Source organism: Bradyrhizobium sp. LA2.1 (assembly GCF_040547725.1).
GTDB classification, from domain to species: domain Bacteria; phylum Pseudomonadota; class Alphaproteobacteria; order Rhizobiales; family Xanthobacteraceae; genus Bradyrhizobium; species Bradyrhizobium barranii.
In genome coordinates, this window is record NZ_JBEPQI010000022.1 from 1 (window position 1) to 114,163 (window position 114,163).

The following is a 114,163-nucleotide window of genomic DNA, read 5'->3' on the forward strand; positions in this document are numbered from 1 at the left end:
ACGGCCTGCAACGACCTGGGGGTTTGCGGGCTCCCGTCCGTCACCGCAACGTCTACAATAGCAGACCTGCGGCGCTTCGACTTACAAGGGGTCTCCATCCGCGAGTCCAATTCTCATTGAATGCGCTGAAGCAACCCCTCATCCGGCGCTTCGCGCCACCTTCTCCCACAAGGGGGGAAGGAAGAAAGAACGCAAAGAAATGGCCCCGCGAGGGGCCATTTCCATAATGCGTTACGCATCAATCCCAATGGTGACGGTGACCGCGCTTGACCACGACGACCCGGTCGTGATGGTGCCAGCCGCGATGCCAGCCGTGGTCGCGATGCTCGCGCATTTCGGCGCGGGCGCCGTAGCCATGATGGTAGCCGTTCTTGATCACCACCGTTTCGGCATTCGCCATCGTCGGTGCAACGATCGCGAGCGCGCCGAGAGCCGCAACCACATAACCAAGCTTCTTCAAGATGTCCTCCTCCAATGCAATGCACATGAGAACGGCGCATGTGTGCGAACGTTCCGGAGGAACTGGAAGAGAATTCTGAATGGATGTTCAGACAGAGCACGATTCGGAAAAGTGCGAAGCGGTTTTCCGAGCGATCATGCTCAAACGTGATGCTCAATCGCAGCGTTGCTGTGAAGGTGTCGGCGCGCCTGTCGCGACGTATTTGCCGTCCCTGATCGTGTACACACCGCGCTCGCTGCGATTGTAGATCGCGCGCAGGCTGCCATCCTTCGCCAGCAGCAGCCCGAATTCACGCGCCTGGTGCAGCGAGGGGAAGTAAACCATCACATTGAGCAGGCCCTCGGCTTCGACCGTGGCGGACACCACTTCGTTCTCGTCCCTGGCCTCGCCGAAATCGCGCCGGTACATCACCCGGCCGTCCTTCCTGATCTCGTAAGTCAAAAGCGAGCCCTTGTCGCGGTCCGGCCGGGCCGCGCAATCGACTGCCCACGAGCCCAGCAGGCCCCATTGCTCGACCGTCGCCGCAAGCGTCTCGGCGCCGGCCGCTGGCGTGAACGCAATCCACAGCATCGCCGCCGCGATCCAGCAGCCTAGACAACGCGTCATGTCCTGAAAAACCCCGCCTCGAACAAGTCCAAGTGTAGCATCCCGCGCGCGATCGTCCACGCGAGCTGGCAATCGCGCGCGAATTTGATCCGCGTCAATGAGGCCGGTCGTATCAAGGGTAGGATGGCGCTCCCGAAGGCGAAGTTGGTGAGAGCGATGCTGAATCAAGTCGTGGATTTCGCGGGCGAAGTACTGCCGGGGAGCTGTGCCGTGCCGCCTTATTCCGAGACCGCGTTCCTGGCCGAACTGGGCGAGCGCTTGAGGTCCTCGCGCGCGCGCTGCGAACTGTCACGCCGGGAGCTGGCCCGCCGCTCCGGGATTTCCGAGCGCTACATCGCCCAGATCGAGGCCGGCAAGGGCAACGTCTCGATCGTCCTGCTGCTGCGGCTGGCTTCCGCGATCCACGGCAGCCAGCCTCAGGTGGCCTAGAGCGAGCCTTAGGCCCGCTTCTCCACGTTGGCGCTGCGGGCCGGCACGCCGAACTCCTTGCGGCACACCTCGGCCAGCACGGCGACGCCCTCACGGATCTGCTGATGCGAGGGGCTCGCAAAGCACAGCCTGAGCCGCGAGCGGGAATGGGGCTTGTTGGTCGACCATTCCGGCCCCGGATTGATCGACACGCCGGCGGCGAGCGCGGCCTGATAGAGTTTTAGCGTATCGACCTGGTCGGGCAGCTTCACCCACAGGAAGATGCCGCCCTTGGGCTCCTCGAACTCGGCCGCCGTCCCGAATTGCTCGTTCAGCGCCTCCATCAGCGTATCGAGCTTGGTGCGCAGCGCCTTCGTCAACGCGGGCACGTGGGTCGAGAAATGCGGCTTGCAATAGGCGGCCAGCACCATCTGCTCCAGCGCGCCGGAGCCTGCATCCGTCTTCAGCGCCAGCATCCGCGACATCACATCCCAGGGCGCGACGATGAAGCCGACGCGCAGCGCCGGTGCGATCGATTTCGAGAACGAGCCGATATGGATCACGCCGCCGTTCGGGCTCATCGCGTGGATCGCCGGTGGCCGCTGCCCCGACCAGACGAGATCGGCGTAGCAATCGTCCTCGAAGATGGGCACGCCATATTCGGCCGCGAGCCGCACCAGTTCGGTGCGGCGGCTCTCCGGCATGATGCTGCCGGTCGGGTTCTGCACGGTCGGGATGGTGTAGATGTATTTCGGCCGGATGCCGCGGCTTTTCAAATCGGCCAGCGTCGAGGCCAGCACATCCATACGCATGCCGTCCTTGTCGAGGGGGATGCCGACGACGTTGACCCCGAGCCGCGCCAGGCGGGTCAACGAGCCCTGATAGCTGTCCTGCTCGAAGATCACGGTATCGCCGCGTGTCAGCAGCGTTGCGTTGACGAGGTCGAGCGCCTGGAGCGAGCCGGAGACGATCAGGAGGTCGTCGACGGTGCAGTTGATGCCGGCGTCGCGCTTCAGTTTTGTCACCAGGAATTCGCGCAAGGGCAAATAGCCCTGCGGCCCGTGCGCCAGGCCGTAGGTCGCGAGCGAGCGGCCTTCCTTTTGCAGGGCGGAATTGGTCGCCTCGATCAGGCCGTCGAGCGGCAACTGCTCGGAGTCGTTGTTGCCACCGACAAAACTGTACTTGGCGAGGCCCGTCCAGCGCGCGGAAGGGGCCGGCAGCCCTGCGGGAAACAGGGGCGCGAAATCGAAGCTGGACGTCATGGGAGCGTTCCTCGTTTTGTTCTTGTTGAGCGACCGGCCTTGCGCCGGCGTGCCTTACTTCTTGCCGGCCGTCCTCGTTGGACGGCCTTGGCTGATGAAAGCGTAATGCGCATTGGCGACGCCGCCAACCATCAAGGCCTCGACCACGGGCTCGGCGATCTCGCCTGTTGCGGCCCAGTCGACAAGGAAATTGGCCCCGGTCCCCCCGCGCACATCGTCGGTCGGAATGAAGATGGAGACGGTGGCCAGAGGCTTCAGCGCCACCTGACCCTTCAGGTAGGTCTCGACCTGCTTGCCTGCGGTGTCGAAATAGGCGATGCGTTTGACCACCAGTGGCTGGGTCTCGGAGGCGTTGTGAACGCTCAGCGTCACCGAGAAGTCGACACGTAGTTTGCCCTGGCTCATCGCGACGCTGGAATAGGCGGGCACATAGAACCCACCGGAGACAGCGAGTTCCTCCTTCGGCAGTGTGGTGAGCGAATCGGCAAAGTTTTGTTCGATATTGACCTTGGATTGCGCGGCTGCGGGCGCGGCAGAGGCGAGGGGACATAGCAGCATTCCTGCGAAAAGCCCTGCTCGCATGTGACGAATTGCTCGCTTGCCGCGCCGCAACCTGGCCCTAGGGTGCGGCAAAACGGACCAATTTGGTATGCACGAACTCATTCGCGACATCACTCTCTGTATTCTGTTTGCCTGGATGCTGGGCCTGCTCGCCCATTTCTCCCGGCAGCCGCTGATCCTGGCCTACCTTATCGCCGGCTTCTGCATAGGTCCATTCGGTGCCGGCTGGGTCAAATCGCAGGAATCGATCAGTGTCATCTCCGAGCTCGGCCTGATCTTCATGCTGTTCATGATCGGGCTCGAGATCGACCTGAAGAAGATCGTGCGGGCGGGAAAGGTGATCCTGTTCGCGGCGGGCGGCCAGCTCATCGGCGGCTGCCTGCTCGGGGTGCTGTTCTTCGTCGGCATCGGCCTGTCGCTCGGCGGTGGGCATTTCGATGCGGTCTATCTCTGCGTCGCCTGCGCACTGTCGAGCACTGTGATCATCGTCAAGGTGCTCTACGAGAAGCGCGAGCTCGACACGCTGCCCGGCCGCATCACGCTCGGTGTGCTGGTGCTCCAGGACATCTTCGCCATCCTGTTCCTGGCGGTGCAGCCGAGCCTCGCCAATCTCGAGGTCAGCGTCATCCTGCTGTCGATCGGCCGCGTCGCGGTGCTGGTCGCCGCCGCGCTGCTGGTCAGCCGCTACGTGCTGCCGCGCCTATTCCATCAGATTGCCCGCCGCCCCGAGCTGATCCTGCTTGGCGCGCTCGCCTGGTGCTTCCTCGTCGCCGAGACCGCGGAGCGGCTCTCACTCTCGCGCGAGATGGGTGCGCTGATCGCCGGCGTTTCGCTCTCGACCTTCCCTTACGCCCTCGACGTCACCGCCAAGGTCACCACGCTCCGCGACTTCTTCATCACGCTGTTCTTTGTCGCGCTCGGCATGACCATTCCCGTGCCGGGCCTCTCCGTGATCGGGCTTGCCTTGATGATCGCGGCGTTCACGGTGGTGAGCCGCCTCGTCACCACCTTCGCCCCGCTCTACCTGATGAAGCAGGGCCTGCGCGCCAGCCTGCTGCCGGCCCTTAACCTCGCGCAGATCTCCGAGTTCTCGCTGGTGGTGATCCAGACCGGCGTCGCCGACCATCACATTGCGGCCGAAACGGCGAACGCGGCCTCCTTTGCCTTCGTGGTGCTGGCGGTGCTCTCGACCTTCGTGATGACCCGCAGCGACGAGATCACCCGCTGGGCGATCGGCCCCCTGAAGCGGATCGGCCTGCGCGACCTCGACCATGGCAACGGCCACGCCGAGGAGGGGCACGAGGGCGGCCACGGCGAGGCCCGCCGCATCGTCATCCTCGGCTTTTTCCGTGCGGCGAGCGCGCTGCTGGCCGAGATCGAACGGCAGGCGCCGGTGCTGCTCGAGCAGATCACCGTGATCGACTTCAATCCCAATGTGTACAAGACGCTGCTGTCGCGCGGCCTGCACGTGATCTATGGTGACATCAGCAGCGCCGACACGCTGCTCCATGCCGGCGTCGGCAAGTCCGAGATGATCATCCTCAGCGTGCCGGACGCCCTTCTCAAGGGCGCCAGCAACGAGAAGCTGGTCCGCCACGTCCGTACCCTCAACCCGACCGCCATGATCGTGGCCACGGCCGATCTTTTGTCGGATGTGAGCGAGCTCTACGCGGCCGGCGCCAGCTACGTCACGGTGACCCGGCTCAGCGACGCTCATGAGCTGTTTACCGTGATCGAAGCCGCCCAGGCTGGCCTGCTGGCCGACAAGCGGGCCGAGCTCGATGTCCGGCTCGGCGAGCGGCGCGAAGTGCTGCCCTGAAGGCGGCGCGGCCGCTTTCCGTCCGGGCCGTGTGCGCCTATATCCCTGGTATCTTCGGTGCAAGCCTTAGACCCGCGGGCCGGCCCGCCATCAGGCATATGCGGTTGCGTCCAGGACACTAGCGCTTGGGGCCAAGTCCGGCTAAGGCGTCCGGCGAAGCCTCCCGGCCATAACCGATAGAGATTGGGAAATGCCCGATAACGTTCAGGAAGTCTTGCAGGCCTTTGCCCGGGGTGAGCTCGTGGTCGTCACCGACGACGAGGACCGCGAGGGCGAGGGCGATCTGATCGTCGCCGCCTCGCTCTGTACCGCCGAGAAGATGGCGTTCATCATCCGCCATACCTCCGGCATCGTCTGCGCGCCGGTGACCACCGAGGACGCGCGCCGCCTCCGGCTCGATCCGATGGTGGCCCACAACGATTCCGCGCACACCACCGCATTCACGGTCTCGATCGACTACAAGCCCGACGGCGGCACCGGCATCTCGGCCGAAGAGCGCGCCTCGTGCTGCCGCGCGCTGTCCAATCCCAATGTCGGCGCCAACGATTTTGCCCGCCCGGGCCACATCTTCCCGCTGATTGCCAAGGACGGCGGCGTGCTCTTGCGCTCCGGCCATACCGAGGCCGCGGTCGACCTGTGCAAGCTCTCCGGCCTGCCGCCGGTCGGCGTCATCAGCGAACTCATGAACGACGACGGCAGCGTGATGAAGGGCGAGCAGGTCGCCCGCTTTGCGGCCCAGCACAAGCTCAAGCATGTCACCATCGCCGACATGATCGCCTACCGCCAGGTGCGCGAGAAGCTGATCGAGCGGGTCTCGACCTTCGTCACCGACAGCCCGATCGGGCCGCTTCAGGGCTATGCCTACCGCTCGCCGTTCGATTCCATCGCCCACGTCGCGTTCGTCTATAACGGCGTCGGCGACGGCAAGAACGTGCTGACGCGCTTCCACAAGCCCAACATCGTCAAGGACATCTTCACCGGCCATAAGCGCATGGCGGCAGTGCTCGAGCACTTCAAGAAGTCCGGCCGTGGCGTCTTGGTTTACCTGCGTGACGGAGCCGCCGGTGTCCCCGTTGCCCCGCTGCCCGATGAGAGCGCGAGCGAGGCGGACCGCAACCGCCAGTGGCGCGAGGTCGGTGTCGGCGCGCAGATCCTGCGCGATCTCGGCGTCACCTCGATCCGCCACCTCACCTCGTCGGTGCACGACTACAAGGGCCTGTCAGGCTTCGGCATCGAGATTGTCGCCAACGAGCAGCTTGAAAGCTAGCGCTGTCATTCCGGGGGCGCGCGCTGCGCATCCCCGGGGTCCACGCAGAGCCATCCATCTGCAACGCAATTGCACTTGTTGCCGCGGCGCTTTACTTTGTCGGGCAAATTTTGACGGAACCAGACGAAAGGACGTTTCATGAGCGTGCGCCCTCAGACCAAGGACAAGCCGGCTGCGGCTTCTTTCCAATGGGACGATCCGTTCCTGCTCGACGAGCAGCTCACCGAAGACGAGCGGATGGTGCGCGACACCGCGCGCGCCTATGCTCAGGACAAGCTGCTGCCGCGCGTCACCAAGGCGTATCTCGAGGAGAAGACCGACCGCGAGATCTTCAACGAGATGGGCGAGCTCGGCCTGATCGGCATTACGCTGCCTGAGGAATATGGCTGTGCCAATGCGAGCTACGTCGCCTACGGCCTCGTCGCGCGCGAGATCGAGCGGGTCGATTCCGGCTATCGCTCGATGAACTCGGTGCAGTCCTCGCTGGTGATGTACCCGATCTACGCCTATGGCGACGAGAACCAGCGCAAGAAGTACCTGCCGAAGCTCGCCAGCGGCGAATGGGTCGGCTGCTTCGGTCTCACCGAGCCCGACGCCGGCTCCGATCCGGCCGGCATGAAGACCCGCGCCGAGAAGGTCTCGGATGGCTATCGCCTGACCGGCAGCAAGATGTGGATCTCGAACGCGCCGATCGCCGACGTGTTCGTGGTCTGGGCCAAGTCGGCCGAGCACGACAACCAGATCCGCGGCTTCGTGCTGGAAAAGGGCATGAAGGGCCTCTCCGCGCCGAAGATCGGCGGCAAGCTGTCGCTGCGCGCCTCGATCACCGGTGAGGTCGTGATGGACGGCGTCGTGGTTCCCGAGGACGCGCTGCTGCCCAACGTGTCCGGCCTCAAGGGCCCGTTCGGCTGCCTCAACCGCGCCCGCTACGGCATCTCCTGGGGTGCGCTCGGCGCCGCCGAGGACTGCATGCATCGCGCCCGCCAGTACACGCTCGATCGCAAGCAGTTCGGCAAGCCGCTCGCCGCGACCCAGCTCGTGCAGAAGAAGCTGGCGGACATGGAAACCGAGATCGCGCTGGGCCTCCAGGGTTCGCTTCGCGTCGGCCGTCTGATGGACGAGGGCAAGTTTGCCCCCGAGATGATCTCGATCATGAAGCGCAACAATTGCGGCAAGGCCCTCGATATCGCCCGCGTCGCGCGCGACATGCACGGCGGCAACGGCATCTCCGCCGAGTACCACGTGATGCGCCACGTCCATAACCTCGAGACCGTCAACACCTACGAGGGGACTCACGACGTCCACGCCCTGATCCTGGGACGTGCGATCACGGGCATCCAGGCGTTTTTCTAGTCGCAGCGTTCTTCGGCCGCGGCTAGTTTGCTCCGCTGTCATCGCCCGCCTTGTGCGCAATTGCGCACTGGGGGCGGGCGATCCAGTATCCCAGAGACCTCGCCTTCGCCTCAGGCGCCGCGGCGTACTGGATACCCCGCTTTCGCGGGGGATGACGGCGAGGGTTGGGGCTGCAGTGCACAGGAAGTCCCATGTCCGACAACGACGACATCCCGTTCAACCGCAACTTTCCGCTCAAAGCCGGTGTCGTCGAGGAAGTCCGTCCCGGCGTGCGGCGCGTGCTCTGTAACAATCCGAGCCCGTTCACCTTCACCGGCACGGTCAGCTACATCGTAGGCCAAGGCAACGTCGCGATCATCGATCCCGGCCCGGACGACGAGGCGCATGCGGTGGCGCTGCTCGCTGCCGTGCGCGGTGAGACGGTGAGCCATATCTTCGTCACCCACACCCATCGCGACCATTCGCCGAACACGGCACGGATCAAGCAGGCGACCGGCGCGCCCGTCTATGCCGAGGGCCCGCACCGTGCCTCTCGCCCGCGCTTCGAGAGCGAGAAGCACAATCCGGAGTCCGGCGCCGACCGCGATTTCGCGCCCGATATCAGGATCGCCCATGGCGACGTCGTCGAGGGTGCCGGCTGGCGTCTGGAGGCCGTGGCGACGCCCGGCCACACCGCCAATCATCTCGCTTTCGCCTGGCCCGAACGGAAATTCAACTTCGTCGGCGATCACGTGATGGGCTGGTCGACCTCGATCGTGGCGCCGCCCGATGGCTCGATGATCGACTACATGGAGTCGCTCGACCGCCTCGCCGCGCGCGAGGAGCATCTGTATTTCTCCGGCCACGGCCCGGAGATCCCGGACGGCCAGCGCTTCGTGCGCTTCCTGATCCGCCACCGCAAGGCGCGTGAAGCCTCGATCCTGCATCGCCTAGCCAAGGGCGAGGCCGATATCCCGACCATGGTGCGCGCGATCTATATCGGCATCGATCCCAGGCTGACGACGGCCGCCGGCTATTCGGTCCTGGCGCATCTGGAAGATCTGGTCGCGCGCGGCGTGGTGACGACGGACGGCGATCCCGTGATCGGTGGAACGTATCGAATGGCGGGGGCCTAGCTTCTCGTCATTCCGGGCCGGATGCTGCGCATCGTCCTGGAATGACAGCGGGGCTACTTCTTCACCGTCTTCGCCGGTGCCTTCGGCGGCGCGACCGGCGTCTTCTTCACCGGTTTCAGCGCGTCGGCGTCGGCGGCGGTGTTGAGATCGTCGATGAATTTTTTGACGCGCGCGGCGTTGCTGCCGAGATCACTGTCGAAATAGCGCGACGCCGAGCGGATATCGACGCGGGAATCGTCACCATCGGGCACGACCCGGATCGAGATGTCCTCGCGGAACCCCATGATCGGCGTCCGTGCCACCGCCTCGATGCGGCCGACACGGCGCGGCGGCTGCGGCTCGCGCTCGTCGATGACGAGCCATTTGCGCTTGATGACGAGCTGGCGCGCGATCGCGTAGGCCCGATCGACCGGGATCTCGAGCTCGATCGGCTCGATGTCCGGGTAGAACTGGCGCTGCTGCTCGGCCGAATAGAGGCCGGCATAGACCGCGGTGTTGGTGCCATCGCCGGTGCGCAGGTGCGCGAGCGCGTCGAAGCGCGGCGGGTCGATCGGGTTGGTGGTGATGTCGTAGATCGGGGGCAGCTTGCGGTACTGCAGGGCGAGATAAGCGGGATAAGCGAGGATCGCGCCGTTGATGAGGAAGGCGAGCAGGATGCGCCCCATGCCGCGCGAGCCGTTCTGCCAGATCGCGGCAAAGCCCGCGAGCCCAAACAGGATCGAGAGGCCGGCGATCGCGAGCCCGCCGAAGAACGTCATCAGCGCCGGTTTCATCTCCAGGAAGTCGAAGCGGACGATGATGATCGAGACCACCACCGCCACCACCGCGAACACGGCCAGATTACGCGCCCAGCTCGCGAGGCTGGACACGGGCTCCGACTGATAGGGAGCGGAAAACCTGCGGGCCATCGGGTGAAGCTCTGCCGGGGTTTTGGGCGATGTCGGCCGATTTGGCGCGACGATGGGCCGTTGAGACCACGGCCCGGGGGCAAATTCAAGGGTTCCGCATGCGCCCCGACCGTCATGCCCGGGCATAGCCGTCCGAAGGACGGCGTCGCTTCCGCTCGCCTATGCCCGGGCATCCACGTTCTCCGTGCCGCGGGGCAAGGCGTGGATGGCCGGGACAAGCCCGGCCATGACGTTGTGGAGGCTTCAATGCGTCGAGCGCTCACGCCCTCCAGGGGAGGGTGGCAGGACGCCTACGCCGCCGCGTTCGGGAAACGGTAATCCTTGAACTGGTCGCGTAGTGCGGTCTTCAGGATCTTGCCGGTCGCGGTGTGCGGAATGCCTTCGACGAAGGCGACGTCATCAGGCATCCACCATTTGGCGATCTTGCCGTCCATGAACTTCAGGATGTCCTCGCGGCTGGCCTGCTGGCCCTGCTTGAGCTGCACGATCAGCAGCGGCCGCTCGTCCCATTTGGGATGATAGATGCCGATCACGGCGGCCTCCGCCACGGCGGGATGGCCGACCGCGAGGTTTTCGAGGTCGATCGAGGAGATCCATTCGCCGCCGGACTTGATCACGTCCTTGGAACGGTCGGTGATCCGCATGTAGCCGGCCTCGTCGATGGTCGCGACGTCACCGGTGTCGAAGAAGCCTTCCTCGTCGAGGATGTTGCTGTCGACGCGGTAATAGGCCTTGGCAACGGCGGGGCCGGAGACCTTGAGACGGCCGAAGGTCTTGCCGTCCCAGGGCAGCTCCTTGCCGGCGTCGTCGGTGATCTTCATCTCCACCGCAAAGGGCGCATAGCCCTGCATCTGCAGCACGTCGAGCCGCGCCTCGCCGGTCGCATTCTGGAACGGCGGCTTCAGCGCCGCGACGCTGCCGATCGGGCTCATCTCGGTCATGCCCCAGGCGTGGCGCACGTTCGAGCCCATGTCGAGAAAGGCCTTGATCATCGAGCGCGGCATCGCCGAGCCGCCGCAGATCACCATCTTCAAAGCCGGCAGCTTCAGATTGTTGGCGGCCATGTGCTGCAGCAGCATCAGCCACACCGTGGGCACGCCCGCCGTGTGCGTCACCTTCTCGGTCGAGAGCAGCTCGTAGACGGAGGCGCCGTCGAGCTTGGCGCCGGGCATGACCAGCTTGGTGCCTTGCGAGGGGGCCGAGAAGGCGATGCCCCAGCTATTGGCATGGAACAGCGGCACCACCGGCAGCATTGTCTCGGACGCGCTGGTGCCGAGCGCATCGACATTGTTCGCCATCAGCGCGTGCAGCACGTTGGAGCGATGCGAATACAGAACACCCTTCGGATCGCCCGTGGTGCCGGATGTGTAGCACATCGCGGCGGCCGTGTTCTCGTCAAAGTCCTTCCATTCGAATTTGCCGTCGGCCTCCGCGATCCAGTCCTCGTAGGCGACCACATTCTTCAGCGTGGTCTCAGGCAAATGCGCCTTGTCGGTGAGCACGACGTAGCGTTCCACGCTTGGCAGCTTGTCGGCGATCTTCTCCAGGACCGGAACGAAGGTGAGGTCGGTCATCACGATGCGGTCCTGCGCATGGTTGATGATCCAGGCGATCTGCTCGGGGAAAAGGCGGGGATTGACGGTATGGCAGATGGCGCCGATCCCCATGATGCCGTACCAGACCTCGAGATGGCGCCAGGTGTTCCAGGCGATCGTTGCGACACGGTCGCCGAGCTTGATGCCGTCTCGCTCCAGCACCTGCGAGACCTTGAGCGCCCGCTTGTGGATTTCACCGTAGGTGGTGCGATGGATCGGTCCCTCGACCGATCGCGTAACGACCTCCTGCTTGCCATGAATCTTGGCGGCGTGTTCGATGATCCGGTGGCAGAGCAGGGGCCAATCTTGCATCAAACCAAGCATTCAGACATTCCTCCGAGGTGGGCTGGACTTTTTATAGCTCTCAGCGCTGGGCCAAAGAATTGTCATGAGTTTTAGCCTGCCGGACTTTCGCCGCAAATGGTCTTGTCGCGGCTATATGTCCGCAGGCGCGGCAATGGTTACCGCTGCGCTCGGGCTGTCGCTTGTGCTGGCGGAGCGGGCAGAAGCGCGAAAATATGCTACGCCGCTGGATATCTTCGGTCTTGGTACACCACGGCCGCGCGCGAAGGTGCACTCCGCCAGGATACCGCTACCAAAGCCCCGTCCGGAGGAGGCCCCCCAAGCAACGGACGAGGCCGCGCCGGAGGCAGAGGGGAAGCCTTCCGCAGACAAGCCGAGCGCGACCAAGCCCGTCGAGGCCGCGCCGCCGCCCGAGAAGCAGCTCTCGGTCTGCCGGCTCGCCTTGACCGAGGAGATCGCCGTCGCGCCGTCCATTCCCGATATTCGCGGCCCCGGCGCCTGCGGCGGCGAGGATCTGGTGCGGCTGGAGGCGATCGTGCTGCCGGACAAGCGCAAGGTGGCGGTCAAGCCGGCGGCGATCCTCCGCTGCACCATGGCCTCCGCGATCGCCGATTGGGTGCGCAAGGACATGGTGCCGCTGGCGGCGAGCCTCGGCTCGACCATCAGCGACCTCGACAATTTCGACAGCTTCGAATGCCGAGGCCGTAACCGCATCGCCGGCGCGATGCTGTCCGAGCACGGCAAGGCCAACGCGCTCGACGTCCGCGCCATCAAGCTCGCCAACGGGCGGTCGATCGGCCTGACCGACCGCGGCATGCCGCGCGATGTGCGCGAGCGCGTGCTGCATTCAGTCTGCGCGCGCTTTTCCACCGTGCTCGGTCCGGGCTCGGACTGGTATCACGAGGACCACATCCATCTCGACCTGGCGCAGCGGCGCAACGACTACCGGATTTGTCAGTGGAACGTCTGGGATCCCCTGCCGCAGGTCGCCCCGTTGCTGCCGGCGGGACGGCCCGAGGAGGCGCCGCCGCGCGAGGTCGCGGCCAGGCCTGAGGGCAAGGATGGAGCCAAGGATGAAGCTAAGGATGGAGCTGATGACGAGGCGGCGAAGAAATCCCCTGCGCCCGCGGACAAGTCGGCCGCCAATGGCAGCAAAGCCGAGCCGCACAAGCCGGCAACAAAAAAGCGCCGGTAAAGCCGGCGCTTTTGAATGTCCGAGAGCAGGAAGCGATCAGTAGCTGCCCGCCTGGCCCGTCTGGCTGCCGCCGAGCGCGAGGCGCGAATTGTAGGGCGAGTCGCCATGCTTCGGCTCGAGCACCACGACAATGGTGCCGACCTTGACGCGGCCATAGAGGTCGATCGCGTCCTCGTTGGTTAGGCGGATGCAGCCCGACGAGATCGAGGCGCCGATATATTCCGGCTGGTTGGTGCCGTGAATGCGGAACAGCGTGTCCTTGCCGCCGGAGTAGAGATACATCGCGCGGGAGCCCATCGGATTGTCCGGACCCGGTGCAACGTAGGTCGGCACGCCCAGTCGCGAAATCTCGCCCGGGGTCGGATGCCAGGCCGGCCACTCGGTCATGCTGCCAACCTTGGCAATGCCCGACCAGGCCATGGCTTCTTCGCCGACGGTGATGCCGTAGCGGATCGCCTTGCCGCCATCCATGACCCAGTAGAGGTAATGGTTGTCGGAATCGACCACGATCGAGCCCGGCGATTCCTTGCGGTGGTAGTCGACGATGGCGCGGCGGAACGGCTCGGCGACGGGGGTGTTCTCGTACCGGACCTTGGCGAGGAGTTCCTTGTCCTTCGGCTTGAAGGCCTTGGTGTCGGTCGCTTCAAAATGTGTGGCCTGCATGCAGCCCGACAGCATCAGGCCAGCGGCCAAAATACCCAGCATAACTTTCAGCGACGACATGATTTGATTCCAATCGACAACAACTAGCTTTCGCGGGGCTTGAGACGCGCCCAAACCACGACTCCGTTGGGCCCTATTATCGTTGAAATCTGCCACAATTCCAGCGTTTCGGACCTTTTCCCGCGCTGCAAGAGCCGAGCTGTGGCTTTTTTGCCGCAAGTTTTGCGCTCCTGTGCTGGTTTTTAGGCAAAGCACGCCCGACTGTCGATTCCGTGCCACGGTTGGGCCACGGCGCCGCCACAAATGCAAACGCCCCGTTAATGTGCTTGTCATCATGAACTTGTCAGAATCGCGCTAAGGGCTGTCAGTCTGTCGCAGGACCCTGCTGGAGTTGTGCATGTTTTCTGTGTTCGTTCCCTCCGACTCCTCCCTCAAGAAAGCGGTTGTCGAAGACCTCGCGGCGGTTCCAGAGCATGCGGTGTGGATCGACCTGGTCAACCCGACCGCGGCTGAGGACAAGGCGGTGGAGCGGCTCTCGGGCATTGCGATCCCGACCCGAGAGGACATGCAGGAGATCGAGATCTCCAGCCGGCTCTATATCGAGAACAGCGCGCGCTACATGACGGCGACGCTGATGTGCCAGTCCGACACCGACATGCCCCGGACCACGGCTGTGACCTTCATTCTCGGCGACCATCGCCTGGTGACGGTGCGCTACGACCAGCCCAAGCCGTTTGCGCTGGTCGAGGCCAAGCTGGCCCGTTCCTGCACGCCCGCGATCACCGGCGAGATGGTGCTGATGGAACTGCTGGACGCCGTGATCGACCGCTGCGCCGACATCCTGGAGCGCTGCGGCGCGGAGATCGACCAGGTCTCGCACGACATCTTCGAGCCCGAGAGCGAGCGCCACGGCCACGCCAAGCAATATTCCCAGATCCTGATCTCGATCGGCCGCAAGGGCGACCTGACCTCGAAGGTTCGCGAAAGCCTGGTGTCGATCGGCCGCGTCGTCACCTTCCTCTCCGCGGTGGTGGAGGGCGTGAAATGGTCGAAGGACATGCGCGAGCAGCTCAAGACCATGCAGCGCGACGTCGCCTCGCTGACCGACCACGCCTCTTATCTCTCCAGCAAGATCACCTTCGTGCTCGACGCCATGCTCGGCGTCGTCAATCTCGAGCAGAACAACATCATCAAGCTGTTTTCGGTCATGGCCGTTGTCCTGATGCCGCCGACGCTGATCGCCTCGATCTACGGCATGAATTTCAAGGCGATGCCGGAACTCGAATGGGTCCACGGCTATCCGATGGCGCTGGTGATGATGCTCGCCGCCGCGATCGTCCCGTACTGGCTCTTCAAGTGGAAGAAGTGGCTTTGATACCTACCGAGACCTTACGCTGTTCAACGAGACACGGTGGTTGGTGTCGCAGAATAGAGCGGGATTGAGGCCGCGCCGTGATGTGTGCCCGCCGCCCCAATTCCTCCGGTAAAATTTGAGCAGTGGGCTGAACGTTTGCGCGAAACTTGTCTGCGATAAGCAGCATGTTAGCCGCGAGGAACAGCCATGGTTGAAAAACACATAACGTCGCCCCGCAACGTCATCGATCTGGCGAATTACCGTCAGGTCCTGGCGAGCGGCAAGGCGTCGTCGATGTCGGCGCGCATGTGCCGGCACTGTGGTGCTCCGCTGCTCGACGGTGAGAACGACGACGACTGCTCGACTGCGTTCAGCACGGCCGCTCCGCGGCTGCGCGATCGGTCGCGTCGGATTCGAGTCGATTGAGGAACGGAAAGAACGGCGGGCGATCCAGGTCTTGCGGCGGCGTTGTCTGGATCGCCTTGCTTCCCTTCTTTCGGCAGATGAGCTCTAGCGTTTCACGATCTGCGCCGTCGAGACGATGGTCTCGGCGATGACGCCGTCGCGGATGAAGGGAGCCAGGTGCTCCCCGACATCGCACAGCATCGCCTCTGCATTCTCGCCCAACGCCTCCGGCGATGACGACGAGTAGGTGAGGGTACGGCGTGTCAGATCCTGCACACTGATTGTGTGGCTGGTCTCAACCGTGACGAGCTCGGTGGGCTGAAAGGCGCTGCCGCGAAAGAACGCCGGCAAGTCGCGATGGGTGCGCGTGCCCATGCCTGCCTCCTCCCAGAGCTTGGCCGGTGACCAGCGGCGGCGGACGTCGTTGTAGCCATCAAGCCACGGGTTGCGGCCGTCGGTGGCCGAGAATGAGGCGCAGATAGCGATTGCGCCGTCGTGCGCGACGAGCCGGTCGAGCAGTGCAAGCGTCAGGTCGCGATCCATCCAATGCAGGGCGCGCCCGATCGTCACGACATCGAAGCTACCGATGTCGGAAGCAAGCGTTTCGGCCTTGCCTTCGATCAGCGTGATATCCCGCCCTGCGCCCGCTGCGGCGCGTCGCGCCGCCTCGATCATCTCAGGCTCGGGATCGACGCCGACAACGCGGCCGACATAGGGGCCGAAGCCGAGCGCCAGGAGTCCGGGTCCGGTGCCGAGGTCTATCAGGCTGCTCTGTTTGGTGAGACCAAGCTTGTGTGCGACGCTGCGAAAGAATTCGCTCGGATAGGGCGGCCGCAAATGCTCGTAGAGTGACGCAGTGCTCGCGAACCGGCCCATGCTTCGCCTGCCTGGCCTTACACGTGCTGGCCGCCGTTGATGTGGATCTCGGCGCCGTTGACGTAGGAACTGGTGTCCGTGCACAGCACGTAGATGATCTTGGCGACCTCGTCGGGCGTGCCGAGACGGTGCATCGGGATCTGCTGGTCGACGATCTTCTCGGTGCCCGGCGACAGGATCGAGGTGTCGATCTCGCCCGGCGCGATCGCGTTGACGCGGACGCCGACGCGGCCGAAATCGGAGGCCATTTCGCGCGTCAGGGATGCAAGCGCAGCTTTCGATGTGGCATAGGCGGCGCCCGCAAAGGGATGCACGCGCGAGCCCGCGATCGAGGTGACGTTCACGACCGAGCCCCTGGCCGCCTTCAACTCCTCGATCAATCCCCGCGCGATCATGATCGGCGCAAAGAAATTGACGTGGAAGACGTGCGTCCAGGTGTCGAGGTCGGTGTCGACCGAGCCAAGCCGCGAGCCACCCGGCCCCTTCGGCGAGATCGCGGCGTTGTTGACGAGCGCATGCAGCATGCCGCCTTCGAGCCGGTTGCGGATGTCGGTGATCGCGCGCGCGGTGTCCAGGGGGTTGCCGAGGTCGACCTGGATGTGATCCTCGGGGCCGGCGTCCCACGGACAGTCCTCGGGGAAGGGATGCCGCGAGCAGGTGATGACGCGCCAGCCCGCCGACGAGAAGCGGATCACTGTGGCGTGGCCGATGCCGCGGCTCGCTCCGGTCAGGAGCAGCGTGCGGCGCGGCGCATTGGACGAATGCGGCATGGACATCTTTCAGGTCGGCCTAAGCTCAGGGATACATCCGCGTCTTGGACCATGGCTGGCCGGCCGCGTCACGGCGAAATTCGATACGGTCGTGCAGGCGGAACGGGCGGTCGTGCCAGAACTCGATACGCGAGGGCGTGATGCGCCAGCCGCTCCAGCCCGGCGGCCGCGGCACCTCGCCGATGATGTGCCTGGCCGCGACTTTGGCGATGGCTTGTTCGAAGGCGAAGCGGCTTTCCAGCGCCTCGGACTGCTTGCTCGCCCAGGCGCCGATCTGCGCCTGCTTGGGACGGGTGGCGAAGTAAGCGTCGGCCTCGGCGTCGGTCACCGGCGTCACGTTGCCGCGGATGCGGACCTGACGGCGCAGTGACTTCCAGTGAAAAAGTAACGCCGCCTTAGGATTTGCGGCGAGTTCGCGGCCCTTCTGGCTCGCGATGTGGCTGTAGAAGACGAAACCGTCGGCATCGAAGCCCTTCATCAACACCATGCGCACGTCTGGCAGCCCGTCGGGGTCGACGGTTGCGAGCGCCATGGCGTTCGGATCGTTCGGCTCGCTCTTGATCGCCTCGTTCAGCCAGGCCTCGAACAGCGCAAATGGCTCGTCGGCGGCGGTGAAATCACCGGATGTTAAGGGTGTCTGGTGTTTCATCGAGGTCGTGTCGGTCATGTCCGGAGTCCGAATTGCGTCCCGCGGCCCAAAACGCGTTGTTGTCCGCTACCGCCCTATATAGGGCATGGGGACGCGTTGGCCTATCGGCGATCCGGCCGTCCGGCTTTGTCATGACAATGATTCTGATCGGGCTCGGCTCTGGCGGCTGCAGCTTTTCCCGCAACGACACCAGCGCCTACGCCAAGGCCGACGACAGCGACCTGACCGGCTCGATCGCGCGGCCGGCAAAGGACGCCCCGCCGACCGACACCGATCTTGCCTTCGCCCGTAACGCCGCCTCCGACGTGCTGAGCAAGGGCGACAAGGATTCCAGCCAGCACTGGGAGAATCCGGAAACCGGAGCGCGCGGCTCGGTGACGCCGATCGCGCAGTCCTACGCCGCCGAGGACGGCCGCAAGTGCCGGGACTTCCTGGCGAGCTACGTCAATGGCAGCACCGAAAGCTGGCTCCAGGGCGCCGGCTGCCAAAGCAGCCGTGGCCGTTGGGAGATTCATACGCTAAAGCCGTGGCGGAGCTAGGAATCGGCTCCGCGGCTAGTTGCAAAAATGCCACTCGCCTCCCACATGACCAGCAGATGGGGCGGGGAGCCCTTTGAACAATTCGATTTCTCTTGAAGGAGACGTGACGGATGCGCGACCCCTATGAGGTCTTGGGGGTGCCGCGGAGCGCCAACGCTGCCGCGATCAAGAGCGCCTATCGCAAGCTTGCCAAGAAGCACCATCCCGACAGCAACAAGGATGACCCCAAGGCCGCCGAGCGCTTCTCCGAGATCAATTCGGCGAACGAGATCATCGGCGACGAGGACAAGCGCAAGCAGTTCGACCGCGGCGAGATCGACGCCGACGGCAAGCCGCGCTTCCAGGGTTTTCCGGGCGGCGGCGGGCCACGCGGCCGTGCAGGTCCCGGCGGGTTCGAAAGCTATACGTTCCGCAGTGGCGGCGCGGGCCCTGGCCAGGGCGGCGGTGCATTCGAGGACATCCTCAACAGCATGTTCGGTGGGACGCGTGGTGCGCGGCCCGGGGCCGGCGGCGCCGGGCAGTTCGAATTCGACACCGGCGGGATCGGCCTCGATCTCGACGTCAATGTCGCGATGTCCGTCTCGCTGGAAGAATCGGTCAAGGGTGGCGAGAAGCGCGTCCGGCTGCCGACGGGCAAGGAGCTCAACGTCAAGATTCCGGCCGGCGTCACCGAGGGCCAGCAGATCCGGTTGCGCGGGCAGGGCGAGAGCGCCCAGGGGCATCCGCCGGGCGATCTCCTGATCACGATCAGCATCGCGCCGCACCCGTTCTTCAAGATCGAGGGCGCTGACCTCAGGATCGACCTGCCGGTCACGCTCTACGAGGCGGTGCTCGGCGGCAAGGTCCGCGTGCCGACCCTCGGCAATGCCGTGGAACTGTCGGTCCCGAAAAACACCTCCAGCGGCCGGACCTTCCGCCTCAAGGGCAAGGGATTGCCAAAAGCCGGCGGAACCGGGGATCTCTTCGTCACCATCAGGATTATGCTACCGGACGGGAACGACGCCGAGCTTGAGGCATTGATGGAGAAGTGGCGGGACCAACACCCCTACAATCCACGTAGCGGGCTTGGCTAAGGCATGATCCGGACCCGGGGGGCCGCGTGAGCGCGAGGCGTTCATTTGGCGTTCAGCGGCTTTCCGAAAAGATCATGCGCAGAGAAAACTGCTGAAGCGTGAGCCATCGCGCTTTAGGGCGAAGTCGCAACTGAAGGGGGTTCTCCCAGAGGTCCAGAGCATCTCTCGACAGATGATGCTCGTCATATGCCTGAGGCGTGAGAGCGCCTCTCGGCCCATGTGGTTCGACGTGTCGGCTGTCCGGCGGGGCAGTCGATAATAGGTGCGGCCTCGAGAGGGGGACCAGCGCGGTACCAAAAACCCCAATCGAGGCCGCCCGCGTCGATCGGCGGATCGAACGCTACTCATTTTCTCGTGAGCATCCGGTGCGATAATGAGACGCACCCATGTCTTGATTCCAAATTTTCAATGTCGGAATCGAGGCACCGCCTTTAAACGGTTGCTCACGTACCGTTTTTCTCGGCTTGGTCGTAGACGGCCTGCGCAACCTTGGTCAGGCGATCGCGGTCGCCGCCGCCGCTGACGACGTAGCCGACGCCGCGCTCGGCCCAGAACAGCGCTCCGTCCTTGTCGGCCTTGGCGTAGCGCATCTGAGTCGCGCCGTTCTCGGTCTTGGCGGTGTAGATCGTGTACCGCTCGCCCGAGGCGCCCTCATACATCAGGAACGACGCCGGACCGTTCGGCCCCGGCAAGAGCCGACCGCCGACGAGCTTCAGCCCGCTTGCCTCCAGGTTCGGCGCGAACACGGTCCAGCCGCAGCGCCTGGTCAGCCAGGCCTGGAGATGGTCGCGCTCGTTGCCGCCGACCTCGACGGGGTGGCGAACCTCGACGACGTAGAGGCGGTGGGCGTCGAGCGCGTCCGCTGTAAAGCTCTGGAAGGTCGAGGGGGCGTTGGCCGCGCCATGCGCCACCCAACCGGCGGTGCCGCCGGCCACGAAGGCGACCAGCACAGCCGCCGCGGCGGCATAGAACCATTGCCGGGGACGGCGCTCCAGCCGCTCGAGCTCCAGCCGGGCCGGCACTGGCTCCTGGACGACAGAGTCGTAACGCGCGTGCAACATCTCGGCCATGGCGCGCCAGGACTGCACGCGCTCGGCATCGTCAGGGTGTGCGGCAAGCCAGGCCTCGACGTCGGCGCGGCGCTCGGCCGGCAACTCGCCGTCGACATAGGCGTGCAGCTCGTCTTCGGTAATGGGAATATTATGGTCGTTCATATCGATCGTCTCTGGCTCTGCGGCCCAAAATGTCTTTCGCGGTTCAACTGCGCTGCTTCCCGCGCCATGCAGGCGAAGCGACCTGCGCGATGCATCAACACTGCCATCACTTCACCCGCTTGAGCGCCGGGCGCTCACCTTCCAGCGAGGCTTTGACGTGGGCTCTCGCCCGCGCCAGGCGCGACATCACGGTGCCGATCGGCACGCCCTGGATGTCGGCGACCTCGCGGTAGCTCATGCCCTCCAGCATCACCAGCAGAAGCACCGAGCGCTGCTCCTCGACCAGCGTCGCCAGCGCCTTCTCGATGTCGCGCCCTTCGGCCTCGGTCCCGCTGGCATCCGGATTGTTCTCCGTCAGCTGCGTGAATTGCGGGCGTCTTGCCAGCGAGCGCCGCCGGTTCTTGTTGAGATTGGTCAGGATCGTATAGAGCCAGCTCCTGACATCGCCTCCGAGGAACAGGCGCTCCGAACGCAGCGCCCGCACCAGCGTATCCTGCACCAGGTCGTCGGCCGCATCCGCATCGCGCGTGAGCGCGCGGGCGTAGCGGCGCAACGCCGGGATCATGGCTTCCACACTCTGGCGAAACGCACTCATGCCGTCTTGACGTCCTGCTGTCCGGCGCGAGCGCCTCAATCATCATAACACCCGAACGGAACGGCTATTCCGGCGCTTGAAACAGCGTTAACGCCGCGTATTAGGACTGTACCGCGAAGGAGGGCTGGTGTACCTCCAGACCTCAACGAGAGCTCGACGGGACGTTAGCAAATGGCGCAGAATTCAGGTCTGATGCAGGGCAAGCGCGGGGTCATCCTCGGCCTTGCCAACAACCGCTCGATCGCCTGGGGCATCGCCAAGGCATGCCACGCAGCCGGCGCCGAGCTCGCCTTCACCTATCAGGGCGATGCGCTCAAGAAGCGCGTCGAGCCGCTCGCCGCCGAGATCGGCGGTCTCGTGCTCGGCCATTGCGACGTCACCGATGCCGCGACCATCGACGCCGCCTTCGCAGTGCTGAAGGAGAAGTGGGGCAAGATCGACTTCCTGGTGCATGCGATCGCCTACGGCGAGCAGCTCGACGGCCGCTACGTCGACACCACGCCGGAGAATTTCTCCAAGTCGATGCTGATCTCCTGCTACTCGTTCACCGCCGTGGCGCAGCGCGCCGAGAAGCTGATGACCGACGGCGGCTCGCTCATCACGCTCAGCTATTACGGCGCCGAGAAGTGGATGCCGCACTACAACGTGATGGGCGTGGCGAAGGCTGCGCTGGAGGCCAGCGTGCGCTATCTCGCGGCCGATCTCGGCGAGAAGAACATCCGCGTCAACGCGATCTCGGCAGGTCCCATCAAGACGCTCGCGGCATCCGGCATCGGCGACTTCCGCTATATCCTGAAGTGGAACGAGAACAACGCGCCGATGCGACGCAACGTCTCGATCGAAGACGTCGGCGGCAGCGCGCTGTATTTCCTCTCTGATCTCGCGCGCGGCGTCACCGGCGAGGTGCATCACGTCGATTCCGGCTATCACGTGCTGGGCATGAAGCGCCCGGACGCGCCGGACATTTCGTTCGGCGGCTAGGACTAGCTTATAAATCTGGAATGCCCGTGCCCACGATCTATTATCTTCGCCACGGTGAGACCGAGTGGAATGCGCTCGGGCGGCTTCAGGGCACCAAGGACGTTCCGCTGAACGCGCGCGGACGCGGTCAGGCCGTGCAGGCCGGCGGCGTGCTGGCGGATCTCTTCAAGCGCGACGGCAAGGACAAGGCGGCGTTACCCTACGTGTCGAGCCCGCTCGGGCGTGCACGCCAGACCATGGAACTCGCGCGCGGCAAGCTCGAACTGCCGCCGGCCGACTACGCGCTCGACGATCGCCTGCGCGAGATCGGCTACGGCAGCTGGGAAGGGCTGACGCTGGCCGAGAGCGAGGCGGCCGATCCGGACGTCTACGCCCGGCGCCTCGCCGACAAATGGACGGTCGGCCCCGCGGACGGGGAGACCTACGCCGATGTGCAGGTCCGCGTGCGGGCCTGGTACGACGAGCTCCGGACCGATATCGTCGCGGTCGCCCACGGCGGGACTTGCCGGGCCCTGATGGTTTCGCTCGGCCTGGAGACGCCGGCCAGCGCCGCCGAGCTCTATATCGAGCAGGGCGCCGTCTACGTGTTTCGGGACGGTCGGCTGGAGAAGTTTAGTTAGGCCGGTTCGCCGTCATCCACGGTGGCTATGGGTTTGACCCCCGGCCCCCCGCGCGTTACCACACGCCCGAACCGACCCAGCGAGCAGCGATGTCCTTCAACACCTTCGGCCACATGTTCCGCGTCACCACCTTCGGCGAGAGCCATGGGGTGGCGATCGGCTGCGTGGTCGACGGCTGTCCGCCCATGATCCCGCTTACCGAGGCCGATATCCAGCAGGATCTCGACCGCCGCCGGCCCGGTCAATCGCGCTTCACCACCCAGCGCCAGGAGCCGGACCAGGTGAAAATCCTGTCCGGCGTGATGGCGCATCCGGAGACCGGCGTGCAGGTGACGACGGGCACCCCGATCGGGCTCCTGATCGAGAACACCGACCAGCGCTCGAAGGACTATTCCGAGATCAAGGACAAGTTTCGGCCCGGCCACGCCGACTTCACCTACGAGGCCAAATACGGCCTGCGCGACTATCGCGGTGGCGGCCGCTCCTCGGCGCGCGAGACGGCAATGCGCGTCGCTGCGGGTGCGATCGCGCGAAAAGTGCTGCCCGACGTCAAGGTCCGCGGCGCGCTGGTGCAAATCGGCCCGCACAAGATCGATCGCGACAAATGGGACTGGGACGAGATCGCCAAAAATCCGTTCTTCTGTCCGGACAAGGACAAGGCCGCGTTCTTCGAGACCTATCTCGACGGCATCCGCAAGAGCGGCTCGTCGATCGGCGCGGTGATCGAGGTCGTCGCCGAAGGCGTGCCGGCAGGCCTCGGCGCGCCGATCTACGCAAAACTCGATTCTGATCTCGCGGGCGCGATGATGACCATCAACGCCGTGAAGGGCGTCGAGATCGGCGCCGGCTTTGGCGCGGCCGAGCTCACCGGCGAAGAGAACGCCGACGAGATGCGCACGGGCAATGACGGCACGCGCTTCCTCTCCAACCATGCCGGCGGCGTTCTGGGCGGCATCTCCACCGGACAGCCGGTGGTGGTGCGCTTCGCGGTGAAGCCGACCTCGTCGATCCTCCAGCCGCGCCTCACTGTCGATCGCAAGGGCGCCGACACCGAGATCTTCACCAAGGGCCGCCACGACCCCTGCGTCGGCATCCGCGCCGTGCCCGTCGGCGAGGCCATGATGGCCTGTGTGCTCGCCGATCACTTCATTCGGGATCGCGGGCAGGTCGGCCGCTAGAGCATTCGTGTCGCGGTACTAGCCCACCGCGCAGCTTGACGTCCCCAAGACTTCGTCCGCAAATGCGGACATGCAAAACTCCGAGATCCAGCGCATCACCAACTGGCTGATCGACGGTGCGAGGTCGTCCGGGACCCCTTCCGAGATGATCGCCGAGGTCTGCGAGCATCTGGTCGCGGCCGGCCTGCCGCTGTCGCGGTTCGGCATCTTCATTCGCACGCTGCATCCGGAAATCTTCGGCCGCAACTTCATCTGGCGGCAGGGCCAGAAGGTCGAGATCGGCACCGTCGATTTCGAGATCCTGGACACGCCCGAATTCGCCCGAAGCCCGCTCCGGATCGTGTTCGAGGAGGGGCTCGAGGTGCGGGGACGGATGGACGATCCGGACAGCAAGCGGTTTCCGTTCCTCGACGACATGCGCGCCGAAGGCGTGACCGACTACCTCGCGATGCCGATGCACTATCTCGACGGCTCGATCCACGCGACGAGCTGGGTCACGCGGCATCCCGGCGGCTTCAGCGACGACGACATCGCGGCAATCCGCTCCATCGTGACACCGCTCGCGCGCGTCGCCGAGATCATCAGTCTGCGCCGCACCGCCGAGATGCTGCTCGACACCTATGTCGGCAACCGTGCCGGCGCGCGTATCCTCGGCGGCCAGATCCGCCGCGGCCACAACGACACCATGCAGGCCGCGATCTGGCTCTCGGATCTGCGCGGCTTCACCGCACTTTCGGACCGGCTGCCGGCCGAGACCGTGGTCGAGATCCTCAACCACTATTTCGACTGCCAGGTCACCGCGATCCGGGGCCATGGCGGCGAGGTCCTGAAATTCATGGGCGACGGCCTGCTCGCGGTGTTCCCGATCGACGAATATATCGGCGATGCCGCGCATGTCTGCGCGCGCGTGCTGGAGGCCGCGCGCGAATCCCGCGCCAGCGTCGAGGCACTCGCCATTCCGGTCGGCGATGTCGTCGAGCGCTTCCGCTTCGGCGTCGCGCTGCACGTCGGCAACATCCTCTACGGCAATATCGGCGGCGGCAACCGGCTCGACTTCACCTGCATCGGCCCCGCCGTCAATCTCGCGGCGCGACTGGAGAAGATCACGGGCCGGCTGGGGCGGACTGTCGTGGTCTCGGAAGTCTTCGCGAACGCCTGCCGCCATGACTGGCGCGAGCTCGGCGAATTTCCGATCGCAGGGTTTTCGAAGGCGCAACGCGTGTACGGGCTCGCCGAAGAGACGCCGGTGGTGATGGCCTGAAGCGCGATGAGGTCAAGATGATTCATCGTCGCAAGATGAAGCCCTATTCCTCGGGCTCCGTCGTGAACAGCAGCGGATAGCCCTTGGCGCGGCCGGCATCGGTGGCGCGGGTGGCCTTGGTTTCGGCGACGTCCCTGGTGAACACGGCAACCACGCAGGCGCCCAGCTTGTGCGCGGTGATCATGACCTTGTAGGCCTGATCCTCGGTCATGCGGAACTCGGCCTTGAGGATCATCGTGACGAATTCGCGTGGCGTGAAGTCGTCGTTGATCAGGATGACCTTGTGCAGCTTAGGCCGCTCGACCTTGGTCTTCGTCCTGGTTTTAGGCTTGGTAACGGTGTCGTTCATTCCGCCTCCCGGAAACGGCGGGCTCGGTTCAGCCGCGGTGCTCAGTGTGCGGCCCTCGCACCATATTGCAGGACCTGCACCTTCTCCAAGGTGATCAGGCCGCTCGACATCATGCCATCCAGGATGGGCAGGAATGCGTTGATGCTGTCCTCGCTGTCGACGATCTCGATCAGCAGCGGCAGGTCTTCCGACAGCCGCAGGATCTTCGAGGTGTGCAGCCGGCTCGACTTGCCGAACCCCATCGGGCCGCGCAGCACGGTGGCGCCCGCGAGATGCCGCTCGCGCGCCGTCATCACGATCGCTTCGTAAAGCGGCTTGCCGCCGAAATGGTCGCTCTCGCCGATGAAGATCCGGAGCGAAACAGCCTGATTAGGGATTTGCATGGTCAGCTCCTTGTCAAGCGGTTGTAGCGGCTTGCCATCATATGACCGAGCCACACGGACACCAGCCAGCAGATGACGGATGCCGCGATATAGGCGAGTGCCGTGTATTTCATGCCGCCGTGGAACAGGCGGAAGGTCTCCAGGCTGAAGGCCGAGAAGGTGGTGTATCCGCCGCAAAACCCGGTCATGACGAATTGCCGGTGCTCGGGCCGCGCCAGCATGCGGCCGTCGGGGCCGGTCAGCGTTGCGTAGAAGCCGATGATGAGCGATCCCGTGGCATTGATGAACAGCGTCGCGACGGGGAAGCCCGGGCCGGTGTCGAGCACGAGGGAGACGAAATAGCGCGCGAGGCCGCCAAGGACGCTGCCGAAGGAAACCCAGGCATAGAGCATCGCGCTGCGCCAGCGGTCGGTGGAGGAGGGAACGGTCATCCGCCTCTAGCCTCCAAGACCGTCAGCGAGGACAAAGCCGCAACTGACGGCGGCAAGGCAAAGCCCGACCGAGAGCGCGACATTGCCGAGCGCATGCATCGGCTCGCCGTTGCGCGCGAGCGTCAGCGTTTGCAGGCTGAACGAGGACACCGTGGTGTAGCAGCCGAGGAACCCGGTCACCGCGAACAGCCAGGGATTGGGGGAGGCGAAGATCGAGCCGGGATGGGTTGCCAGCGCGCCGAAAATGCCGATCAGGAAGGCGCCGGTGATGTTGATGGTCATGGTGCCCCAGGGAAAGGTCTCTCCCAGCCGCCGCGCGATCGCGCCCGAGACGAAATAGCGCGCGCAGCCGCCGAGAACGCTGCCGACCACGATTGCGATCACTCCGCTCAACACGACGAACGCCCCTCCATCATCATTTGTCCTCCGCTGCCAGACCATTGCTGACGGCGAGCAGCCCTACGAGCGCGACCAGCGCGAAGCCGAGCCCGGCCAAAAACGTGCCCGCCGGACCGTAGGCATCCCACAGCGCGCCGGCGATCACGCTTGCGGCCAGCAAGGCCAGTCCCGTGAACAGGTTGAAATAGCCGAATGCGGTGCCGCGCAGGCTCGGCGGCGCGGCGTCGGCGACGAGGGCCGACAGCAGGCCTTGGGTCAATCCCATATGCAGCCCCCACAGCACGACGCCGAGCGCGAGGCCCGCGAGGTTCGGCAGCAGCGCGAGCGCGAGGTCGGCGGCCGCGAGGAAGACGAGGCCGAGCGCGAGCAGGCCGGTCCGGTTGATCCGGTCCGACAGCACGCCGGCGGGATAGGCCGACAGCGCATAGACCACGTTCATCAGCACCAGCACCGCCGGCACCCACATCGCAGAGAGTCCGATGTTCTGCGCGCGTAGGATCAAGAAGGCCTCGCTGAAGCGCGCGAGCGTGAACACCACGCCGACCGCGACGACGCGCCAGTACACGGATCCGAGCTGCCGCATGGCGGAGGTGTTCAGCGGATTCTTCGTAGACTCCCGGCTTGGGTCCGGCTCCGGCTCGCTCACCGCGAATGCGATCAGGCCGAAAGAGAGGAAGGCCGGCAGCACCGCTACCCAGAAAACAAGGGCAAAATTATCTGCTGTCCACCACATCAGGCCGATCGCCACGAGCGGTCCGACGAATGCGCCGATGGTGTCGAGCGACTGCCGCAGGCCGAAGCTCGCGCCGCGCAGACCCGCAGGTGCGATATCGGCGATCAGCGCATCGCGCGGTGCGCCGCGAATACCCTTGCCGACGCGGTCGATGAAGCGCGCGGCAATCAGCCAACCGACGCTGGGGGCAAGCGGGAACAGCGGTTTTGTCAGCGCGGCTAGGCCGTAGCCGAGCGCCGCGAGGAGCTTGCGCCGGCCGAGCCAGTCGGACAATGCGCCGGAGAAGATCTTCGTGATCGAGGCGGTCGCCTCCGCAATGCCCTCGATGAAGCCGACCGTCAGCGTGGAGGCCCCGAGCACAGTGACGAGATAGACCGGCAGCAGCGCGTGGATCATCTCGGAGGAGACGTCCATCAGCATCGAGACGAAGCCGAGCACCCAGATCCCCCTGGGCAGCCCCGCACGCGCAGCATTCGGTGTCGTCGTCGTCACGCCCTGACCTTCGCCTTCAGGCAACAAAAAACCCGCCATCGGCGGGTTTGTCCATGCTCCCGCCAAAGGCCGAGGCTTTGAGATTGCCCCTCCTCGAGCAGGAGTCATCAGCCCACTACGGTTACAGGCCGACGGGCGGTTGTCGGGGGACTCCATCCCCATCTGTACATCCAACCTAGCATGGAAATCGCACCGGACAAGTGGGCGGGGAAGGTCTGTCTTCGGCTCGATGCTGCTGGACGCTCCGGAATGATGGCGTGAGCGATCGCGCATGTCCCCGTGGCGCAAGCGCGGCAACACGGCGGCAGCTTTGCGTGACGTGCGCATTCCCAACTCGCGAATTCCTAACCGGAATGTGAAGCGCAAGCGATCTTCGGACTTTGCGGCAAGGCGATTGCATGTCACCATCGCGTCATACGACGGGAGACTGCGATGCGCATGCTGTTCTCGATCGGGGCTGTGCTGGTGGCCGGCGTGCTCGCCGGAGGGGACGTCGCGGGCATCGCGGCACCAGGGCCCAAATTTGAACCGAGCAAGAGTTTGCCACAACGGCTAGCGGCCGATCGGGACGCGCAGACGGTCGATGTCGAGCTGGTCCTCGCGGTCGACGTGTCCTACTCCATGGACATGGACGAACTCGCGATCCAGCGCGAAGGCTATGCGCAGGCGATCCAGTCGAAGGAATTCCTCCAGGCGCTGAAGCTCGGGCCGAATGGCCGGATCGCGGTGACTTACTTCGAATGGGCCGCTTCCAGCGACCAGAAGATCATCATCCCGTGGCGGCTGGTCGACGGACCGGAGACGGCGGACGCGGTCGCCGCCGAGATCTTGAAGACGCCGATCCGGCGCGCCTCGCGCACCTCGATCTCCGGGGCGATCACGTTCGCGATGCCGTTGTTCGACGAGGATCCCTATCGCGGCTTGCGCCGCGTGATCGACATTTCGGGTGACGGCCCCAACAACAATGGCGGCCCGGTGACAGCGGCGCGCGACGCCGCGCTCGAGAAGGGCATCGTCATCAACGGCCTGCCGATCATGGTCAAGGAGCCGTCCTATTCGACCATGGATATCGACAATCTCGACTACTACTACGAGGACTGCGTCATCGGCGGTCCCGGCTCCTTCGTCATCACGATCAAGGATCGCGACAAGTTCAAGGAAGCGATCCGCACCAAGCTCCTGATGGAGGTCGCGGGCCGCATGCCGGAGCGCCCCGTGAGGCGCGTTGCCGACAAGGAGCCACGGGTCAGCTGCTTGATCGGCGAGAAGATCTGGTCGGACCGCTGGGGGCGCTGATCCGCACTACCCCGAATGGGACCTTTCGCCCTGTCCCGCCCGCGGTCGAATTTAACCACGCGTTAACCGCTGCGTGGCCCTAATCGGCCTGCTTCCCGTTGTTTCCGGATAAAGTTCTGACTTCGCCGTCCGGCGCGCGAACAGAAGCGGGTCTGTCAGACAAATCCGCCGAGCAATCCAATGGCCATCGTCACATCGAGCACCAGCCAGATTTCGCCCGCCAACGAGCGGGTGTATCACCAGAGCAGTCTGGTGGGTGACTGGAAGGGCAATTGGGCAGGCAACAACCAGGCCGTCGGCTTCAAGGTCGTGAACATCCGCGGGGCCAGGGCCCAGATCGAGTACACCCATAACGGGCACACCGAGCGTGGTATCGGCGAGGTCAATGGTGCAACGATAAGCTACGGCAACGTCACGGTCGGCACCAAGGACGGCAAGAACCTGGTGCTCCTATTCTCCTCGGGCGTTGGCAAGCAGAGCGCGACTTTGCAGAAACAGGCGCCGGCAGGTTCCGACAGCATCCTCATGGGAAGCTGGGGCGGCTATTCTGCCGACATCGGCAAGAGCGCGAGCTTTCGCGTGCTGGCCATTAACGGCAAAGAGGCGACGGTCAGCGTCACCACCGACGGTATCACCCGCCAGGGCACCGGCTACGTCTACAGGAACGTCATCATGTTCGGGCAGTCGCAGATATCGACCGACAACGGACAAAACGGCAAGATCATCTACCAGGTCGGCTCCAAATCCTTCACTGTGCCGGTGACGAAATATCCGCCTGCGGATTCGTCGTCCTCGGTGGACAGGACGGCCTGAACGTCAGCCTCCCTGGGCGGCCTGCGGCCCTCACCATTTCGGCGCCCGCTTCTCCACGAACGCCCTCAATCCCTCCTGCGCTTCGTCCGACGTCGCGACATTGCAGAAATCGTCTACTGCACTTGCGATGCTGCGCCGGTAGTCGAGATCAATCTGGCGCATGAAGGCGGCGCGGCCCATCCGCAGCACGGCGGCCGACTTGCCGGCGAATTGCGCCGCGAGCTTCAGCACCTCAGCCTCGAGCCCGGCATCGTCGACGACGCGGTTCACCACGCCGAGCTCGCGCGCCTCCGCGGCGGTGAAGACGCGGCCGGTGAACAGCAGCTCGAACGCGCGGTGACGTCCGACGATGCGCGGCAGATGCGCGTAGTGGATCGCGGGAATGACGCCGACGTCGATCTCGGGATAGCCGAACGTCGCGCTCTCGGCTGCCAGCACCACGTCGCAGGACACCGCCATGGTCATGCCGCCGCCGCGCGCTGCGCCTCCGACCGCGGCGATCGACGGCTTTCCGAGCCCATACTGGGCGTCGTAAAGGTCGATATAGAGCGCCTGGAGGAATTCGCGGATCTCGGCGCCGGATTTGCCAAGCAGGATGTCGAGATCGAGGCCGGCCGAAAAGCGCTTGGCGATCGCGCTCGCCAGCACGACAACGCGCGCTTCCGGATCGTTCGCCGCGCGACGCAGGGCCGCGACCACCGCACGGATGACCTCGAGGCTCAGTGCATTGACCGGCGGGCGGCGCAGCGTGATGCGGGCGATGTTGCCTGTGCGTTCGTAGGCGACGGGATTGTCAGATGTCACCGGGTTCTCCATGCTTTCAAGACGTCAGCACCTTCAACTGCCGGTCGATCTTGCGTAGGATTTCGCAGGCGTGGGCCGGAGCGCCGGCGCCGACCAGCCGCCAGACCTCATTGGTTTGCTCCGCCAGATGCGGGATGGTCAGCGGCAGGCGGCTTGATTCCTATAGTGCGCCCTTTTCGTTGATGAGATAGCATTCGTTCAGTGCGAACAGAACTTGCGCGACGCAGGCGAGCGATCTGTAGAGGCACCCCGCGACATGAGTCTGTTCGCCGCGCGCTGCCGCAAGCTCTGCATTCTCGATACCGAACAGGATCTCCCACTGGAAGCGCCGTACGCAGCGGGCGCGGATAGGGCAGAGCGATCGATTTCAGCCGGTCAATCAGGGCCGGCGGATCGTGCAGTGGCTGGCAATAGGCGATCTCGCCCATCCAGATCGCCGAGCAGAAGCCGTGCGGATGGCCGGGCTGGTAATCCATGGTGACGACGCCGGCGCGGCAAGACTCCATCACAGCTTCGACTGCGTCGGCGCTCCGATAGAGCAGATCGACCTTGCGGCCTTCCACTGAAAGCCAGGCGCCACCGACGATCCACGGGCCCCATTCGCCGACGGGGGTCACGGCTGTGGCGGCAGGATCGTCGGCGATCTCCTTCGCGGCGGCCAGTAGCCGATCCGTATCGAGCGGGCTCGCCGCCGAGAAGTACAGTCCGATGTCGTAGTCGGAGGAAGGATGCGCGCTGCCCCGCGCGCGCGAGCCGCCGAGCACGATGGCAGCGATGCCCGGCACCTTGGCAAAGGCGGATGTCAGGTGCGTGAGCAGGGGATCGTGCGGCATGACTCCCGTTCCGGCGGACTTGCGCCGCCTTGTCCGGGCGACAGCTTACGGTGCGGCTTGGGCCGTGCAAGACCTCCAGCGCGCATGCTAGACTGCGTGCAGGAGATTGCTTGCCGGATGGAGGGACCAATGACCGACGAACACCCGATGATGGCCGGCTCCGCCACGGTCTTCGTCGTGTCCGACATCACAGCCAGCCTCGCCTATTACCGCGATGTGCTCGGCTTCGATGTCACCTTCGAATACGGTCAGCCTCCGTCCTACGCCTGCCTCTGCCGTGACGAGGTCGGCCTGCATCTGCTTGCGGCGGCGGTAACGAAGCGGTTGCCCGGGCACGGCGGCATCTGCATCTTCGTCAGGGACGTCGATCAGATCTATGCCGAACTATCGGGACGCGGCGCCAGGCTGCTCAACCGGCCGGAGGACCGCGACTATCGTATGCGCGATTTCGACGTCGTCGATGCCGACGGCAATCAGCTCACGTTCGGTATGGGAACGGACGACGCGGCCTGACATCGCCGGCCGCGCGCGTCCGCCGTTGCATCAGATCCGGGCCTCCAGGATCAGGTTGAAGGGTGTTTCGGCGGCGCGGCGGAAGCGCGACAGGCCGCCTTCGCTGGCGACTTTGCGCAGCCTTGCCTCGCCGGCTTGAGCGCCGAGCGCGAGGCCCACCTCCTGGTCGAGCGAGGCCGGCGTGCAGATCATGGTGGACGCCGCATAGTAGACCCGCCCGACAGGATTGAGGTTGTCTTCGAGGCGGTCGCCTGCGAACGGCTCGACCAGCATGCAGGTGCCGTCCTTCGCCATGGTCTCGCGCACATGACTGATGGCGCCGACGGGATCGCCCATGTCGTGCAGGCAATCGAAGAAGCAGACGAGATCGTAGCCCTCGGCCGGATAGGTCTTCGCCGAGTGAACCGCGAAGCTGACACGATCGCCCAGCTTCGCCTCAGTGGCCGCCTTTCGTGCGGCCGCGATCGAGCCCTCGTGATAGTCGAAGCCGTAGAAGCGGGAGTTCGGGAAGGCCTCCGCCATCAGCCGTGTCGAGACGCCGTGCCCGCAGCCGACATCGGCGACCTTGGCGCCGCGCTTCAGCTTGTCCACGACGCCTTCGAGCGCGGGCAGCCACTCCTGCACCAGATGATGCATGTAGCCGGTGCGGAAGAACCGGGCGGTGCCGCAGAACAGGCACTCGCTGCGACGATTCCAGCCGACGCCCTTGCCGGACTTGAATGCGTCCGTAATTTTTGGCTCGTCGAGGAACGCCGCGGCAATGACATTGCCGACCGCGCCGAGGAAGACCGGGCTGTCCTCATCGGCGAGCGCCAACGCCTGCTCCGGCAGCATCGAGAACTTGCCGGAAGTGGAATCGTATTCGACGTAACCAGAAGCCGCCTGGCTCGCCAGCCACTCGCGGACGTAGCGTTCGCTCGTTCCGGTGGCGCTTGCGAGTTCGGCAGAGTTCATGGGTCCCTTGGCGGCGAGGGCGCGGTAGAGGCCGAGCTTGTCGCCCAGCAGGACCAGCGATGCGTTCATCGCGGCCCCGACCTCGGTGATCATCTTGCCCATAAAGGCATTCAACCTGTCGGAATCGACCTCCATGACAGCCTCCATGTTGTGTCTGGCATTTTCAAAGGTCTGCGCAATTGCGTCTTGCCGGACTGCCCCGGCCGATCAGGATCAAAGCGACGGCTCGCGTTCGCGCGTCCTCTATGTGGGTCAATCCGTCGCGCAGGAGGTTCAACACGTCAGGATAACGTAATTTTGGAACTCGATGGCGCGACCACCGGCATCGCGTCACTGGTATTCGCGTGGTCCCCGGCGTATAGTTTCCGCACTTTTTTGACGGTCATCTGAATGTCCAGCCTTGCACGTCCCTGCGGTCTCGCAACTCTCTTCGTGGTGCTCTGCCTCGGCGGAGCGCCGGCTTATGCGCAGGTCGCGCCCCTGCAATATTGGATCCCCGGCGGGCCTTTCGGCTTTGGCGGCAGCGCCGGCCAGGGCTCCGACGGCTACGGCAATTTTACGAGCTTCAAGGGTGGCGATGCCAACGCGGGCTATGATTTTCGTCCCGGTTTCTTCGTCGGAAGCGAACGCGGCAATCTAGGCCTGGGCGGACTCAGCCAGCCTGCGCCGGCCGGCAATTTCAGCGCGCTCTCTTATGATGGCACGCAGTTCGGTTACAACTACAAGACCGCGGGCGGCATGCCCGTCACGTTCTTTGCCGGGTTCGACACGCTGAAATACAATGGCGGCATCGGCAGCTCGCTCGCCCCGCTCACCTCCAGCGCCTCGCCCGGCTACGGCGCGTTCGCGGGTGTCGAGTTCAAGCCGACCTCCAACCTCAGCCTGTCGTTCGGCGCCGGTTTCACCCAGCAGCAATCGGGACGCATGGACAGCGACATCAATTCGTCAATGCTGCCCGGCGAGTCACCGGCGTTGGGTGGCTTGCGGCGTTGAGCGGTCACGCGTCGCTTTCGCCGCCCGCTTGACGGCAGCCGCGTTGGCTTACGACAAGCCCGCCACCAGCGGGCGTTGCAGGTGCTTCGCCATCAGCTCTGCCGCTTCGGCATAACGCCGCGTTTCCAGAACCTCGAGCAGGCGCAAATGCTCGCGCACGTGCCGCCGCATGCCGTCGCGGTCGGCGAAGCTGCGATAGGCGAACAGGCGCCTGATCGAATTCACGCGCCTGAGCGATTCAAGAAAGAACGGATTGCCGGCGCCGCGAATGATCTCCTCATGGAATTCGCAACCGGAAAGAAAGACCTCGCCGATCGTCATCTTCTCGAGCTCGCCTTCGAACACGCGCAGCTGGCGCTCGCGCAAGCGTGCAATCACCTCCTGCGGCAGCGCAAAGCCGGGCTGGGCGATTGCCGCAGGTTCGATCACCGCGCGAAACGCCATGGCCTTGGCGTGAGCTTCGGGGTTCGAGACCGTCTCCGCGAAGCGCCAGCCATAGCCCGGCAGGCGTGCAATCCAGCCCTCGGCAGCGATCCGGTCAAGCAGCCGCTGCAACTCGGCCCGGCTGAGGCCATAGCGGCGCATCAGCTCCGCCTCGGTGACGTCAGCCGGCAGTCGGCTTGCGAGCACGTCGCCTGCGATGGACGTATAAACCTGTTCGCTGCGCCTGACCGCCGCGAGGGCTGGCTGGGCTGCGCCGCTGGTCGGATGCTTGGCCAGCACGAACCCGCGATGTGGCTCGCCGCGCGCGAGCCCTGCCGCTTCCAGAGCCTTGAGGCCGAGCCGGATCGGCGCGCGTGAAAGATCGAGCGCATCGGCAAGCCGCTGTTCGATCAAGCGATCGCCAGCCTTCATGCCCTCGCGTCGGGCGAGCGCCATGATCAGCCCGGCAAGGTGCTCGGCGCGCTCGGAACCGCCTTTGCTTGAAGCGGGCGGTCGAGAACTGTCGGAGGCGGTCATTGCAGTGCACGCAGATTTTGAGCTTGACAGACTGTCCCACGGATTGTTCTTTTATGCAATAATATACAATCGAGCCAGGGAGAGCCTGATGGCGCATGCGCCGGATGTCCTGATTTGCGAGGTCGGCCCCCGCGATGGGCTGCAAAACCTGGACGTGTTCGTTCCTACCGAAGCCAAATGCGCGCTGATCGATATGATCGCCGCCGCCGGCATGCGCGAGATCGACGCGGGATCCTTCGTGCCGCCGAAGGTCGTACCGCAATTCGCCGATGTCGACGCGGTGATGGCGCACGCGCTCGCGCACAGGACCGCGACCATCGGTGCACTTGTGCCGAACGTGAAGGGCGCCGAGCGCGCCATCGCCGCCGGTGTCGACGCCGTCTACTTCGTCATCTCCGCCAGCGAGACGCACAACCGCGCCAATGTGCGCCGCTCGATCGAAGAGCAGCTCGACGGGTTTCGCGCGGTCCGCGCCGCGATCGACGCCGGTCCGGCGGACCGACGGCCGCACCTGATGGGCGCGATCGCCACCTCCTTCGGCTGCTCGCTGGAGGGCGAGGTGAGCGAAGCGGCGGTATGCCGGGTCGCGCGCGCCTTCGCCGAGGCCGGTGCCGACGAGATCGGGCTCGCCGACACCGTCGGCTATGCCACCCCGAAACTGATCAGGCAGATCGTCGAAGCCGTCAGGCGTGAAGTCGGATCGCAGATGACGCTGCGGCTGCATCTGCACGACACGCTCGGTGCCGGCCTCGCCAATGCCGTCGCCGGCCTCGACGCCGGGATCCGGCGTTTCGACGCCGCGGTATCAGGACTTGGCGGCTGTCCTTTCGCGCCTGGTGCCCGCGGCAACATCGTCACTGAGGATCTCGTGTTCATGCTGGAACGCATGGGACTTTCCACCGGCATCGACCTCGATCGCCTGATGCAGACGCGCGAAATTCTGGTCCGCCATATCCCGGCAAAACATCTGACCGGACACCTGCACGAGGCCGGAATTCCCAAGGTGCTGCGGAGGGCGGCATGACGGCGGTTGCATCCGAGGCGGCAACGGAGCCGCGTCCGCTGGCCGGCCTTCGTGTCATCGAGTTCAGCCAGATGGTGATGGGGCCGAGCTGCGGCTTGATCCTCGCCGATCTCGGCGCCGACGTGATCAAGGTCGAGCCGCCGAAGGGCGACCGCACCCGCTATTTCAAGGGACCGGCTGCCGGCTTCTTCGCCACCTACAGCCGCAACAAGCGCAGCATCGCGCTGGACACGTCGACCGCGGAAGGCCAGACCATCGCGCGGCGGCTGATCGAGAGCAGCGACGTCCTGATCGAGAATTTCCGCCCCGGCCTGCTGAAGCGGATCGGTCTCGACTACGAGTCGGTTGCCGCTTTTGCGCCACGCCTGGTCTACTGCTCGCTCAAGGGCTATTTGCCCGGCCCATACGAGAACCGCCTCGCGCTCGACGAGGTCGTGCAGATGATGGGCGGCCTTGCCTACATGACTGGCCTGCCGGACCGACCGATGCGCGCCGGCGCCTCGGTCAACGACATCATGGGCGGCATGTTCGGCGTGATCGCGATTCAGGCTGCGCTGGCCGAGCGGCAGCGCACCGGCCGCGGTCGCTACATCCAGAGCGCGCTCTACGAGAACAACGTGTTCCTGATGGCGCAGGCCATGATGTGCGAGGTGGTCAGCGGCCAGCCCTCGATTCCTTATTCGATCAAGGACAGCCCCTGGCCGGTCTACGATCTCTTCGACACCAGGGACGGCTCGAAACTGTTCGTCACCATCGTCGGTGAAGAGCAGTGGGCGGCGTTCTGCCGCGCCTTCGATCGCGAATCCTGGCTTGCCGATCCGCGCTTTGCGACGAGCAACGACCGCGTCGACCATCGCGGCTGGCTGGTTCCGGAGATCGCGAAGATCTTCAAGCAATGGGACAAGGCCGATCTCGCGGCACGCCTCGAGCAGCTCGATCTGCCCTACGCGCCGGTCAACAAGCCCGGCGATCTCTTCGACGACCCGCATCTGAACCAGTCGGGCGGGCTGACCAACATTCACCTGCCTGATGGCGGCGAGGCAAAAACGCCGCTGTTGCCGATCTCCATGGACGGCCGCCGCCTGCCCAACCGCTACGATCCGCCGCAGATCGGCGAGCAGACGCGCGAGATCCTGAGCGAGATCGGCGTTTCGTCGAGCGAAATCGAGACGCTGCGAAAGGCAGGAACCATCCGGATCGCGCCAGACCCGTCCTGACGAACGGATCGATCAAACAAGAATCAAGGGAGGAGCAGATGAACATCACCAGGCGCCAGGCGCTGATCGCGGGCTCCACATTGGCCGGCGCATCGATGCTGCCCGGGCAGCCCCGCGCCGAGACCAAGCAGGTATCCCTCGCCTTCGGGCCGATGTCGCCGGTCTACGCCATCGGCATGATTGCCGAGCTGAAGGGTTACTTCAGGGACGAAGGTCTCGACTCCAAGCTCGTCACCGGTAACGCCGGCACATTCGGCCGTCAGACGCTGGCGGCGGGACAAGCCCTGTTCGCGCATGGCGATGCCAGCCATCCGCTCCAGCTCAGTGCGCGCGGCAAACCCTGCAAGATCCTGCTCGCGACCGAGATGGTGTGCTCCTACGCCAACATCGTGGTCCGGCAGGACCTTTACGACGGCGGTATCAATTCGGTCGAGAAGCTCGCCGAGCACAAACGGCCTGACGGCGCCAAGCCGATCGTCGCGGCCACCGCGATCGGGTCGGGTACCTGGGTGTTCGGCACCTATGTGTTCGAAACGCGTGGGCTCGGCGACAGGGTGAACTGGGTCGCCGGCGGCGGACCCAACACGATGTTTCCGTCGCTGCAGACCAAGCAGTTCGACGCCATCATGGCGCCGCCAAGCTGGATCGTCGAGGTCGAGAAGAAGGGCTTTGGCGGGACGATCTATGACACCTCCAAGCCCGGCGTATTCGAGAAGGATTTCGGCGGGACGCTGCCCGTGCTGGTGATCTACACGCTCCAGGACACGATCGAGCAGGACAAGGCGATGGTGCAGGCCTATGTGAACGCGATCCACCGCGCGATGGCTTTCGTGAAGGCGACACCGCTCGCGGACGTGCAGGCACTTGTCACGCCGAAATATTTCTCGGGCATCGACCCCGATGCGATCAGCGCCGAGCTCGGCTTCGACAAATCGACCTGGGCCTATGACGGCGTCATCGACAAGTCCTCGTTCGAACGCGGCGCCAAACCCTGGTACCGCAAGGGAACGGATATTCCCGAGACGAAATACGAGGATGTCATCGACATCAGCTTCCTCCAGGCGGCGAGGGCGAAATACAAATGATCGCTGCGCCAGGCCCGGGATTCGCGCTCGCGCGAGACGAGGTTGAGAGAGCGGAGGCGCGAACCCGCATCGCGGTGCGAGGTCTCGCCAAGCGCTTCAACGCGTCCGGCCGCGAGTTCGTGGCGGTCGATGACGTCTCCTTCGAGGTCAAGCAGGGCGAGTTCGTCGCGCTGCTCGGCCCGTCCGGCTGCGGCAAGAGCACCATCCTCAACATGGTCGCGGGGCTATTGCCGCGCTCGGGCGGACGCATCCTGATCGATGAGGACACGGTTGAGACCGGCAAGGTCAACCGCAGGGTCGGCTATGTCTTCCAGCGCGACACGCTGTTTCCCTGGCGAACCGTGGAGCAGAACATCGGCTATGGGCTGGAGATCGCGGGGCTGCGAAAGGCCGAGCGCGCCGGGCGCGTCGCGTCGGCCGTCGAGAAGGCCGGGCTCTCCGGCTTTGCGCAGAGCTTCCCCAGCATGCTGTCCGGCGGCATGCGCCAGCGCGTCGCCTTGATGCGCACGCTGATCATGGAGCCCGAGATCCTGCTGATGGACGAGCCGTTCGGCGCGCTCGACACCCACACCAAGCTCGAGATGCACAAGACGCTGCTGGAGATTTGGGAACGCGAGCGGCAGACCGTGCTGTTCGTGACCCACGATCTCGGCGAGGCCTTGACGCTGGCGAGCCGCATCATCCTGCTCTCGGCCCGGCCCGGGAGGCTCAAGGAAGATTTCGACGTCGCCATCCCGCGGCCGCGCGATCCCGTGGACGTGCGCGAGACCGCCGAATTCGGCCGCCTCTACTCTCACATCTGGCATTCCCTCGGCGAAGAATTCCGCCGCACCAGGGCCGAATGATCATGTCCAAGAGCCGTAGCGCCATCCTGTTCTGGCAAGTGGCCATTCTCGTGGTGGTTCTCGTCGTCTGGCAGTGGGGCTTCGAATGGAGCAAGGCGCTGTTGCCGAAGGCCTATGTGCCGAAAATCCTCGATCCGTATTTCGTCGCCAAGCCGTCGTTGATCTGGCAGAGCTTCCTGCGGCTTGGCTGCTTTGCCGATCCCGCCGGGTTCGCGGCCTGCATCAATGGCAACGACAACAATTTGTGGCTCGCCACGCTCGTCACGCTGAAGAACACCTGGTGGGGGTTTCTTTTCGGGTCCGCGAGCGGAGTAGCGGCTGGCCTGGTCCTCGGCCGTTCGGACTTCCTTGCCCGCGTGTTCGGGCCCTATGTCGTGGCGCTCAACTCGATACCGCGCATCGCGCTGGTGCCGCTCGTCATCCTGATCTTCGGCCTCGGCGATCTCTCCAAGATAGCCACTGCCTGGCTCGTCGTGTTCTTCGTGGTGTTCTTCAACACCTTCGAGGGAACGCGTGCCGTCGACCGCGACCAGATCGCCGCTGCCCGTCTGCTCGGTGCCAGCGAACTCACCGTGCTGCGCACGGTGGTGATCCCCTCCGCGCTGGCCTGGGTGTTCGCGTCGCTGTTGCCGGCGGTGTCTTTCGCGCTGATCGGCGTCATCGTCGGCGAGTTCATCGGCGCCGAGCGCGGGCTCGGCAAGCTCATCATCGAAGCCGAGGCGCGCGCCAATGCCAGCGAGATGATGGTCGCCATCTTCGTCATGATGTTCGTCGGAATCCTGTTGGCGATCGCAGTGCGCTCGCTGCAGTCCTACCTGCTGCGATGGCAGCCGCAATTCGAGCCGTCGGCATAGCAGTCTGGAAGCAATCGGCCGGTGAGCGGCAGGTAGCGCATCAGCGCGCGAACCGCGCCACCAATTCCACGTGCGGTGTGTGGCGGAACTGGTCGACCGGGACCACGGTCTCGATCCTGTAGCCGCCGTCAATCAGGAGCCGGGCGTCGCGGGCGAAGGTTGCGGCGTTGCAGGACACCGCGATCACGACGGGGACCTTGCTCGCAGCGAGTTTCAGCGCCTGCGCCTGCGCGCCCTGGCGCGGCGGGTCGAACACCACAGCGTCGAAGTCGCGCAGCTCCGGCGGCACCAGCGGGCGGCGGAACAGGTCGCGCGGTTCGGCCTTGATCGGCTTCAGCCCTGGTGTGCGCGCCGCCTTCACGAGCGCCGCGACGGCGCCGGCATCGTTGTCATAGGCGGTGACGCGTGCCTTTTCCGCAAGCCGGAGAGCGAACGGGCCGACGCCGCAGAAGAGGTCGAGAACCTCCTTGGCCTTGCCGACACGCTCGGCGACGAGCGACGCCAGCGTCTCCTCGCCCGCGATCGTTGCCTGCAGGAAAGAGCCCGGCGGCAGCGTCACCTCGGCGCGGCCCATCCGCACCGTCGGCGGAAGGCGTTGCAGCACCAACTCGCCGTGCCGCGTCAGCCGCGCCAGCCGATGCTGCTCGGCGACGCGCGAAAGCGCCGTGACCAGCGCCGTCGGCAGCGGGCCGGAGCCGCGCACGTCAACATCGAGACCGTTGGCGGTCGCGGTGACCTGGATGTCCAGCGGCTTCGTCACCGCCATTTTGGACGTCAGCGGTTCGGCAAGCGCCCAGGCGGCGTCGAGCGCACCCTCGAGCCCGGGATCGAGGATCGGGCAGCGGTGGATCGGGATGACGTCGTGCGAGCTCGCCGCCGAGAAGCCGACCTTGAGGACGTCATGCGTGCCGAACCGGCCGTGCAGCGTGACGCGCCGACGGCCAACCCCATGGGCATCGACCAGCGGCGCCACCTCGCAATCGATGCCGGCCTGGGCCAGCGTCTCGACCACGATGCCGCGCTTCCAGGCGTGGTATGGCGCGGGCGCCCAGTGCTGGATGGCGCAGCCGCCGCAGATGCCGAAATGCGGACAGAACGGCTCGATGCGATCGGGGCTGGCGACATCGACCGCGAGCAGCTTGCGGCGGTCGGGATGGTTGCCGGCGACGTGGTCGACCTCGACGGTCTCGCCGCCAAGCGCGTAGGGCACATAGACGGCATCGCCCGCAGCGAGCGAGACGCCGTCGCCGCGATGGCCGACGTGATCGATCCTCACGCGCTCAACCACGGCGCGCGCCCAGGAAGAATTCGATATTGCCGTCACCGCCCGTGATCGGGGAGGGGAACACCTCGATGTCGGTGCAGCCGAGCGAAGCGGCGAAGACCGCGATGTCGTCGCAGATCTCCTGATGCACGGCGGCGTCGCGGATGATGCCCTTCTTGTTGTGCTTTCGATCGGCCTCGAACTGCGGCTTGATCAGCGCCAGCAGGCTCATCGGCGCCGCTGCCAGTGACAGCGCCACGGGCAGCACCGTCTTGAGCGAGATGAAGCTGACATCGATGACGACGACGTCGGGCCGCGCCGGCAGCCGCTTGCCATCATAGCTGCGGATGTCAGTCTCCTCCATCGACACGATCTTGGGATGGTCGCGCAGCGAAGGATGCAGCTGGCTGGTGCCGACATCGATGGCGAACACCAGGCTGGCGCCGTTCGCCAGCAGCACCTCGGTGAAACCGCCGGTGGAGGCGCCGACATCGAGGCAGACATGGTCCTCGATCTCGATGGGGTAGCGCTCCAGCGCGCCGGCCAGCTTGACGCCGCCGCGCGAGACATAGGGATGCGCAGGCTCGGCCTGAATCACCGCGTCCTCAGCGATCGTCTCCGAGGGTTTCGCGACCTGCTTGTCGTCGGCGGTGACGAGCCCGGCCTCGATCGCCGCGCGCGCCCGCGCCCGGCTCTCGAACAAGCCGCGCTCGACCAGCAGAACATCCGCACGCTTGCGGGCAGGGGACATCGGATCTCCGGAGGCGACTGAAACGTCTATGGTGCGATCAATCGCGCGGCCGCGATCCGGACGCAAGCCTCGAACGCGGCCAGATCGTGCCAGACGTCGATCGGCATCTGCGCCGGCGTCATCAGCGGGCAGCCGTGCAGCTCCAGCGCATGGATCATCATGAGGTTGTCGACGAGGCCAAAATCCTCGACCGTCAGCCCCTGTGCATCGACCAGCCGTCCGTCCTCGGAGGTCACGTCCATGAAGCGGCCGACGCGGTCGGCATAGACGGCGCCGTCGTTGGAATAGGCCAGGCAAAACTTGCGGCGGCCGGCCATGTAGCCGAGCTCGTAGACGGTGCCGGGGTCGGCGCCGGCACCGCGGAACGGGGTGAGGTTGGCGATGATGGCATCGGCTTCGTCCATCATCGCCTCGTTGCCGCAAAAGATCTGCCGCGAGGCGTCGGGCGAAGTGAGATCGATGGCGTTGTCGAGGGGGTAGAGGCCGGTGAGCCCATGCGCAGCGCAGATCGCGGCCTTTTGCCGGCCGATCTCAACCGCATCCGGCAGGAACACGTCGGGCCCTGCCAGATAGATTTTCATGAAGGTCGCGCTGGTTCGCGAAGGTCGAAGCTCGCCGTTAGGCGAGCTTGACCGTCTCGGTCTTGACGTCCTTGCCCAGCGCCTCGAACACCTTGGCGACGATGCCCTTGGCGTCGAGACCGGCACGGCCGTACATCGCGGCCGGCGTGTCGTGGTCCTGGAACACGTCGGGCAGCACCATCGAGCGGAACTTGACCATGCCGCCGTCGAGCGCGCCCTGATCGGTCAGGTACTGCGCGACATGCGAGCCGAACCCGCCGACCGAGCCTTCCTCGATCGTGATCAGGATCTCGTGGTCGCGGGCGAGCTTCAGAACCAGCTCGGTGTCGAGCGGCTTCATGAAGCGCGCATCGGCGATCGAGGTGGAGAGGCCGTGGGCGGCGAGTTCGTCGGCCGCCTTCTCGCATTCGGCGAGGCGCGTACCGAAGGAGAGCAAGGCGATCTTGCTGCCCTGGCGAATCATGCGGCCCTTGCCGACCTCGAGCGGAACGCCGACTTCGGGCATCTCGATGCCGCGGCCTTCGCCGCGCGGATAGCGCAGCGAGCTCGGACGGTCGTCGATCGCGACCTGGGTCGCCACCATGTGCACGAGCTCGGCTTCGTCCGCCGCGGCCATGATCACCATGTTCGGCAGGCAGCCGAGATAGGCGTTGTCGAACGAGCCGGCATGCGTCGCGCCGTCGGCGCCGACGAGGCCGGCGCGGTCGATGGCGAAGCGGACGGGCAGGTTCTGGATCGCGACGTCATGCACGATCTGGTCGTAGCCGCGCTGCAGGAAGGTCGAATAGATCGCGCAGAACGGCTTGTAGCCTTCGCTCGCAAGACCGGCGGCGAACGTCACCGCGTGCTGCTCGGCGATGCCGACGTCGAAGGTGCGGTCGGGGAAGGCCTTGTTGAAGATGTCGACGCCGGTGCCGGACGGCATCGCCGCGGTGATGGCGACGATCTTGTCGTCCTTCTGCGCTTCCTTGACGAGGCTCTGGCCGAACACGTTCTGGTAGGCCGGCGCATTCGGCTTGGCCTTGGCCTGGGTGCCGGTCGCGACGTCGAACTTGACGACCGCGTGGTACTTGTCGGCGGAAGCCTCCGCCGGGCCGTAGCCCTTGCCCTTCTGCGTCACGACGTGGACCAGGATCGGGCCGGTCTCCATGTCGCGCACGTTCTTCAGCACGGGCAGCAGATGGTCGAGGTTATGACCGTCGATCGGGCCGACGTAATAGAAGCCGAGCTCCTCGAACAGCGTGCCGCCGTCCATCATGAAGCCGCGCGAATATTCCTCGACGCGGTTGGCGCGGTTGGCGATGATCTTGGGCAGGCGCTTGTTGATCTGCTTGGCCGCATCGCGCAGCGTGCGATAGGTCTTGCCGGAGTAGAGGCGCGACAGATAGGCGCTCATGGCGCCGACCGGCGGCGCGATCGACATGTCGTTGTCGTTGAGGATCACGATCAGGCGCGAGTTCATGGCGCCGGCGTTGTTCATGGCTTCATAGGCCATGCCGGCTGACATCGCGCCGTCACCGATGACGGCGATAACGTTGTTCTTGCCGCCGGAAAGGTCGCGCGCGACCGCCATGCCGAGGCCGGCGGAAATCGAGGTCGAGGAATGCGCCGCGCCGAACGGATCGTAATCGCTCTCGCTGCGCTTGGTGAAGCCGGACAGGCCGCCGCCGGTGCGCAGCGTGCGGATGCGGTCGCGCCGGCCGGTGAGGATCTTGTGCGGATAGGCCTGATGGCCGACGTCCCAGATCAGCCGGTCGCGCGGCGTGTCGAAGACATAATGGATCGCGGTGGTGAGCTCGACCACGCCGAGGCCGGCGCCGAAGTGACCGCCGGTCACCGAGACGGCATCGATGGTCTCTTGCCGCAGCTCGTCGGCGACCTGGCGAACCTGCTCGATCTTGAGCTTGCGCAGGTCATCCGGCGTATGGATGGTGTCGAGAAGCGGCGTTTTACTGTATGCGTTCACGGCGATTTCCAATTTGTCAGCGCCGGAAGATCGTTCCGGTGCGCGATGGGTTTGCACAATATCGGCGCAGCGCGAGTCCTTAAACCGTCGGAGCCACCTGCATGGGGGAGGGCCCCGTCTTCAAGCTTAGGTGAGCTTAGGTGCGCTCCGGTTCAGTCCCTGTGATCCCTGTCACTTAGATCGGCTTCGTCCGTCCCAGCCAATTTCATTAGCAGTTTGAAGCGCTTGTCGTCGGTAATTTGTGCCCACGCAAGGCTTGCAAAAAGCCACACTCCGCGCAGCTTTACACCAAAGCTTGGGCCAAAGCCAACCCGCAGGGTCGTTTAGGGGTATGCACCTGCAACCCGCGGGCCAGCTTGGTTAATCCTGGCGCCGGCGGATGGGTTCCAGTCTTGCCCGGTTCCTCGCCTGCATTTTGGGCGAGAGGAAGGCCGTTTTGGCCAGATTCGCGAGCCCGAGAGGCCCTGGCCGGGGGAACTCGTCGATGTCAGTGCCTGGCCGCCGAGGGCTGTAAGCCCAAACAGCGGCGTGCGATCATGAAAAACTGCAGATGGCCGATGCTTGAGGCGGGCGGCTTGAAACGGGGACCTTACTGCACGTCGAGCGGTGCGGTGCCGGTGGCCTGGCCGCTGGCATCGGTGGTGATCTTGTCGACGCGTGCCTCGGCTTGGCGCAGCAATTCCTCGCAGCGGCGCTTCAGCGCCTCGCCGCGCTCGTAGATCGTCACGGATTCCTCGAGCGGCACCTTGCCGTCCTCGAGCCGCTTCACGATGGTTTCGAGCTCCTCGATGGCGCGTTCGAAGGTGAGCCTGGAGACGTCGACTTGGGTATTTTCGGCCATATCCGTTTCCCATTGCCCGCTTCACGTGAGAAAAAGCGCAGTTTTGCGGGCGTAATGTGGCGGGTGCGTCAAGCGCCCATCAGGGCGCCGACATGCGCCGTAACAGATTCTTTCAATCCTTGCAGGTCATAGCCGCCCTCGAGCACCGAAACAATGCGGCCCCCTGCGGACTTGTCGGCAAGGTCCATCAGCTTGCGCGTGACCCAGGTGTAGTCCTCCGCGCGCAAATTCAGCGAGGCCAGCGGATCGCGGTAATGCGCATCGAAGCCCGCGGAGATGACGAGAAGCTCGGGGCTGAATTTTTCGAGGCGCGGCAGGATCAGTTGCTCGAACGCGGCGCGGAATTCTGGTCCGCCGTCTTCGGAAGCGAGCGGCGCATTGACGATGGTGTCGTGGTCGCCGCGCTCGCCCTTCGCGCCGGTACCCGGAAACAGCGGCATCTGATGCGTCGAGCAGTACATCACGGTCTGATCGGACCAGAAGATGTCCTGCGTGCCGTTGCCGTGATGCACGTCGAAATCGACGATGGCGGCGCGCTGGATGCCGTATTTGCGCTGCGCATGACGCGCGGCGATCGCGGCATTGTCGAAGAAGCAGAAGCCCATCGGCTTGCCGATCTCGGCGTGATGTCCGGGCGGGCGCACCGCGACGAAGGCGTTGCGATGCTCGCCATTCATCACCGCTTCGGTCGCAGCCACTGCGCCGCCGACGCCGCGCATCACCGCTTCCCACGTGCCTGGTGACATCGAGGTGTCGCCGTCGATATAGACCTGACCGCTGGTCGGCGCGATGTGGCGCAGCTCGGTGACGTAATGCTCGTTGTGGCACAGCGTCACGAGATCGAGATCGCCTTCCGGTGCCAGGTCGCGCGCCAGGAACTGGAAGCGCTCCTGCGACAGCGCTTCCTCCACCGCCCGCAGGCGGTCGGGCCTTTCAGGGTGTCCCGGCGGCGTGACGTGGTCGAGGCAGGCCTTGTGGGAGAGGAGAAGCGTGCTCATCAGGTCGGCCTCACAGGGAACGGGCTCTCGACGTCGCTTGGCGCATCCCGAGCCAAAACGCAAATGCAAAACGCAAATGCAAAACGCAATCTAAGCGCTTGGGCGGGGATGGCAAAGGGTGGTTCCGGACAAGTCCGTTTGATCCGGATCAATTCACGCGCAGGATGCGGGTGGGCGGCAGCGGACCGATCGGTCCGTGCGCCCTGAAGAAGGCGAACAGCGCGTCCGCGTCGTAGCCGCCATATTGCTGCGATGTGCCTTGTTTGGCGGCCGTAAAACCGTCGCCGCCGACGGCGAGGTAATCGTTGACGGTGACGCGGTAGCCGCTTCCAGGCTCGACCGGCTTGCCGTTGAGCGTCATCTTCTCAAGGCTGATTCGCTCGCCGAACGGTTTCGTCGCATCCCAAGTGTAGCTGAACCCGTTCGAGACCTGGAGAATCCGCGGGCGCTTCGGATCGAGCCATTGCTGCTCCAGCATGTCCTTGAGCTGGCCGCCCGTGAGCGTCATCGTAACAAGGCGATTGCGGAACGGCTGGCTCGCGAACAGTTCGCCGAACGACACCGCGCCGTTCTCCTTCGGGACAATGTCGGTGCGGATGCCGCCGGGATTGGTGAGCGCGATGACAGCGCTGCCATCCTTGGCGTCCTTCGTCGCGGCGAGCTGCGCGTCCGCGATGACGTCGCCGAGCGCGCTCTCGCCGGCCTCGTTCGGCACGCGCGACAGCGTCTGCGTCACCGATCCGGCCGGGCGATTCGCAATCGGTGCCGACAGCTTGTCATAGGCTTCGATCAACGCGGTCTGTTCGGGATCCTTCGCCAGCGAGGCATTGGCGACGATGACGTTCTCGGCTTTGGCGCTGACGATGTCGCGGGTCACAGGATCGAGCTTGAGGTCGATCGCGGTGACCAGCGTGCCGTATTTGTCACCGCTGGTGACGAGCCGCCCGTCGATGTCGCAGACATAGGCGCGGTGGGTGTGGCCGCTGACGACGACGTCGACGGCGCGGTCGAATTTCTTGACGATGTCGACGATCGGCCCCGTGATGGCGGGGCATTCATTGTAGTCGCCCGAGGGCTCGCCGCCCTGGTGGATCAGCACCACGATCGCCTCGACGCCACGCGCCTTCAGCTGCGGCACCAGCGCGTTCACCGTCTCGGCCTCGTCGCGGAATTCGAGCCCGGCAATGCCTGAGGGCGAGACGATGCCCGCGGTCTCCTTCAAGGTCAGTCCGATGAAGGCGACGGGGATGCCCTCGAACTCCCTGATCTCGTAGGGCGGCAGTACGCTCTTGCCGGTCGCGGTCTCCACGGTGGAAGCCGCGAGATAATGGAACTTGGCGCCCGTGAAGGGATGCGGCCCCTGGCAGCCGTCGACCGGATGGCAGCCGCCGTTCTGCATCCGCAAGAGCTCGGTCTTGCCCTCGTCGAACTCGTGATTGCCGACAGAGGTGATCGCAAGCCCCATCATCGAGAGCGACTCGACCGAGGGCTCGTCGTGAAACATTGCCGACAGGAACGGGCTCGCGCCGATCAGGTCGCCGGCGGCAACGAAGATCGTGTTTGCGTGCCCCTCGCGCAGCTGCTTGACCAGCGTCGCCATGTACTCCGCGCCGCCGGCCGCGACCATGACCTTCTTGCTTTTGTCTTCGGGATCATTGATCCGGATGCCGCCCGGCGGCGGACGCAGATTGCCGTGGAAATCGTTGATGGCGAGAATGCGCAGCTCGACCGGCGCGGCGGTCTGGGCCGAGGCGGGGAGGGTGGCGACGAGAGCGAGCGAGGCAAGGATGGATCGGTATTGCATGGAACAAGATTAGTCGTTCCGCGCGAAGATTTCACGAAGCTTTCTTCCTTCTCCCCTTGCGGGAGTGTCGTAGGGTGGGCAAAGCGAAGCGTGTCCACCGCTTCTGTTGCGGTTGTGGATTGATGGTGGGCACGGCGCAAGTGCGCCTTTGCCCACCCTACGGTGCCGGACTCGTTGAGACAGACCCGTCACCCGCCTCGCACTAGGGGAAGAGGGCGCCCTACCTCTTCTTCCGGTTTGCAAACGCCTTGAACGCGGCAATCGCCTCGTCCGACTTCAACCGCTCGCCGAACAGATGGGCCTCCTGGTCGATGCGGCGGGTGAGCTCCTCGGGCGCGGCGCGCAGCAGCTTGCGCGAGGCCGCGACCGCCTCGGCCGGCAGCCGGCAGATATCGCGCGCCACCTTGCGCGCCTCGACCTCGGTATGTCCCGGCGAGACCACGGTGTTGACGAAGCCTGCCGCGTGCGCCTCCGCGGCGGTGAAAGTCCGCCCCATCACCAGCATCGCGAAGGCGCGCTGGTAGCCCATCGTGTTCGGCATCAGGAGGCTGGCCGCGCCGACCGGAACGAGCCCGAGATGGATATAGGGCGCGGAGAAGGTCGCGGCGTTCGAGGCGAGCACATAGTCGCAATGAAACAGCATCACGGTGCCCATGCCGATCGAGGCGCCATCGACGGCCGCGATGATCGGCTTGACGTTGAGGGCGAGCGAATAGAGAAATTTTGCGCCGTCCGACAGCGTCTCGGAATTCGGTTCGGCCTGCATGAAGTCGTCGATGTCGTCGCCGGCGGTGAACACGCCGGAGCCGCCGGTGATGATCATGCAGCGGATGTCGGGATTGTTCTGCGCGGTGTCGATCGCGCGGCTCATCTCGCGATACATGTCCTGCGTGATCGCGTTTTTCTTGCTCGGGCGGCGCAGGGTGATGACGCGCGTTCCGCGCTCTTCGGTGACGACGATATTGCCATTCGGCATGAGAGCCCCCTGCGGTCGCCGCGACGCTTGCCTTGGCGAGTCTCGCAAGCCTCAGCCTACATCATCTTGCAGGCGTGCCAATCCGCCCGCTCGACCTTTTCGAGAACGTCCCCGTGAGTCCGCCGCATGGCGCGCTGTCGTTTTTCTGATCGGGAACCGCACCGCACCGGATCATGCCGGTTGTATTGCTTCGCACATGCAGTTGCGCATTGCAACAAATGGCTACAATGTTTCATTTGAAAAACCGGGGGTTGTAGGGCACGATTGCCCAATGCCGGTTCCTTTGGCCGATTGTTCGTTTGATGATTGCCGCAACGGGCGTTGACGAATCCTCGCTGCGTTATCGCGGCTGGCGCGTCGTGCTGGCCTGTTTCTTGATGGCCTTCTTCATGTTCGGCTTCGGCCTCTATGGCCAGGGCGTCTATCTCGCCGAGCTCCAGCGCGCCCATGGCTGGCCGGGCACGCTGGTCTCCGCGGCGAGCACCTTCTCGTTTCTCCTCACCTCCGTGCTCGTCATCTTCACCGACGATCTGCTCGCCCGCATCGGGCTGCGCGCGCTGATCCTGAGCGGCCTGTCGGCGCTCGGCGCGTCGACCGTGCTGCTGGCGCTGATGCAGACGACCTGGCAGCTTTATCTCGCCTATGCGCTGATGTCGGTCGGCTGGACCGGCATGGGCACCGTGGTGATCGCCACCGTGCTGAACGCCTGGTTCGAACGGCGCCGCGGGCTCGCGCTCAGCCTCGCCTTCAACGGCGCGACCTGCGGCGGCATCGTCCTCGTTCCGCTGTTGTTGTCGCTGACCGGCAGCATCGGCTTCCAGTCCGCCATGCTTGCCGCTACGATGGCGATGGTGGTGCTGGTGCTTCCGGTGGTCGTCATTTTCATCGGCTGGCCGACGCAGATATCGCCGGCATCGGGCGGCCGCTCGTCCGCTGGCATGGCCGCGCCGGCCCATTCCCGCAAGACGCTGCTCGCCAACGCGGCGTTCTGGACCATGGTGCTGCCGATCGCGATCGCGCTGCTGGCGCAGATGGGATTCATCATCCACCAGGTGACGTTCCTCGAGCCGCTGATCGGGCGTTATGCCGCAGGCCTTGCGGTCACCATCATGGCGGCGATGGCGGTGGTCGGCCGCCTGTCGCTCGGCCTGTTCGTCGACCGGCTCGATCCGCGGCTCGCCTGCGCGGCGTCGATGACGAGCCAGGCGGCGGCGCTGTTCGTGCTTCTCCAAAGCACGAACCCGACCGTGCTGCTCGTCTGCTGCGCCGTCTACGGCTTCTCGATCGGCAACATGATCACGTTCCCGCCCTTGATCATCCAGCGCGAGATCGGTGCTGCCGCCTTTGCCGCCGCAATGGGATTGGGCACGTCGATCAGCGGCGTCGTCAGCGCCTTTGGCCCCGGCATCATCGGCCTCGTGCGGAGTTTCACCGGCAACTACACGAGCGCGTTTGCGATATGTGTGATGCTCGATCTCGTGGCGGCGGGAATCGTGCTGTGGCGGCCAGGGAGAAGGGCGAAGCTCGCAGCGTCGTAGCCACCCTTACCCCAACAACACCGCATCCGCCGCAGCGACCGACTCCGCGCTCTCCGTCACCGTGCGCTCCAGCGCGCCGGCCTGCACCGTGATGTTCTCTGCGAAGAAGCGTGCGAGCGAGACGTAGCGCGCAGCGTCGGTGTTGCCGTCGGCCTTCGCGGCGAGCGCCTCGGAGGCCAGCATGCAGCCGCCGAGCGTCGAGCCGAACTGCTGCAGATACGGCGTCGCGCCGGCGAGCGCCTCGTTAGGCGCAGATGCAACGCGCTCCAACAGCCACTTGCTGGTGCGCGTCAGCGACTCCAGCGCTTCGCGCAGCTTCGTACCTGTGGTGCCGAAAGCAGGATCGTTGGAGGCTTCGACCTGCTTCACGGTTGCCGAGAGTTCGTCGAGCAGCACCCATACTGCAGCGCCGCCATTGGCCGCGAGCTTGCGCGTGACGAGATCGATCGCCTGAATGCCGTTGGTGCCCTCGTAGATCGCGGTGATGCGCGCATCGCGGTAGTGCTGCGCGGCGCCGGTCTCCTCGATGAAGCCCATGCCGCCGTGCACCTGCACGCCGAGATAGGCGACCTCGTTGCCGATATCGGTGGAATAGCCCTTCGCCATTGGCGTCAGCAGCGCCGCGCGTGCGGCGGCATCCGCGCGAACCTTCGGATCCCTGGCGCGCGTGGAGACGTCGATCGCGACCGCGGTCGCATAGCAGATGGTGCGTGCGGCCGCGGTCTGCGCCCGCATCCGCATCAGCATGCGCTTGACGTCGGGATGCACGAAGATCGCGTCCGAGCCGTCGCCCGTCTTGCCGATGGCGCGGCCCTGCTTGCGCTCCTGCGCATAGGCCAGCGCCTGCTGGTAGGCGCGATCGGCGACGCCGACGCCCTCCAGCCCGACGCCGAGGCGGGCCTGGTTCATCATCGTGAACATGCAGCGCATGCCCTGGTTCTCTTCGCCGACGAGGAAGCCGATCGCGCCGCCATGATCGCCCATGGTCATGGTACAGGTGGGGGAAGCATGCATGCCGAGCTTGTGCTCGACGCCCGACGCATAGATGTCATTGCGCGCGCCGAGCGAGCCATCGGCATTGACCATGAACTTCGGCACGAGGAACAGCGAGATCCCCTTGGTACCCGCGGGCGCGTCCGGCAGGCGCGCCAGCACGAAATGCACGATGTTGTCGGTCATGTCGTGCTCGCCATAGGTGATGAAGATCTTCGTCCCCTTGATGCGATAGGTGCCGTCGGCCTGCTTGTCGGCGCGGGTGCGCAGCGCGCCGACGTCGGAGCCGGCCTGCGGCTCGGTCAGCTGCATCGTGCCGGTCCATTCGCCGGAGACGAGCTTTTCCAGATAGATCTTCTTCAGCTCGTCGCTGCCATGGGCGTCCAGCGCCTCCATCGCCGAGGCCGTCAGCAGCGGGCAGAGGCCGAAGGCGACGTTGGAGGCGCTCCAGATCTCGGTGCAGGCCGCGTTGATCGCGATCGGCAAGCCCTGGCCGCCGAAATCCTCCGGGCCGGAGACCGCGTTCCAGCCGCCCTCGGTCCAGCGCTTGTAGGCGTCCGGCCAGCCCGGCGCAGTCGTGACCTTGCCATCGCTGAGCTTGATGCCGTGCTCGTCGCCGACCTGGTTGAGCGGCGCCAGCACGTCGGTTGCGAACTTGCCGGCTTCCTCCAGCACGGCGCTCACGATGTCGCCGTCGAAATCGCCGTAATGGCCGGCCTCCACGGCAGCCTTCAGGCCGGCGCCATGGTTGAGCGACAGCAGCATGTCTGAGATCGGCGCGCGGTAGGTCATGGCTCACTCCCGTGGACAGGTATTGGCGCCGTATTCCCATGAAACGGGGGAGGTCTCAACTGCCCGAACGCCGGGACTGCGCCGGCCCGGAACGGCGCCGCCGCCGGGCCTATAATAAAGGGTGGCACGGCCAGCGCCGGCCCCGGTCCTGGACCTCAGGTATTTTGCCCCTCCAGGCGGTTGAAATGCCGCGCCGCTCCCTATAGACCGGCTGCGACCAGCGGGAATCTGCGGTAGCCGGTTCTTCCGTCCGTTCCCTGGTCGCCTGTTGGGGCGTAGCCAAGCGGTAAGGCAGCGGATTTTGATTCCGCCATTCGGAGGTTCGATCCCTCCCGCCCCAGCCAATTGATATTGCTTACCAAATCGACGTCACCGTTGCCCCATCTGGAGAGCGGATGGCGCTGTCCGTTGGAGACGTCGCTGTTTTTGTTCGCCACCATTTACTCAGAACATCTTCCAGAAACTCGAGATCAGTTACCCGGACGGTGTTCGCGAATTTCGCACAATGATCGCGCGGGTCGCTGAAGACAAGCTGACCACCTGTAGGACTGAGCGCAGTACGAGTGACGGTCGTACCTTGTGAAGGGATCGCATCAACTGCCGCCGCGCAGACATTCAGCTCGTGAGTCATTTCAGCGCAGCCAACTAGCTGTTGGCTTGAGCCGATAGCGCGGGTGAGCCGGGAGGACTACCACTGAAAATTTATTGCAGCGACGATCAACAGCCCGAAGAAGATCACGAGGCTGGTCGCACTTAATTTTCGTGGGCAGTTGTAATCCGATTCCAGAGTAGCCATTTATGGTTTAGCGCAGCCGGATCGCTCTCAGAACCTATTCCCGTTGCGCAAACTTGATCGGACCCAACCATGATCGAGTTTCCGAATTTCAGTCGTTCATATGACCGAACGCGGCACGCCGTGCGTTTTTGGGGATACGATAGCGCGTTAGAGGCATCGTTCTTCATAGAGGAAGACGCGCTGAGGCGACTTGAACCGGGCGCTCACTCCAACAATGAATCGGATTTCCTGAGCGCATTCGATTCCAATCGTGATGTGATATGTGCCGCCGCTGCCAGGGTGTACGTCCGCGGCAGCAGGGGCTCTTACGATCTGGTCGCCGCCAATTTTTGAGACGAAGCCTCACGTCTTGATGGAAGCGGAAGACTTCGTTTACGGCACGTGCTTCATTACGACTGCCAATCCAGAAATAATCACAAAAGCCAGGGAGGATCGCATGAAATTCCGTCCGCTCCATGACCGCGTCGTGGTCAAGCGCATAGAGGCCGATGACAAGACAGCCGGTGGCATCATCATTCCGGACACCGCCAAGGAGAAGCCCTCCCAGGGCGAAGTCATCGCCGTCGGCCCCGGTGGCCGCGACGAAGCCGGCAAGCTGATCCCGATCGACCTGAAGGTCGGCGACCGCGTGCTGTTCGGCAAGTGGTCCGGCACTGAAGTCAAGATCGACGGCGTCGACCTGCTGATCGTGAAGGAAAGCGACATCATGGGCGTCCTCACTGATCTGCCGGCCGCCAAGAAGAAGGCCGCGTAAGCGCCAGCCGGTTTTCCTTACCCTGAGGATTCGGCGTAGCCGGGTTCTCGAAGGATGAGGCCCGCAATTCAAATCTCATCCCTCAAGAGCTCGCCAGTTGCGCGGCCTTTGGGATCTGACCAGTTGAAAACGGAGATCGCCATGTCAGCCAAAGAAGTCAAATTCGGCGTCGATGCCCGCGACCGCATGTTGCGCGGCGTCGAAATTCTCAACAACGCGGTAAAGGTGACGCTCGGTCCGAAGGGCCGCAACGTTGTCCTCGACAAGTCGTTCGGCGCTCCCCGCATCACCAAGGATGGCGTCACCGTCGCCAAGGAGATCGAGCTCGAAGAGAAGTTCGAGAACATGGGCGCACAGATGGTGCGCGAAGTCGCCTCCAAGTCAGCTGACGCGGCCGGCGATGGCACCACCACCGCCACCGTGCTCGCGGCTGCGATCGTGAAGGAAGGCGCCAAGGCGGTTGCCGCCGGCATGAACCCGATGGACCTCAAGCGCGGCATCGACTTGGCAGTGGACGCCGTGGTCGCCGACCTCGTCAAGAACTCCAAGAAGGTCACCTCGAACGAGGAGATCGCTCAGGTTGGCACCATCTCGGCCAACGGCGATGCGGAGATCGGCAAGTTCCTCTCCGACGCCATGAAGAAGGTCGGCAACGAGGGCGTCATTACGGTTGAAGAAGCCAAATCGCTCGAGACCGAACTCGAAGTCGTCGAAGGCATGCAGTTCGACCGCGGCTACATCTCGCCCTACTTCGTCACCAACGCCGACAAGATGCGCGTTGAGATGGACGACGCCTATATCCTGATCTACGAGAAAAAGCTCTCCAGCCTGAACGAACTGCTGCCGCTCCTGGAAGCAGTCGTACAGAGCGGCAAGCCGCTCGTTATCATCGCCGAAGACGTGGAAGGCGAGGCGCTCGCCACCCTCGTCGTCAACCGTCTGCGCGGCGGCCTGAAGGTTGCGGCCGTCAAGGCGCCGGGCTTCGGCGATCGCCGCAAGGCCATGCTGCAGGACATCGCGATCCTGGCCGGCGGCCAGGCGATCTCGGAAGATCTCGGCATCAAGCTCGAGAACGTCACGCTCAACATGCTCGGTCGCGCCAAGAAGGTGATGATCGACAAGGAGAACACAACGATCGTCAACGGCGCCGGCAAGAAGGCCGACATCGAGGCGCGCGTGGCCCAGATCAAGGCGCAGATCGAGGAGACCACCTCGGACTACGACCGTGAGAAACTCCAGGAGCGTCTCGCCAAGCTCGCAGGCGGCGTCGCGGTGATCCGCGTCGGCGGCGCGACCGAGGTCGAGGTGAAGGAGCGCAAGGATCGCGTTGATGACGCGATGCATGCGACCCGCGCGGCGGTCGAGGAAGGCATCGTCCCGGGCGGCGGCGTCGCCCTGCTCCGTGCCTCCGAGCATCTCAAGGGGCTGCGCACCAAGAACGACGACCAGAAGACCGGCGTCGAGATCGTGCGCAAGGCGCTGTCGGCTCCCGCTCGCCAGATCGCGATCAACGCCGGTGAAGACGGCTCGGTGATCGTCGGCAAGATCCTGGAAAAGGAACAGTACGCCTACGGCTTCGACTCGCAGACCGGTGAGTATGGCAACTTGGTCGCCAAGGGCATCATCGACCCGACCAAGGTGGTTCGCGTGGCGATCCAGAACGCGGCCTCGGTTGCGGCTCTCCTGATCACCACCGAAGCCATGGTGGCCGAGGTGCCGAAGAGGAACGCCGGCGGCGGCGCGCCTGCGGGTGGCGGCGGCATGGGAGGCATGGGCGGTATGGATTTCTAGGTCAAACCGCTCATGGCCGAACGGCAGACAAGGGAAGGGATGGCCGATTTCCAGGAGGCAGAAGCGACGATCTGCTCACAGGAAAGGGTCAGTTGAGAACCGCATGCGCACTCCGCAGTCCGGCAAACCCTTCCAGGGAAGCTTCTCCTCGTTTGCCGAGACGCCGAGGTGAGACTGCTGTTCTATCGCCCTCGACTGCGAACGGCCTTCCCAAGCGAAAAGCCCGGCCGCGAGGGCCGGGCTGATCGGTAATATATTCAAGTCAGGCAATGCAGGAATAAAGCGGGGAGAGGCGTCGCCGTCTGTTCGAAAAGGAACACCTGAACCGATTATTGGTACCGCCCGCGCTCAACTGCGAAAGGCGGAGAATCTCACAAAGGCCCTGCATTTCCAGGAGCATCAAGGGTGCAGATACTCGCCGTGGCGCGCTGGCATCAGACTGCAGCGAGCCGGCGCATCAAGCCATCCCGAAGGTATCCCTACGCGAGTGTAGTGAGCAATTTGGTACAGACGCCGATCCCTCGACGTGTCTAGCCTCCTTAACCGGTGAAGCTCAACATACCTCCAAATCAAGGCGAAAATCATGGAAATCTCCAGCGAGACGAAAGCTGCCGTGCGGCCGGCACTGTGGGGAGCCGTGGCCGGAGCAATTGCTCTGGCAATCGTGGGTTTCAGCTGGGGCGGCTGGGTGACGGGTGGGGCCGCCGAGACGCTCGCGAGGAATAGTGCTGCGACGGCTGTCGTCGCAGCTCTCACACCCATCTGCGTTGAGAAGTTTCAACAAGCCGCTGATGCGTCGGAAAATCTGGTCGCAATGAAGAAGACGACCTATGCGTGGGATCAGAGCAAGTTCGTCGAAAAAGGCGGTTGGGCCACGATGCCGGGAAGCACTGAGCCAAATTCAGCCGTTGCGAAAGCTTGTGCCGAATCGCTTGGTAGCAAGAAAGCTGTGGAGCTGCGCGGATAGTCAGGCAAGTCGCGCGGCGGAAATCTGCGCATAGACGCGCCGGCCCCTCGACACGTCTGCATCTTGCGCAGTGGAAGGGGGCTCCTGCAAAGCAGACCAGGCAGTCGTCGCCAGATGGTCAAGCATCAAATTCGTCGTATCTACTTTGAACGGAGAACTCGATGGGACGAAATCCCTGAAGCCCAGGTCGAGCCGAGCGCTTCCCCTCGTCATTTCAGTTCCCGATTTGCCGCACGCCACGCGGCCTTCCAACGGGTGAACATCCTTTCAATTGTGGTAGTATGATTGCGTGTTAATGGTCCAGCGAACGAGAGTCCTGCCTTGGTGAAAGCGGCGAAGGACTTTGATCCCAGAGCATTCCTTGCCAAGGTCGGGGCCGGGAAATCGATCTCGAAAGTTGGCAAAGGTCGGAGCGTGTTCGTGCAGGGAGATGCCGCGGACGCGGTATTCTACATTCAAGAGGGAAAGATCAAGCTCACGGTCGTTTCGGACCAAGGCAAGGAAGCCGTCGTTGGGATTTTGGAGCCCGGACAATTCTTTGGCGAGGGCTGCCTCAATGGTCATCCATTGCGTCTTGCCACGACTACGGCAATGGAGTCCTGTGTCATCACGAGAATATCGAAGACGGCGATGACTACAGCGCTCGAAGGCAAGCCGAAGTTCTCTCAATTGTTCATGGCGTATTTGCTCGCGCGCAATAGCCGGATTGAAGAAGACCTGATCGACCAACTCTTCAATTCGAGCGAGAAACGCTTGGCGCGCCTGCTGCTTCTGCTGGCGAACTTCGGCAAGGAAGCCAGCTCGCAGCCCATTGGCGTCAATATCAGCCAGGAAACGCTGGCCGAAATGATCGGTACGACCCGATCACGGGTCAGCTTCTTCATGAACAAGTTCCGGAAGCTTGGCTTCATCAGCTACAATGGAAAGATCGAGGTCCATAGCTCGCTTCTGAACGCGGTTCTGCGCGACAAACCCGAGATAGACCGGAAGAACTGACCGCCGCGCGGCCAAACCGAGCGCCGGGCCAAACGCGGGACATTAGCCCACTCGAATAGCGGATCAGGGCGGCAGTTCGTCGCGGACCGAGCCTCCCTCGTTCTCCCATCGTGACAGAGCGGTTGCGCTCGATCTCGCATCGCCAGGCGTGTCCTTTTTCAAAGGCAGCTTGTTGCGACCGATTTCATTGTTGCGCCTGTGATCCGTCAAAAAGACGAAGCCGGCCCGCCAGGTGTTGAATTTACAGCTTTCCTCAGCGCTGGCCGAATCCTTAACGAGCTCGCCGGACGCGGTCGCTCTTGCGCGATGCTGCTGAGATTTGGACATATGCAGAGCCCTTTCGTTGGAAGTCTCCGCGCACTCCGGCCAATCTCGACGGTTGACCAAGGTGGACTTGAATGTGGGGATCGAAGCGATGAACAGCGAGCCCTCGGCATAAATAAGATTGCCAAAGGAGCGCACGGATCGCTTTGCCGTGCGTCCAATCGTGCCGCGCGGCAAAAGAGCTGCTGTAGCGGATTGTAGTCAGAAACAATTAACTGCCATCTTCGACGACATCGTAGTTGCGAGCGATGGAGTCGGCAGCAATTGGCGGCGAGGAGCACGCGCCCGGCAGCGTCCGACAAATCCCTCAGGCGCGGCAATGATGCTGACAGACAGAAACACCGTAATCGCGTCCCGGCGCTGGTTCGCACCCAAGCTTCTGATCTATCGACCAGTGGGATTCGCTGCCGGATGGTAAGACAAGCTGTCCTTGCTCCATTTGGAAATGGCGCAGTCCGCTGCCCGTTGAAGAGAGATCGGGCAGCGACGGCGGCACGGTGGGGCCGTTGGCGATTGATGATCAACTCGGCGTTCGCGGCTTGCTGCTGTTTGATGATGGGCCGCCTGATGCTTGCCGTTCCTTCGCTTCGTAATATTCGGCTGAGAATTTGATGGACCATCGCGCGAAGAACGAACGCAATTCCTGAGTGGGCTTCTCGACGCCGAGATGTTCTGCGACATGCGCCTCGCGCAACCACCTCACCGCCGACGTGAGGCCGGCAATGCGCTCGAGCCTCTCAACCGCCGCGGTCCCGGCGATCTCTGCCTGCCGATAGCGAAGGCCGAATTTTCTGATCATATGCACGCGCTTGATGATGTCGTAGGCCTTGAAGACGAGCTGAACGAGTGGATGTTTTCTGGCTTGCGGCCAGGCTGCCGGATAGACCGGTAGCACCAGAAGCTTGCTCTTCGCGATGACCGTTGCGAGCGGATGCAGGAGTTGCATCCAGGCTGGCCAGGATGTGACTTTGGCAAACAATATCGCGTGCATCGCCGTTGCCGCACCGAAAGAGATCGGCAGCCAAAGGACCGCGCACAGGATCACGAGCAATGCGGCATTCGGCGTGAGATGCCGGCATGTTCTGAACACCCATGCCATGCCGCCTTCAAAGGCATCATGCACAGCGTGTTCGAACGCCCGATAGCTGATCTTCCGCCGGAACCACCACCAGTTTCGGCGAATCGATCTACCCCACTGTCGACGCTTCGACGCGGACAGGGGAAGCAAGCGCACCGCGCCATTGATGACAGTTACGATGATATCGCCGACAAGTCTGGCCGCGAACAGCGGCAGCCAGACAATCTGCATCGCAAAAGGGAAGGCGTAGTCGAGCATCCGCATCAAGATCGCAAGAACGAAACGCAGGATCTTGTTCGTGGCGAGCGCAACAACAACAAGTGGGATGATAATCACATCGTCGAGCGCACCGCGAAAGCGGCTTTCCTCGGTCCATGCCGGGTGACGACCATCGGTCACGGTGCACCGTCCGGGCTGAGTGCCAGCTCAGACTAGCACATTGCGCGCTCGAGGGGGGCCTCAGGTGCCGGTCGTTAGGCGACAGCGAGCACTCCGGATAAGGGACCAGTTCGCATGACCCGCGTTAACCCTGTCTCTGATCTTGTCCGGTCGCCGCGCCGGCTGGTTTAGTTCTGCCGCCAAGCCGCCTTATTGGATGTCTGCAATTGGTCTCCGATTTTCGGGAGCTTATTTTTCGGCAGGCTTTGAACGAGGCGTTTCGTTCGGGAAGCGTGAAATCAGATGAAAGCGGCTCTCATCCTCGTTGGCCTCAGTACACTCGCGGTGATGGAGCTTGAGACGGCGCCGCGCATGACCAAGCCCGTGAACGCGCCGCCTGTTCAGGCGACCGTCGGGTTACGCGTCTCAGCCGATACGCTGACGACGGCAGACCGGCTCGGGACCCCGCACATGCACATGCAATTTGAAGCGCCTCCGCAGCCGGTCTCCCTGAGCGAACCGATGCCTCCGCCGGATCAAACGGCGAATGTTGCGCCAGAGCCTTTGAAGATCATCGCGCCACACCAGCGCACCGCAAGCGGGAGAAAATTCGCGGTCATGCTGCCCAGACCTCGGCCCGTGCAGGAAACGTCCAAGGCATTTGCGAATGCCAAGCGCGCCAAGCCAGTCGCGGAGGTCAAGCCCTGCCGGTCAGGTGTCTTCGATGGCCTGTTCAAGGCATTGAACCTGTCAACGAGCTGTCAGAGCTAGCCCCAAGATCCCTCTGCAGCAGCGATATTGTTTCCGCCACGCCGGATTCACGCGGCCACGGTATCAATCGAGCGGCGTATCACCTGGCGCACCTCCGCATTCGACAGGAACAGGTCGTGGTTGATAACGCCCCAGCCTGCCTCGGAAGCATCGACCACGCGCACCCCGAGCCCTTCGATGGTGGTCTTCTCGGCAGCGCCGACCCGTGTCATCCCACCAGCGATTTGCCCCGACAACGCCAGCGCGCGGTCGTTCGTTGCGGCGATGACGGTGATCTTGCGCGAAAGCGGACCGATGCGGTTGATCGACGACGAGAATACGTCCATGTCGATGTCCGGCGCGGCGAACACCACGGCCCCGATCTTGCCCGCAACGGCGTCACCGGATCGCGCATAGAGCTGGCGCAGGCTTTCGAGCGTCAGCATGGTTCCCATACTGTGCGCGACGATGTGGACGCGGCCGGCGCTTGAACTCGTCACGACGGATTGCAGCACGCGTTCGAAGCCATCGCGGGACCACATTGCGCTGTCGCGGTCATAGGCGTAGTCGAACAGTCCTGCCTTCGAGGGCCAGGAGAATACCATCGTCTGGCCGCGGAACCTGATGCCATCGGAGAGATGCGCGGCATCGAGCGCCGCTGTCTCGAACGTCTGCTTGAAACCGTGCACGTAGATGAGAACATCTGGTCCGCCGCCGGTCTGCGCGACAAGACTGCCGACATCGCCCGATACCGGCTCAACCCCATCAAGACGCCAATCGTCAAGTCCGGCTGCAGCCAGAGAGAAACGGCTGTCACCAGGCGCTACAAGCTTCGCTCGTGCGACGGTCATCGTAGAAGCCCGCTCCGGCCCGAACCACGGCTTCGACCGGCCGCCGTTCACTGGCTTGCGCGTCGTTACGACGAGCAACGTAGGGTCGACCGAGAGCGACGAAGCGTCGTAGCGTGCGCCGGTAGCACCCAGGCTGGCGCATCCGCCCAGCGCGACAACGCAGGCCGAGGACGCAAGCCCGCCAAGGAGCGCACGTCGGGACGCAATCACTTCGTGTTGCACTAAACGTCGGATGATCACGCAGAACCTTTGGGAACTGCCCCCTGGAGGAGCCCGCCCCCTGCGCGCGTTCCTGAATGATGATGGCGGCGAGAATAAGGGCGGGGCGCGCCACGCCGCTTGTTCCAAATTCGGATTGAAATCGTCGAACAATCAAACGGGTCTTGGTTCCTCCATTCGGAGGTTCGATCCCTCACTGGCCTAGTCAGGTCGCAACCCGACGGATGCGCCGGGCTGCCAGCTGGATTCGGCCAACTCAGGACTTCGTGGGGCTGCGGACCGCCACGCCGGGATCGATCGTCTGCGACGGCAGGCGGCGTTCGGCGGGGCGCGCGACCAGCAGATAGAGAACCAGAGCGAGCAGCGACGTTGCCGCCATCACCGCGGTCATCGACAACGCGGTCCGCCCGTCGAAGCGAAGTGCGACCAGTCCGCTCGATATCGCGCCGGCGGTCAGCTGAATGCTTCCGGCGGCAGCGCTGACGGCGCCCGCGATCTCCGGGAGACGCTGCATCGTCGCGCTCATCACGTTCGGCACGCTGAACCCGAAGCCGAGTGCGACCGCCATCAGCAGCGCGACCACGAGTGACGTGGGCATCCAGCCGGCCAATGTCATCGCGAGCAGGGCGGTGCTGGCGGCGGCCGACAGCGTCAGCCCGGTTGTGAGCATGCGCGCCGACTCTACGCCGCGCCGGCCGAGCTGGCCGTCGAGAAAGGCGCCGACCATGACGGCCCCCGAGCATGCGCTGAAGATCAGCCCATATTGCTCGGGGCGCAGTCCGATGGCGCCGACGAAGAACAGCGAGGCGCCGGTGACGTAGGCAAACACGGTCGCGCCGCCCGCGGCGCCGACCAGGATGAAAGGCAACGACACCGGATGCGTCAGCACCTGGCGGTAGCTGTCGATGACAGCTGAAAGCCCCAGGCGGCCGGCGCGGTCGGTCGTCGCAGTCTCCGCGAAGCGAAACATCACCACGACCAGCAGCATGAGACCGATCCCCGCCTGGGCGGCATAGATCGATCGCCAGCCGGCGATCGCCAGCAGGGCGGCGCCGGCCGTCGGTGCGATCACGGTCGCGACATTGACCGTGACCATGACGTTGGCGATCTTGCCTCGCGCGGCGTTGCCGTCGAAGAGATCGCGAATGATGGCAAAGGTCGTTGCGGTGGCGGCGGCGCCGATGCCCTGGACGAAGCGGCCCAGCAACAGAACCGGCAGCGAGGACGCTTTCGCGCAGGCAAGGCTTGCGGCGATGAACAGTAAGAGGCCGAATGCCAGAATCGGCTTGCGGCCCAGGCGGTCGGAGATAGGTCCGTAGATCAGCGGCGCGGTGGCGAGGCTGAGCATGAAGGCGCTCATGGTCAGCCCGACATCCGACGCGCTCGCGTCGAGCGTCGCGCCGGTCGCTGCCAGCGCCGGCAGATTGATGTCGATGCCGGAATAGGGCACGGCCGCCAGAAAACCGAGCAGCAGCGTGAAGGCGAAGGATGCGGGGTCGATTTGCATGGATGGATTTCCGGTTCCGGCTTGATCGATGTGCATGAGGCGATGGAGGCGCGGTCGCCCGCCCTCCATCGCTGCGTTCGGCGATTACGCGCGCCGTTCGGCGCGCCGCCCCCGGCTTGCCACCATCGCGCCGGTGTGCGAGCTCTCGTCGGCCACGAGCCCGCCGATGACCCGGAGGACTTCGGCCCGCGTGTCGATCCCGGCGAATTCGTCCGCGATCTGCGATGCACGCGACTGGAAGCGGGGTTGATCGAGCACCGTCCGCACCGCGTCGCGCAATGCCTTCGGTGTCGGCTCGTTGGTCGCGAGGTTGATGCCGACCCCGGACCATGCGACCCGCGCGTTGACGTCGGCCTTGTCTTCGGTCAGCCCCGCAGTGACCAGCGGGATGCCGAAGCTCATGGCCTGGTTGACGCTGCCATAGCCGCCGTTGGTGACGAGCACGTCGACGTTCGGCAGTAGCCATTCGAACGGCAGATAGCTGGCGATGCGCGCGTTCGACGGGATCTTGCCGGGGATGGCGTCGACCGGGCGGCCGCCTGCCGTCGCGATCACCAGGATGTCTTTCTCGTCCGCGAGGGCCGCCAGCGTCGGGGCAACCAGCAGATTGAAATTGTGATTGGCCACCGTTCCCTGCGTCACCAGAACGATCTTGCGCGATCCGTCGAGCTCTTCGGCCCAGGACGGCGGCGGAACCTGGTTGGCGATGATCGGCGGGGTGCCGACGAAATGCACTGAGGGCGGAATCTCGCGAGGAAATTCGAAGCTTGGCACCGACAATTGCAGATAGGCATCCCCGAGAGCGACCACGGAATGGAACATCGGCATCGCGATCGGCCCGACCCCGAGGGACTTCAACGCCCGGTTCAGGCGCAGTGACACCGGCTGATCGACTGCCGCATCAAATTCCCGCGCCATTGCCGCATAGCGATCGCGCTCCTCGTCGGTCTTTGCCGGCGGCAGACCGAGGAAATTGGGCCCGCCGTCCTCGCGCGCCCAATGCAGAAACGAGGTCCCGCAGAGCGCGATGGGAGGCCGCTGCGAGCGCGGTCCGAGCAGCATCGGCAGCACACCGAACAGCATGTCGTCGGCGACAATGATGTCGGCGGGGAATTGCCGCAGGATTTGCAGCAGCCCCTGGTGCTGGGCCGGAATGGCGTCGACGAAGATGCGCTCGCAAGCGACACGGAACCACTCCAATCCCGGCGGGATGGTCTTGAGTTCGGGGAACCGCGAGAAGACGTCGTTCGGATCAAAGTCCGCGTCCTCGGGAAGGGGAAAGAATTTGACGCCGCTGGCTTCGACGCGGGCACGAAAGGCGGTGCCCGTCAGGAAAGCGATCTCGTGGCCATCGCCACGCAGGATTTGCGTGATCGCCAGCATCGGATTGAGATGACCCGTCGCCGGTGTCGAAGCGATAAGAATCTTCATGTGAGTTGACCTCTTGATGATCGATGCACGGTCGCCCCAGAGCGTCCGGTCGAGTGAGAGGCAATTGAAGCGATCGCCGTTACGCCAAGACTTCCGGCGCCAGCGAAAATGGTTACGGCGGCAACGCATCGTGGCGCTGCCAAGGCCGGGCAAAAAAGTTCGGTGCGAAACCGGTGACATCCTGCCAGCAGCGATGATGCTGGCACAGGATTACAATTGTAACGCGAGCGGCGGGCGATGAAACGGCACGGAAACACCGCGCTGTTAATCCGGCAGACCTCCGCATGGCACACCTTCGCAGATATTGGCGCGTTGGCGTCGGCCGAAATTCATTTTTGACGATCCGGATGTCGCGCGGCATCGGTCGCGCCCAATTCATTGAGGACTGGCATGGAAAATATTGTCGCCCTGATTGCGATGGTTGCGTTCATCGCGTTTCTGGCCTGGCTGGGCGTTCGCGCCTCCCGGACGAAATCTGCTCTGGCGAAGTGGAGCGGCATGGTGCTGACGGCCGTGCTGGCCGTCTCAGTGTTCGGCGTCGCCGCTTTGACCGCGGTCGGTATCGTCCGGCAACATGCCCGCTCCGCACCGGTCCCGGATGTGAAGATCGAGGCGACACCGGATCAGATTGCCCGAGGCATGGCCGTGGCCGACGGCTTTTGCGCCGCATGTCACTCGCAGACCGGGACGCTGACCGGCGGCGGCGACGTGGCCAAGGATCTCCCGATTCCCATCGGCTCGTTCGTGCCGGCCAATCTCACGCCCGCCGGCGTCTTGAAGAATTGGTCCGATGGCGAGATCTTTCGTGCCATTCGCAATGGGATCGACGCGAGGGGGCGCTGGCTGGCGATCATGTCCTTCACCAATGCCGGCCGGCTCAGTGACGACGACACCAAGGCCGTGATCGCCTACATCCGCAGCCTGCCCGCGAGCGGTGCGCAGACCCCGGATCCGCCAGATCGTTTCAGCCTGCTGGGCATCGTGATGCTGGGCGCCGGACTGTTGCCGGATGCGAAGCCCGTCTTCACCGGCGTGATCACCGCGCCGCCGAAGGCGCCGACGGCGCTCTATGGCAAGTACCTGCTGTCCTATCAGGATTGCCGCGAATGCCACGGCAGGGATCTCGGCGGCGGCGTGCCGGGACAATTGCCGCCGCTCGGACCGGACCTCGGTATCGTCAAGAACTGGAGCCTTGCGCAATTCGTCGACACCATGCGCACAGGCGTTGATCCGAACGGGCATCGGCTCGGCGAGCAGATGCCGTGGCGGCCGATCGGGCGGATGGATGACGACGATCTCGCCGCGATCTACCAGTACCTGTTGGCTCTGCCGGGCTCCTGATGATTCCGTGAAGCCCGCAAACGCCCGCGCCCTGCCGGGGCGGGCAACAGCCTGCGCAGCACATCGCAGTCGCTGAACGACAGCGCAGGCCGCAGGCTTCCTATCGCCCCAAAGTAGTAAGCGTTGGGATCACAATTATTCACGTATGCGACATCCGGCGGAATTAGCCGCAGAATTACCCTGTTGCGACGTCATCACGGCACCATAGATAGACTCAGTGTGTGCCGATGGCCTCGGATATCCCATTCTATTTTGAGCGATTCCAATTCGGACGACATCAATATCATTTCACCACAGCCGGACGTTGACGTTCGCAATTCTTAAGTACAGCTCACTCGGCGGACGGCGAATTTTGAGAGTATGGAATGCTTGCAGATATTGGCCACATCGTCGTCGTCGATGACGATCCGACGTTAAGGCAAATGGTGATCAAATATCTCGAGGAGCACAATATCCCGACAAGGGCGGCCTCCAACAGATCGGAATTGAACCACTATCTCGATGGAAGCCAGCCGAGCCTGATCATCCTCGATCTTCGGCTTGGTCAGGATGACGGTCTGGACCTGTTGAGGGAAATCCGGTCGCATTCCGACGTGCCGGTCATCATCACGACGGGCCATCGTCCCGACGAGATCGATCGTATCGTCGGGCTCGAGCTTGGCGCCGACGACTACATCATCAAGCCGTTCTCCCTGAGGGAGCTGCTGGCGCGCGTCCGCGCGGTGTTGCGGCGGCAGGAGATGGGACGGGCCGCGCGCGCCCGCGATCCCGAGCGCGGGGGCTATCGCTTCAGCGGCTGGAAGCTCGAACGCCGCAGCCGAAAGCTGACCGATCCCGACGAAGCGCCGGTGCCGTTGAGCAAGGGAGAATATGCGCTGCTGCTGGCCTTTCTGGAGGCGCCGCAGCGTCCCCTGACCCGCGAGCATCTGCTGCAGGCGACCCGTATCCATGAGGATATCTTCGATCGCAGCATCGACGTCCAGGTGCTGCGGCTGCGGCGCAAGCTGGAGACCGATCCGAGCGCGCCGCGAGTCATTCAGACCGAGCGCGGCGTCGGCTATGTCTTCGCGGTGCCGGTCGATCCGTTCTAGAAGCAATTGGCGGATTGCAATTGTAGCCAATTTGCCGACGGCGGTGACCTTGGCGTAACAGCGGGCCGTCAGATTGCCTCCCACCAACAGCGTGTGGGAGATTTACGATGGAGAAGTATTCTCACAGTGTGAGCCGCGTTGCCTTGCCGGGTCACATGGAACTCGACAGGGCGAACTGGGTCGCACGATCTGACGGTCGCGGCATGGTCCGTCTCGGTGCGGTTGCCGCGAGGCATCGCTCGCCGGACATCGCTTCGCCGCCGGACGTACCGCCTGTCGGGCAGGATCAGCCCGTCACCACATTCTGGTGGGCGGTCTTCGCCTCCCTGATGGAGGGCTTTGCCCTCTACGGTGCAGCCTTGCATCCGACCGCAGCCGCGCCGGTTCAGGCGATGCTGGAGGCCACGAGAGATTGCCGATCGCCCTCGGCGGGTCGCGAGCCCGCGGAGAAGAGCGGCAACGATGGAGCCGACAACAATGGGAATGACAATAATGGGAATATCGTCAGGCTCGATCGCGCCGCGCCGCGCGATGCGCGACTGGAGCGCAGCTGGAATCGGCTGGGGTCGCTCGGCGCGACCCTGGGGACTCTGATGGACCTGCCTGCGTACTGGCGTCGGGAACGTGAGATCAGGAAGGCCGTCGCTGCGTTGATGGAGTTCGATGACCGGACCTTGCGGGACCTCGGGATTTCCGGCAGGTCGGACATCGAGCGGGTGGTGAGGTACTGCCGTGATTGCTGACACCATCGCCCGGAGCATGTGGCGGCCACCTTCGCGAAATCATCCAGCTTCGATCAAAATTCCTTGAGCAGCCGCGACAATTCTCGCTTCACCCCCACATTGCTGGGCGTGCAGCAGTTCGCCAGATTTCTCGGGGCCGGACGAGGTGCCGGCCTTCGACGTTGCGCGATCGTGATTTGCGCACTGGTGCCGTGCTCTCTGAAGGTCTCTCCGGCACCGTCGCAGTCGCCGTCTGCCTTCGTGTCGGTCCGCAAGGATGAGCCCATCACGCCCATTCCGGCGCCGCCCGTAATCGACCCGCTGAAGGTCAAGCTCGGCGAACGACTGTTCTCCGATCGCAGGCTGTCGCACGACAATTCACGCAGTTGTGCATCGTGTCACGATATCGCGACGAACGGCGCGAGCCCGAGGCAGCACGATGTCGGCCCCGACGGGGCGGCGATCACGCTCAACACGCTCACCGTCTTCAATGCGGCGCTCAGCTTTCGCTTCGGCTGGGAAGGAAAATTACGCAACATCGAAGCCGATACCAGGGCGTCGCTGGAAAGCCCGCGCACCATGGCGAGCAGCTCGGTCGAGATCGCAGAGAAGCTCAATGCCGATCCCGACATGCGCGAGAGCTTCTTCGCGGCTTACGGCCACCGCCCGGAGCGCGGCGATGTCGTCGACGCGCTCGCGAACTTCCAGCGCACGCTGGTCACGCCGGGCGGCAAGTTCGATCGCTGGCTGGCGGGTGACGCCGCGGCGCTGTCGGAGGACGAGCTGGGCGGCTACCAATTGTTCAAATCGCTGGGCTGCGCGTCCTGCCATCAGGGCGTCAATGTCGGCGGCAATCTGTTCCAGCGCCACGGCATATTCCACCCGCTCGCATCGCCCGAGCCGAAAATTCTGCGCGTGCCGAGCCTGCGCAACGTCGCGACCACGCCGCCGTATTTCCATGACGGCAGCGCGCCGACGCTCGATGACGCGGTTCGCAAGATGGCCTTTGCCCAATTGAACGCCACGTTGACGGAGAAGCAGGTCAAGGCGCTCGTCGCCTTTCTGAACAGTCTGACCGGCACCTATCGCGGCGCGACTGTCGGAGGCTCCCCATGAAATTTGCCCCCGCCGTGATCGGCGTAACCTGCGTGCTGGCCCTGCTGACCTGGCTGTTGTTGAACGGGCTGAACTTCAATTCGGTGCGTTACGACCGTCAGCTCCAGGCGCTTGGCGACTTCACCCGGTTCGAACGCGCGATGACCAGGGAAGTGCTGACCGCGCGCGTCGGCCTGTCGCGCAACTATGACAAGCTGGTGCAGATGACCGATGCCTATGACGACGCCCTGACGCGGCTGCGCGAAACGCCGGGTCTCAATGCCGAAGAGACCAGGGCCATCGATGTGCTGTCGGCACGCGCCCTCCGGCAGGAGGACCTGGTCGAACGGTTCAAGAGCCGCAACGCGCTGCTCCAGAACTCCTTTGCCTATTTCGGTCTGTTCAGCGACAAGCTGGCCGAGTCGGATCAGCGGGCGCTGGTCACGGCCGCCTCCGCATTGGCGGCAGCGATGCTGCGCCTGACGCTCGATACGTCGGACGTCGTGGCGCGTCAGGTCCAGGGTCGATTGGAAGAGCTGGCGCTCGTGCAAACGCCGCCGCAGGACATGGATTCGGTCCGCGCGTTGTTGATGCACGGGGAGATGCTGCATGACCTTCTGCCCGACATCGACACGATCGTGAAGACGCTCGTCGCCGAATCGAACAACCGCGAGCAGGATGCCGTATTGGCATTGATCACCAGGCGTCAGCTCGCCTCGCGGGCGTCGGCGCGCCGGGTACGCCTGTTGCAGTTCATGACGTCGCTGCTGCTGCTCTGCGGCGTGGTCTATTTCGGATTGCTATTGCACCGGCGCGCGGTCACGCTGCGCCGCCGTGCGGCGTTCGAGCACGTCATGGCCGGCATCTCGATGCGGTTCATCGATTCGAGCCGCGAGAGGATCACCGCTGACGTCGAGACCGCGCTGCAACAGCTCGCCGGATGCATCGGTGCGGATCGCGCCTATTTCGTCGGCGCGACCGGGACGACGACAAGCACCTATCGGTGGTCCCGCGACGGGATCGCATTCGAGCCGGGTTGGCCGGATCGCGCGCTGAGCCTCGCGCCACGCTTCGACAGTGGCGAAGGCGGTATCGTTTATATTCCCAAGGTCAAGGCCGCCCATCCCGACGATACGATGAACCTGCTCGAGGACGCCGGCGTCGGCGGCTGGCTGTGCGTGACGGCGGTCCGGGGACATCGCGATGAAATCCTCGGCTTCGATACCGTGCCGGCCGGGGCGCTCGCATACTGGTCCGAAGTCTCGTTGTTTCGCATGGCGTTCGACGCCATCGGCAACGCGATCCGCCGGGTGCGGCTCGAAGGCGAGAAGGAGCGCTTGCAGGCGAGCCTGCAACAGGCACGCCGCATGGAAACCCTCGGCACCTTTGCCAGCGGTATCGCCCACAACTTCAACAATATCGTCGGCGCGATTCTCGGCTATGCCGAGATCGCCGAGGCGCGAATCCGGTCGGGAGGCCGGCCGGCCGGCAGCCTTGCGGAGATCCGCCGTGCCGGGGAGCGGGCGCGCGAACTGGTCGAACAGATTCTCGGCTTCGGCCGCCGCGGCGAGGGCAGGCGGGAGCGTGTCTGCGTCAGGACCCTGATCGACGAGACCAGATCGCTGCTGGCAGCTTCGTTGCCTTCGCACGTCCAGTTTGAGGTGAACGAGTCGACCGAAGAGGCCACCGTGATGGGCGAGCCCGCCCAGTTGCAGCAGGTGATCCTGAATCTTTGCAACAATGCGGCTCAGGCGATGACGGAGCCGGGTTGCATCGAACTCGGCATCAAGGTGCGCGATCTTCAACAGCCATTGTCGATCGGACGCAGTGAGGTCGGCCCCGGCCGCTTCACCGTGATTTCGGTCACCGATCCGGGGCCGGGAATGGACGAGGCGACGCTGGAGCGGATCTTCGAGCCCTTCTTCACGACGCGCCCGGACGGCAACGGCATCGGGCTCGCAACCGTTCGCGAGATCGCGGAGCAATATGGCGGCGCCGTCGCCGTGCAGAGCGAGCCGGATGCGGGCACGCGCTTCGACGTCTGGCTGCCATCCGGCGATCCCGACGAGGCGGTGCCGGTTCAGCACAGCCCCGATCTTGCGTTCCGTGGCGCGGGCGAGACGGTGCTGGTGCTCGACACCGACCGCCGTCGCCTGTTGCGCCATGAGGAAATCCTCGCGGCGCTGGGTTATGAGCCGGTTGGGTTCACCAGGCTGGCGGAGGCGATCACTGCCTGCCGCACCGCGCAAACGCGCTTCGATGCGGCGCTGGTGTGTCACATGCCCGGGGGCTCCTCGATCGAGCTGGCGGCGGCATTGCACGCGGCGGCGCCGGCCTTGCCGATGATTCTGGCGAGCCCATCGACGCGCGAGCTGGCGGTGCCGTCGCTGGAGACGTCAGGGATCACCGAGCTCGTTCATCACCCGCTGATATCGGCGGAGCTCGCCGGCGTCCTGGCGCGGAGCGTCGCCTCGTCGGCCGCGCGACGACGCGTGAGACGGGCCGCCGTGGCGCGGTAGAGCGTTTTCGAGCGAAGCGGATACCGGCGCGCGCGAAGAAAGCGCGTCAAAACAGGAATCCAGAGCTGGCGCACGACAATCGGCGATCGCGGTTGCAATGGTAACGCGATGTCGCCGCGGGCGAAATGGTCGAGTAGCCGGGACCTCCTATCCATCGCATGCGCATCGTCGCAACGTCACCGCGATAGGAGAATGATGATGTCAATCAGACTTGGCGTGACCGTCGTCGCAGCTACGTTTCTGTTCGGATCGGTTTCCAGCCTCAGGGCTGCCGGAGGCGCAAGCGCGCCTGTGACCATGTCCTCGCCTGGCAGTGTGGACGCAATGAAGTTCGCGGACCTGTCCCGGCAGGCTCCCATCGGTCACCGGCAGCCGCGACGCAGCGACGTGCCCGGGTCGACGCAAGCCTCGCCCCAAGACGCGGAGCTGCAGCGGCTCGACAGGGAGATCGACCGCCGGCTGATCATCTGCCGTGGCTGCTGATGGCCGGCCGAGGTCATGGATCGCGCGCGCCGCAAGGCGCGCGTTCGCCACTCCCTATCCCTCGTATTGATCCGGCCCCATCGCCCAGAGCGACTGATCGTGGCCGAATGCGTAATTGCGGTTGTTGATCGCCGGATTTGCCTGGACGCGATACATAAACTTTGAAGTGATATCAAACGGTTGTGGAACTCCGACGTGCTGGATGGGGCTCGTGACTGCGAGATACTCAGAAGTGATTGACGGGAACTACCTACGGTCGCACAATCTCACTTTCACTTGCTTTCCAGGTGCATGCAGCGAGATTTCATATGCGCCGAGTCTATATTATTTCCGATCTTCATTTGGGAGGCACGTATCCAGTGCCGCCGGAGCAAGGGAAGCGCGGCTTCCGCTTGTGTACCCGCGCCGATCAGATCGTTCGCTTCGTCGAGGGCTTGGCGCAGGAGATTGCCGAGAAGGGCCCGAGCGAACTCGTTCTGAACGGCGATACGGTCGATTTTCTCGCCGAGCTCGATGGAGAGCAGGCCGACACCTGGTCGCCCTTCACTGCTGATCCTGGTCAGGCAGTCAGCAAATTCAAGGCCATCGTGAACCGGGACCCGGGCGTGTTCGCGGCGCTCAACCGGTTTCTGGATGCGGGAGGTCGGCTGACCATTCTCCTCGGTAACCACGACATCGAGCTGAGCCTCCCTCCTGTGCGCGCCGAACTGCGCAGAGCACTGGGCGTCAAGTCCGGGCACGATTTCGAATTCATCCCGGATGGCGAAGCCTACATCGTTGGCGACGCGCTGATCGAGCACGGCAATCGATACGACGCGTGGAATCAGATCGACCTCGACGCGTTACGCCGGGTTCGGTCCCTGATGTCGCGTCGGCAGGAAGTGCCCAAGCAATACCAGTTCGTCCCTCCGCCCGGGAGCCAGATGGTCACGTCGGTCATCAACAAGATCAAACGAGATTATGCGTTCGTGGACCTGCTCAAGCCGGAAGACTCTGCGGTGGTGCCGATCCTGCTTGCGCTCGAACCGAGTTATCGAAAACGCTTCGGCGAGTTAGCGCGCTTTTGGTATTGGACTCGGAGTCATGGGCTCGAAGGCCCCATTCTGCCGAAATTCGGCGGCGACATCAAAGCGGATGTCGCAGCGAGCAAGAAGCCATTCGGCCAGGACATCCGGGCCAAGGCGGCGCCCGGTACTGGGTCGGCGCAATCGATACTTGCCGGCCTGGACAATGACGCCGCGCTGAAGGTCGCGATCGCGGAATCGCTCGGCAGCGAGGGAACGGATTTTCTCCGCCAGCTTGACAACGATTCCAAAGCAAAACGACCGGAAATGGGAACGGATGTCAGCGCAAGTGAAAACCTCAACACCGCGCTGGGATTGTTCAAGCTCGCCTTCGGCTCGAGCGCCGCCGAGAAACGCATGCGGGCGCTGCTGACTGCGATACGAGGGCTGCAGAAGGAAGATAGCTTCGATGAAACCAAGGAGACGGCCAAGGAGTATTTGGACGCTGCGAGCGATCTTGTGAAAGGCGGCTTTCGCCATGTGGTGTTCGGCCATACCCATCAGGCGAAGCGTGTCAGTCTGGGCGATGGACGCTGGTACTTCAATTCGGGCACATGGGCGGACGTGCTGCGCTTTCCGAACGAGATTTTGACTCTGCCGGAGTCCGACGCGCTCAGCCGGCTGGATGGCTTTGTTCAAAAATTGAAGGCCGGAGACTTCTCGGACTGGACGCTGTTTCGGCCGACCTATGTTCGGCTCGATGTCGACGATAACGGCAAGGTTGCAGAAGCGAATTTGTGCGTAGCGCCGATTTCATAGACGATTGGGATACGAAATCTTTCGATGTGCGGCACATAGTGAGCATGCATTGCGGGAAGGCGCATGGATGAGAGCACGCGGGCGGTGATCGCCGAAGTTACCGCGACGAGTCCGGCGGGCCCGGTCCGTGGAACGGGCTTTCTCGTCGCTCATGACCTTGTGGCGACGGCTCTGCACAACGTCGCCGATCGTGACCAGGAAGACCCGGTATTCTTTCAGGACATCAATCTGCAATTCCCTGGCCACGCGACCGTGGCTACGCCGGTCAAGTGGGATCGGATTGCCGACTGCATGCTGCTCCGCTGCACCAATCCGCCGCCCTCGGCAGCACACACGCCGCTGGCGTTACGCGCGCTGCATCGTTCGGGCGGAGAGTGGGAGACCTACGGCTACGCAAACATGCAGCCAGCGGATGGACTTACCGTCAGCGGTGACGTGACCAATCATGCCGGCGAACTTTTCGGCGGGCCGGCGATTCAGCTCTACAGCAAGCAACTGGCCGGCGGAATCGGTGGCGACGCTCGAGGATTGTCCGGCGGTCCGGTGCTGATGCGGGACGTTGTCGTTGGCCTGATGCGATTTGCGCTGGGCGACGAAGATCACACCATCGGCGGTGTCGTCTATGCCTGTCCGGCGAAGTTCTTCGCCGATCTCGATCCGGTGCTGTCGGTTCAGGAGATGCCGACAGTGCAGACGGTTCTCCTGGACGACCAGGTGAGGGAGCTCGTACCCATTTATGTAAAGGAATTCTCCGCTGAGGAAAATGCGCTCGGAACGATCGTGAAATACTCACTGGGTCTCGATCTGGACCAGGTTACCAATCCGGATCAGCAGTTCGAGACCGTCGTTACATACCTTTTGACATGGGCCAATCAGCAGGGAGCCGGCCCAATGGAAGCGCTTCTGAATGCGACCCTGAGATCGCGCCCGGCGAACAACGACTTGCGAGAGCTTTGCAGGAAGTACGCTCCCGACGTGCTGAACCCCATTGATATCGGTGGATTGATTTTCAAGGCTATACGAGCGCTTGAGCTGCTATCGGCCCTGGTCCGGACGAGTGCCCCGGCGAACGCCATCGCGAACAGCTATCGTGGCGATGTGCTGATCATACTGCAGCAAGTTCATGTCGTCGAACAATACAAGGCGCTTCATGGCATTCTGCACAGTTTGCAGTTCAAGCTCGAGGCGATCGACCTGGCTCTTCGCTTGCCTGCGACCGATGTCAGGGCCAATGCGTCGCTGGAGCGCTTTGCGGAAGAGATTCGCGATTTTGCCCAGGATGCCGAGGAGAGAATTCGCGGACTAGATACCGAACAGGCGGAGATGGGTTGGATCAACGCGCTCAAGGCGCGCAGCGAGGAAATGCTCGAGGTCGCCGATCCGGCCGCAACCATGGACGACCGCGGTCAGGTCTATACGACGTTGCGATCGGCGGTGACGACAGTGGCTCCGCAGATCAACCGCTCTCTGGCAGAAGCGGCCGGAAAGCTTGGCCTCCTTGCCCTGACGAGCATGATTGATGAAGTGGTCTGCGTAACAGATCCCAATCCGGCGGATTCGCAAGATCTGGCGAACGGCGCCGCGGCGATAGGCACGGTTCGCATCTGCGTTGCGGGTCTGATCAAGGAGCATTTCGCATGGCAGGCCGTCAGCACCGAAATCGAAGGCGCGAGGAATTCAATCCGGCATCAGCCGCAAGGAAAAATCTTTGGGTGGCCTGTGTTCGAAAAACGGCTGCGCGCGCTGTGCGGCATGTATCCAGAAGCGCTCTGGTCGAAGAGACTGTTGGAGCGCCTGGACAAGTGGATCGGGGCAACGCCAAACGCGCAGCCGGATTCGACCGAGCGAGCGCAAGGTAAGATCGCGTTGCTTGCCTTTTCCGGCTCTTGCAACGACCGTTTCTATAAACTCGATGAGTCGGTCAAAGCGATGTCGGAGAAGATCGTGCAATTGGCGCCGTCGCTCAACCGCCTGCTTGGAGCATTGACGCGATGACAACCGCCAACCAGCATCATGAGCCGTATCCCTCGATGGACGCGCTGCGGCGTGCCCACGAGTACCTGTTTGACAACTTGCCGACAAGCGAACGCAGCGGCTCGCTTACAGAAGCAGGCTCGATGCAAATCGAGGAGTTTATCTCTCGCGCGATCGCGACTGGCGCCGTGCTCGATACGTTGGCCGACCGAAGGGAGGCCCAGGGACTGGTCGACTACTGGGTTGCCAGCGCTTTCACCAAACTGCAACTCGGCAGTTTTGCGCGGGGGCCTGAATCCAAAAGTGTCGATTCGTCGGTGGTCAATTCGCAGCGAGATCCGGGATACCAGGATCGCCCCGACAATCAGCTGGAACCCTTCAATCCCGCCGTGGTCGATGCCGTCGCTGAACGGGGAGATGCATTCATCCGAGGGCTGTCAGCAAAGCAGACGGACCTCGTACGGCGTGTCTTGCTCGGCGTGCTCCGCTTTCCGGAACACGAGCAGGAGATAAGTTCAAGGCCGGCGCGCCGCGAAGAGCTGAACAAATTCGGCAAGGCGGGTCAGGTCGACGCGCTGCTCGATGGTCTGAAAGACGCCGGCATTCTCGTCGGAAGACCAACGAAGGAGGGCGAGGAGCTCTCGCTTCACTATCTGGCCTTGTCGCGCCGATGGGACTGGCTAGCCAAGGAGGTCGATAAGCGCAAGAACCTGAGTGATTTGGCCTTGAGCTGGATCGGCAGCAACCGTTCAACCGGAGCCTTGCTTGACTGGCGTCTTATCCGCCGGTTCCGTGAATACGGCAATCTCAAGCAATGGGAAACGGACTTCATCAATGCAAGCAGCCGGTGGAACATCATAAAGGCGAGTGTGGCGTTGGCGGTTGCAATCGTCATCGGCGTGATTGCTCTGGCCAGCTCGTCTGCTTATGAAAAACTGTACGTCCCGATCAAAGTTTCGTCGGTCGTTCAGGAAATCGAGGACAAGAGCACTCCGGATGCAAGGAAAGCCGACGACATACGATGGCTGGCCACCTATCACCAGAAATTGGAAGTACAAGGCCTCAAGCTCGCGGAGCCGGCAAACAAGGATCTGCACGGAATCGCGGCGGCGGGCGCTCAATTCAGGGAGTCGAAACTGAGAAATGTGGTTTTCGAGGGAGCCACGCTGTCCTCGGCTTCATTCAATGGTGCCGTCCTCGAAAATGTCAATTTCAGGAACGCCAAACTTTACCAGGCCAATTTCGATGGCGTCTCCCTGTGTAAACAAGCAGATTTTTCCGGCGCCGACGTCACGGGCGCATCATTCAAGCGCATGAAGTTTTGGGACGACAATATTCCAATCTTCGCCGATGCGCCCTGGTGGCAAGCCAAAGGATGGGGCTTTGATGAGATCGACCTTCTGGAGAAAAAGTATCCTCGGAAGGACATCAGTCAAAACGAGAGATTCAAGTCCGATTTGGCTAAGAATACTTTCGCTCGGAATGTCTATGAGAAGATGGGCCTCGGTGAGGAAGACAAATCGGAGCGGCTGGCTTATCTCAACAACGAGAGGGCATGGATCTTGGCCACCTATGGACTGATAGGCGACGGAGAAGCCGAAGCCGCAGCCACCGCCGCAATGGATCATTATGCGCGGGCCAAAGACGAACCTTATCTGAAGAGACGCGGCGCCGGTACGGCCGATACTCTCGCCTACATTCTTATGCAGAAGCCGGCGAAAGACGACGCGGAAGAGAAGAGCAATTTCACAAGGGCGGTCGCCCTGCTGAAATCTGCTGCCGAAACACTCGACGAGTCCGAAGTGATTTTCCGATATGCGGTGGCTTTGCACGTCCTGGGGCAGGACGAAGAAGCGATGGTGCAATTGCAAAAAGCCCTTCCAGAGAAAGAATACCAGCCGACCCACGAGTTGCTTCTTCTCAACAAGCACTTCACGGGCGCTTTCAAGAAAGAGGTTATGAATTCGACGGCGACGATCAACCGAACGACTGCAGGTCTGGCCGAGCGCTGTGCGACGCTCAACTCCCCCAACTAGACCGGACTTCGATTGTCGGCCTGCCGATAGCGGAGGAATACGCGCTCCCCTCATCTTGAAGGGCGTGGCGGCCGGCCGACGGCGACGTGAGAATCCCGTCTACTGGCCCGAAAGCCCAGCAAAGAGCGCCTCTTGCAGGCAAGTTTGCGATCTGCCAGCCGAACAGAGGGTGGGCTGAGTTTGCACGCATGGCGTACCTGTTGTACCATGCTACTTTAAGACGTCGCCCGCGAGGGAGTTTAAAATGACCCGGATTTTAGTCCTACGAATTGCACTGGTGGCGATGCTCGGATTGGGCGTGGGAGCAACCTTCGTGGCTATGCCAGCCGCCGCCAACTGTGGTTCTTGCCGCTGACGGTTGTTGTTGGGCCCTGTTCTGGTGTGCCAGTGATGCGGGCGGCGCTCGATCATGCGCCGCGACAAGTACCTACGGGTTCGCAGGTTTTCACCGAACGCCGTTCTTAGGAAATGCCTGGAAGCTCGTGCGCCCGAAGCTCGTGCGCCCTAGGAATCCAATCGTACCGGCGTTGCCGTCGCCGAGCGCAATCCTTGCCACTCCCTATCCCTCATATTGATCCGGCCCCATCGCCCAGAGCGACTGATCGTGGCCGAATGCGTAATTGCGGTTGTTGATCGCCGGATTGCGATTGACCATCGGTCGCATGAACATCGGATGGGTCGCGCTGCGGACCTCGTGCTCGACCGTGAAGAGATGCCTGCCGCTGTCGAGATCGACGATGTCGCAGAAGCGGTACTGGTATTGATTGTCCTCGCGCGAGATCAGGTCGCGCGCCAGCAGTTTGCGGTAAGGGCCGGAGAAGTCGGTGATGTACATTTGCACGTGGTGGCCGTCGTAGTCGCCCTGCGGCCGATCGGTCTCGCGGAACAACAGATGCTGGTCGCGGCCGGTCTTCACGGCGGCGACCTGGCCGTCGCCGTTTCGCAAGCTTGCGGGCATGCCCATGATCTCGGGGTAGAAGGCGCAAATCGCCTTCGTGCTGCCTTCCGGCACGTCGAACTCGACATAGGGAATGCCGAGCGCGATGCGCCCGAAGCGCGCGGCGTCCGGTTCGTAGCAGCGCAGTCGGTTGCCCCACGGACAGGTCGCCTCGACATGATCGTTGTGCTCGGCGAATGCGAACGCCGTGCCCTCGAGCTTCTTCGCGACTGACGCGAGCCGCGCCAGCAGCGCCTCACGGCCCTCGATGACCAGTCCGACATGGCCGCGCAGCACCTGCGGCCTGCCGCTCGGCAGGTGAAACTGGCTCCGTCCGGCATTGATCCACATGTTGGTGTCGGACACCATCAGGTAGGGATCGCGGGTCAGTCCAAGCCCGGTCACGTAGAACAGCGTGGCGAGGCGCTGGTCCGGGACCTGGATGTTGACGTGCTCGAAATGGATCGCGTTGCCGAGATCTTCTGCGGATCGATCGAATTGTTGCGGCATGGACGTGCTCTGGCTGGGGGGACTGAGAGGTCGATACTAGAGCAGAATTTCCGCCAGCCGAAACAGTCAGGCGATCACATCTTGGGGGCAGGGGCATGATGTCCTCTGCCGCCTTGCCGTGGCAGCCAGTCCCTGTAATCTGGCCAGAACATACGAATATGGGAAGGGATCGATGGGAGGAGTTTTGGAGGGCGTGCGCGTCCTCGATTTCGGGCGCTATATCGCGGGGCCCTATTGCGCGACCTTGCTGGCCGAATTCGGCGCCGAGGTCATCCGCGTGGAAAAGCGCGACGGCAGCGAAGATCGCTTCGTGGCGCCGGTCGGCGAGGGCGGCGAAGGCGCGCTGTTTCTTCAGGTCAACCGCAACAAGAAGTGCATCACGCTCGATCCGATGAAGCCGGAGGGGCAGGAGGTGATGCGCCGCCTGATCGCGACCGCGGACGTCGTCGTCGCCAATCTGCCGCCGCAGACGCTGCGCGCGATGAAGCTCGACTACGACTCCTTGAAGGCGATCAAGCCCGACATCATCCTGACGACCGCCACCGCGTTCGGCGGGCCGGGGCCATGGTCCGACCGCGTCGGCTTCGATGGCGTCGGCCAAGTCATGTCGGGCTCGGTCTACATGACCGGTGCCGGCGACCCGCCATATCGGGCCGCGGTGAACTGGGTCGATTTCGGCACGGCGCTGCATTGCGCGTTCGGGACGCTCGCAGCCCTGATCGAGCGTGGCAAATCCGGACGCGGGCAGGTCGTCGAGGGCGCGCTGCTCGCCACCGCGCTGTCCTTCACCAATGCGACGCTGATCGAGCAGGCGGTCATCAACGTCAACCGTGTTCCGACCGGCAATCTCGGCCAGACCGCAGCGCCGGCCGACATCTACCGCACCAAAGACGGTTGGGTGCTGTGCCAGGTCACGGGGCATCCGCTGTTCAAACGCTGGGCGAAGCTGATGGGTGAGGAGGACCAGTGGCTGAATGATTCGCGCTTTGCCGACGACATCAGCCGCGGCAACAACGGCCCCGTCATCAGCGCGCGGATGGCGCGCTGGTGCGCCGAGCGCACCACGCAGGACGCTGTCGACACGCTGGGCAAGGCCATGATTCCGACCGGGCCCGTGCTGAGCCCGCAACAGGCGCTGGACCATCCGCATATCCGCGCCGCTGGCTTCATGCAGGAAGTCGAGTATCCCGGCCTGCCGAAACGCGCACCCGTCGCCCGCGCTGCCGTCCGGCTGTCGGAAACGCCCGGCGAGATCGCATCGCGTCCGCCGACGCTCGGCGAGCATACCGACCTCGTCCTGACGGAGCTTGGCTACGATGTGGCTGCGATCGCGGCGCTTCGGCAGGGCGGAATCGTCTAGGAAGCGCGCGCGCCTCACGCCAGGATATTTTCATTGAGGACTCCGGTGGTCGTCAATACCATGGCAAGGTATTGATCGATCAGGCGTTCGACCGACGTGGCGGGGATGGTGGCAGGTTCAAAGAGAGCGCGTGGAGGCAGCGGCCGCGTCAAGCTCGAGGAGGTCGCCCGCAAGGCCAATGTCTCGACCGCGACCGTCTCGCGCGCCTTCAACGAACCCGACAAGGTCTCCGAAGAGGTCAGGCAGCGGGTCAAGGACGCGGCACGCGCGCTGAACTGGATTCCCAATGCTGCCGGACGGGCGCTGGCCTCGCGCCGGACGCATATCGCCGGCGCCATCATCCCGACCCTGGACGACGAAATCTTCGCCCACCAGATCGGCGGCATGCAGACCGTCTTCAGCGAGCGCGGCTTCACGCTGTTCCTGGGTTGCTCGAACTATGATCCGGACGAAGGCTTGCGGCAGGCCGAAGCGATGCTTGCGCGCGGTGTGGAAGCAATTGCCGTGGTCGGCGAAAATCATCCCCCCGAGCTTTTTGACGCGCTCAACTCGCGTGGCATTCCGTATGTGGTGACGTACTCCTACAACAAGCTGTCACCGCATCCGTGCATCGGCTTTGACAATCGCGCCGCGTTCAGCCGCATGACGGAGCATCTGCTGTCGCTGGGCCATCGCCGGTTTGCCGCCATCTTCCAGCCCGACACCAACAACGACCGCGTCAAGGACAGGCTTCGCGGCGTCAGCGAAGCGCTCGCGGCCGCGGGTTTGGAAATTGCGGCGCAGGATCTGATGATGGGTCCATCGACGCTGGAGTTCGGCGCGGCCAGTTTTGCAGGATTGATGACGCAAGCCGTCGACGTTCGGCCGACCGCGATCGTTTGCGGCAACGACAATCTGGCGCTCGGTGCGTTGATGGCTGCGCGGGAATGCGGCCTGGACGCGCCCGGGGATTTTTCGATCACCGGATTCGATGACCTTGCGATTTCATCGCGCTTTTCTCCGGGGCTTACGACGATGAAGGTCGACAATCAGGAGATCGGTATCCTGGCGGCCAACGAACTCCTCGCCGTGATCGCGGGCCGGCAAGCGCAGGCCCAGTCCCGCGAAGTCGTGCCCGTCCTGAAAATCCGCGACAGCGCAGGTCACGCCAGGGGCGTTTGATCCCGCAGAGAGCGGTCGTCTCTTCGATAGCGCGCATCGACCCGCCAAGAGGGCGGCTTCCGTCTCAAAGGGTCGCTTGACTCCTCATATGTAAGCGCTTACATAGCCGCGTTTTAAACGCCATGAGAGCAACCGGCGGGCCCCTCGCCGGATGAGACGGAGAGGAAACGACAATGCGGAATAGCGTTTTGCGGTGGGCCAGAAACTGTTCGATGGCGGTTTCGCTGCTCTTGCCGATGATGGGAACGGCGAGCCCCGCGGCGGCCGAGGAGAAGCTCGTCGTCTGGTGGAACAAGGGCTACTACAAGGCCGAGGAAGACGCGCTGCTCGCCGTCATCAAGAAGTTCGAGGCCAAGACCGGGGTCAAGGTCGAGCTGTCGCAATATGCGACGCAGGACATGATGCCGAAGCTGGTGGCGGCGCTCGATGCCGGCAGTCCGCCCGACGTCACCTATGCGGACACCTACCATTTCCAGGGCGCCGGCAAGTGGGCCTCCGAAGGCAAGCTGGTCGATCTCGGCTCCGTGCTCGCGCCGATCAAGGGCGAGTTCTCTCCGCAGTCGCTCGAAACGGTCATGCTGTACAATGACAAGACCAAGGCGAAGGCCTATTACGCCTTCCCGCTGAAGCAGGCGACGCTGCATCTGCATTATTGGAAGGACATGCTGGAGGAGGGAGGTCTCAAGGAGACCGACATCCCGAAGGACTGGAAGGGCTATTGGTCGTTCTGGTGTGACAAGGCGCAACCGGCGGTGCGCAAGGCGTCCGGCAAGCGCATCTACGGCGTCGGCCATCCGATGGGTGTCGACGCCACCGACAGCTTCATCTCGTTCCTGGTGTTCATGGACGCCTACAACGTCGTGCTCGTCGACGACAACGGCAAGCTCCTGGTCGACGATCCCAAGGTGAAGGCGGGCCTCGTCGCCGCCATGACGGACTATGTCGAGTTCGCCGCGAAAGGCTGCACGCCGCAATCGGCGACGAGCTGGAAGGATCCCGACAACAACGTCGCCTTCCACAACAAGACGACGATCATGACGCACAACTCGACGGTTTCGCTTCCCGGCAAATGGCTCGACGACGCCGGCAACGATACGCTCACCGCCGAGCAGCGCGATGAAGCCAAGAAGAACTATTATGACCGCATCCGCACCATGGTCTGGCCCAACAAGCCCGATGGTACGCCGGTCCACACCCGCGCGTCCGTGGTGGTCGGCCTGATCTTCGAGCAGGCCAAGAACAAGGACCGCGCCAAGGAGTTCGTCTCGTTCCTGCTGCGCGACGAGAACCTCCAGCCCTATGTCGAAGGCGCGCTCGGTCGCTGGTTCCCGGTCAAGACGGCCGCGCAGAAGTCCGCCTTCTGGGACGGCGACGTTCATCGCCGCGCCGTGCGCGACCAGTTCTTCGCCGGCGTCGGCGGCTACGAGATGAGCAAGAACTACAAGTTCACCACCCTCAACAACGAGAACGTCTGGATGAAGGCCGTGAACGCCATCGTCACCAACAAGGTGCCGGTCGACAAGGCCGTCGACGACATGATCGCGCGCATCAAGGAAGTAGCCGGCAACTGACCGCCGGCCCGAACAGCTACGCTCACGCGCCGCAAGACGCGTGAGCGGCAGGCTCCTGCCTGTCAACGATTTCAACGCCTGGGAGCCGATTTGTGACCGCAACCATCAAGGGCATCATTCCGGTGATGCTGACGCCGTTCACCGAAGCCGATGCGATCGACTATGCGGGCCTCGAGAACCTCATCGAATGGTACATTGCCAATGGCGCGGATGCGCTGTTCGCCGTGGCCCAGTCGAGCGAGATGCAGTTTTTGAGCCTCGAGGAGCGCGTCGCGCTGGCGCGCTTCGTCGTGCGGCAGGCGGCGGGCCGGGTGCCCGTCATCGCGTCAGGCCACATCAGTGAATCCCGCGACGATCAAGTGACCGAGCTGACCTCCATCGCCGCGACCGGCGTGGACGGACTGGTGCTGGTGACGAACCGGTTCGATCCGAAGGGGCAGGGCGGCACGGTCTTTATGGACAATCTGCGCCATCTGCTCGACGCGCTGCCCGCCGATCTTCCGCTCGGCCTCTACGAATGTCCCGCGCCGTTCCGGCGGCTCATGTCCGACGACGAGCTGGCGTTCTGCGCCGAGAGCGGGCGCTTCGCGATCCTCAAGGACGTGTCCTGCGACCTCGAGACCGTGAAGCGTCGCGTGGCGCTGACGAAAAACTCCTCGCTCGCCATCGTCAATGCCAATGCGGCGATCGCCTTCGATGCCATCAGAAGCGGATCCGCCGGCTTCACCGGCGTGTTCACGAACTTCCATCCCGATCTCTACAAATGGCTGCTGACCGACAGCGCGCGGCATCCGGCGCTGGCGGACGATCTCTCCGTCTATCTCGCGCTCGCCGCGATGGCCGAGCCGATGGGATATCCCAAGCTGGCGAAACTGTACCATCAGAGGCTCGGCACGTTCGCCTGCGCGCACAGCCGGACCATCGATTTCGACATCCGTGAGCGCTTCTGGGCGCTCGATGCACTGCTCGACAAGATCATGCAGGGGCAGGCGAGCTTCCGCGCAAGGATCGCGGCCACGCGCTGATCGCGGCCGTTGCCATCTCGATGATGTGAGGGTAACCGCCGCGCGAGGGCTGTCCCTCGCGCAATTGCGGGCCGACCGTGATTGCGGCCGTGCGCCTAGAGTGAGCTGCCGCCGCAGATGACGAGCTGCTGTCCGGTGATGGCCGCGGCCTCCGGCGAAAGCAGGAACGCCACCGCGTGCGCGACTTCTTCCGGACGAATGAAGCGGCCGATCGGTGGCAGTTTTGGCGCGACATTGGCGCGCGTCGGGTCTTTCAGCATCGGTGTCTCGGTTGCGGCGGGCGCAACGACGTTGACCGTGACGCCGCGCGGCGCGAGCTCGATGGCCCAGGATCGCGCGAGCGCCACCAGCGCCGCTTTGGTCGCGGCATATTGACCGCGGCGGGCCGCGCCTGAGGCGGTACGGCTGCCGATGAGGACGATGCGTCCTCCTTTCGGCAAGCGCGGCGCCAGCGCGTTGGCGAGACGCTCGGCGACATCGACATGCAGCCGCCACATCGCGGCGCCGTCGTCATGGTCGAGCGATCCGAGCTCGCCGACCTTGAGCATGCCGGCCGCGTGAACGAGTGCGGTCGGCGCGACGCCTGCGACGGCGTTCGCGATGTTATCGACCTCTCCGAGATCGAGCGAGAGGTGATCGAAGGCCGGATGGTCGAATGGCGCGGGACGCCGGCTGATGCCGGTGACGCGCCAGCCATCGCGCAGCAGCCGTTCGACGATCGCAGCGCCGATCCCTGAGCTGGCGCCCGTGACGAGCGCGTGCGGCCTCTTGTCCATGCTCTCAGTCCCGGATGGCGCGCTTCACCCATGGCTCGGTCACGCGCACATATTTGATCGCGCGGCGATGGAAGGTGAAGGCCATGTGGATCGCCCCGTCGGCGGTCTCCTTGACCGAAGGATAGGACAGTTCGCGATTGGTCTGATCGCGTGAATTGTTGGTCATGCAAAAGCCGTCACCGGTCTCGACGTTGCGTTTGCTCCACGTCCGCCCGCCATCGGCGGAGACGGCCAGCGTCATCGGCGCCCGCGGCGCGCCCCAGAACGCGGTGCGTTCGTCCGTCGTCTTGCCGTCGCCGGCGAGCACCGGCGGCAAATCGTCCTCGATCTCGTCATAGAGCGAGAGGCGGCGCCCGTTCGCATCCCTGGCGCTCGAATCGTTGAAGACCAGCGCGAGATGACCGTTGCCGAGTCGCGTGACCTGGATCGAGGAGTTGTTGTTGGGCAGCACGGTCTGGACCGGCGCCGACCAGGTGCGGCCGTGATCGGTGGACCGGCTCTGATAGATGTTGTCCGCCCAACGGCTGCGGTAGAGGGCGATCAGCGAGCCGTCGTCGAGCCGCGCGATGCACATATGCACGCAGCCGCGGCTGCCGGGGACGTCGATGTCTCGCCAGGTCGCGCCGGAATCGGACGAGATCTTCACCGCGCTGGTGTCCTCGTCGCCGTTCCATTTCCGACCCGGCGTGCTGTGGCAATAGAACACCGGCAGCAGCCAGTCGCCATTGTCGAGCACGACGATCGGCTGCCGGATGAAGGTGCCGCGGCCGCGCTGCTCGGGAAACAGCGTCTCGATCGAGCCCCAGCTCCTGCCGTTGTCGCGGGAGAGGCGGCGGCGGATCAGCGCGGTGTCCTGGTTGCCCGCCAGCTGCGCCGTCCACATCAGCCACAGCGTGCCGTCAGGTGCTGGAAACAGCACCGGGTTCTGCTCCGAACGTCCCTTGTCGTCGGACAGCTTTTCGGCCGGAGACCACTGCGTCGCCCCGCGGGGCAGGCGCGAAAAATAGACCGAGATGTCCGACATGCCCTCCTGCGTGCCGCCGAACCAGACGCAAGCCAGATCGCCGTTCGCGAGCGGCATCAGATTGGCGGCGTGGTTCTGCACGCAAGGCGAGGGAATGAAAGCGTCGGACCGGTCGGGATCGCCGGCGGCGGGGCGAACGACGCCGTCGGCGGCGGTCCCGATGTCGGTGGTCACGATCTCGGTATCGATGATCATGTCGAAGTCCTTTCCATCAATGCATTTGGCTGCGGCGTCGTGGCGGCGGCCGGAGCGCGGCCCATCACCAGGCGCTCGACCGCCATCACCACCAGCGGTGTCGCAGCCGCGACATACATGTTGTCGATGCCGAAGGGGTTTCCGAGCATGTACCAGGCCGTGGTCGAGATCGCGGCGCCGATCAGGCCCGCGGTGGCGCCGCGATTGCTGGCAAACAGCGGCAGATAGAATCCCATCATCGCGATGATGGTGATCGACAGGCGCAGCGCGCGCGTGAAGAACGACAGCTTGAGGATTTCCGGGATGAAGAAGACGAAGACCAGCGGTGCGATGCCGATCGCCACCGAGAACAGGCGGGTCATCTTCAGCTCCCGCTCGGGCGTCGGTTTCCAGTAGGGGACGTAGAAGTCGCGGACCACCAGCGAGGCGATCGCGAGCGCTACCGTGCAGACGCTGACGAAGATCGAGGCGACGAGCGAGGTCGTCACGAAAGCCGAGGCCAGCGGGGGCATCTTCTCCAAAAACACCGGCAGCGCGTAGAGGCTGTTCATGTCGGGATAGAGGAATTTCGCGGCGACGCCGATCAAGGCGAGCAGGAATCCGAGCGGCAGGCAGAACGCCGCCGCATAGAAGGTGGCCCTGCGCGCGTCGTCGGCGCTCGGCGTCGAGGAGATCGCCTGCACGATGAACTGGGTCGAGAAGATCGCGCCGACGGTGCCGAAGGTCCAGGCGAAGATGGTCGCAAAGCCGATCTTGCCGTCCCAGCTGAAGTAATAGGCGGGTAGCTTGGTCTGGATCGGCGCGATGCCGCCGGTCAGCGACATCGCAACCGAGAATATGATGACGATACCGACGACCTTGATGGCGCTGTGCAGGATCGTCACCCAGGCGACGCCCTTCAGCCCGCCGAACACGTAGTAGAAGGTGCTGACCACGGCGATGATGCACATCGCAACAGGCATGCTGACATGCAGTGCGGTGGCGATTGCGGCCGCGCCGCTCACATAGTTGCCGACGTTCACGAGCAGCAGCGCGTAGATCATGATCACCGACACCGTGAGCATGGTCGACTTGCCGTATTTCTGCGCGATCGCCGCCGAGATGGTGTATTCGCCGGAACTGTAGAGCTTCTTCACCATCAGGAACCCGAACAGCAGGAAGCCGATCGAGGCGCCGAGCACGGCCCACCCCGCCGCTATGCCCGACTGAAACGCTTCCTGCGCCGTGCCGACGGTCGATTTGGCGCCGACGAATTCGGACATCATCAGCACGCCGACGACCACCGCCGGCATCGCGCGTGCGCCCGTCATGAACTGATCGCTGGTCCTGCTGCGCAGCCTGAACGTGAGCCAGGACGTGAAGGCGATGTAGGCGACGATCATCGCGACGATGAGCGTGCTGTCGCCATTGAGGATGGCTTGCATCGATGACGTTTCCTCTGGTGGTGCGGATGCGGTGTTCTGAGCCCGCTTGGTCCCGCTGCAATTTGTTCGGAATGCGAACAATTGTTCTTTAATTTCATTATTCCTGCCCGCACGTCCCGCGTCAAGCGCGCGCAGCGGTGCGGTGCTGCAACGCGCCCGGTCGGGCAGTCATCGCCGCTGCATGTTCAAAGGGTTGCAGGCCAAAGAAAAAGTGTCGGTGGGACAGTGCGGCGGGACGGTCGGCGCACGGCCGACGTCATGCGCAGGGAATTCGAGGTCCTGCCGTTCCGGGGTCAGTTCGACTTCAGCGCCACCTTGGCGACCTCGGCCATCCAGCTGGACGCGACCGGCAAAATCGCGTCGTTGAAATCGTAGCGCGGGCCGTGCAGCTCGGCGCCGTCGCGCAATTCACCGTTGCCGATCCAGGCGAAGGCGCCGGGGCACTGCTTGAGGAAGAAGGCGAAATCCTCGCCGGCCATGCTCGGCGCGAGATCGCGTCGCACCTCGGTCTGCACCCTCTCCGCGGCAAGGCGCGCCAGGCCCGCCTCGGCAGGCGTGTTGACCACCACGCCGACGCCCATGACGATTTCGGGCGTGACCTTGACGCCGAAGGTCGTTGCAATGCCTGCGCAGACCTCTCCGATCCGCGCCAGGATGACGTCCTTCACCGCGTCGCGATGATACCGCAACGTGCCGCCGATGGTGACGCGTCCCGCGATCTGGTTGCGCGCCGTGCCGCCTTCGAGCGTACACAGCGAGAGCACGGCGGTGTCGAGCGGATCGATGCTGCGCGACACGACCGATTGCAGCGCCACGATCAGGTGTCCCGCCGCCATGACGGGATCGCGGGTCAGATGCGGCATGCCGGCATGTCCGGCATGGCCGTCGATCGTGATGCTGACGCGTCCGCCGGAGGCCATCACGACGCCGTCATGGACCGCGATGGTGCCGGCTGCGAGCCCCGGCCAGTTGTGGAAGCCGAACACCCGCGTCATCGGAAAGCGGTCGAACAGGCCCGCCCCGACCATCGCGCGCGCGCCGCCAAGGCCTTCCTCGGCCGGCTGGAAGATGAAGTCGACGGTGCCGCTCCAGCCGGTGTCGGCCACCAGCAGCGCGGCCGCGCCGAGCAGCGAGGCGGTGTGCCCGTCATGACCGCAGGCATGCATCACGCCTGATGTCGTCGAGGCGTAGGGCAGGCCGGTGTCCTCGGTGATCGGCAGCGCATCCATGTCGGCGCGCAGGCCGACGCGGCCCTGCGCCGCCCCTCGCGTCAGCGTCGCAACGACGCCGTGGCCGCCGATGCCCGCTTCGAAGGGAATGCCGAGCTCGGTGAGCTTCTCCTGCACGAAGGCCGAGGTGGCCTTCTCGTGGAGGCCCAGTTCCGGGTGCGCATGCAGATGCCGGCGCCACTGGGTCAGTTTCTGGTGCAGCTCGGGGGGCAAGGCGGGGATCTTTCGTAAGGAGGGCCGGCTAATGTCAGCATAGCCGAATATTGAGCCGACCCGTCAAGCGCCTGCGAGTGTCTCGCGTGCAGCAACATCGTCATGGCCGGGCATAGCCGTCCGAAGGACGGCGTCGCTTCCGCTCGCCATAGCCGTCCGAAGGACGGCGTCGCTTCCGCTCGCCTATGACCCGGCCATCCACGTCTTGCTTCGGCCATGACGAATTGCCCTACGGCGAGAGCTTCGCCAGCCCTTTCCAGTCGAAGCTGATGCCATGGCCCGGACGGTCCGGCGCCAGCGCCTTGCCGTCCTCGAGCACCAGCGGGTGCTCGATATACTTGTCCAGCCCGAATCCATGCGCTTCCAGATACGAGCGGTTCGGGCAGGCCGCGAGCAAATGGACCGTGATGTCGTGCGCGCCGTGGCTGGTGACCGGGAGATTGAACGCCTCCGCCAGCCGCGCGATCTTCATGAACGCACTCACGCCGCCGCAATTGGTGACGTCAGGCTCGGGATAGGACACCGCGCCCGCGACGATGTAGTTCTTGAACTCCCACAGCGAGCGCAAATTCTCGCCGGCCGCGATCGGCACGCCGCCGGCCTGCATGATGCGGGCATGGCCCGCGACGTCGTCGGGGATAACAGGCTCCTCGAGCCAGGTGAGGTCGTAGGGGACGAAGGCGCGGGCGGCGCGGATCGCGTCCTCCACCGTCCATTTCATGTTGGCGTCCGCCATCAGCGGAAAACCGTCGCCGAGATGTTTGCGCATGGCCGCGACGCGCGCGACGTCGGATTTGAGATCGGGCCGGCCGACCTTCATCTTGATGGCGCGAAAGCCCTTGGCGAGATTGCCGTCGGTCTGCGCGAGCAGCGCCTCGACGGAGAGATCGAGGTCGATGCCGCCGGCATAGCAGGGCACGTGCGCATCGAAGCCGCCGAGCAGGCGGAACAGCGGCAATTTCGCGCGCCGCGCCTTCAGGTCCCACAACGCGATGTCGAGCGCGGACAGCGCCAGCACCGCCGGTCCGCCGCGCCCGCCATAATGCAGGCCCCACCAGACGTGATGCCAGATCGCCTCGGTGTCGTCGGCCTCGCGTCCTTCGACCAGCGGCGGGATCTCGCGTTTGAGGATGTCGGCAGTCGCCCCGCCATTGCGCCCGACCGTGTAGGTGTAACCGACGCCTTCGGCGCCGTCGGCATCGCGGATGCGGCAGGTGATCAGCTCGAACGCCGCGATCTCGCCATGCGTTGAGTCCGACAGCGTGACGGGGAGGGGGATCCGGTAGAACCCGGTCTCGATTGTCGAGATGCGTGCCATGTTTCCTTCCTGCTTTTCCTTGCAGGCTAGGCCGGCAGGCATCGGCGGGCAACCGCGGGCGATGCAGGGCAGTTCTGTAGGATGGGTAGAGCGAAGCGAAACCCATCATCTTCGTTACCGCGGCGATGGGTTTCGCTGCACTCTCCCCATCCTGCGGACGACTTCATGCGAAGAAACGACGCAGCTCCGCCGCAACGCGAATCGGGTCGCCTTCGTTGTCTGCCGCGATGTGTCCGGCGCCCTTGAATTCAACGCGCGTCGCGTTCGGCAGGATCGCGGCGAGAGCATCGAGAGCGGTGGCGAGATAGCCCTGGCTCCGATCGCCGCCAAGCAGCAGCGTTTCCGTGCTCAAGCTCCTGAAGCGGTCAAGATCGCCGGCTTTCTCCGCAATCAGCTCGATGTCGTAGTGGACTGTGGGGATGAGCGTGGCCAGAGGCGGCCCGTTGCCAACGGCCGCGTTGGGACGGAGCCGCATCATCATGGCGAAGAACGATTTAAGGACAGGCGCAGGGAGCCTTGTCATGATCTCGTTGTCGCCGGTGCCTTTGAGCACGGCAACAAGGGCGCCCGGCAGATCCCCCTTCGCCAGGGCCGCCTCATAGCCAGCGGCCCAGTAGCGCGGCTGGACCCCGCCGAATTCGAGCGGCGGCTCGTAAAGCGTGAGGCGCGCGATCGCCGGATTGGCGAGCGCGGTGTGCATGGCAACCAAGGCCCCGGCGCTCAATGCAAACACATTTCGTGCGCCCGTCTCGGCGAGAAGCCGGCCGAGATCATCGATCTCGGTCGCCATGCAGTGGTCGGGCCGGAACGGTCCGCTCAGACCACGACCGCGGCGGTCCGGGATGAGAACGGTGAAGCGGTTGGCCAGCGCTGCGCCAAGGTCAGTAAAGCTCGCTGCGCTCTGCAGCGCGCCATGGAGCAGCACCAGTCCGGGGCCTGAGCCCAGTTGCCGATATCCAATGACGGTGCCGTCATTGGCGACAAATGATCTCTCTGAGCTCACGCGCGACGCGCCTCACCGCATCGTCGCGAGCTGCACGGCCAGCGCGCAGGCACGATCGTATTCGTCGAGGTTGATCCATTCGTCGATCGTGTGCGCCTCGTTCTGGCCGGCGCCGAAGGTCACGGTGGGAACGCCGTGGCGGACCATCCAGTTGGCATCGAGGCCGCCATTGGCGGTGCGGACGTTCGGGGTGCCGCCGACCGCGGACACCGCCTCGACCGCGCGTTTGACGACGGGGAGATTGTCCTTCATGCGGAACGGAAAATAGTCGGTCTCGGCCTTGAACTTGACCTTGCCGGATTTGCCCTGCGCGTTCGTCACCTTCTTGGCGGCCTTCTCGAACGCGGCCTTGTAGGCCTTGGTGATCTCCTTGAAGAACTTTCCGTCGTGGCTGCGGCTCTCGCCGCGCACATGGACGTAGTCGGTGACGACGTTGGTGGCATCGCCCGCCGGGCGGCCCTCGCCGCCGGTGACGGGGCCGACATTGCTGGTGCCTTGGCTCTTGCCCTTCACGACCTTGCCGAACCAGCCGCCGGCCTTCACGTCCGCGAGCGCGAGCGCCATGATCATGGTCGAGGAGATGCCGCGCTCCGGTGCGACGCCCGCATGCGAGGCGCGGCCGAAGATCTCGACATTCCAGCGGTCCGCGCCGACGGCGCCGATGATGACGTTGGAGGCCGAGCCGCCGTCATAGTTGAAGGCCATCGCCGGCGAGCCGAGCTCGTCGAGCTTGACGTGGCGTGCGCCATAGAGCCCGCTCTCCTCGCGCACGCAGAACAGCAGCGTGATCGGGGGATGATCGAGCTTCTGCTTGGCGAGCTCGGCGGCGAGCGTCACCAGCACGCCGCAGCCGCAGCGGTTGTCGCCGCCGAGCGCGGTCTTGGCCTCGTTGACGATCTTGCGGCCGGATTTCTTCGGCTTGGCGCCGGCGCAGAGCGGCACGGTGTCCATGTGGGTCATGAACATGATGCGCGGCTGGTTGTGCAGCGCGCCGCGGCCGGGCAGGTCGACGATGAGGTTGCCGGTCTCGGTCGGCACGGGAATGCGGGTGTTGGCGTCGTCGAGCCGGATCGCCTTGGCCGGCACGCCGCTCTCCTTCAGCGCGGCGGTGAGCTCACGCCCGATCGCCGCCTCCTGTCCGGTGACGCCCTCGACGGAGAGGAAGCGCATGAGGCGGTCGGTGGCGGCTTTGGTGTCGACAGGCATGAGATGGTCCTTTGATGCACGGTACGCGACAGCATCCTTCGCTGCGCCGTGTTTCGCAAGGCCTCTCGGACAGTCCGGTGAATTTAGGGCGGGGCAGGGACGACCGCATCAAAGCCACGGGGGCTGCTTGCGGCGGCGCGTCGAACACGACGCGCCGCCTTTGGCACAGCAATCAGTATCGCGCGACGAGCGGGGTGAGGGCAGAATTGAATCGCCAATTCACGCCCAGCATGACGGTTTGCATGTTCTGCCGGACGGTGGCCGGGAAGAAGGGAGTAGCACATCCGGGATTGCTGGTGCAGTTCAGGGTGTAGCCGTTCGTTCCAAAGTCGAAATAATTGTATTCGGCCTTCAACGACAGGTTTGGCAGCAGCGCATATTCGAGGCCGGCGCCGACGACGAATCCCGTCACATCGCGCGACCCCTTGAAATCAACCGAGAAGGCGGCGAAATCGGTCTGCGTCATCTGATAATTGAAGCGGGCGAAGGCGGCGCCGCCCTTGGCGTAAAACAGCACGCGATCGAAGGCGTAGCCGATGCGGCCGGTCGCGGTGGCGACGCGATCGAGCTGGGTCGTCAGCAGGAAGCCGGCGGCGCCGCCCGGAATCAGTGTCGTGCTGGTGTCCTTCATGTCGGCCCAATCGAACTGGCCTTCGAGGCCGACCACCAGGGAGCCGACCTGATAGTCGCAGCCGCCCTGCACACCGGCGAGCCAGCCGCTGTTGTGATTGGCGGTGAATGCTTGCCCGACGATGGGCTGCTGCTCGTTGACCCCGCGGCCGCCGCCGCCATTGCCGCCGACATAGCAACCGGTCCAGGAGAAGGCCGGGGCCGCAGGCGCCGCCTTGTACGGCATCGACACGTCCGCCGCCATGGCCGAGGTCAACGTCGAAACGGCCAGCGCAATGGCGCTGAAAAGGGTTTTGGTGGTCATGCGAGGATCTTCCTTCAACTAACGGCAATGGCGCCTGAGGCGCATCGTGCGTGTCGGCATCGCACAGGCCAGCGACTTCATCTGGTGAGTTGTCCGACTTCGCGATCCGGTCACAATATCCGGCGAGTCATGCGGCGGCTGTAACCACCGGGTCACAGTGGAAATAACGGCCACTGCAGGTTGCGACTTTTCACAGAGGCTGACGCGACAGGAAGAGTCTGGAGCATCCCCTGCGGCCACGCTGTTGTGCGAGGCTGCTTTACGCAGTCCGCGTATAGGCCAGGAAGATCAGCGCGCCCAGAAGTAGCGCCGCCGCCATGAACAGCAGCACCGCCGGCAGCCCCGCGAATGCCGCCACCGCGCCCGTCATCGACTGCATCAGGGCGGCGCCGAGGAAGAAGGCGAGGTTGATCGCCGCGAGCGCCTTGCCCGCGGTTTGCGCATCGACCAGCTGCCGCGACATGCCGAACAGCAGCGGCTGGGCGGAGGTCGCAAGGCCGATAAGCACGAACAGCACGAGGTCATATTGCGGCGGCATCACGGGCACGCCGAACAGGATCGAGACTGCATAATGCGGCGCCCCCAGCGCCATCAGCGCCAGCAGCAGCGCGCCGACCATATGCGTGCCCGCCACCAGCTCGCGGCGGCGACTGAGCCTGCGGTCGATCATGCCGATGCACAGGGGACCTGCGATCATCGCCAGCGTGAACGCGCCGAGCTGGTTGCCGGCCTCGACCCGCGTCAGTCCCTTGATCTCCATCAGCCAAGGTCCGCCCCACAGGCCGCGCAGCACCAGCGAGGTCGCAAGCGACACCAGCGCCAGCGCGATCAGGCCACGCAGGGGGCGCGAGAGCCCCAGCCTGAGCACCTCGATCATCTGCGATAGCGGCGAGGACTCGTCCTTGTGCTCGGCCGGCTGCCTCGGCACCAGCAAGAACACCGCGAGCGCGACGAGGACGCCACCGAGCGCCGAGATCCAGAATCCGGCGCGCCAGCCGTAATGATCGACCACGAAGGCGAGCGGGCTCGACGACAGCAGCATGCCGATATTGCCGATCGAGAGGATCGCGCCGGACCACAGCCCGAACCGCGCCGCCGACAATTGCTTGGCTGCCAGCGTCATCGGGCACATCAGCATGCCTGATGTCGCGATGCCGAGCATCACCTGCCCGACCGCAAAACTTTCCGGCCCCGTCGCGAATCCCGACGCGATGGCGCCGATCACGGTTCCCATAAGCAGACTCAGCGACACCGGCCGGACGCCGAAGCGATCCATGGCAGCGCCGACCGGAATCTGCGCGGCGGCAAAGGCAAAGGGATAGACCGAGGTGAGGCTCGCCAGCGCCTGCGGCTCCATGTGGAAATCCGCCGCCATCAGGTCGAGGCTGACGGCGGGAATCGTGCGCAGCAAGGTCGAGAGCATGTGCCCGCAGGCGAGCGCAAGCAGCGCAAAGATCAGCGCGCGGGTGCCATCTCCCGCGTTATCAGTGGCAACCGCACTCATCAGCGTCCCGTCCCGGCGAGGGTTTCGGCCGGGTTACACGATTGGCGGGACGGTGCCAATGGGGTCTTCCGGACCTTCGTTCCTCGTTGAAGGCAAGCCGGACATCGCTGACATCCGTGCGAACGCCGGTTGGCCGACACGCCTGCCGCTGAAACTGCGATTCGTCGTTACGCCGTCAGTTGATGACGAGCGCTGTTCAATTCCTGCATTCCGATTTATCGAAGCAAAGGTTCGATTGCTCGAGCCTGGAAAAGTCCTCTGTTGCAATGAATACGAGAAGCCCGAGCAGAACCATTGCCGCGATGTTGGAACGCATGCTGGGGCGGTTCTCGACAGCGGGGCGATGGTGTTCGAACTTCGAGAGGTCGAGCATCCGCAAAATGTTGCCGGATCGTGCGTGATCAACCGGATCTCTGCCGCTTCCTGATCGCGTCCGAAACGGTACGACATTTCCCCGAGGGTTCGGTTGATCAGCCTTCATCTCGCGCCTCGTTCCCATCAAGCAGCGCTTGCTGAACTTCAATGATAAGGCCTGACTTGAGGTGAGCGATCCTGAAATTCGCGAGCACCGGCGCAATTCAGCGTGATGCCGCGGTGACCTCTCACGTCTCTCCATTTCGTTTCTGTTTGTTTCTGCCTGTCCTTCGTTGGACGCTTTGATTGCGCGACTGCGTTTTGTAGCGAGCGAAGATGAAAATTTGTACAGATTTTCGCACGCGATCGTCATTTTGACGCTGGGGTTTTGTCCGCGATACTTCCAATCCGAGGCGGCGGTTTCACCTGCAATCAGTCGGGTCACCCGTAGGCAGGTACAAACAGTTAGAGGGCCATCAATTTGTCAACGCGACCGAAGCTCAGCGTTGCGCTGTTTGGAATCCTTGCAATAGCCGCGGTGGCGTATGGCGTTTGGTATGAGCTCCTCGGGGGCGTCAAGCCAGCCGCAGCGGCCGCCCAAAGCGCTGCCAGTCAGGCCGCGGCGAAGATTCCCGTCACCTCGTTCGTAGTGAAGAAGGCCGACTTTCCCGTGCGCGCCTACGGTCTCGGAGTCGTCTCGCCGTTCAAGACGGTGACGGTCAAGAGCCGCGTCGACGGTCAGATCATCAAGGTGTTCTTCAAACAGGGGCAGATGGTGAAGGAGGGCGATCCACTTCTGGAGATCGATCAACGCCCCTTTACCGCGGCTCTCGAGCAGGCGGTGGCGAAGAAGGCCCAGGACGAGGCCAATCTGAGGAACGACCGGTTGAACCTGGAGCGCTTTCAGAAGCTCGCGAAGCAGCAATTCGAGACCCAGCAAAATCTCGATACCCAGCAGGCCCTGGTCGATCAGATGATCGCGCAGGTGAAGGGCGACGAGGCCGCCATCGACAATGCGCAGACCAATCTCGGCTACACCTCGATCAAGGCGCCGATCAGCGGACGAACGGGTTTCCGGCTGGTTGACCCCGGCAACATCGTGCATGCCGCGGATACGACGGGGATCGTCACCATCGCCCAGCTTCAGCCGATCGCCGTGCAGTTCACGGAGCCTGAAGAGCAATTGCAGGCCATCGACAAGGCCTTTGACGCCGGTGAGGTGCCCGTCGAGGCGCTGACCTCGGACGGAACCAGGACACTGTCGCAAGGCAGGCTCGTGGTCATGGACAATTCGGTGAACCAGGCCACCGGGACCATCAGCCTGAAAGCGCGCTTCGACAACAAGGACAATGCGCTGTGGCCCGGCCTGTCGGTCACCACGCGGATGCTGATCGACACGCGCAAGGACGTCATCGTCGTGCCGCAGGATGGCGTGCAACACGGGCCGTCGGGTCTGTTCGCCTACGTGATCGGCGACAATGGCAAGGTCAGCGCGAGGCCGATCAAGGTCAGCCAGAGCGGCGACGCGAATGCCGTGATCTCCGAAGGCCTGAACGTCGGAGACAGGATCGTGGTGGCCGGGCAGTCGCGCCTGTTCGATGGCGCGCTGGTCGACGACAAGCCGCAGGCCGCGCCGACGGCGGATGCGAGCGCCACTGCCACCCAGGTCAAGACCGGATCGGCTGACTGACATGGCTGGCGGTATCTCGGCTCCCTTCATTCGCCTCCCCATCGCGACGTCGCTGCTGATGGTCGGCATCGTCTTCGTCGGGATCATCGCCTACCCGCAATTGCCGGTGGCGCCGCTGCCGGAAGTCGACTTCCCCACCATCCAGGTCTCCGCCAACCTTCCCGGCGCGGATCCGGAAACGATGGCTTCTTCGGTGGCGCAACCGCTCGAATCGCAATTTGCGCTCATTCCCGGCGTCTCGGAGATGACGTCGCAGAGCCAGACCAGCTCGACCCAGATCGTTCTGCAGTTCGATCTCTCGCGCAACATCGATGGCGCCGGCTCCGACGTGCTCGCCGCCATCAATGCCGCGAGCGGGCAATTGCCCAAGAACATGCCGACCCCGCCGACCTACAGAAAGGTCAATCCGGCCGACTCACCCATTCTCACGCTCGGCGCCACCTCGACGACGCTGCCGATGACGCAGGTGTCCGACGAGACCTACACCAAGCTCGCGCAGGCGATCAGCCATATCAGCGGTGTCGGCCAGGTCAGCGTCGGTGGGCAGCAGGCGCCGTCGATCCGTGTCCAGATCGATCCCGCCAAGCTGGTCGCCAAGGGCCTGTCGCTGGAGGACGTGCGCACCCCGCTCTCGGTGATCACCGTCAACAATCCCAAGGGAACCCTCAACGGCGACACCCGCACCTACACCGTCTATGCCAACGACCAGTTCACCAAGGCCGAGGCCTGGAACGACATCGTCATCGCCTATCGGAACGGCAGTCCCGTCCGTGTCGGCGACATCGGCCATGCCGTCAGTGCGCCGCTGGACAATACCCAATACGGCTGGGTCGATGGCAAGCCCGGCGTGTTCCTGGTCATCTTCAAGCAGCCCGGCGCCAACGTCATCGACACCGTCGACAGCGTCATGAAGCAGCTGCCGCATCTGCAGGCCGGCATTTCGCCGGCCATCAAGGTCTCGGTGCTGTCGGACCGCACGCAGACGATCCGCGCGGCGGTGAAGGACGTGCAGTTCACGCTGCTGCTGACGATCGGCCTCGTCGTGATGGTGATCTTCGTCTTCCTGCGCAGCGTCTGGGCCACCATTATTCCGTCGATCACGGTGCCGCTTGCGTTGCTGGGCGCCTGCGCGCTGATGTGGATAGCCGGCTACAGCCTCGATAATCTGTCACTGATGGCGCTCACCATCGCGGTCGGCTTCGTGGTCGACGATGCCATCGTGATGCTGGAGAACATCACCCGCTACATCGAGGAGGGCGAGACGCCGATGGCCGCCGCGCTCAAAGGCGCCAGCGAAATCGGCTTCACGATCATCTCGATCTCCGTTTCGCTGATCGCGGTCTTGATTCCGCTATTACTGATGAGCGGGATTATCGGCCGCCTGTTCCGCGAATTTTCGGTGACGCTCGCGATGACGATCGCCGTGTCGGCCCTGGTATCCCTGACGTTGACGCCGATGATGGCGTCGCGCTTCCTCAAATCGCACGACGAGGAGCATCACGGCAGGCTCTATATGCTCAGCGAGCGGATGTTCCAGGCCCTCGTGAACGGCTACGAGCGAGGCCTCGACCTCGTGCTGCGTTTCCGGTTCATCACCTTGATGGTGTTCTTCGCGACGATCGCGCTGACGGTCTATCTCTTCGTGATCATCCCCAAAGGGTTCTTTCCGCAGCAGGATACCGGGCTGATCACCGGAATCGTCGAAACGTCGCAGGACGTGTCGATCGCCGATATGGCGAAGCACATGCAGGAGATCGGCGCGATCGTGCTCAAGGACCCCGCGATCGACCACATGGCGATGCGGATGGGCGGAAGCGGCAACACGCTCAATGACGGCACGATGTACATTACGTTGAAGCCGCGGGATGAACGTACCGACTCGGCCGACCAGGTCATCCGTCGTCTGCAGGTCCAGACGGCGAAGGTCCAGGGCGCGCGGCTCTATCTCCAGTCGGCGCAGGACGTACGTGTCGGCGGCCGGGCGTCCCGTACGCAATTTCAGTTCACGCTGCAGTCGACCGACATGGACCAGCTCAACACATGGGCCCCGAAGCTGCTCGCGAAGATGAAGGAGATGCCCGAGCTTCGCGACGTCGCGTCCGACCAGCAGACGTCGGGCACCACGCTGACGCTGTCGATCGACCGCAATCAGGCCGCGCGTTTCGGGATCACGCCCGACGTGATCGACGCGACCCTGTATGACGCATTCGGGCAGCGGGAGATCGCGACATATTTCACCCAATTGTCCACCTACTATGTCGTCCTCGAGGTGCTGCCCTCGCTGCAGAAGAATCCGTCCACGCTGGAGCAGATCTACCTCCGTTCCCCGACGACGGGAGGCGAGGTGCCGCTGTCGGCGTTCACCAAGTGGACCACGGCTCCGGTCCGGCCTCTGGCCATCAACCATCAGGGCCAGTTTCCCGCGGTGACGATCTCCTTCAACCTCGCGCCCAACGTCGCGCTCGGCCAGGCGACGCAGGCGATCGACGCGATGGAACAGCAGATGAACGTGCCGGCCGCGATCACCTCGACTTTCGCAGGCACGGCGAAGGCGTTCCAGGAGTCTCTCTCCTCCGTGCCTTTGCTAATCGTGGCGGCGCTGATCGTGGTCTATCTCATTCTCGGCGTGCTCTACGAGAGCTACATTCACCCCTTGACGATTCTGTCGACCCTGCCGTCGGCCGGTGTCGGCGCTCTGGCGACGCTCCTCATCTTCCATTTCGACTTCAGCCTGATCGGGTTGATCGGCCTCGTCCTGCTGATCGGCATCGTCAAGAAGAACGGCATCATGCTGGTCGACTTCGCGATCGCTGCGGAGCGGGATCAGGGCCTGTCGCCGGTTGAGGCCATTCGAAGGGCATGCCTGCTGCGCTTCCGTCCGATTCTGATGACCACGATGGCGGCGGTGCTCGGCGGCGTGCCGCTGATGCTCGGCCACGGCACCGGCTCGGAGCTGCGTCAACCGCTCGGCTACGCCATGGTCGGCGGTCTCTTGGTCAGCCAGGTCCTGACGCTCTTCACCACGCCGGTTGTCTATCTTTATCTGGACCGTGTCTCGCAATGGTTCAGTCCGAAACCACACGCAGGAAGCGATCCTCAGGAAGAGGACGTTGTCGACGACGGCGATCTGGACGTCGTCGAAAAGCTGGACCCGAAGAAATCAAGGGTCTTTGCGGCAGAATGACTGTTTGACATCCGCGCCGACGACGGCGAGCGCGGCGATCTGGCTCATGTATGCATGGCCAACGCGCGGCGGCTAACCATGCGCAAATTCGGACTGGTTGTACCTGATTTTCGTGATTGTCGGACCGTTTGACGATCAGCATTTCAGCTTCCGTCTGACAGTCTCCCCCTGCTTCACGCCACCGCCTGGGCAATGAAGTTGCGGACGATCTTCGAGGTCTCGCCACGCCGGAACGCCAGAGCCAAGCGCACGATTGGAGCGATCCCTTTGACCTCACGATAGGTGACGCCGGTTACATGAAGCTGGCGCATTGACGCCGGCACGAGCGAAAAGCCAAGCTCAGCCGCCACCAGGCTGACGACAGAGCTGATCTGCGGCGCGGACTGCCCGAGGGTCGGCTCGAAGCCCGCCCGCCGACAGGCCGCGATGACTGTGTCAACCCAGGCCGATCCGCGCGGCGTCAGAATGAGCGGATCCCCCTTCAGCCTGATAAGATCGATTTCAGTCGACTTCGCCACCGGATGGCTTGCGGGCAATACGACGAGCATCGGCTCGTTGGAGAGACGCCGAAACTGTAGATCGTCCTCGCCCTCATCGGGGCGCAGGAACACCGCGTCCCGCTCTCCTTCCCGAAGGTCCGCAAGGAGGCGGGATGTGCTTGCTTCCTCCAGCGTCAGATCCACATCGGGATAAGCTCGGCGAAACGATCGGATTGTCGAGGTAACAACGGGATTAAATGGTGCCGAGTTGGTAAAGCCCACCCGCAGCGAACCGATTTGACCCCGCGCAGCCCTCTGCGCGGCGCGAATGGAGCGCTCCGCCGGCCTTGTCCGACAAAGCGCTGTCAAAAAAGATTGATGGGCGAAATCGCTTGCAGCCAAGCCGAATACTAGACGATCGGTCTAATTTATGGCACCTCGGAAAAGCGCGGTGAAATCACCTTTGGTTGGGCTCGGTCGCTACCGAGCGCTGACTGGTTGATGAGGGAATCTTCAACAAACATCGTCCGACCATATCTTCATGGTTGGGTGGATTTCAGCATGAGAGGTCACGCATGTTTCGCAGTATCGCGCTTGGAATGATGATCACTCTCGCAATGGCTCTAACCGCGCCGGTGGCCATTGCGCAGCAAAAGCACCACGTCAGCTATGATACGCCGGCAACTCAGACGGTATACACCCAACAACACGTCATCGACGTTGGCGACATTCCGGGACATCAAGCTCGGCTCTTCGAAATTCGGCGGACCTATGGTGACGATGCCCCCCTTATCAACGGATCGAGGTTGAAGGAGCAGTGGACACGCGGCATGTCGGACTACATCGACAACAACGGTCCGGCTCTCATCTACAACGTTTGGATACTGGAGAACGGGGAGAAGTTTTTTGTCAGGACATCTCTGGTCGCTCAAAGCAGTGGAGATGGGAAACTTACGAACATGACATCGGGCGTCATTACCGGTGGCACGGGTAGCCTCGCCAGAATGCGTGGCATCATCAGCAGTCATGGCCCGTCCGAGCCGAAGGCCGGCACCAATGCAAATCAGACGGACATCGACTATTGGATGGAGTGAGAAGGCCTTCGCCATAGGCGATGGACCGGTGAAAAAGTTGCCGGTCCATCATGTCCGTTCTGATACGGCGTGTCGTGATCAAAAAATGCTCGAAACCAGCCGCTATCCCCTATGGAGAATTCTCATGCCGCACCGTCGAAACGGGCGAATTGTGATGTTCTTGTTTTGCTTGTTCAGCCTGATCTCTACGGCGCGGCCAGTGAGCGCAGAAGTTACCCGGATCGAGTTCACGTCGAAGCAGCCTTACGGCACATTTCGCGCCGGCGACTATGTGATCTGGCAGGGCAAGATCCGCGGCGACCTATCGCCGCAAGAAGCCATCCCTGGGATCAACAAGGCGCCGCGCAATGAACGCGGGCGCGTCGACTACGCGGCGAAGGTCATTCTCATGATGCCGGCGGCTCCGCGCGGGGAAAACGGCGCGTTGCTGGTAGACGTACCCAACCGCGGGCAAGTCTGGGCCGAGGCGATCTACAACTCGCCACGCGACGTGCGGTTTCTCCCGGGCACGCTGGAGCAGGGCACCGGCTTTCTTCAAGACCATGGTTTCGCGGTTGCGGAGGTATTTTGGGAGCTTGGACAGAGTGCGGACCTGCCTTCGTTCGCTGACGCCGATGGCAAGACACGGTTCGTCGAGGGAGTGGGCTTTGCGATCGTCCGCGATGCCGCGGATTTCTTCGCGCATGCAGCTTCTGACAAGGGTGGAACGCCCAACCCGCTCAAGGGAGCGATCAACCGCGTGCTCGCGAGCGGCAGGTCGCAGGATGGACGATTCCTGAAGACCTTTCTCCTGAACGGCTTCAACATGATGGGCAACCGGCGCGTCTTCGACGGAATGCATGTGTTCGTCTCGGCCGCTGGCCTTCTACCGATCCTGCAGACGGGCCTTGGACCAATGTCGAGCGCCGAGGGGGCTCCAACATTCGACAACCCGGATTTTCCCGGCGTGAATGACGGACCGCTCACGATCGGGGAGATCACGGCCAAGGTCGAGGCGCGCGGCGAGGTGCCTCCGAGGATGATACTCGTGAGCTCCACCACGGACTACTATTCGCTGCGCGCTTCGCTTGGCCGCACGGGCGCGTCCGGAACCGCGGATCAGCCACTGCCCGCCAATGTGCGGATGTACGATATCGCGGGAGGCCCGCATATACCCGCCCCCAAGGCACCGGCCTGCACACTGACGCCAGGCCGCCTCGATTGGTCGCCGCTGTCGCGGGCCCTCCTGCTGCACCTTGATGCCTGGGTAAGCCGCGGCACCAAGCCGCCCGCCAGCGAGCTGATGTCGCTTGAAGCCGCGGGCGGCGAGCCACCTGCGCTGCGCGCCCCGACTCGGCTTTCCGCCGCAGTGATACAAGTGCCAAAGCGCGATCAGGACGGCAATGCGCTCGGCGGCGTGCGGCTGCCGGATGTCGCGGTGCCGACCGGCACCAATGGCGCCCAGAACCAGCCGCAGACATTCACCTGCATGCTGATCGGGTCCTTCTCGCCATTCGCAGCGACGAAAGCGGAACGAGAGCGTACCGGTGACGCCCGCCCGTCGATCGAAGAGCGCTATCACGGCCGCGACGATTACGTGAACCGGATCCGGATCGCCGCCCAGGATCTGCTAGCGCGTGGGTTTCTGCTGCCGGAAGACGCGGCAGTGATCGTTCAGGAAGCCGCGTCGACTAACCTGTTCGCGCCCGCACCAACGAATGCCGAGCCACGTTGAGTGAGCCAAGCCGGAGCCTAGGCCTACCACCGAACTGGTGGATGGAGTGAGAGGGTTTCCGCCACCTGCAGAACGCCGCATCACGGGCAGTTTGCTTCTTCTAGACGATCGGTCTATTACGATTTGCATGAGCAAGACGCTGCCTCGCCGCCGTCGCGGGCGACCTCCTAAGGAACTTGCCGGCACCAGCGCGACCCGTGACGCGCTTGTCCGTGCAGGTGTCGTTATGCTGACGGAGAAGGGCTATTCCGCGACGGGGATCGAGGAAGTCTTGCGGAGCGTCGACGTGCCAAAGGGGTCGTTCTACCACTACTTTCCGAGCAAAGAGGCATTTGGAGCGGAGCTGATCGACAGCTACGCTGGCTACTTTTCGCGAAAGCTCGACAGCTTCTTCCTGAACGAGCAGCATTCCCCGCTCGAAAGGCTCAGAAGTTTTACCGACGATGCTACGTCCGCCATGAAGCGCTTCCGTTATGCGCGAGGCTGTTTGGTGGGCAATCTTGGGCAGGAGATGAGCGTACTTCCACAATCATTTCGCCAGCAGCTGTTCGATGTGTTCATCGACTGGCAGCAGCGCACTGCCAAGTGCTTGAGAGCTGCCCAGGCTACTGGTGCAATCTCTTCCAACCAAGATTGCGACTGGCTTGCCGAGTTCTTCTGGATCGGTTGGGAGGGCGCGGTTCTTCGCGCCAAACTCGAACGCCGTTCCGAACCGCTTCATTCCTTCTCGAAGGGCTTTTTCAAGCTCCTCGGTGAATGAGTCGTTTTTCGTGTAGATGGCCGAAGGCACAATCCACCACACTATCTCCGCGCTATCATTTCAACCGACTTGATCAGCCGCTCGCGCTCGGCCGCGAGAGCCTGCCGATCTAGAGCATCCCGTTGAGCTGACCGATCTCATGCTCGTGGCAAACGGCGCTAAGGTTGCGATTCTTGGTTTTGCAAGTGCATCCCCGAGTTGATCTGAATAAATGTCGCCTTCTGGCCCATCGCGACCTCTTGCCTTGCCGCACGAACCTGGTCGCTATTGGGGCAACGCAGACGTAGCCTTCGCATCACGCCGCGGGGTTTATGGGCACACGGCCTAGCCCAGCTCCTGCAGCAGCTTCCGCGTCTCGCCCAGCAACGCCCGTATCGCCCTTCGTTCTGCGATCCGGTCCTGCGTGAATAGCCCATGCTTCCGCGCATTTTGATTTCCCTTCGGTGCGCCTGATCTCGCGGCGCTGCCATGCATGCGGCAGCGGGTCTTGCCGTGCACCGCCGGCGCGAGGCAGGCGCTGCCGCTGCGTGTCCTGGCGCCGCAGCGTGGACTCGCCAGCATCGCAGCCATGTTGCGGGGGTGATCGCCGCTCATGCGGTGGCACCTTGTGCGGCATCGACCAGTTCATGTTCGCCTTCGCCGGCTTCGTGAGGCGAGACCGATCCTGCTCCCATCGGCGTGTCCGCGACGCTTTGCTCCGTTACGATCATGCCCGTGTGCTGGACGGGGTGGCTCGCGATGGCTCCTGCGCCATCCTGCACCGTCAGACTCTCCACCGTGATCGCCCGCTCGCCATTGTTGCGGTACCGGTTGAGCGCCTCGACCTGGGCCGGAAAGATTCGCGCCAGCTTGGCGAGCGCGCGTGACGCGCTGTCCTGCCGCGGGATGTCGTCAGCGAAGGCGAGGCGATGGGCGCAGCGCATCGCCAGGACGTGAATGGAGACCATCTGTGCCGCCAGCATGGCCTCGATGGAGTCCCTCGGCGCGATGCTCTTCATCATCGAGATCATGAAGGCGAGATTGGCCTCGTCCGGCTTCTGCGCAATCACGCTGGCCTTCACCAATTGCTTCAGGATGCCTTGCAACGCGTCACGGTCGACGGCACCGAGCGCGTCGGCCAGCAGCCGTTCGCCGGTTTTCGGGTCGGGATGATCGATTGCAATGCGCCGCCTGTAGAGTTTGACGCGCGGGCTCGCAGCCGGGCCGCTGCGATCGGTTGCCGCAACCGGCGGCGTGGTGTGGCGATTTGGGGATGTCGTCATGTGTCGTGTCCTTTGCCGACGCAGGCGTGCGAACGACGCGCTCGCGTGCTGCGCGCGACTACAAATTTCGAGATGTCGATGAGAGGCTTGCGCGCGATCGCGGCGAGCGCCCGTGGAGCGGGCGGCCTGGACGCTGGCGATTGTTGCGATGATGCCATCATGCCGGTGTTTTGCCCGACGTGTCAAATTGCAGTTCGCGGTATCCGAAGCACGTGTCCTGTGCAAGTCCTTGTTCCGACAGGGGCCGGCTACTGTGCATGGGGTTGTTTTTGCATTTTTTGTTTGGATGCGGCTCTTGCGTGCCGCGCGGCGGAATGCCGGCGTGCGAACGCGATTGCGAAATCCGGCGCGACCGCTAATCATGCTTCCCGAATGCGCCGTCTCGACACATCCAAGAGCGGCAGCGCGGGTCCGGGGAGAGAAACGAATGCAACGAACGCTTCGCCTGCTGGCGATTGTCGCCGGATTGTGCGTGACGACCGAGGCTCTCGCGCAGAAATATCCGGCGCGTCCGGTCAAGATCATGGTCGGCTTCAGCGCGGGCGGCCCGGTCGATGTGGTCGCGCGCATCGTCGGCGACCGGCTGAGCAACAAGCTCGGCCAGCCCTTCGTGGTCGAGAACCGCGCCGGCGCCAACGGCATGATCGCAGCCGAGGGCGTGGCCCGCGCGGACGCGGACGGCTACACCATCCTCGCCTGCAACTCGTCCACCATCACGCTCAACAAGACGCTGTTCAAGGACGCCCGCTACGATCCGCAAGGGGACTTTGCGCCGCTCACCACCGTCATCTCGGCGCCGCTGGTTCTCGTGGTCAATCCTGAGAATCCCAAGACGGCCAACATCAATACCGTCGCCGATCTGGTCGCGGCGGCGAAGGCCGCGCCGGGCGCGCTCGCCTACGGCTCGGGCGGCAACGGCAACCTCGCCCATCTCGCCATGGAGCTGCTCAGCCAGAAGGCCGGCATCAAGCTGATCCACGTGCCCTATCGCGGCGGCGCGGCATCCGAGGTCGGCATCCTCGCGCAGGAGGTTTTGGCGGTGTTCGATCCCTTGTCCGCCGTGCCGCTGGTGAAGGCCGGCAAGCTGCGCGCGCTCGCGGTGTCATCGGCCGAGCGGCTGCCGGCGCTGCCTGATGTGCCGACCGTCGCGGAGGCCGGCTATCCCGGCTTCGACATCTCGTTCTGGGTCGGCTTCTTCATGCCGAAGGCCGTGCCCGCGCCGATCCGCGAGACGCTGCACCGTGAGATCGTCGCCGCCGCCAGGGATCCGGCGGTGCAGGAGCGCCTGGAGTCGCAAGGCGTCGTCAGCGTGCTCAGCCCGGCCGACTACGCCGCGAAGATCGCGAAGGAGACGACGGAGCTTGCCGAGGTCGTCGCGGCCGCGAACATCAAGGCGGAGTAGGGGGCATCACGGCGAGAGGATCTGCTTGCGGTAGCGGATCAGCGCTCGCTCGATGCGAGGCGCACGGCGCGGGCCTTCGCGCCGGTCGTCTTCCTCGATGCGCCGACGGAATCCTCATTAAAGCAGCAGGGAAAACCGGCCGCGAAGCGGGCTTCGAGCTAGTCCTTGGGAAAATCCTTGCGCATCGCGATCTCGGCGGCGTCGCCGGGCGACAGCACGGTCTGCTCGAACGCTGCTTGCGGCTTCGTCATGATGTCGTAGAGCGAGATGCCCTTGATCGGCTTATCCATGAGCACACGAACGCAGTCGGCGAGCGTGCCGTTGTAGACGAGATAGGGCGGACCCCGGTCCTTCTGTCTTTCGCCTCTCAGCGACGGCCACTTCTTCAGTTCGGCCGGCGCGTCATAGGCGATCGGCGATTCCTCTTTGAACATGCGCTTGGCCTCGGGCGGCGTGGAAGGCCCGAAAGTCCTAGTGCCGCCGGGTAAACGCACGTTAAAGAATTAGTTAAAATGAGCCGGCAACGAAGGCGAGCAGGGTGCCGTTGGCCTTGGCCGGTGGTACGCAGATCGCAGCCCCGCTGCGCAACGCAGCCGGACCCAACGCCTTCTCGGTGGCTGCGAGATCGCCGCTGACGAGAACCAGGGCCGCGCCGCCGCGCGCGGAAAGACCGGTGAGCGGCACGCCGGGATAGCGTTTGCCGAGCTGCTCCAGCGTCAGATAGACGAAGTCGGCGCGGTCGCCGCCGGACGGCACGGCGACTGCACCGTCGGCTTCCGCCTTCGGTTCGCGGTCGATCAGGCGGCCGAGATGCGCCGCATCCTGCGCGGGCTCGGACGTTGCGATCAGCGTCTGCTTGATCCGCTTCGCCGCATTGGCGTGCTTCATCAATTCAGGAATCCACACCGTCTCGCGGGTCTTGTGCTGGCAGGCGAAGATGCGCACGCCGCCGGGCGCCTCCGCGGTCGGCCACATGAAGGTGCGGAATTTTGCCGCCGAGATCGTGCCATCGGGCAGCGTCACCGGCCGTTCGAAATCGGTCGGGCCGATCGGCGTCAGGCCGCGCGCACGGATCTCCTCGGCGCCGGCCGCGCTGTCGATCGCCGTGAAGGCGATGCGCTCGATGCCCTCGCCGTGCCTGTCGACGAAGGCGCGGGCCGGTGCGTTGTGCTCGGTCGCCACCAGCACGCCGAGCAGCTCCATATAGTCGGGGTCGAACATGATGGTGTAATTGCCGGTGCCCATATGCGCGCTGTGGGTGCCGCGCGGCGACAGGGTGAAACCGAGCTGCCTGTAGTTTTCGGCGGCCTTGTCGAGGTCCCGAACCATGACGACGGCGTGGTCGATACCGATGATGTTCTTGAGGGCCACTGTTCTTTCCCCGCAGCAGATGCAAACTTGGATCCGGACCGCGCCAGCGGCCGCTAGCCCTGTCTACGCCGGATAGGCGATCAAGTCATTTTCAAATCGGGGGCAGGCGCGGAATTTCATTTCGCGAAATGCGGTATCGACGCGTGATGGCGTCACTGCGCCTGCTCGATATAGGCGGCGAGGAGCGCGCGCTCCTCGCTGGTCATGTCGGTGATGTTGCCCGGCGGCATCGCATTGGACCACGCCGCCACGCGGCCGATCAGGCGGATGTTGCGATGGATATGCTCGGGCGCGTCGAGCAAGATGCCTTTGGGCGCGGTCACGATGCCGGCCCAGACCGGCTCTGCCGCGTGGCACATGCTGCAACGGGACATCACGATCTCCTCGACATTGGCGCGCGTCGGCTGTGCCGACAGCGCGCCCGTCCTGATCTCGCGTGGGCCTGCGGCGGAGAGCAGGAGGATCGCGATCACGCCCAACGCGGCGACACCCCACACCCACCACGGCGATTTGCGCCCCGCGTGCCGTTCGTTGAAGAAGTGGCGGATCACGGGGCCGAGCGCCAGAATGATCGCGACGATGATCCAGTTGAAGCGCGTCGCGTAGAGCAGAGGATAGTGATTGCTGATCATCAGCACGACGACGGGCAAGGTCAGGTAGTTGTTGTGAACCGAGCGCTCCTTGCTGGCCTTGCCGAGCTTCGGATCGGGCGCCTGTCCCGCGATCAGGCTGGCCACGATCTTCTTCTGGTTCGGGATGATCAGTGCGAACACGTTGGCGACCATGATGGTGCCGATGATCGCCCCGATCTGGTTGAAGGCGCCGCGCCCGCTCAGGACGTGCGTGAAGGCGTAAGTGAGCGTGACCAGGAACAGATAGCCGCCGATGGCAAAAGGCAGCTCGCGCTGCGCAAGCCCGGTGCGGCAGGCCGCCTCATAGAGCAGCCATGCCAGCGCCAGGCTGCAGAAGCTGAACAGCCCGGCCTGGATCGGTGAGAGGTCGAGAATCGACCTGTCGACCAGGAACAGGTCGGCATCGAGATAGTACACCACCACCATCAGCGCGAAGCCGGACAGCCAGGTGGTGTAGGCCTCCCATTTGAACCAGGTCAGCTCCTCCGGCATCTGGCTCGGAGCCACCAGATATTTCATGATCCGGTAGAACCCGCCGCCATGGACCTGCCAGGCTTCGCCCTGCACGCCGTCCGGCAGGTCAGTCTTCGGCTTCAGGCTGAGATCGAGGGCGATGAAGTAGAAGGAACTGCCGATCCAGGCGATCGCCGCCACCACGTGCAGCCAGCGCAGCAGCAGGCTCGCCCATTCCGATATGATGGATCCCCACATGATCACCCCATCAATTGCGACCTGGATGCCGCAGCTTTGATGACCGCAACCGGCGGTCGCGCCCTTACAATGTGTCGCACCGATCTGCCGCATTTTCCAGTACGATGGGCTCCGGCTGATGCACATCGTGCGGGCATGAGCTGACGTGGGATTCGGCAGGTGTTTGTACTGCCGCAGAACATTTGCGGACCTATAAGCGTCGACGTTCAGGACGCGCAGGCTGGGAGGAAGACGACGTGAAAAGCAGGATTTCGTCTGCAGCAACGGCTGCGGGATTGCTGGTCGCGGTTGCTGCCAGCGCGCAGGCTGAGCCGGTTCTGCAAGGCAAGGACGCCTATGGCGATTGGCAGGCCGACAAGCCCGGCACGGTCAGGTTGATCCGGCCGCAGGACCTCGTCAGGCCCGGCGCGACACGGTCGGTTGCGAGCACCGCGCGTGTGGCGTCGCGACCGCCGGAGGCCACGCCACGTGTGCCGGCGGGTTTCAAGATCGAGCTGTTCGCCGAAGGCTTGCGCGCGCCGCGCATTGTGAGGGTCGCGCCGAACGGCGATGTCTTCGTCGCGGAGACGCGGGCCGACGCCATCCGCGTGCTGCGCGCCGGGGATGGCGGCAAGGCCGCGACCAACGAGGTGTTTGCCAGCGGATTGAGACGGCCGTTCGGCATCGCCTTCTTTCCGAACGGCGACAATCCGCAATGGGTCTATATCGCCAACACCGACAGCGTCGTCCGGTTTCCCTATCAGGCCGGCGATCTCAAGGCGCGCGGCAGGGCGGAGACGATCGTGGCAAGCCTGCCGCAGGACGGCAGCCATTCCACCCGCGACATCGTCTTCACGCCCGACAACAAGCGCATGCTGGTCTCGGTCGGCTCGCTCAGCAACGTCGCCGAGGGCATGGGGACGCCGCCGGGCGGGTTGGATGGCTGGTCGAAGACGCAGCCGCTCGGCGCGGCCTGGGCCAGCGAGCTCGAGCGCGCCACCGTGCTGGCCTTCACGCCTGACGGCAAGGACCGGAAGATCTATGCCACCGGCATCCGCAACTGCGTCGGCCTTGCGATCGAGCCGCAGACCGGGCTGCCCTGGTGCTCGACCAATGAGCGCGACGGGCTCGGCGACGATCTTGTGCCCGACTACGTCACCAGCGTGAAGGAGGGCGCGTTCTACGGCTGGCCGTGGTTCTATATCGGCGGCAACGAAGATCCGCGCCATGCCGGCGCGCGGCCGGATCTCAAGGACAAGGTGACGGTGCCCGACGTGCTGATCCAGCCGCACTCGGCTTCGCTCGGCATGACTTTCTATCAGGGCACGCAGTTTCCGTCCGACTATCAAGGCGATGCCTTCGCCGCTGAGCACGGCTCCTGGAACCGCTCCAAGCGCACCGGCTACAAGGTGATCCGTATCAGGATGAAGGACGGCAAGCCCACCGGCGAGTACGAGGATTTCGTCACGGGGTTTGTCGTGAGTGACACGGAGGTCTGGGGAAGGCCGGTTGGTGTCGCCGTGGCGAAGGATGGATCGCTGCTGGTGTCGGAGGACGGCAATGGCACCATCTGGCGGGCGACGCGCGCACCGCAGTGACGCTGTTTCCCTCCCCCTCCAGGGGAGGGTAAGCAGCGCGCTCGACCTACCCCCGTCTCACACTCGCGCCACCATCCACCGGCAGCGTCACGCCCGTGATGAAATTCGCCTCGTCCGACGCCAGAAACAGCGCGGCATTCGCGACGTCCCAGCCGGTGCCCATCTTCCTGCGCAGCGGCACCTTGCTGTCGCGCTCGGCTTCGACTTCGGCGCGGGGCTTGGACCATTCGCGGGCGCGGGTGTCGACGGCCATCGGCGTGTTCATCAGGCCGGGCAGGATGACGTTGGCGCGGATGCCGTATTCGGCGTTCTGGTAGGCGAGCTGCTCGGTGAAGGCAATCATGGCCGACTTCGTCGCCTTGTAGGCGACGTAAGGGTAGGTCGTGATTGCTGCCATCGAGGAGATGTTGATGATGGCGCCGCTTCTTTGCGCGCGCATGATCGGGATCACTTCCTTCGCGGCGAGAATGCAGCTCTTCAGGTTGATGGCGACGACACGGTCGAACGCCTCCTCGGTGATTTGTAGCAGATCGGCATCGCCCCCGGAGAGGCTGACGCCGACATTGTTGTGCAGCACGTCGATGCGGCCCCAGCGCGCCAGCGCATCCGCGACCATCGCCTTGATGTCCACGGATTTGGTCACGTCGGCCTTGAAAGCCGCAGCGGTGCCTTGCTCCGCTGCGATCAGATCGACGGTTTCCTGCGCCGATTCCAGGTGGTGGTCGACGCACAGCACTTTGGCACCCTCGCGCGCGAAGGTCAGCGCGGTGGCGCGGCCGTTGCCCATGCCTTCACCGGGGCTCTGGCCGGCGCCGACGACGATCGCGACCTTGTCCTTCAAGCGCATGTCACTTCACTCCCGGGATCGGGTACTGCTGGAGTACCTCTTTGTAATACGGTTCGTTGTCGATCTTCATGGTGGCGAGCACCCGCACCACACCACAATAGAAGGCGATGGTGAGCACGAGGTCGACCATGTGCTCGTCGGAGAGATATTTCTTGATCTCGGCGAAGGTCGCGTCCGACATCGCGAGCTCGCGCACCATCTCGCGGGCGCCTTTCAGGATCGCTCTTGCCAGCGGCTCCAGCTTCGACGGCTTGCCTTCGGTCTCCGCCATCAGGCCTGCGATGTCCTCGTCGGTGACGCCGAACTCCTTGCCGATCTTCACATGGTGGGTGAATTCGTATTCCGACTTCTCCATCCAGCCGACCTGGAGGATCGCAAGCTCCCGCAGCCGCGGGTCGAGCTTGCTCTTGAAGCGGATATAGCCGCCGATACCGTTGAAGGCGCGCGCCATCTCCGGCGAGTTGACCAGCAGCTTGTGCAGGTTGGTGTTGCGCTTGAGCATGTCGCGATATTCGGGCGCGACTTGGTCGGCCTCGAGATAGGGTAGGCGGGCCATCCGTGTTCCTTTCAGTGTTCCTGTGATTCACGTTCCGGCGCTTGCAGCGTCACGCCGCCGTCGACCACCAGCACCTGGCCGGTGATGTAGCGCGCAAAATTGCTGAGCAGGAATTTGACGGCGTGGCCGACATCCCAGCCGGTGCCTTCGGTCTTGAGCAGGGAGGCCCTGGCGCGGTTGGTGCGCGCCTGCTCGCTCATGCCGCGGGCATAGACCATCGGCGTGTACATCGGTCCGGGGCAAATGCAGTTGACGCGGATGTTGTCGCGACCGTGATCGACCGCCATCGCGCGGGTCAGGCCGATGATTGCAGCTTTTGAGGTCGTGTAGGTCGTGAGCCCGCGCGGCCGCAGCGCCGAGATCGAGGAGATATTGACGATCGCGCCGCCCTTGGCGGTCCTGATCATCGCGGGGATCGCGTGCTTGGAGAGCAGGAACATGGTCTCGACGTTGACCTGCATGACGCGGCGATACTGCTCGGGCGTCTCGTCGACCACGCTGCCGCGGCTGCCGATGCCGACATTGTTGTCGAGGAAATCGAGCCGGCCCCAGCGGTCGAGCGCGGCCTCGACCAGTGTCTTGCAATCGGCTTCGCTGGTGACGTCGCCGCCATGTGCTGCTGCCGTGCCGCCCTCGGCCATGATCATCTCCACCGTGCGCTCGGCGAGCTTGAGATCGCGATCGGCCACCAGCACTCTTGCTCCGGCGCGGGCCAACAGAATTGCTGCAGCGCGGCCGTTGCCGATGCCGTCGCCAGCGGCGCCACCGCCGCTGATCAGCGCCACCTTGCCGGCGAGGCCGGCATCGTCCTCGGGGCCCTGCATGTCGTTTCATCCCGATTATTTTCGTGCAGATTAGCAATCGCCCTGACAGGAGAGAAGGCCGATGGTCCCGCGCAGATGTCATTGACATCGCATGGAATTGCATGCCGCCGGGCGGCACGGCGCGCGATTAAGCGGGCATGTCGCGGAACCGTTCTGCCGAGCTTGCGTTTGTTGCGGGGGCTTTTCCGCGCTAGGCTCTCGCCTGGGGTTTCCCAATCGTCAGTGGCTTGCCGATGAATCTGCTCGATCCACAAGGGCCGGTGGCTGCCGCCAACAGCACCATCCTGGTCGATTCCGTCTTCATCATGCTCGTGATCGTGGTGCCGACCATTTTCGCGATTTTGGCCTTTGCGTTCTGGTTTCGCGCGTCCAATCCGAGAGCACGTTACCAGCCCGACTTCGTCTATTCCGGCCGCGTCGAGATGGTGGTGTGGGCGATCCCAGCGCTCACCGTGATCCTGCTCGGCGGCGTCGCCTGGATCGGCTCGCACCAGCTCGATCCCGCCGCGCCCGTGCCGGGCACCGGCAGTCCGGTCCGCATCCAGGCGGTCTCGCTCGACTGGAAATGGCTCTTCATCTATCCGGACCAGCGCATCGCCACCGTCAACACGCTGACGGTGCCGGCCGGCGCCGAGCTGAATTTCCAGCTGACGTCGTCGAGCGTGATGAACGTGTTCTTCATCCCGCAGCTCGGCAGCATGATCTACACCATGAACGGCATGGTGACGAAGCTGAACCTGCGCGCCGACAATGAGGGCAAGTTGCAGGGCCTGTCGGCACATTTCTCCGGCGACGGCTTTCCCGACATGATGTTCGACGTCAACGTGATCTCGCCGCTCGCCTTCCCGGACTGGGTCGCGACCACGGCGAAGACCGAT

Annotated in this window: 105 protein-coding genes, 1 tRNA gene and 1 riboswitch (1 of these 107 cut by a window edge); of the genes, 52 read left to right on the top strand and 54 right to left on the bottom strand. The window is 63.9% G+C overall.

Annotated elements, in window-relative coordinates:
* Positions 1–238: 238 nt before the first annotated feature.
* Together ABIB95_RS33370 and ABIB95_RS33375 are read right to left on the bottom strand one after the other, a co-directional pair.
* On the bottom strand, positions 239–460 hold the full coding sequence (locus ABIB95_RS33370) for a hypothetical protein (protein ID WP_071917652.1): 222 nt from the start codon (positions 458–460) through the stop codon (positions 239–241).
* 153 nt (positions 461–613) lie between these two features.
* Positions 614–1,066: a hypothetical protein gene (locus ABIB95_RS33375; protein ID WP_085401302.1), complete on the bottom strand. Its 453-nt coding sequence runs from the start codon at positions 1,064–1,066 to the stop codon at positions 614–616.
* Positions 1,067–1,222: 156 nt separating this feature from the next.
* Between ABIB95_RS33375 and ABIB95_RS33380 the strand changes: the two genes are divergently transcribed.
* Positions 1,223–1,495 carry a helix-turn-helix domain-containing protein gene (locus ABIB95_RS33380; RefSeq protein WP_014497240.1) on the top strand — a complete coding sequence of 91 codons (273 nt, stop codon included), beginning with the start codon at positions 1,223–1,225 and terminating at the stop codon, positions 1,493–1,495.
* 8 nt (positions 1,496–1,503) lie between these two features.
* On the opposite strand, the gene ABIB95_RS33385 is transcribed toward ABIB95_RS33380, so the two are convergent.
* Positions 1,504–2,736 carry an aminotransferase-like domain-containing protein gene (locus tag ABIB95_RS33385; protein WP_354245767.1) on the bottom strand — a complete coding sequence of 411 codons (1,233 nt, stop codon included), beginning with the start codon at positions 2,734–2,736 and terminating at the stop codon, positions 1,504–1,506.
* A 54-nt stretch (positions 2,737–2,790) separates the two neighbouring features.
* A complete protein-coding gene (locus ABIB95_RS33390) occupies positions 2,791–3,318 on the bottom strand; it encodes a DUF3124 domain-containing protein (protein ID WP_354245770.1) in 528 nt (175 codons plus the stop codon).
* A gap of 67 nt (positions 3,319–3,385) precedes the next feature.
* On the opposite strand from ABIB95_RS33390, the gene ABIB95_RS33395 reads away from it, so the two are divergent.
* From ABIB95_RS33395 to ABIB95_RS33410, 4 genes are all read left to right on the top strand, one after another.
* Positions 3,386–5,116 carry a cation:proton antiporter domain-containing protein gene (locus ABIB95_RS33395; RefSeq protein WP_085401300.1) on the top strand — a complete coding sequence of 577 codons (1,731 nt, stop codon included), beginning with the start codon at positions 3,386–3,388 and terminating at the stop codon, positions 5,114–5,116.
* Between the two features lie 190 nt (positions 5,117–5,306).
* Positions 5,307–6,383, top strand: a complete 1,077-nt coding sequence (gene ribB, locus ABIB95_RS33400) for a 3,4-dihydroxy-2-butanone-4-phosphate synthase (protein ID WP_028148219.1) — start codon at positions 5,307–5,309, stop codon at positions 6,381–6,383.
* 138 nt (positions 6,384–6,521) lie between these two features.
* Complete coding sequence (locus tag ABIB95_RS33405; RefSeq protein WP_028148218.1) at positions 6,522–7,736, top strand: acyl-CoA dehydrogenase; 1,215 nt, start codon at positions 6,522–6,524, stop codon at positions 7,734–7,736.
* Positions 7,737–7,927: 191 nt separating this feature from the next.
* Positions 7,928–8,851, top strand: a complete 924-nt coding sequence (locus tag ABIB95_RS33410) for an MBL fold metallo-hydrolase (RefSeq protein ID WP_354245775.1) — start codon at positions 7,928–7,930, stop codon at positions 8,849–8,851.
* A 53-nt stretch (positions 8,852–8,904) separates the two neighbouring features.
* On the opposite strand, the gene ABIB95_RS33415 is transcribed toward ABIB95_RS33410, so the two are convergent.
* Together ABIB95_RS33415 and ABIB95_RS33420 are read right to left on the bottom strand one after the other, a co-directional pair.
* The gene (locus tag ABIB95_RS33415) at positions 8,905–9,759 is read right to left on the bottom strand and encodes a DUF1499 domain-containing protein (protein ID WP_354245778.1); all 855 of its coding nucleotides are present in this window, start codon (positions 9,757–9,759) and stop codon (positions 8,905–8,907) included.
* A gap of 290 nt (positions 9,760–10,049) precedes the next feature.
* Positions 10,050–11,678: a fatty-acid--CoA ligase gene (locus ABIB95_RS33420; RefSeq protein WP_063984935.1), complete on the bottom strand. Its 1,629-nt coding sequence runs from the start codon at positions 11,676–11,678 to the stop codon at positions 10,050–10,052.
* 64 nt (positions 11,679–11,742) lie between these two features.
* Between ABIB95_RS33420 and ABIB95_RS33425 the strand changes: the two genes are divergently transcribed.
* Complete coding sequence (locus ABIB95_RS33425; RefSeq protein ID WP_354245780.1) at positions 11,743–12,852, top strand: extensin family protein; 1,110 nt, start codon at positions 11,743–11,745, stop codon at positions 12,850–12,852.
* 36 nt (positions 12,853–12,888) lie between these two features.
* On the opposite strand, the gene ABIB95_RS33430 is transcribed toward ABIB95_RS33425, so the two are convergent.
* Complete coding sequence (locus ABIB95_RS33430; protein WP_063984933.1) at positions 12,889–13,575, bottom strand: L,D-transpeptidase; 687 nt, start codon at positions 13,573–13,575, stop codon at positions 12,889–12,891.
* Positions 13,576–13,912: 337 nt separating this feature from the next.
* Here ABIB95_RS33430 and ABIB95_RS33435 point away from each other — a divergent pair, with 337 nt between their 5' ends.
* Positions 13,913–14,890: a magnesium transporter CorA family protein gene (locus tag ABIB95_RS33435; protein WP_085401296.1), complete on the top strand. Its 978-nt coding sequence runs from the start codon at positions 13,913–13,915 to the stop codon at positions 14,888–14,890.
* Positions 14,891–15,379: 489 nt separating this feature from the next.
* Here the strand turns inward: ABIB95_RS33435 and ABIB95_RS33440 are convergent, their stop codons facing one another.
* From ABIB95_RS33440 to pdxH, 3 genes are read right to left on the bottom strand one after another with little or no spacing between them, the layout of a single operon-like run.
* Positions 15,380–16,150 carry a class I SAM-dependent methyltransferase gene (locus ABIB95_RS33440; RefSeq protein ID WP_354245784.1) on the bottom strand — a complete coding sequence of 257 codons (771 nt, stop codon included), beginning with the start codon at positions 16,148–16,150 and terminating at the stop codon, positions 15,380–15,382.
* A gap of 17 nt (positions 16,151–16,167) precedes the next feature.
* A complete protein-coding gene (locus tag ABIB95_RS33445) occupies positions 16,168–16,920 on the bottom strand; it encodes an SDR family NAD(P)-dependent oxidoreductase (RefSeq protein WP_063984930.1) in 753 nt (250 codons plus the stop codon).
* Between the two features lie 25 nt (positions 16,921–16,945).
* Complete coding sequence (pdxH, locus tag ABIB95_RS33450; RefSeq protein ID WP_247314133.1) at positions 16,946–17,587, bottom strand: pyridoxamine 5'-phosphate oxidase; 642 nt, start codon at positions 17,585–17,587, stop codon at positions 16,946–16,948.
* A 113-nt stretch (positions 17,588–17,700) separates the two neighbouring features.
* On the opposite strand from pdxH, the gene ABIB95_RS33455 reads away from it, so the two are divergent.
* Positions 17,701–18,108 carry an RT0821/Lpp0805 family surface protein gene (locus ABIB95_RS33455; RefSeq protein ID WP_028158074.1) on the top strand — a complete coding sequence of 136 codons (408 nt, stop codon included), beginning with the start codon at positions 17,701–17,703 and terminating at the stop codon, positions 18,106–18,108.
* 110 nt (positions 18,109–18,218) lie between these two features.
* Positions 18,219–19,181 carry a DnaJ C-terminal domain-containing protein gene (locus ABIB95_RS33460; RefSeq protein ID WP_208073498.1) on the top strand — a complete coding sequence of 321 codons (963 nt, stop codon included), beginning with the start codon at positions 18,219–18,221 and terminating at the stop codon, positions 19,179–19,181.
* A 443-nt stretch (positions 19,182–19,624) separates the two neighbouring features.
* Here the strand turns inward: ABIB95_RS33460 and ABIB95_RS33465 are convergent, their stop codons facing one another.
* Together ABIB95_RS33465 and ABIB95_RS33470 are read right to left on the bottom strand one after the other, a co-directional pair.
* Positions 19,625–20,395 (bottom strand): anti-sigma factor, encoded by a 771-nt coding sequence (locus tag ABIB95_RS33465; RefSeq protein WP_354245788.1) that lies wholly within the window; start codon positions 20,393–20,395, stop codon positions 19,625–19,627.
* Positions 20,396–20,501: 106 nt separating this feature from the next.
* Positions 20,502–20,990 carry a sigma-70 family RNA polymerase sigma factor gene (locus tag ABIB95_RS33470; RefSeq protein ID WP_014497222.1) on the bottom strand — a complete coding sequence of 163 codons (489 nt, stop codon included), beginning with the start codon at positions 20,988–20,990 and terminating at the stop codon, positions 20,502–20,504.
* A gap of 171 nt (positions 20,991–21,161) precedes the next feature.
* Between ABIB95_RS33470 and fabI the strand changes: the two genes are divergently transcribed.
* From fabI to ABIB95_RS33490, 4 genes are all read left to right on the top strand, one after another.
* Positions 21,162–21,971 carry an enoyl-ACP reductase FabI gene (gene fabI, locus ABIB95_RS33475; RefSeq protein WP_354245791.1) on the top strand — a complete coding sequence of 270 codons (810 nt, stop codon included), beginning with the start codon at positions 21,162–21,164 and terminating at the stop codon, positions 21,969–21,971.
* Between the two features lie 20 nt (positions 21,972–21,991).
* Entirely contained in the window at positions 21,992–22,591 is a 600-nt protein-coding gene (locus tag ABIB95_RS33480) for a histidine phosphatase family protein (protein ID WP_354245794.1), read from the top strand.
* Positions 22,592–22,680: 89 nt separating this feature from the next.
* Complete coding sequence (gene aroC / locus ABIB95_RS33485; protein ID WP_071916063.1) at positions 22,681–23,769, top strand: chorismate synthase; 1,089 nt, start codon at positions 22,681–22,683, stop codon at positions 23,767–23,769.
* A gap of 70 nt (positions 23,770–23,839) precedes the next feature.
* Positions 23,840–25,030 (top strand): adenylate/guanylate cyclase domain-containing protein, encoded by a 1,191-nt coding sequence (locus ABIB95_RS33490; RefSeq protein WP_354245798.1) that lies wholly within the window; start codon positions 23,840–23,842, stop codon positions 25,028–25,030.
* Between the two features lie 43 nt (positions 25,031–25,073).
* Here the strand turns inward: ABIB95_RS33490 and clpS are convergent, their stop codons facing one another.
* From clpS to ABIB95_RS33515, 5 genes are read right to left on the bottom strand one after another with little or no spacing between them, the layout of a single operon-like run.
* Entirely contained in the window at positions 25,074–25,379 is a 306-nt protein-coding gene (gene clpS, locus ABIB95_RS33495; RefSeq protein WP_014497217.1) for an ATP-dependent Clp protease adapter ClpS, read from the bottom strand.
* A 41-nt stretch (positions 25,380–25,420) separates the two neighbouring features.
* Complete coding sequence (locus ABIB95_RS33500; protein ID WP_208085197.1) at positions 25,421–25,762, bottom strand: DUF190 domain-containing protein; 342 nt, start codon at positions 25,760–25,762, stop codon at positions 25,421–25,423.
* A 2-nt stretch (positions 25,763–25,764) separates the two neighbouring features.
* Positions 25,765–26,193 carry a fluoride efflux transporter CrcB gene (crcB, locus tag ABIB95_RS33505; RefSeq protein WP_247314118.1) on the bottom strand — a complete coding sequence of 143 codons (429 nt, stop codon included), beginning with the start codon at positions 26,191–26,193 and terminating at the stop codon, positions 25,765–25,767.
* 6 nt (positions 26,194–26,199) lie between these two features.
* Positions 26,200–26,634: a fluoride efflux transporter CrcB gene (crcB, locus tag ABIB95_RS33510; protein ID WP_354174262.1), complete on the bottom strand. Its 435-nt coding sequence runs from the start codon at positions 26,632–26,634 to the stop codon at positions 26,200–26,202.
* A complete protein-coding gene (locus ABIB95_RS33515) occupies positions 26,609–27,856 on the bottom strand; it encodes an MFS transporter (protein ID WP_502917895.1) in 1,248 nt (415 codons plus the stop codon). The genes crcB (ABIB95_RS33510) and ABIB95_RS33515 overlap by 26 nt, the downstream gene beginning before the upstream one ends.
* 52 nt (positions 27,857–27,908) lie before the next feature.
* Positions 27,909–27,986: riboswitch (Fluoride riboswitch) on the bottom strand.
* A 263-nt stretch (positions 27,987–28,249) separates the two neighbouring features.
* On the opposite strand from ABIB95_RS33515, the gene ABIB95_RS33520 reads away from it, so the two are divergent.
* Positions 28,250–29,113 (top strand): DUF1194 domain-containing protein, encoded by an 864-nt coding sequence (locus ABIB95_RS33520; RefSeq protein WP_354245801.1) that lies wholly within the window; start codon positions 28,250–28,252, stop codon positions 29,111–29,113.
* Positions 29,114–29,293: 180 nt separating this feature from the next.
* Positions 29,294–29,926, top strand: coding sequence for a hypothetical protein (locus ABIB95_RS33525; RefSeq protein ID WP_071916058.1), 633 nt, complete (start codon positions 29,294–29,296; stop codon positions 29,924–29,926).
* A 30-nt stretch (positions 29,927–29,956) separates the two neighbouring features.
* Here the strand turns inward: ABIB95_RS33525 and ABIB95_RS33530 are convergent, their stop codons facing one another.
* Positions 29,957–30,730, bottom strand: a complete 774-nt coding sequence (locus ABIB95_RS33530) for an enoyl-CoA hydratase/isomerase family protein (protein WP_354245804.1) — start codon at positions 30,728–30,730, stop codon at positions 29,957–29,959.
* Between the two features lie 107 nt (positions 30,731–30,837).
* Positions 30,838–31,563: a nucleotidyltransferase domain-containing protein gene (locus ABIB95_RS33535; protein WP_354245807.1), complete on the bottom strand. Its 726-nt coding sequence runs from the start codon at positions 31,561–31,563 to the stop codon at positions 30,838–30,840.
* A gap of 129 nt (positions 31,564–31,692) precedes the next feature.
* Between ABIB95_RS33535 and ABIB95_RS33540 the strand changes: the two genes are divergently transcribed.
* Positions 31,693–32,076 (top strand): bleomycin resistance protein, encoded by a 384-nt coding sequence (locus ABIB95_RS33540; RefSeq protein ID WP_354245810.1) that lies wholly within the window; start codon positions 31,693–31,695, stop codon positions 32,074–32,076.
* Between the two features lie 30 nt (positions 32,077–32,106).
* Here the strand turns inward: ABIB95_RS33540 and ABIB95_RS33545 are convergent, their stop codons facing one another.
* The gene (locus ABIB95_RS33545) at positions 32,107–33,165 is read right to left on the bottom strand and encodes a class I SAM-dependent methyltransferase (protein ID WP_354245813.1); all 1,059 of its coding nucleotides are present in this window, start codon (positions 33,163–33,165) and stop codon (positions 32,107–32,109) included.
* 255 nt (positions 33,166–33,420) lie between these two features.
* Between ABIB95_RS33545 and ABIB95_RS33550 the strand changes: the two genes are divergently transcribed.
* A complete protein-coding gene (locus ABIB95_RS33550) occupies positions 33,421–34,023 on the top strand; it encodes a hypothetical protein (RefSeq protein WP_354245816.1) in 603 nt (200 codons plus the stop codon).
* A 48-nt stretch (positions 34,024–34,071) separates the two neighbouring features.
* Here the strand turns inward: ABIB95_RS33550 and ABIB95_RS33555 are convergent, their stop codons facing one another.
* The gene (locus ABIB95_RS33555) at positions 34,072–34,902 is read right to left on the bottom strand and encodes a GntR family transcriptional regulator (protein ID WP_071917648.1); all 831 of its coding nucleotides are present in this window, start codon (positions 34,900–34,902) and stop codon (positions 34,072–34,074) included.
* Positions 34,903–35,071: 169 nt separating this feature from the next.
* On the opposite strand from ABIB95_RS33555, the gene ABIB95_RS33560 reads away from it, so the two are divergent.
* From ABIB95_RS33560 to ABIB95_RS33580, 5 genes are read left to right on the top strand one after another with little or no spacing between them, the layout of a single operon-like run.
* Positions 35,072–36,007 (top strand): hydroxymethylglutaryl-CoA lyase, encoded by a 936-nt coding sequence (locus tag ABIB95_RS33560; RefSeq protein WP_354245819.1) that lies wholly within the window; start codon positions 35,072–35,074, stop codon positions 36,005–36,007.
* Complete coding sequence (locus ABIB95_RS33565) at positions 36,004–37,224, top strand: CaiB/BaiF CoA transferase family protein (RefSeq protein ID WP_354245822.1); 1,221 nt, start codon at positions 36,004–36,006, stop codon at positions 37,222–37,224. Before ABIB95_RS33560 ends, ABIB95_RS33565 begins: the two co-directional genes overlap by 4 nt.
* A gap of 38 nt (positions 37,225–37,262) precedes the next feature.
* Entirely contained in the window at positions 37,263–38,309 is a 1,047-nt protein-coding gene (locus ABIB95_RS33570; RefSeq protein WP_354245825.1) for an ABC transporter substrate-binding protein, read from the top strand.
* Positions 38,306–39,154: an ABC transporter ATP-binding protein gene (locus ABIB95_RS33575; RefSeq protein WP_175618032.1), complete on the top strand. Its 849-nt coding sequence runs from the start codon at positions 38,306–38,308 to the stop codon at positions 39,152–39,154. The genes ABIB95_RS33570 and ABIB95_RS33575 overlap by 4 nt, the downstream gene beginning before the upstream one ends.
* A 2-nt stretch (positions 39,155–39,156) precedes the next feature.
* Entirely contained in the window at positions 39,157–40,008 is an 852-nt protein-coding gene (locus ABIB95_RS33580) for an ABC transporter permease (protein ID WP_071917647.1), read from the top strand.
* A 40-nt stretch (positions 40,009–40,048) separates the two neighbouring features.
* Here the strand turns inward: ABIB95_RS33580 and ABIB95_RS33585 are convergent, their stop codons facing one another.
* From ABIB95_RS33585 to ABIB95_RS33620, 8 genes are all read right to left on the bottom strand, one after another.
* The gene (locus ABIB95_RS33585) at positions 40,049–41,296 is read right to left on the bottom strand and encodes a class I SAM-dependent RNA methyltransferase (RefSeq protein ID WP_354245829.1); all 1,248 of its coding nucleotides are present in this window, start codon (positions 41,294–41,296) and stop codon (positions 40,049–40,051) included.
* A complete protein-coding gene (locus ABIB95_RS33590) occupies positions 41,289–42,023 on the bottom strand; it encodes a TlyA family RNA methyltransferase (RefSeq protein ID WP_166350553.1) in 735 nt (244 codons plus the stop codon). The genes ABIB95_RS33585 and ABIB95_RS33590 overlap by 8 nt, the downstream gene beginning before the upstream one ends.
* Positions 42,024–42,049: 26 nt before the next feature.
* Positions 42,050–42,604: a nucleoside 2-deoxyribosyltransferase gene (locus ABIB95_RS33595; RefSeq protein WP_354245834.1), complete on the bottom strand. Its 555-nt coding sequence runs from the start codon at positions 42,602–42,604 to the stop codon at positions 42,050–42,052.
* A 37-nt stretch (positions 42,605–42,641) separates the two neighbouring features.
* On the bottom strand, positions 42,642–44,570 hold the full coding sequence (gene dxs / locus ABIB95_RS33600; RefSeq protein ID WP_028148183.1) for a 1-deoxy-D-xylulose-5-phosphate synthase: 1,929 nt from the start codon (positions 44,568–44,570) through the stop codon (positions 42,642–42,644).
* 589 nt (positions 44,571–45,159) lie between these two features.
* The gene (locus ABIB95_RS33605; protein ID WP_008132970.1) at positions 45,160–45,411 is read right to left on the bottom strand and encodes an exodeoxyribonuclease VII small subunit; all 252 of its coding nucleotides are present in this window, start codon (positions 45,409–45,411) and stop codon (positions 45,160–45,162) included.
* A 68-nt stretch (positions 45,412–45,479) separates the two neighbouring features.
* Positions 45,480–46,409 (bottom strand): histone deacetylase family protein, encoded by a 930-nt coding sequence (locus ABIB95_RS33610; RefSeq protein WP_085401274.1) that lies wholly within the window; start codon positions 46,407–46,409, stop codon positions 45,480–45,482.
* Positions 46,410–46,557: 148 nt separating this feature from the next.
* Positions 46,558–48,213 (bottom strand): bifunctional metallophosphatase/5'-nucleotidase, encoded by a 1,656-nt coding sequence (locus tag ABIB95_RS33615; RefSeq protein WP_354245837.1) that lies wholly within the window; start codon positions 48,211–48,213, stop codon positions 46,558–46,560.
* A gap of 220 nt (positions 48,214–48,433) precedes the next feature.
* Positions 48,434–49,189 carry an enoyl-CoA hydratase-related protein gene (locus ABIB95_RS33620; RefSeq protein ID WP_028148179.1) on the bottom strand — a complete coding sequence of 252 codons (756 nt, stop codon included), beginning with the start codon at positions 49,187–49,189 and terminating at the stop codon, positions 48,434–48,436.
* A 302-nt stretch (positions 49,190–49,491) separates the two neighbouring features.
* Between ABIB95_RS33620 and ABIB95_RS33625 the strand changes: the two genes are divergently transcribed.
* Positions 49,492–50,727 carry an MFS transporter gene (locus tag ABIB95_RS33625; protein WP_354245839.1) on the top strand — a complete coding sequence of 412 codons (1,236 nt, stop codon included), beginning with the start codon at positions 49,492–49,494 and terminating at the stop codon, positions 50,725–50,727.
* Positions 50,728–50,733: 6 nt separating this feature from the next.
* Here ABIB95_RS33625 and ABIB95_RS33630 read toward each other — a convergent pair whose 3' ends face one another.
* The gene (locus ABIB95_RS33630) at positions 50,734–52,512 is read right to left on the bottom strand and encodes an acyl-CoA dehydrogenase family protein (RefSeq protein ID WP_354245842.1); all 1,779 of its coding nucleotides are present in this window, start codon (positions 52,510–52,512) and stop codon (positions 50,734–50,736) included.
* Positions 52,513–52,781: 269 nt separating this feature from the next.
* On the opposite strand from ABIB95_RS33630, the gene ABIB95_RS33635 reads away from it, so the two are divergent.
* The 6 genes from ABIB95_RS33635 to ABIB95_RS33660 all read left to right on the top strand — a co-directional run bounded on the left by ABIB95_RS33635 (position 52,782) and on the right by ABIB95_RS33660 (position 57,816).
* Positions 52,782–52,856, top strand: a tRNA-Gln gene (locus ABIB95_RS33635).
* Positions 52,857–53,377: 521 nt separating this feature from the next.
* Complete coding sequence (locus ABIB95_RS33640; protein WP_063984906.1) at positions 53,378–53,641, top strand: DUF1488 family protein; 264 nt, start codon at positions 53,378–53,380, stop codon at positions 53,639–53,641.
* 103 nt (positions 53,642–53,744) lie between these two features.
* Positions 53,745–54,062, top strand: a complete 318-nt coding sequence (locus ABIB95_RS33645) for a co-chaperone GroES (RefSeq protein WP_063984905.1) — start codon at positions 53,745–53,747, stop codon at positions 54,060–54,062.
* A gap of 141 nt (positions 54,063–54,203) precedes the next feature.
* Complete coding sequence (gene groL, locus ABIB95_RS33650; protein ID WP_071917644.1) at positions 54,204–55,853, top strand: chaperonin GroEL; 1,650 nt, start codon at positions 54,204–54,206, stop codon at positions 55,851–55,853.
* A gap of 583 nt (positions 55,854–56,436) precedes the next feature.
* Positions 56,437–56,820 (top strand): hypothetical protein, encoded by a 384-nt coding sequence (locus ABIB95_RS33655; protein ID WP_071916046.1) that lies wholly within the window; start codon positions 56,437–56,439, stop codon positions 56,818–56,820.
* A 321-nt stretch (positions 56,821–57,141) separates the two neighbouring features.
* A complete protein-coding gene (locus ABIB95_RS33660) occupies positions 57,142–57,816 on the top strand; it encodes a Crp/Fnr family transcriptional regulator (protein ID WP_063984903.1) in 675 nt (224 codons plus the stop codon).
* A gap of 63 nt (positions 57,817–57,879) precedes the next feature.
* On the opposite strand, the gene ABIB95_RS33665 is transcribed toward ABIB95_RS33660, so the two are convergent.
* Both ABIB95_RS33665 and ABIB95_RS33670 read right to left on the bottom strand, forming a co-directional pair.
* Complete coding sequence (locus tag ABIB95_RS33665) at positions 57,880–58,278, bottom strand: hypothetical protein (protein WP_354245845.1); 399 nt, start codon at positions 58,276–58,278, stop codon at positions 57,880–57,882.
* A gap of 382 nt (positions 58,279–58,660) precedes the next feature.
* Positions 58,661–59,617, bottom strand: coding sequence for a hypothetical protein (locus ABIB95_RS33670; RefSeq protein ID WP_354245848.1), 957 nt, complete (start codon positions 59,615–59,617; stop codon positions 58,661–58,663).
* Positions 59,618–59,968: 351 nt separating this feature from the next.
* Here ABIB95_RS33670 and ABIB95_RS33675 point away from each other — a divergent pair, with 351 nt between their 5' ends.
* Positions 59,969–60,367 (top strand): hypothetical protein, encoded by a 399-nt coding sequence (locus ABIB95_RS33675; RefSeq protein WP_354245851.1) that lies wholly within the window; start codon positions 59,969–59,971, stop codon positions 60,365–60,367.
* A gap of 47 nt (positions 60,368–60,414) precedes the next feature.
* Here the strand turns inward: ABIB95_RS33675 and ABIB95_RS33680 are convergent, their stop codons facing one another.
* The 3 genes from ABIB95_RS33680 to ABIB95_RS33690 form a co-directional block, all read right to left on the bottom strand.
* Positions 60,415–61,437: an alpha/beta hydrolase gene (locus ABIB95_RS33680; RefSeq protein ID WP_354245854.1), complete on the bottom strand. Its 1,023-nt coding sequence runs from the start codon at positions 61,435–61,437 to the stop codon at positions 60,415–60,417.
* Between the two features lie 235 nt (positions 61,438–61,672).
* Complete coding sequence (locus ABIB95_RS33685; protein ID WP_354245857.1) at positions 61,673–62,923, bottom strand: multidrug effflux MFS transporter; 1,251 nt, start codon at positions 62,921–62,923, stop codon at positions 61,673–61,675.
* 84 nt (positions 62,924–63,007) lie between these two features.
* Positions 63,008–64,354, bottom strand: a complete 1,347-nt coding sequence (locus tag ABIB95_RS33690; protein ID WP_354245860.1) for a nucleotide disphospho-sugar-binding domain-containing protein — start codon at positions 64,352–64,354, stop codon at positions 63,008–63,010.
* Between the two features lie 390 nt (positions 64,355–64,744).
* Here ABIB95_RS33690 and ABIB95_RS33695 point away from each other — a divergent pair, with 390 nt between their 5' ends.
* From ABIB95_RS33695 to ABIB95_RS33735, 9 genes are all read left to right on the top strand, one after another.
* Positions 64,745–65,695: a c-type cytochrome gene (locus ABIB95_RS33695; protein WP_166350585.1), complete on the top strand. Its 951-nt coding sequence runs from the start codon at positions 64,745–64,747 to the stop codon at positions 65,693–65,695.
* A gap of 365 nt (positions 65,696–66,060) precedes the next feature.
* Positions 66,061–66,786, top strand: a complete 726-nt coding sequence (locus ABIB95_RS33700; RefSeq protein ID WP_014497160.1) for a response regulator — start codon at positions 66,061–66,063, stop codon at positions 66,784–66,786.
* Between the two features lie 107 nt (positions 66,787–66,893).
* Entirely contained in the window at positions 66,894–67,529 is a 636-nt protein-coding gene (locus ABIB95_RS33705) for a DUF1127 domain-containing protein (protein ID WP_354245862.1), read from the top strand.
* 186 nt (positions 67,530–67,715) lie between these two features.
* A complete protein-coding gene (locus ABIB95_RS33710) occupies positions 67,716–68,624 on the top strand; it encodes a cytochrome-c peroxidase (protein ID WP_354245865.1) in 909 nt (302 codons plus the stop codon).
* Positions 68,621–71,122: a two-component system VirA-like sensor kinase gene (locus ABIB95_RS33715; protein ID WP_354245868.1), complete on the top strand. Its 2,502-nt coding sequence runs from the start codon at positions 68,621–68,623 to the stop codon at positions 71,120–71,122. The genes ABIB95_RS33710 and ABIB95_RS33715 overlap by 4 nt, the downstream gene beginning before the upstream one ends.
* 198 nt (positions 71,123–71,320) lie before the next feature.
* On the top strand, positions 71,321–71,605 hold the full coding sequence (locus ABIB95_RS33720) for a hypothetical protein (RefSeq protein WP_135215059.1): 285 nt from the start codon (positions 71,321–71,323) through the stop codon (positions 71,603–71,605).
* A gap of 308 nt (positions 71,606–71,913) precedes the next feature.
* A complete protein-coding gene (locus ABIB95_RS33725; RefSeq protein ID WP_354245870.1) occupies positions 71,914–73,428 on the top strand; it encodes a metallophosphoesterase in 1,515 nt (504 codons plus the stop codon).
* A gap of 63 nt (positions 73,429–73,491) precedes the next feature.
* Complete coding sequence (locus ABIB95_RS33730; RefSeq protein WP_354245872.1) at positions 73,492–75,423, top strand: effector-associated domain EAD1-containing protein; 1,932 nt, start codon at positions 73,492–73,494, stop codon at positions 75,421–75,423.
* Entirely contained in the window at positions 75,420–77,438 is a 2,019-nt protein-coding gene (locus tag ABIB95_RS33735) for a pentapeptide repeat-containing protein (protein ID WP_354245874.1), read from the top strand. Before ABIB95_RS33730 ends, ABIB95_RS33735 begins: the two co-directional genes overlap by 4 nt.
* A gap of 559 nt (positions 77,439–77,997) precedes the next feature.
* Here the strand turns inward: ABIB95_RS33735 and ABIB95_RS33740 are convergent.
* Complete coding sequence (locus ABIB95_RS33740) at positions 77,998–78,885, bottom strand: VOC family protein (RefSeq protein WP_354245877.1); 888 nt, start codon at positions 78,883–78,885, stop codon at positions 77,998–78,000.
* A gap of 172 nt (positions 78,886–79,057) precedes the next feature.
* Here ABIB95_RS33740 and ABIB95_RS33745 point away from each other — a divergent pair, with 172 nt between their 5' ends.
* From ABIB95_RS33745 to ABIB95_RS33760, 4 genes are all read left to right on the top strand, one after another.
* Positions 79,058–80,245, top strand: coding sequence for a CaiB/BaiF CoA transferase family protein (locus ABIB95_RS33745; protein ID WP_354245879.1), 1,188 nt, complete (start codon positions 79,058–79,060; stop codon positions 80,243–80,245).
* 105 nt (positions 80,246–80,350) lie between these two features.
* On the top strand, positions 80,351–81,406 hold the full coding sequence (locus tag ABIB95_RS33750) for a LacI family DNA-binding transcriptional regulator (protein ID WP_354245882.1): 1,056 nt from the start codon (positions 80,351–80,353) through the stop codon (positions 81,404–81,406).
* A gap of 212 nt (positions 81,407–81,618) precedes the next feature.
* Positions 81,619–82,977, top strand: coding sequence for an ABC transporter substrate-binding protein (locus ABIB95_RS33755; RefSeq protein WP_354245885.1), 1,359 nt, complete (start codon positions 81,619–81,621; stop codon positions 82,975–82,977).
* Between the two features lie 92 nt (positions 82,978–83,069).
* Positions 83,070–84,002 (top strand): dihydrodipicolinate synthase family protein, encoded by a 933-nt coding sequence (locus ABIB95_RS33760; protein WP_354245888.1) that lies wholly within the window; start codon positions 83,070–83,072, stop codon positions 84,000–84,002.
* A 95-nt stretch (positions 84,003–84,097) separates the two neighbouring features.
* Here ABIB95_RS33760 and ABIB95_RS33765 read toward each other — a convergent pair whose 3' ends face one another.
* The 9 genes from ABIB95_RS33765 to ABIB95_RS33805 form a co-directional block, all read right to left on the bottom strand.
* Positions 84,098–84,778, bottom strand: coding sequence for an SDR family NAD(P)-dependent oxidoreductase (locus ABIB95_RS33765; RefSeq protein ID WP_354245890.1), 681 nt, complete (start codon positions 84,776–84,778; stop codon positions 84,098–84,100).
* 4 nt (positions 84,779–84,782) lie between these two features.
* Positions 84,783–85,997 carry a sialidase family protein gene (locus ABIB95_RS33770; RefSeq protein ID WP_354245892.1) on the bottom strand — a complete coding sequence of 405 codons (1,215 nt, stop codon included), beginning with the start codon at positions 85,995–85,997 and terminating at the stop codon, positions 84,783–84,785.
* Positions 85,994–87,421, bottom strand: coding sequence for a sodium:solute symporter family protein (locus ABIB95_RS33775; protein WP_354245895.1), 1,428 nt, complete (start codon positions 87,419–87,421; stop codon positions 85,994–85,996). The genes ABIB95_RS33770 and ABIB95_RS33775 overlap by 4 nt, the downstream gene beginning before the upstream one ends.
* 293 nt (positions 87,422–87,714) lie before the next feature.
* Positions 87,715–88,863, bottom strand: a complete 1,149-nt coding sequence (locus ABIB95_RS33780; RefSeq protein WP_085404523.1) for an amidohydrolase — start codon at positions 88,861–88,863, stop codon at positions 87,715–87,717.
* Positions 88,864–89,092: 229 nt separating this feature from the next.
* Entirely contained in the window at positions 89,093–90,181 is a 1,089-nt protein-coding gene (locus ABIB95_RS33785) for a mandelate racemase/muconate lactonizing enzyme family protein (protein WP_354245898.1), read from the bottom strand.
* 163 nt (positions 90,182–90,344) lie between these two features.
* Positions 90,345–91,106: an alpha/beta fold hydrolase gene (locus ABIB95_RS33790; protein ID WP_354245901.1), complete on the bottom strand. Its 762-nt coding sequence runs from the start codon at positions 91,104–91,106 to the stop codon at positions 90,345–90,347.
* 90 nt (positions 91,107–91,196) lie between these two features.
* Entirely contained in the window at positions 91,197–92,390 is a 1,194-nt protein-coding gene (locus ABIB95_RS33795; protein ID WP_354245904.1) for a M20/M25/M40 family metallo-hydrolase, read from the bottom strand.
* A 172-nt stretch (positions 92,391–92,562) separates the two neighbouring features.
* A complete protein-coding gene (locus ABIB95_RS33800) occupies positions 92,563–93,324 on the bottom strand; it encodes an outer membrane protein (protein ID WP_354245906.1) in 762 nt (253 codons plus the stop codon).
* A 259-nt stretch (positions 93,325–93,583) separates the two neighbouring features.
* A complete protein-coding gene (locus ABIB95_RS33805; RefSeq protein WP_354245909.1) occupies positions 93,584–94,828 on the bottom strand; it encodes an MFS transporter in 1,245 nt (414 codons plus the stop codon).
* A gap of 58 nt (positions 94,829–94,886) precedes the next feature.
* Here ABIB95_RS33805 and ABIB95_RS33810 point away from each other — a divergent pair, with 58 nt between their 5' ends.
* The 3 genes from ABIB95_RS33810 to ABIB95_RS33820 all read left to right on the top strand — a co-directional run bounded on the left by ABIB95_RS33810 (position 94,887) and on the right by ABIB95_RS33820 (position 100,056).
* Positions 94,887–95,255: a hypothetical protein gene (locus ABIB95_RS33810; RefSeq protein WP_166088524.1), complete on the top strand. Its 369-nt coding sequence runs from the start codon at positions 94,887–94,889 to the stop codon at positions 95,253–95,255.
* A 408-nt stretch (positions 95,256–95,663) separates the two neighbouring features.
* Positions 95,664–96,872 (top strand): efflux RND transporter periplasmic adaptor subunit, encoded by a 1,209-nt coding sequence (locus ABIB95_RS33815; RefSeq protein WP_354245912.1) that lies wholly within the window; start codon positions 95,664–95,666, stop codon positions 96,870–96,872.
* A 1-nt stretch (position 96,873) separates the two neighbouring features.
* Positions 96,874–100,056 carry an efflux RND transporter permease subunit gene (locus tag ABIB95_RS33820; RefSeq protein WP_354245914.1) on the top strand — a complete coding sequence of 1,061 codons (3,183 nt, stop codon included), beginning with the start codon at positions 96,874–96,876 and terminating at the stop codon, positions 100,054–100,056.
* Between the two features lie 173 nt (positions 100,057–100,229).
* On the opposite strand, the gene ABIB95_RS33825 is transcribed toward ABIB95_RS33820, so the two are convergent.
* On the bottom strand, positions 100,230–100,937 hold the full coding sequence (locus ABIB95_RS33825; protein WP_354245917.1) for a LysR substrate-binding domain-containing protein: 708 nt from the start codon (positions 100,935–100,937) through the stop codon (positions 100,230–100,232).
* A 173-nt stretch (positions 100,938–101,110) separates the two neighbouring features.
* Between ABIB95_RS33825 and ABIB95_RS33830 the strand changes: the two genes are divergently transcribed.
* The 3 genes from ABIB95_RS33830 to acuR all read left to right on the top strand — a co-directional run bounded on the left by ABIB95_RS33830 (position 101,111) and on the right by acuR (position 104,103).
* Positions 101,111–101,629 carry a hypothetical protein gene (locus tag ABIB95_RS33830; RefSeq protein WP_085404515.1) on the top strand — a complete coding sequence of 173 codons (519 nt, stop codon included), beginning with the start codon at positions 101,111–101,113 and terminating at the stop codon, positions 101,627–101,629.
* A 28-nt stretch (positions 101,630–101,657) separates the two neighbouring features.
* A complete protein-coding gene (locus tag ABIB95_RS33835) occupies positions 101,658–103,343 on the top strand; it encodes an alpha/beta hydrolase domain-containing protein (RefSeq protein ID WP_135215063.1) in 1,686 nt (561 codons plus the stop codon).
* 127 nt (positions 103,344–103,470) lie between these two features.
* Positions 103,471–104,103: an acrylate utilization transcriptional regulator AcuR gene (gene acuR / locus ABIB95_RS33840; RefSeq protein ID WP_085404513.1), complete on the top strand. Its 633-nt coding sequence runs from the start codon at positions 103,471–103,473 to the stop codon at positions 104,101–104,103.
* A 324-nt stretch (positions 104,104–104,427) separates the two neighbouring features.
* Here acuR and ABIB95_RS33845 read toward each other — a convergent pair whose 3' ends face one another.
* Complete coding sequence (locus tag ABIB95_RS33845) at positions 104,428–104,697, bottom strand: HGGxSTG domain-containing protein (protein ID WP_085404512.1); 270 nt, start codon at positions 104,695–104,697, stop codon at positions 104,428–104,430.
* On the bottom strand, positions 104,694–105,365 hold the full coding sequence (locus ABIB95_RS33850; RefSeq protein WP_354245923.1) for a hypothetical protein: 672 nt from the start codon (positions 105,363–105,365) through the stop codon (positions 104,694–104,696). Before ABIB95_RS33850 ends, ABIB95_RS33845 begins: the two co-directional genes overlap by 4 nt.
* A gap of 427 nt (positions 105,366–105,792) precedes the next feature.
* Here ABIB95_RS33850 and ABIB95_RS33855 point away from each other — a divergent pair, with 427 nt between their 5' ends.
* Positions 105,793–106,767: a Bug family tripartite tricarboxylate transporter substrate binding protein gene (locus ABIB95_RS33855; RefSeq protein ID WP_354245926.1), complete on the top strand. Its 975-nt coding sequence runs from the start codon at positions 105,793–105,795 to the stop codon at positions 106,765–106,767.
* Between the two features lie 158 nt (positions 106,768–106,925).
* On the opposite strand, the gene ABIB95_RS33860 is transcribed toward ABIB95_RS33855, so the two are convergent.
* From ABIB95_RS33860 to ABIB95_RS33870, 3 genes are all read right to left on the bottom strand, one after another.
* A complete protein-coding gene (locus tag ABIB95_RS33860; protein ID WP_354245928.1) occupies positions 106,926–107,201 on the bottom strand; it encodes a hypothetical protein in 276 nt (91 codons plus the stop codon).
* Positions 107,202–107,274: 73 nt separating this feature from the next.
* Entirely contained in the window at positions 107,275–108,138 is an 864-nt protein-coding gene (locus tag ABIB95_RS33865) for a VOC family protein (RefSeq protein WP_354245931.1), read from the bottom strand.
* A gap of 152 nt (positions 108,139–108,290) precedes the next feature.
* Positions 108,291–109,481, bottom strand: a complete 1,191-nt coding sequence (locus tag ABIB95_RS33870; protein WP_354245934.1) for a urate hydroxylase PuuD — start codon at positions 109,479–109,481, stop codon at positions 108,291–108,293.
* A 236-nt stretch (positions 109,482–109,717) separates the two neighbouring features.
* Between ABIB95_RS33870 and ABIB95_RS33875 the strand changes: the two genes are divergently transcribed.
* Positions 109,718–111,058 (top strand): PQQ-dependent sugar dehydrogenase, encoded by a 1,341-nt coding sequence (locus ABIB95_RS33875; RefSeq protein WP_354245937.1) that lies wholly within the window; start codon positions 109,718–109,720, stop codon positions 111,056–111,058.
* 46 nt (positions 111,059–111,104) lie between these two features.
* On the opposite strand, the gene ABIB95_RS33880 is transcribed toward ABIB95_RS33875, so the two are convergent.
* Genes ABIB95_RS33880 through ABIB95_RS33890 form a run of 3 tightly spaced genes read right to left on the bottom strand, consistent with a single transcriptional unit; the run spans position 111,105 to position 113,285 of the window.
* On the bottom strand, positions 111,105–111,905 hold the full coding sequence (locus ABIB95_RS33880; RefSeq protein WP_354245939.1) for an SDR family NAD(P)-dependent oxidoreductase: 801 nt from the start codon (positions 111,903–111,905) through the stop codon (positions 111,105–111,107).
* 1 nt (position 111,906) lies between these two features.
* On the bottom strand, positions 111,907–112,461 hold the full coding sequence (locus tag ABIB95_RS33885) for a carboxymuconolactone decarboxylase family protein (protein ID WP_354245942.1): 555 nt from the start codon (positions 112,459–112,461) through the stop codon (positions 111,907–111,909).
* Between the two features lie 11 nt (positions 112,462–112,472).
* The gene (locus ABIB95_RS33890) at positions 112,473–113,285 is read right to left on the bottom strand and encodes an SDR family NAD(P)-dependent oxidoreductase (RefSeq protein ID WP_354245945.1); all 813 of its coding nucleotides are present in this window, start codon (positions 113,283–113,285) and stop codon (positions 112,473–112,475) included.
* A 233-nt stretch (positions 113,286–113,518) separates the two neighbouring features.
* Here ABIB95_RS33890 and ABIB95_RS33895 point away from each other — a divergent pair, with 233 nt between their 5' ends.
* A protein-coding gene (locus tag ABIB95_RS33895; RefSeq protein WP_166088820.1) for a cytochrome ubiquinol oxidase subunit II family protein crosses the window boundary here: on the top strand, positions 113,519–114,163 show its 5' portion. It continues 189 nt past the right edge of the window; 645 of the gene's 834 nt are visible here — the first part of the coding sequence; its start codon is at positions 113,519–113,521; its stop codon lies off the right edge, out of view.

Coding starts and splice junctions, on each gene's coding strand:
- ABIB95_RS33375 (WP_085401302.1), bottom strand. CDS start 1,066: ATGACGCGTTGTCTAGGCTGCTGGATCGCGGCGGCGATGCTGTGGATT.
- ABIB95_RS33380 (WP_014497240.1), top strand. CDS start 1,223: ATGCTGAATCAAGTCGTGGATTTCGCGGGCGAAGTACTGCCGGGGAGC.
- ABIB95_RS33385 (WP_354245767.1), bottom strand. CDS start 2,736: ATGACGTCCAGCTTCGATTTCGCGCCCCTGTTTCCCGCAGGGCTGCCG.
- ABIB95_RS33390 (WP_354245770.1), bottom strand. CDS start 3,318: ATGCGAGCAGGGCTTTTCGCAGGAATGCTGCTATGTCCCCTCGCCTCT.
- ABIB95_RS33395 (WP_085401300.1), top strand. CDS start 3,386: ATGCACGAACTCATTCGCGACATCACTCTCTGTATTCTGTTTGCCTGG.
- ribB (WP_028148219.1), top strand. CDS start 5,307: ATGCCCGATAACGTTCAGGAAGTCTTGCAGGCCTTTGCCCGGGGTGAG.
- ABIB95_RS33405 (WP_028148218.1), top strand. CDS start 6,522: ATGAGCGTGCGCCCTCAGACCAAGGACAAGCCGGCTGCGGCTTCTTTC.
- ABIB95_RS33410 (WP_354245775.1), top strand. CDS start 7,928: ATGTCCGACAACGACGACATCCCGTTCAACCGCAACTTTCCGCTCAAA.
- ABIB95_RS33415 (WP_354245778.1), bottom strand. CDS start 9,759: ATGGCCCGCAGGTTTTCCGCTCCCTATCAGTCGGAGCCCGTGTCCAGC.
- ABIB95_RS33420 (WP_063984935.1), bottom strand. CDS start 11,678: ATGCTTGGTTTGATGCAAGATTGGCCCCTGCTCTGCCACCGGATCATC.
- ABIB95_RS33425 (WP_354245780.1), top strand. CDS start 11,743: ATGAGTTTTAGCCTGCCGGACTTTCGCCGCAAATGGTCTTGTCGCGGC.
- ABIB95_RS33430 (WP_063984933.1), bottom strand. CDS start 13,575: ATGTCGTCGCTGAAAGTTATGCTGGGTATTTTGGCCGCTGGCCTGATG.
- ABIB95_RS33435 (WP_085401296.1), top strand. CDS start 13,913: ATGTTTTCTGTGTTCGTTCCCTCCGACTCCTCCCTCAAGAAAGCGGTT.
- ABIB95_RS33440 (WP_354245784.1), bottom strand. CDS start 16,150: ATGGGCCGGTTCGCGAGCACTGCGTCACTCTACGAGCATTTGCGGCCG.
- ABIB95_RS33445 (WP_063984930.1), bottom strand. CDS start 16,920: ATGCCGCATTCGTCCAATGCGCCGCGCCGCACGCTGCTCCTGACCGGA.
- pdxH (WP_247314133.1), bottom strand. CDS start 17,587: ATGACCGACACGACCTCGATGAAACACCAGACACCCTTAACATCCGGT.
- ABIB95_RS33455 (WP_028158074.1), top strand. CDS start 17,701: ATGACAATGATTCTGATCGGGCTCGGCTCTGGCGGCTGCAGCTTTTCC.
- ABIB95_RS33460 (WP_208073498.1), top strand. CDS start 18,219: ATGCGCGACCCCTATGAGGTCTTGGGGGTGCCGCGGAGCGCCAACGCT.
- ABIB95_RS33465 (WP_354245788.1), bottom strand. CDS start 20,395: ATGAACGACCATAATATTCCCATTACCGAAGACGAGCTGCACGCCTAT.
- ABIB95_RS33470 (WP_014497222.1), bottom strand. CDS start 20,990: ATGAGTGCGTTTCGCCAGAGTGTGGAAGCCATGATCCCGGCGTTGCGC.
- fabI (WP_354245791.1), top strand. CDS start 21,162: ATGGCGCAGAATTCAGGTCTGATGCAGGGCAAGCGCGGGGTCATCCTC.
- ABIB95_RS33480 (WP_354245794.1), top strand. CDS start 21,992: ATGCCCGTGCCCACGATCTATTATCTTCGCCACGGTGAGACCGAGTGG.
- aroC (WP_071916063.1), top strand. CDS start 22,681: ATGTCCTTCAACACCTTCGGCCACATGTTCCGCGTCACCACCTTCGGC.
- ABIB95_RS33490 (WP_354245798.1), top strand. CDS start 23,840: ATGCAAAACTCCGAGATCCAGCGCATCACCAACTGGCTGATCGACGGT.
- clpS (WP_014497217.1), bottom strand. CDS start 25,379: ATGAACGACACCGTTACCAAGCCTAAAACCAGGACGAAGACCAAGGTC.
- ABIB95_RS33500 (WP_208085197.1), bottom strand. CDS start 25,762: ATGCAAATCCCTAATCAGGCTGTTTCGCTCCGGATCTTCATCGGCGAG.
- crcB (WP_247314118.1), bottom strand. CDS start 26,193: ATGACCGTTCCCTCCTCCACCGACCGCTGGCGCAGCGCGATGCTCTAT.
- crcB (WP_354174262.1), bottom strand. CDS start 26,634: ATGGTCTGGCAGCGGAGGACAAATGATGATGGAGGGGCGTTCGTCGTG.
- ABIB95_RS33515 (WP_502917895.1), bottom strand. CDS start 27,856: ATGGCGGGTTTTTTGTTGCCTGAAGGCGAAGGTCAGGGCGTGACGACG.
- ABIB95_RS33520 (WP_354245801.1), top strand. CDS start 28,250: ATGCGCATGCTGTTCTCGATCGGGGCTGTGCTGGTGGCCGGCGTGCTC.
- ABIB95_RS33525 (WP_071916058.1), top strand. CDS start 29,294: ATGGCCATCGTCACATCGAGCACCAGCCAGATTTCGCCCGCCAACGAG.
- ABIB95_RS33535 (WP_354245807.1), bottom strand. CDS start 31,563: ATGCCGCACGATCCCCTGCTCACGCACCTGACATCCGCCTTTGCCAAG.
- ABIB95_RS33540 (WP_354245810.1), top strand. CDS start 31,693: ATGACCGACGAACACCCGATGATGGCCGGCTCCGCCACGGTCTTCGTC.
- ABIB95_RS33545 (WP_354245813.1), bottom strand. CDS start 33,165: ATGGAGGTCGATTCCGACAGGTTGAATGCCTTTATGGGCAAGATGATC.
- ABIB95_RS33550 (WP_354245816.1), top strand. CDS start 33,421: ATGTCCAGCCTTGCACGTCCCTGCGGTCTCGCAACTCTCTTCGTGGTG.
- ABIB95_RS33555 (WP_071917648.1), bottom strand. CDS start 34,902: ATGGCGCTCGCCCGACGCGAGGGCATGAAGGCTGGCGATCGCTTGATC.
- ABIB95_RS33560 (WP_354245819.1), top strand. CDS start 35,072: ATGGCGCATGCGCCGGATGTCCTGATTTGCGAGGTCGGCCCCCGCGAT.
- ABIB95_RS33565 (WP_354245822.1), top strand. CDS start 36,004: ATGACGGCGGTTGCATCCGAGGCGGCAACGGAGCCGCGTCCGCTGGCC.
- ABIB95_RS33570 (WP_354245825.1), top strand. CDS start 37,263: ATGAACATCACCAGGCGCCAGGCGCTGATCGCGGGCTCCACATTGGCC.
- ABIB95_RS33575 (WP_175618032.1), top strand. CDS start 38,306: ATGATCGCTGCGCCAGGCCCGGGATTCGCGCTCGCGCGAGACGAGGTT.
- ABIB95_RS33580 (WP_071917647.1), top strand. CDS start 39,157: ATGTCCAAGAGCCGTAGCGCCATCCTGTTCTGGCAAGTGGCCATTCTC.
- ABIB95_RS33590 (WP_166350553.1), bottom strand. CDS start 42,023: ATGTCCCCTGCCCGCAAGCGTGCGGATGTTCTGCTGGTCGAGCGCGGC.
- ABIB95_RS33595 (WP_354245834.1), bottom strand. CDS start 42,604: ATGAAAATCTATCTGGCAGGGCCCGACGTGTTCCTGCCGGATGCGGTT.
- ABIB95_RS33605 (WP_008132970.1), bottom strand. CDS start 45,411: ATGGCCGAAAATACCCAAGTCGACGTCTCCAGGCTCACCTTCGAACGC.
- ABIB95_RS33610 (WP_085401274.1), bottom strand. CDS start 46,409: ATGAGCACGCTTCTCCTCTCCCACAAGGCCTGCCTCGACCACGTCACG.
- ABIB95_RS33615 (WP_354245837.1), bottom strand. CDS start 48,213: ATGCAATACCGATCCATCCTTGCCTCGCTCGCTCTCGTCGCCACCCTC.
- ABIB95_RS33620 (WP_028148179.1), bottom strand. CDS start 49,189: ATGCCGAATGGCAATATCGTCGTCACCGAAGAGCGCGGAACGCGCGTC.
- ABIB95_RS33625 (WP_354245839.1), top strand. CDS start 49,492: ATGATTGCCGCAACGGGCGTTGACGAATCCTCGCTGCGTTATCGCGGC.
- ABIB95_RS33630 (WP_354245842.1), bottom strand. CDS start 52,512: ATGACCTACCGCGCGCCGATCTCAGACATGCTGCTGTCGCTCAACCAT.
- ABIB95_RS33640 (WP_063984906.1), top strand. CDS start 53,378: ATGATCGAGTTTCCGAATTTCAGTCGTTCATATGACCGAACGCGGCAC.
- ABIB95_RS33645 (WP_063984905.1), top strand. CDS start 53,745: ATGAAATTCCGTCCGCTCCATGACCGCGTCGTGGTCAAGCGCATAGAG.
- groL (WP_071917644.1), top strand. CDS start 54,204: ATGTCAGCCAAAGAAGTCAAATTCGGCGTCGATGCCCGCGACCGCATG.
- ABIB95_RS33655 (WP_071916046.1), top strand. CDS start 56,437: ATGGAAATCTCCAGCGAGACGAAAGCTGCCGTGCGGCCGGCACTGTGG.
- ABIB95_RS33675 (WP_354245851.1), top strand. CDS start 59,969: ATGACCAAGCCCGTGAACGCGCCGCCTGTTCAGGCGACCGTCGGGTTA.
- ABIB95_RS33685 (WP_354245857.1), bottom strand. CDS start 62,923: ATGCAAATCGACCCCGCATCCTTCGCCTTCACGCTGCTGCTCGGTTTT.
- ABIB95_RS33690 (WP_354245860.1), bottom strand. CDS start 64,354: ATGAAGATTCTTATCGCTTCGACACCGGCGACGGGTCATCTCAATCCG.
- ABIB95_RS33695 (WP_166350585.1), top strand. CDS start 64,745: ATGGAAAATATTGTCGCCCTGATTGCGATGGTTGCGTTCATCGCGTTT.
- ABIB95_RS33700 (WP_014497160.1), top strand. CDS start 66,061: ATGCTTGCAGATATTGGCCACATCGTCGTCGTCGATGACGATCCGACG.
- ABIB95_RS33705 (WP_354245862.1), top strand. CDS start 66,894: ATGGAGAAGTATTCTCACAGTGTGAGCCGCGTTGCCTTGCCGGGTCAC.
- ABIB95_RS33715 (WP_354245868.1), top strand. CDS start 68,621: ATGAAATTTGCCCCCGCCGTGATCGGCGTAACCTGCGTGCTGGCCCTG.
- ABIB95_RS33720 (WP_135215059.1), top strand. CDS start 71,321: ATGTCAATCAGACTTGGCGTGACCGTCGTCGCAGCTACGTTTCTGTTC.
- ABIB95_RS33725 (WP_354245870.1), top strand. CDS start 71,914: ATGCGCCGAGTCTATATTATTTCCGATCTTCATTTGGGAGGCACGTAT.
- ABIB95_RS33730 (WP_354245872.1), top strand. CDS start 73,492: ATGGATGAGAGCACGCGGGCGGTGATCGCCGAAGTTACCGCGACGAGT.
- ABIB95_RS33735 (WP_354245874.1), top strand. CDS start 75,420: ATGACAACCGCCAACCAGCATCATGAGCCGTATCCCTCGATGGACGCG.
- ABIB95_RS33740 (WP_354245877.1), bottom strand. CDS start 78,885: ATGCCGCAACAATTCGATCGATCCGCAGAAGATCTCGGCAACGCGATC.
- ABIB95_RS33745 (WP_354245879.1), top strand. CDS start 79,058: ATGGGAGGAGTTTTGGAGGGCGTGCGCGTCCTCGATTTCGGGCGCTAT.
- ABIB95_RS33750 (WP_354245882.1), top strand. CDS start 80,351: ATGGTGGCAGGTTCAAAGAGAGCGCGTGGAGGCAGCGGCCGCGTCAAG.
- ABIB95_RS33755 (WP_354245885.1), top strand. CDS start 81,619: ATGGCGGTTTCGCTGCTCTTGCCGATGATGGGAACGGCGAGCCCCGCG.
- ABIB95_RS33765 (WP_354245890.1), bottom strand. CDS start 84,778: ATGGACAAGAGGCCGCACGCGCTCGTCACGGGCGCCAGCTCAGGGATC.
- ABIB95_RS33770 (WP_354245892.1), bottom strand. CDS start 85,997: ATGATCATCGATACCGAGATCGTGACCACCGACATCGGGACCGCCGCC.
- ABIB95_RS33775 (WP_354245895.1), bottom strand. CDS start 87,421: ATGCAAGCCATCCTCAATGGCGACAGCACGCTCATCGTCGCGATGATC.
- ABIB95_RS33785 (WP_354245898.1), bottom strand. CDS start 90,181: ATGGCACGCATCTCGACAATCGAGACCGGGTTCTACCGGATCCCCCTC.
- ABIB95_RS33795 (WP_354245904.1), bottom strand. CDS start 92,390: ATGCCTGTCGACACCAAAGCCGCCACCGACCGCCTCATGCGCTTCCTC.
- ABIB95_RS33800 (WP_354245906.1), bottom strand. CDS start 93,324: ATGACCACCAAAACCCTTTTCAGCGCCATTGCGCTGGCCGTTTCGACG.
- ABIB95_RS33805 (WP_354245909.1), bottom strand. CDS start 94,828: ATGAGTGCGGTTGCCACTGATAACGCGGGAGATGGCACCCGCGCGCTG.
- ABIB95_RS33810 (WP_166088524.1), top strand. CDS start 94,887: ATGGGGTCTTCCGGACCTTCGTTCCTCGTTGAAGGCAAGCCGGACATC.
- ABIB95_RS33820 (WP_354245914.1), top strand. CDS start 96,874: ATGGCTGGCGGTATCTCGGCTCCCTTCATTCGCCTCCCCATCGCGACG.
- ABIB95_RS33830 (WP_085404515.1), top strand. CDS start 101,111: ATGTTTCGCAGTATCGCGCTTGGAATGATGATCACTCTCGCAATGGCT.
- acuR (WP_085404513.1), top strand. CDS start 103,471: ATGAGCAAGACGCTGCCTCGCCGCCGTCGCGGGCGACCTCCTAAGGAA.
- ABIB95_RS33845 (WP_085404512.1), bottom strand. CDS start 104,697: ATGAGCGGCGATCACCCCCGCAACATGGCTGCGATGCTGGCGAGTCCA.
- ABIB95_RS33850 (WP_354245923.1), bottom strand. CDS start 105,365: ATGACGACATCCCCAAATCGCCACACCACGCCGCCGGTTGCGGCAACC.
- ABIB95_RS33855 (WP_354245926.1), top strand. CDS start 105,793: ATGCAACGAACGCTTCGCCTGCTGGCGATTGTCGCCGGATTGTGCGTG.
- ABIB95_RS33860 (WP_354245928.1), bottom strand. CDS start 107,201: ATGTTCAAAGAGGAATCGCCGATCGCCTATGACGCGCCGGCCGAACTG.
- ABIB95_RS33870 (WP_354245934.1), bottom strand. CDS start 109,481: ATGTGGGGATCCATCATATCGGAATGGGCGAGCCTGCTGCTGCGCTGG.
- ABIB95_RS33880 (WP_354245939.1), bottom strand. CDS start 111,905: ATGCGCTTGAAGGACAAGGTCGCGATCGTCGTCGGCGCCGGCCAGAGC.
- ABIB95_RS33885 (WP_354245942.1), bottom strand. CDS start 112,461: ATGGCCCGCCTACCCTATCTCGAGGCCGACCAAGTCGCGCCCGAATAT.
- ABIB95_RS33890 (WP_354245945.1), bottom strand. CDS start 113,285: ATGCAGGGCCCCGAGGACGATGCCGGCCTCGCCGGCAAGGTGGCGCTG.